Origin of the sequence: Phenylobacterium sp., assembly GCF_036495085.1 — a bacterium.
In the GTDB taxonomy this organism is placed as follows: domain Bacteria; phylum Pseudomonadota; class Alphaproteobacteria; order Caulobacterales; family Caulobacteraceae; genus Phenylobacterium.
In genome coordinates this window covers 1-89,126 of sequence record NZ_DASXNL010000171.1, presented here as the reverse complement: position 1 = coordinate 89,126, position 89,126 = coordinate 1, and the positions used below count along the sequence as shown (strand labels likewise).

The 89,126-nt window shown below is 66.3% G+C and carries 77 protein-coding genes and 2 pseudogenes; 49 read left to right on the top strand and 30 right to left on the bottom strand.

The features are described 5' to 3' along the window. A pseudogene (locus VGI62_RS19020) lies at window positions 1-223 on the bottom strand (hypothetical protein); the annotation flags it as partial. Between the two features lie 209 nt (window positions 224-432). Between VGI62_RS19020 and VGI62_RS19015 the strand changes: the two are divergent. The 7 genes from VGI62_RS19015 (at window position 433) to VGI62_RS18985 (ending at window position 6,885) form a co-directional block, all read left to right on the top strand. Then, on the top strand, window positions 433-1,143 hold the full coding sequence (locus VGI62_RS19015) for a superoxide dismutase (protein ID WP_331506130.1): 711 nt from the start codon (window positions 433-435) through the stop codon (window positions 1,141-1,143). Window positions 1,144-1,404: 261 nt separating this feature from the next. Continuing rightward, window positions 1,405-2,040, top strand: a complete 636-nt coding sequence (locus VGI62_RS19010) for a response regulator transcription factor (protein WP_331506129.1) — start codon at window positions 1,405-1,407, stop codon at window positions 2,038-2,040. A gap of 151 nt (window positions 2,041-2,191) precedes the next feature. Beyond that, window positions 2,192-3,592, top strand: a complete 1,401-nt coding sequence (locus VGI62_RS19005; protein WP_331506128.1) for a DUF1254 domain-containing protein — start codon at window positions 2,192-2,194, stop codon at window positions 3,590-3,592. After that, window positions 3,589-4,368 (top strand): DUF2092 domain-containing protein, encoded by a 780-nt coding sequence (locus tag VGI62_RS19000; RefSeq protein WP_331506127.1) that lies wholly within the window; start codon window positions 3,589-3,591, stop codon window positions 4,366-4,368. The genes VGI62_RS19005 and VGI62_RS19000 overlap by 4 nt, the downstream gene beginning before the upstream one ends. Window positions 4,369-4,379: 11 nt before the next feature. Beyond that, entirely contained in the window at window positions 4,380-5,018 is a 639-nt protein-coding gene (locus tag VGI62_RS18995; protein WP_331506126.1) for a hypothetical protein, read from the top strand. A 423-nt stretch (window positions 5,019-5,441) separates the two neighbouring features. Beyond that, complete coding sequence (locus tag VGI62_RS18990) at window positions 5,442-5,912, top strand: DUF202 domain-containing protein (RefSeq protein WP_331506125.1); 471 nt, start codon at window positions 5,442-5,444, stop codon at window positions 5,910-5,912. Window positions 5,913-5,916: 4 nt separating this feature from the next. Beyond that, a complete protein-coding gene (locus tag VGI62_RS18985; protein WP_331506124.1) occupies window positions 5,917-6,885 on the top strand; it encodes a formylglycine-generating enzyme family protein in 969 nt (322 codons plus the stop codon). On the opposite strand, the gene VGI62_RS18980 is transcribed toward VGI62_RS18985, so the two are convergent. Next, on the bottom strand, window positions 6,876-7,205 hold the full coding sequence (locus VGI62_RS18980) for a DUF1622 domain-containing protein (RefSeq protein WP_331506122.1): 330 nt from the start codon (window positions 7,203-7,205) through the stop codon (window positions 6,876-6,878). The two genes, VGI62_RS18985 and VGI62_RS18980, sit on opposite strands and share 10 nt — an antisense overlap. A 150-nt stretch (window positions 7,206-7,355) precedes the next feature. On the opposite strand from VGI62_RS18980, the gene VGI62_RS18975 reads away from it, so the two are divergent. Continuing rightward, entirely contained in the window at window positions 7,356-7,961 is a 606-nt protein-coding gene (locus VGI62_RS18975) for a DUF4136 domain-containing protein (protein WP_331506121.1), read from the top strand. A gap of 17 nt (window positions 7,962-7,978) precedes the next feature. After that, entirely contained in the window at window positions 7,979-8,683 is a 705-nt protein-coding gene (locus VGI62_RS18970; RefSeq protein ID WP_331506120.1) for a DUF3313 family protein, read from the top strand. Window positions 8,684-8,698: 15 nt separating this feature from the next. Here the strand turns inward: VGI62_RS18970 and VGI62_RS18965 are convergent, their stop codons facing one another. Together VGI62_RS18965 and VGI62_RS18960 are read right to left on the bottom strand one after the other, a co-directional pair. Continuing rightward, the gene (locus VGI62_RS18965) at window positions 8,699-10,045 is read right to left on the bottom strand and encodes a histidine kinase (RefSeq protein ID WP_331506119.1); all 1,347 of its coding nucleotides are present in this window, start codon (window positions 10,043-10,045) and stop codon (window positions 8,699-8,701) included. Between the two features lie 1,218 nt (window positions 10,046-11,263). Continuing rightward, a pseudogene (locus VGI62_RS18960) lies at window positions 11,264-11,377 on the bottom strand (IS110 family transposase); the annotation flags it as partial. Window positions 11,378-11,639: 262 nt separating this feature from the next. On the opposite strand from VGI62_RS18960, the gene VGI62_RS18955 reads away from it, so the two are divergent. Beyond that, the gene (locus tag VGI62_RS18955; RefSeq protein WP_331506118.1) at window positions 11,640-12,353 is read left to right on the top strand and encodes an SDR family NAD(P)-dependent oxidoreductase; all 714 of its coding nucleotides are present in this window, start codon (window positions 11,640-11,642) and stop codon (window positions 12,351-12,353) included. 373 nt (window positions 12,354-12,726) lie between these two features. On the opposite strand, the gene VGI62_RS18950 is transcribed toward VGI62_RS18955, so the two are convergent. The 3 genes from VGI62_RS18950 to VGI62_RS18940 all read right to left on the bottom strand — a co-directional run bounded on the left by VGI62_RS18950 (window position 12,727) and on the right by VGI62_RS18940 (window position 15,527). Then, window positions 12,727-13,680: an alpha/beta hydrolase gene (locus VGI62_RS18950; protein WP_331506117.1), complete on the bottom strand. Its 954-nt coding sequence runs from the start codon at window positions 13,678-13,680 to the stop codon at window positions 12,727-12,729. A 686-nt stretch (window positions 13,681-14,366) separates the two neighbouring features. Further along, window positions 14,367-14,636 carry a hypothetical protein gene (locus VGI62_RS18945; RefSeq protein WP_331506116.1) on the bottom strand — a complete coding sequence of 90 codons (270 nt, stop codon included), beginning with the start codon at window positions 14,634-14,636 and terminating at the stop codon, window positions 14,367-14,369. Between the two features lie 123 nt (window positions 14,637-14,759). After that, complete coding sequence (locus VGI62_RS18940) at window positions 14,760-15,527, bottom strand: competence/damage-inducible protein A (RefSeq protein ID WP_331506115.1); 768 nt, start codon at window positions 15,525-15,527, stop codon at window positions 14,760-14,762. A 54-nt stretch (window positions 15,528-15,581) separates the two neighbouring features. On the opposite strand from VGI62_RS18940, the gene sfsA reads away from it, so the two are divergent. The 5 genes from sfsA to VGI62_RS18915 all read left to right on the top strand — a co-directional run bounded on the left by sfsA (window position 15,582) and on the right by VGI62_RS18915 (window position 20,089). Further along, window positions 15,582-16,295, top strand: coding sequence for a DNA/RNA nuclease SfsA (gene sfsA / locus VGI62_RS18935; protein ID WP_331506114.1), 714 nt, complete (start codon window positions 15,582-15,584; stop codon window positions 16,293-16,295). Window positions 16,296-16,327: 32 nt separating this feature from the next. Beyond that, window positions 16,328-16,546, top strand: coding sequence for a hypothetical protein (locus VGI62_RS18930; RefSeq protein ID WP_331506113.1), 219 nt, complete (start codon window positions 16,328-16,330; stop codon window positions 16,544-16,546). A gap of 267 nt (window positions 16,547-16,813) precedes the next feature. Beyond that, a complete protein-coding gene (map, locus tag VGI62_RS18925; protein ID WP_331506112.1) occupies window positions 16,814-17,653 on the top strand; it encodes a type I methionyl aminopeptidase in 840 nt (279 codons plus the stop codon). Window positions 17,654-17,691: 38 nt separating this feature from the next. Continuing rightward, window positions 17,692-18,300 carry a hypothetical protein gene (locus VGI62_RS18920; RefSeq protein ID WP_331506111.1) on the top strand — a complete coding sequence of 203 codons (609 nt, stop codon included), beginning with the start codon at window positions 17,692-17,694 and terminating at the stop codon, window positions 18,298-18,300. 91 nt (window positions 18,301-18,391) lie between these two features. Continuing rightward, window positions 18,392-20,089, top strand: a complete 1,698-nt coding sequence (locus tag VGI62_RS18915; protein WP_331506110.1) for a hypothetical protein — start codon at window positions 18,392-18,394, stop codon at window positions 20,087-20,089. Here the strand turns inward: VGI62_RS18915 and VGI62_RS18910 are convergent, their stop codons facing one another. Further along, window positions 20,090-20,407, bottom strand: coding sequence for a hypothetical protein (locus VGI62_RS18910; RefSeq protein WP_331506109.1), 318 nt, complete (start codon window positions 20,405-20,407; stop codon window positions 20,090-20,092). A 224-nt stretch (window positions 20,408-20,631) separates the two neighbouring features. Here VGI62_RS18910 and VGI62_RS18905 point away from each other — a divergent pair, with 224 nt between their 5' ends. Next, window positions 20,632-21,150 (top strand): hypothetical protein, encoded by a 519-nt coding sequence (locus VGI62_RS18905; protein WP_331506108.1) that lies wholly within the window; start codon window positions 20,632-20,634, stop codon window positions 21,148-21,150. A gap of 101 nt (window positions 21,151-21,251) precedes the next feature. Further along, on the top strand, window positions 21,252-23,126 hold the full coding sequence (locus VGI62_RS18900) for a DUF885 domain-containing protein (RefSeq protein ID WP_331506107.1): 1,875 nt from the start codon (window positions 21,252-21,254) through the stop codon (window positions 23,124-23,126). Between the two features lie 30 nt (window positions 23,127-23,156). Here VGI62_RS18900 and VGI62_RS18895 read toward each other — a convergent pair whose 3' ends face one another. After that, a complete protein-coding gene (locus VGI62_RS18895; RefSeq protein ID WP_331506106.1) occupies window positions 23,157-24,062 on the bottom strand; it encodes a sugar kinase in 906 nt (301 codons plus the stop codon). A gap of 235 nt (window positions 24,063-24,297) precedes the next feature. Here VGI62_RS18895 and VGI62_RS18890 point away from each other — a divergent pair, with 235 nt between their 5' ends. From VGI62_RS18890 to VGI62_RS18860, 7 genes are all read left to right on the top strand, one after another. After that, on the top strand, window positions 24,298-24,942 hold the full coding sequence (locus VGI62_RS18890) for a DUF47 domain-containing protein (RefSeq protein WP_331506105.1): 645 nt from the start codon (window positions 24,298-24,300) through the stop codon (window positions 24,940-24,942). Window positions 24,943-24,954: 12 nt separating this feature from the next. Next, entirely contained in the window at window positions 24,955-25,971 is a 1,017-nt protein-coding gene (locus VGI62_RS18885; RefSeq protein ID WP_331506104.1) for an inorganic phosphate transporter, read from the top strand. A gap of 2 nt (window positions 25,972-25,973) precedes the next feature. Beyond that, window positions 25,974-26,429, top strand: coding sequence for an NUDIX hydrolase (locus VGI62_RS18880; RefSeq protein WP_331506103.1), 456 nt, complete (start codon window positions 25,974-25,976; stop codon window positions 26,427-26,429). Further along, entirely contained in the window at window positions 26,429-27,493 is a 1,065-nt protein-coding gene (locus VGI62_RS18875; protein ID WP_331506132.1) for a beta-N-acetylglucosaminidase domain-containing protein, read from the top strand. Before VGI62_RS18880 ends, VGI62_RS18875 begins: the two co-directional genes overlap by 1 nt. Before the next feature lie 91 nt (window positions 27,494-27,584). Then, window positions 27,585-28,028 (top strand): response regulator, encoded by a 444-nt coding sequence (locus VGI62_RS18870; RefSeq protein ID WP_331506102.1) that lies wholly within the window; start codon window positions 27,585-27,587, stop codon window positions 28,026-28,028. A 73-nt stretch (window positions 28,029-28,101) separates the two neighbouring features. Next, a complete protein-coding gene (locus VGI62_RS18865) occupies window positions 28,102-28,875 on the top strand; it encodes an alpha/beta fold hydrolase (RefSeq protein ID WP_331506101.1) in 774 nt (257 codons plus the stop codon). Between the two features lie 109 nt (window positions 28,876-28,984). Continuing rightward, window positions 28,985-29,554: a FecR family protein gene (locus tag VGI62_RS18860; protein ID WP_331506100.1), complete on the top strand. Its 570-nt coding sequence runs from the start codon at window positions 28,985-28,987 to the stop codon at window positions 29,552-29,554. A gap of 58 nt (window positions 29,555-29,612) precedes the next feature. On the opposite strand, the gene VGI62_RS18855 is transcribed toward VGI62_RS18860, so the two are convergent. From VGI62_RS18855 to VGI62_RS18840, 4 genes are all read right to left on the bottom strand, one after another. Beyond that, window positions 29,613-31,352, bottom strand: a complete 1,740-nt coding sequence (locus VGI62_RS18855; RefSeq protein WP_331506099.1) for a response regulator — start codon at window positions 31,350-31,352, stop codon at window positions 29,613-29,615. After that, the gene (locus VGI62_RS18850) at window positions 31,349-31,906 is read right to left on the bottom strand and encodes a YfiR family protein (RefSeq protein ID WP_331506098.1); all 558 of its coding nucleotides are present in this window, start codon (window positions 31,904-31,906) and stop codon (window positions 31,349-31,351) included. Before VGI62_RS18850 ends, VGI62_RS18855 begins: the two co-directional genes overlap by 4 nt. Window positions 31,907-32,014: 108 nt before the next feature. Then, the gene (locus VGI62_RS18845) at window positions 32,015-33,649 is read right to left on the bottom strand and encodes a GMC family oxidoreductase (protein ID WP_331506097.1); all 1,635 of its coding nucleotides are present in this window, start codon (window positions 33,647-33,649) and stop codon (window positions 32,015-32,017) included. An 8-nt stretch (window positions 33,650-33,657) separates the two neighbouring features. After that, the gene (locus VGI62_RS18840) at window positions 33,658-34,494 is read right to left on the bottom strand and encodes an SDR family NAD(P)-dependent oxidoreductase (protein ID WP_331506096.1); all 837 of its coding nucleotides are present in this window, start codon (window positions 34,492-34,494) and stop codon (window positions 33,658-33,660) included. A gap of 262 nt (window positions 34,495-34,756) precedes the next feature. Between VGI62_RS18840 and VGI62_RS18835 the strand changes: the two genes are divergently transcribed. After that, window positions 34,757-35,101 carry a helix-turn-helix transcriptional regulator gene (locus VGI62_RS18835; protein ID WP_331506095.1) on the top strand — a complete coding sequence of 115 codons (345 nt, stop codon included), beginning with the start codon at window positions 34,757-34,759 and terminating at the stop codon, window positions 35,099-35,101. Here the strand turns inward: VGI62_RS18835 and VGI62_RS18830 are convergent. The 4 genes from VGI62_RS18830 to VGI62_RS18815 all read right to left on the bottom strand — a co-directional run bounded on the left by VGI62_RS18830 (window position 35,062) and on the right by VGI62_RS18815 (window position 40,284). Further along, window positions 35,062-35,865, bottom strand: a complete 804-nt coding sequence (locus tag VGI62_RS18830; RefSeq protein WP_331506094.1) for a polysaccharide deacetylase — start codon at window positions 35,863-35,865, stop codon at window positions 35,062-35,064. The two genes, VGI62_RS18835 and VGI62_RS18830, sit on opposite strands and share 40 nt — an antisense overlap. A 12-nt stretch (window positions 35,866-35,877) precedes the next feature. Beyond that, window positions 35,878-36,669 (bottom strand): glycosyltransferase family 2 protein, encoded by a 792-nt coding sequence (locus tag VGI62_RS18825; protein ID WP_331506093.1) that lies wholly within the window; start codon window positions 36,667-36,669, stop codon window positions 35,878-35,880. 186 nt (window positions 36,670-36,855) lie between these two features. Then, a complete protein-coding gene (locus VGI62_RS18820) occupies window positions 36,856-37,674 on the bottom strand; it encodes a sulfite exporter TauE/SafE family protein (protein WP_331506092.1) in 819 nt (272 codons plus the stop codon). A 243-nt stretch (window positions 37,675-37,917) separates the two neighbouring features. Beyond that, a complete protein-coding gene (locus tag VGI62_RS18815) occupies window positions 37,918-40,284 on the bottom strand; it encodes a TonB-dependent receptor plug domain-containing protein (protein WP_331506091.1) in 2,367 nt (788 codons plus the stop codon). 509 nt (window positions 40,285-40,793) lie between these two features. On the opposite strand from VGI62_RS18815, the gene VGI62_RS18810 reads away from it, so the two are divergent. Beyond that, window positions 40,794-43,973 (top strand): NAD(P)-binding protein, encoded by a 3,180-nt coding sequence (locus tag VGI62_RS18810; RefSeq protein ID WP_331506090.1) that lies wholly within the window; start codon window positions 40,794-40,796, stop codon window positions 43,971-43,973. Here the strand turns inward: VGI62_RS18810 and VGI62_RS18805 are convergent. Next, window positions 43,970-47,461, bottom strand: a complete 3,492-nt coding sequence (locus VGI62_RS18805) for a TIR domain-containing protein (protein WP_331506089.1) — start codon at window positions 47,459-47,461, stop codon at window positions 43,970-43,972. The two genes, VGI62_RS18810 and VGI62_RS18805, sit on opposite strands and share 4 nt — an antisense overlap. Before the next feature lie 170 nt (window positions 47,462-47,631). Between VGI62_RS18805 and VGI62_RS18800 the strand changes: the two genes are divergently transcribed. Continuing rightward, the gene (locus VGI62_RS18800; protein ID WP_331506088.1) at window positions 47,632-49,047 is read left to right on the top strand and encodes an amidase family protein; all 1,416 of its coding nucleotides are present in this window, start codon (window positions 47,632-47,634) and stop codon (window positions 49,045-49,047) included. A 103-nt stretch (window positions 49,048-49,150) separates the two neighbouring features. Then, complete coding sequence (locus tag VGI62_RS18795; RefSeq protein WP_331506087.1) at window positions 49,151-49,672, top strand: acyloxyacyl hydrolase; 522 nt, start codon at window positions 49,151-49,153, stop codon at window positions 49,670-49,672. A gap of 15 nt (window positions 49,673-49,687) precedes the next feature. Here VGI62_RS18795 and VGI62_RS18790 read toward each other — a convergent pair whose 3' ends face one another. The 4 genes from VGI62_RS18790 to VGI62_RS18775 all read right to left on the bottom strand — a co-directional run bounded on the left by VGI62_RS18790 (window position 49,688) and on the right by VGI62_RS18775 (window position 53,157). Then, window positions 49,688-50,377 (bottom strand): response regulator transcription factor, encoded by a 690-nt coding sequence (locus VGI62_RS18790; protein ID WP_331506086.1) that lies wholly within the window; start codon window positions 50,375-50,377, stop codon window positions 49,688-49,690. Window positions 50,378-50,393: 16 nt separating this feature from the next. Continuing rightward, window positions 50,394-51,875 carry a sensor histidine kinase gene (locus tag VGI62_RS18785; RefSeq protein ID WP_331506084.1) on the bottom strand — a complete coding sequence of 494 codons (1,482 nt, stop codon included), beginning with the start codon at window positions 51,873-51,875 and terminating at the stop codon, window positions 50,394-50,396. Window positions 51,876-51,991: 116 nt separating this feature from the next. Next, window positions 51,992-52,528, bottom strand: a complete 537-nt coding sequence (locus VGI62_RS18780) for a DUF1697 domain-containing protein (RefSeq protein WP_331506083.1) — start codon at window positions 52,526-52,528, stop codon at window positions 51,992-51,994. A gap of 2 nt (window positions 52,529-52,530) precedes the next feature. Next, a complete protein-coding gene (locus VGI62_RS18775; RefSeq protein ID WP_331506082.1) occupies window positions 52,531-53,157 on the bottom strand; it encodes a glutathione S-transferase family protein in 627 nt (208 codons plus the stop codon). Between the two features lie 277 nt (window positions 53,158-53,434). Between VGI62_RS18775 and VGI62_RS18770 the strand changes: the two genes are divergently transcribed. From VGI62_RS18770 to coaD, 3 genes are all read left to right on the top strand, one after another. Beyond that, window positions 53,435-55,270 (top strand): DUF885 domain-containing protein, encoded by a 1,836-nt coding sequence (locus tag VGI62_RS18770; protein ID WP_331506081.1) that lies wholly within the window; start codon window positions 53,435-53,437, stop codon window positions 55,268-55,270. 182 nt (window positions 55,271-55,452) lie between these two features. After that, window positions 55,453-56,961, top strand: a complete 1,509-nt coding sequence (locus VGI62_RS18765) for an MFS transporter (protein ID WP_331506080.1) — start codon at window positions 55,453-55,455, stop codon at window positions 56,959-56,961. Window positions 56,962-56,996: 35 nt separating this feature from the next. Beyond that, complete coding sequence (coaD, locus tag VGI62_RS18760; protein ID WP_331506078.1) at window positions 56,997-57,554, top strand: pantetheine-phosphate adenylyltransferase; 558 nt, start codon at window positions 56,997-56,999, stop codon at window positions 57,552-57,554. A 14-nt stretch (window positions 57,555-57,568) separates the two neighbouring features. On the opposite strand, the gene VGI62_RS18755 is transcribed toward coaD, so the two are convergent. Further along, on the bottom strand, window positions 57,569-59,095 hold the full coding sequence (locus tag VGI62_RS18755; protein ID WP_331506077.1) for a hypothetical protein: 1,527 nt from the start codon (window positions 59,093-59,095) through the stop codon (window positions 57,569-57,571). Window positions 59,096-59,431: 336 nt separating this feature from the next. On the opposite strand from VGI62_RS18755, the gene VGI62_RS18750 reads away from it, so the two are divergent. From VGI62_RS18750 to VGI62_RS18735, 4 genes are all read left to right on the top strand, one after another. Further along, complete coding sequence (locus VGI62_RS18750) at window positions 59,432-60,163, top strand: glutathione S-transferase family protein (protein ID WP_331506076.1); 732 nt, start codon at window positions 59,432-59,434, stop codon at window positions 60,161-60,163. Window positions 60,164-60,520: 357 nt separating this feature from the next. Continuing rightward, the gene (locus VGI62_RS18745; protein ID WP_331506075.1) at window positions 60,521-63,382 is read left to right on the top strand and encodes a TonB-dependent receptor domain-containing protein; all 2,862 of its coding nucleotides are present in this window, start codon (window positions 60,521-60,523) and stop codon (window positions 63,380-63,382) included. A 114-nt stretch (window positions 63,383-63,496) separates the two neighbouring features. Beyond that, complete coding sequence (gene purB, locus VGI62_RS18740) at window positions 63,497-64,840, top strand: adenylosuccinate lyase (RefSeq protein WP_331506074.1); 1,344 nt, start codon at window positions 63,497-63,499, stop codon at window positions 64,838-64,840. Next, window positions 64,810-65,148: an MmcQ/YjbR family DNA-binding protein gene (locus VGI62_RS18735; RefSeq protein WP_331506131.1), complete on the top strand. Its 339-nt coding sequence runs from the start codon at window positions 64,810-64,812 to the stop codon at window positions 65,146-65,148. The genes purB and VGI62_RS18735 overlap by 31 nt, the downstream gene beginning before the upstream one ends. Before the next feature lie 33 nt (window positions 65,149-65,181). Here VGI62_RS18735 and VGI62_RS18730 read toward each other — a convergent pair whose 3' ends face one another. Next, window positions 65,182-65,505, bottom strand: a complete 324-nt coding sequence (locus VGI62_RS18730; RefSeq protein ID WP_331506073.1) for a DUF1476 domain-containing protein — start codon at window positions 65,503-65,505, stop codon at window positions 65,182-65,184. Between the two features lie 239 nt (window positions 65,506-65,744). Between VGI62_RS18730 and purC the strand changes: the two genes are divergently transcribed. The 7 genes from purC (at window position 65,745) to VGI62_RS18695 (ending at window position 70,642) form a co-directional block, all read left to right on the top strand. Beyond that, window positions 65,745-66,500: a phosphoribosylaminoimidazolesuccinocarboxamide synthase gene (gene purC, locus VGI62_RS18725; protein WP_331506072.1), complete on the top strand. Its 756-nt coding sequence runs from the start codon at window positions 65,745-65,747 to the stop codon at window positions 66,498-66,500. Further along, a complete protein-coding gene (gene purS, locus VGI62_RS18720; protein WP_331506071.1) occupies window positions 66,500-66,739 on the top strand; it encodes a phosphoribosylformylglycinamidine synthase subunit PurS in 240 nt (79 codons plus the stop codon). Before purC ends, purS begins: the two co-directional genes overlap by 1 nt. Then, on the top strand, window positions 66,736-67,113 hold the full coding sequence (locus tag VGI62_RS18715) for a hypothetical protein (protein WP_331506069.1): 378 nt from the start codon (window positions 66,736-66,738) through the stop codon (window positions 67,111-67,113). Before purS ends, VGI62_RS18715 begins: the two co-directional genes overlap by 4 nt. Next, window positions 67,110-67,595: a DUF3291 domain-containing protein gene (locus tag VGI62_RS18710; protein WP_331506068.1), complete on the top strand. Its 486-nt coding sequence runs from the start codon at window positions 67,110-67,112 to the stop codon at window positions 67,593-67,595. Before VGI62_RS18715 ends, VGI62_RS18710 begins: the two co-directional genes overlap by 4 nt. Beyond that, window positions 67,592-68,254, top strand: coding sequence for a phosphoribosylformylglycinamidine synthase subunit PurQ (gene purQ / locus VGI62_RS18705; protein WP_331506067.1), 663 nt, complete (start codon window positions 67,592-67,594; stop codon window positions 68,252-68,254). The genes VGI62_RS18710 and purQ overlap by 4 nt, the downstream gene beginning before the upstream one ends. 120 nt (window positions 68,255-68,374) lie before the next feature. Next, window positions 68,375-68,632, top strand: a complete 258-nt coding sequence (locus tag VGI62_RS18700) for a hypothetical protein (protein WP_331506066.1) — start codon at window positions 68,375-68,377, stop codon at window positions 68,630-68,632. Window positions 68,633-68,719: 87 nt separating this feature from the next. After that, complete coding sequence (locus tag VGI62_RS18695; RefSeq protein ID WP_331506065.1) at window positions 68,720-70,642, top strand: CocE/NonD family hydrolase; 1,923 nt, start codon at window positions 68,720-68,722, stop codon at window positions 70,640-70,642. A 1-nt stretch (window position 70,643) separates the two neighbouring features. Here the strand turns inward: VGI62_RS18695 and VGI62_RS18690 are convergent, their stop codons facing one another. Genes VGI62_RS18690 through VGI62_RS18680 form a run of 3 tightly spaced genes read right to left on the bottom strand, consistent with a single transcriptional unit; the run spans window position 70,644 to window position 76,465 of the window. Further along, window positions 70,644-72,092, bottom strand: a complete 1,449-nt coding sequence (locus VGI62_RS18690) for an efflux transporter outer membrane subunit (protein ID WP_331506064.1) — start codon at window positions 72,090-72,092, stop codon at window positions 70,644-70,646. Next, window positions 72,089-75,259, bottom strand: a complete 3,171-nt coding sequence (locus VGI62_RS18685) for an efflux RND transporter permease subunit (protein ID WP_331506063.1) — start codon at window positions 75,257-75,259, stop codon at window positions 72,089-72,091. The genes VGI62_RS18690 and VGI62_RS18685 overlap by 4 nt, the downstream gene beginning before the upstream one ends. Window positions 75,260-75,265: 6 nt before the next feature. Further along, window positions 75,266-76,465, bottom strand: a complete 1,200-nt coding sequence (locus tag VGI62_RS18680; protein ID WP_331506062.1) for an efflux RND transporter periplasmic adaptor subunit — start codon at window positions 76,463-76,465, stop codon at window positions 75,266-75,268. 255 nt (window positions 76,466-76,720) lie between these two features. On the opposite strand from VGI62_RS18680, the gene VGI62_RS18675 reads away from it, so the two are divergent. Next, a complete protein-coding gene (locus VGI62_RS18675) occupies window positions 76,721-77,923 on the top strand; it encodes an acyl-CoA dehydrogenase family protein (protein ID WP_331506061.1) in 1,203 nt (400 codons plus the stop codon). Here VGI62_RS18675 and VGI62_RS18670 read toward each other — a convergent pair. After that, on the bottom strand, window positions 77,920-79,320 hold the full coding sequence (locus VGI62_RS18670; protein ID WP_331506060.1) for a sulfatase: 1,401 nt from the start codon (window positions 79,318-79,320) through the stop codon (window positions 77,920-77,922). The genes VGI62_RS18675 and VGI62_RS18670 overlap by 4 nt on opposite strands. Window positions 79,321-79,797: 477 nt before the next feature. Here VGI62_RS18670 and VGI62_RS18665 point away from each other — a divergent pair, with 477 nt between their 5' ends. The 5 genes from VGI62_RS18665 to VGI62_RS18645 all read left to right on the top strand — a co-directional run bounded on the left by VGI62_RS18665 (window position 79,798) and on the right by VGI62_RS18645 (window position 87,437). Beyond that, a complete protein-coding gene (locus tag VGI62_RS18665) occupies window positions 79,798-81,264 on the top strand; it encodes an amidohydrolase (RefSeq protein WP_331506059.1) in 1,467 nt (488 codons plus the stop codon). 1 nt (window position 81,265) lies between these two features. Beyond that, window positions 81,266-82,615, top strand: coding sequence for an amidohydrolase family protein (locus tag VGI62_RS18660; RefSeq protein WP_331506058.1), 1,350 nt, complete (start codon window positions 81,266-81,268; stop codon window positions 82,613-82,615). 72 nt (window positions 82,616-82,687) lie between these two features. Continuing rightward, a complete protein-coding gene (gene purL / locus VGI62_RS18655; protein WP_331506057.1) occupies window positions 82,688-84,886 on the top strand; it encodes a phosphoribosylformylglycinamidine synthase subunit PurL in 2,199 nt (732 codons plus the stop codon). Continuing rightward, window positions 84,883-86,019 carry a DSD1 family PLP-dependent enzyme gene (locus VGI62_RS18650; RefSeq protein WP_331506056.1) on the top strand — a complete coding sequence of 379 codons (1,137 nt, stop codon included), beginning with the start codon at window positions 84,883-84,885 and terminating at the stop codon, window positions 86,017-86,019. The genes purL and VGI62_RS18650 overlap by 4 nt, the downstream gene beginning before the upstream one ends. 200 nt (window positions 86,020-86,219) lie before the next feature. After that, entirely contained in the window at window positions 86,220-87,437 is a 1,218-nt protein-coding gene (locus VGI62_RS18645) for a pyridoxal phosphate-dependent aminotransferase (RefSeq protein ID WP_331506054.1), read from the top strand. Here the strand turns inward: VGI62_RS18645 and VGI62_RS18640 are convergent, their stop codons facing one another. Together VGI62_RS18640 and VGI62_RS18635 are read right to left on the bottom strand one after the other, a co-directional pair. Further along, the gene (locus VGI62_RS18640) at window positions 87,438-87,923 is read right to left on the bottom strand and encodes a hypothetical protein (protein ID WP_331506053.1); all 486 of its coding nucleotides are present in this window, start codon (window positions 87,921-87,923) and stop codon (window positions 87,438-87,440) included. It lies immediately after the preceding gene. Window positions 87,924-88,074: 151 nt separating this feature from the next. Further along, complete coding sequence (locus VGI62_RS18635) at window positions 88,075-88,557, bottom strand: CinA family protein (protein WP_331506052.1); 483 nt, start codon at window positions 88,555-88,557, stop codon at window positions 88,075-88,077. Between the two features lie 90 nt (window positions 88,558-88,647). On the opposite strand from VGI62_RS18635, the gene VGI62_RS18630 reads away from it, so the two are divergent. After that, a partial coding sequence (locus VGI62_RS18630; RefSeq protein WP_331506051.1) for a serine hydrolase domain-containing protein occupies window positions 88,648-89,126 on the top strand: 479 nt, incomplete at its 3' end.

The following is an 89,126-nucleotide window of genomic DNA, read 5'->3' as shown; positions in this document are numbered from 1 at the left end:
CCAGCACCACCGCCTTGGCGTCGGCCAGCCGGTAGAGCTCGTGGGCCTCCATGTCGGCGTCCACCAGCATGAAGTTGTCGACCCGCCGCGGCGCCTCGGCCACGCTCGCCGTCGCACTGGCCCCTTGCGCAAGCGCGTTGGGCGAAACCCCGTTGCTGGAGCAGCCGGCCACGGCCGCCGTGCTGGCCAGGAGCGCCAAGACGCCGAGTTTCGCACGCATCATCGGATAACTCCCCAAACCCTGAATCACGGCGCAGTCCTTACACCGTATATTCGACCGACCACGTTACACCAACATTGCGTCGCATGCATGCAAGGCGGCCCTTGTCCCTTGGTCGCCCCCGGATCCGGGTTTGGAGGCGCCGGGATTCACGAACTGCGGAACAGCCCGGGACGCCGGTGGGTTCTCACGGGACTTCAAGGAGTCCCCGCATGTTCATTCTCCCAAAGCTCCCCTACGCCTACGCCGCCCTGGAGCCGACGCTGTCGGCCGAGACGCTGCACACCCACCACGACAAGCATCACAGGGCCTACGTGGAGAAAACCAACGAACTCGCACGGCAGGCCGGCCTGGATGGCCGCACGCTTGAGGAGGTCGTCCGGGAAGCGCACAGCAAGGGTGCGGCCAAGCTGTTCCACAACGCCGCTCAGGCCTGGAACCACGCTTTTTTCTGGCCGTGCATGACGCCCCGAGGCGCGGGGCGTCGGCCTGCGCCGCCCTCTGCCGCATTGAAGGCCGCCATCGAACGCTCGTTTGGCGGATTGAGCGCGCTCAATGACGCCTTCGTGACGGAGGGCGCCGAGCACTTCGGCTCGGGCTGGGTCTGGCTGGTCACGGGTTCGCAGGGGCTGAGCGTCATCTCAACCCACGACGCGGACAGCACCCTCATTCGCGACGGCCTGTTCCCACTGCTGGTCTGCGACCTCTGGGAACACGCTTACTACCTGGACTACAAAAACGATCGGAAGACATTCCTGGAACGTTGGCTCGACGAGGCTGTCGACTGGGATTTCGCCGATCGTCAGCTCGCCGCCTCGAACGGTCACGGCGATGGCTTCCGCTATCCGGACTCTGCCGCCAACGAAGACGCCGGCGCGCGCAAGGGCGCCCGCCGCCTCGGCGACCAACCGCCGCCGGCCTGATGACGGGGCCGACTTTTCAGCCTGCGTAACGTGACGCGTCTGGCCGGCTTTCGCTGTTGCTGGCCCCGGTTGTCGGACCGGGGCCAAGCACCTCGCATAAGGCGCTCACACGTCTAAGTGTTGCGTTCGACCCAAGGTCGTAATCTGAATGACCCCTCCGGGGCCTCCGGGCGGCAAGGGCATGGGGGTTTCGCCCGATGCGCTCGCAGTTTGATTGAGGTTATGGCTAGGGGTCCGATCATCCGGGCTGGGGAGTCGTGAATGCTGCGCATCCTGATTGCGGATGACCATGAAATCGTTAGGAAAGGCGTACGGGATGTGATCGAGGCGCACCCGGGCTGGGAGGTCGTTGGAGAGGCCGGCGACGGGCAGCAAGCGCTTGAGATCGCGCTTCGCGAGAAGCCGGACGTCGCGGTGCTGGATCTCTCGCTTCCGTTGCTCAACGGCGTAGCCCTGACGCGGCGACTGAGGCAGGACAGCCCGAAGACGAGCGTATTGCTGTTCACGATGCACGACGACGACGAGACGGTCAGCGGCGCCCTGGCCGCAGGCGCCCGCGGTTATGTGCTGAAGACCGACAGCGAGCGCCACCTCGAAGCGGCGATCTCCGCGCTGGGCGCCAACCGGCCGTATTTTTCGTCCGTGGTTTCCGAATTGCTCCTCGACGCGGCCATGAACGAGCGCAAGCGGTGGCGGTTGGAAAGCTTCACCACTCGAGAGCTGGAGGTCGCCCAGCTGATCGCCGAAGGCAACTCCAACAAGCAGATCGCGCGCCTCCTCGGGATAAGCATCAAGACCGTGGAGAGCCATCGCTCGGCAGCCATGCGCAAGGCGGGCGCGAGAACGGCCGCGGAATTCGTGCGCTTCGCCATCAAGCACAATTTGATCCAGCCTTAGAAGCGGCCATCGGGGGTCGGCGGACCCCAGAGGCCGGCCGGAAAAAAATTGCAGCGGCACTAGGGCTTCGAGCCCCCAGCGCTTGGGGATTTCCCGGATTGGTCACAGCTCCGCGCTGAGGGAGCCTGAAGGCACGTTCCGGAGCGTGCAGGTGCCTCAATCCGCCTTCGCAGGGTCGGTCGATCAAGTCCGCAAAACGGCGGCCGAAGTCTTCGTGGCCGGATTTCCCATGGTGCTCACCGACGCGGTGCGCCAACTGCATCCCCTCGGGTTGAACCGCATCCTGCACTTGCCGGCCAACCCGGCCGACGTCGCTCCTGGCCTCGCCGACGAAGACGTCTTCACCGCCGGGACGACAGCCTGGATCGACCTTTCCACGGGCCCTGTCGTTCTCCAGTTGCCTGACATGCAGGGTCGCTATTTCAACCTCGCCCTCATCGACACCGCCGGCGCCACCATAGCCGGTTTTGGACCCCGAACCGGTCATGCCGGCGGTGGCGACATCGCCTTGGCAGGTCCCTCCTGGCAGGGCGAAGTCCCCGGAAATCTCGAAGTGGTCAGGGCGCCGAGCGAGCAGGTCTGGGCGATCACTCGCATCAGCGCCAGTTCGGGCGCCGACCGAAAGACCGCTGAACTCCTGGCGGAACGGCAGTCGGTTGCGCGGCTGGAAGGCGGACGCGCAGGCCCCCACGGTCCGATGCTGCGCCTCGACCCGCCGACCTCGACCTGCATCCAAGGGGTGGCGGACCTGGAGCCGGACGCCTTCCTGCACAGGTTCAACCTGCTGATCGACCGCGCTCCCGGCCGGGTCCGCGACGCGATCCAATCGGTAAACGCCTCGGTGTCGGAGTTGCTGGGCCTCTTCAACGAGCGGGCGAGTTCGCCAGTCCACGTGCGCGACGCCGTCCGCAAGGGCTTTACCGACGCTTTCAAATCAATCCGAGACGCCGCGCAGCTGGACCCGGCCGAAGGCTCCTGGCGGGCGCGGTGCGGCGCTGAGCCGTCCTGGCTGGGACCGCTGATGCGTGCGGCGCGGGCTTATCGGTGCCTCGGCGCTCCCCTCCCCGCCGATATTCACACCCTGGTCTGTCAGGTGGATGAATCTGCGCGGCCGCTGCACGGCTCGGAACGCTACCGCATCCATTTCGCACCTGAGGCCGCACCGCCCGTGGAAGCCTTCTGGTCGCTGACCACGACACCACGGCCGGTCGGCCAGCAACGAAGCAACCTCGGCGACCGCCAGGAACTCGCCTTCAACCGCGACGGATCCCTGGACCTACTGATCCAGAGCACGCCGCCTGCCGAGGCCTGGCGGCCCAACTGGCTTCCAACGCCAGCCGCCGGCTTTGTCCTCAGCATCCACCTGCACTGGCCAAAGCCGACCGCACTGGGCGGACCCTGGCGGATGCCGCCCGTCGAGCGCCTCGGATCCGGTTTCGCGCGGCGCACTTCCGCATCGGACAGTGAGCGGAACGACCCGCCCGAGGAGCCGTCTCCGGACGACGAGTTGCGGCCCGTCTCCCTTCACTCCACAGGAGCACCTCCGCCATGACCTCGCCTCTCCTGGCGCTCTGCGCCGCTTTGGCCCTTGGAATGGCCGTTCCAGCCGCCTCGGCCCCGGCCGCTCCGGCGCACAAGCCACCTGCGGCCGCCGGCGGCATGGTCCGCGACGTCAGCCCGGAATCCGCACAAGCCTTGAAGCGCATGAGCGCCTACCTTGCGGCCCTTGGTCCGTTCCAGGTCACGTCCAACGCCAACCTCGATCTCGTGCTGGACGACGGCGAGAAGATCCAGACGGGCGGCGTGACCACCTACAAGGTCAAAGGTCCCGATGCGTTCGTGATCAGCACCGCCTGGGACCGCCAGTCCCGGGACTTCATCTATGATGGCAAGCACCTCACGGTGTACGCCCCGAAGCTCGGCTTCTACGCCACCGCGGCCGCCCCCCCGACCATCCGCCAGACCCTCCAGGCGGTCGACGAACGCTTCGGCATCCAACTTCCCCTCGCCGACCTCTTCCGCTGGGCTGAGCCGGGCGGGGAGCAACTTAATAAGTTGACCTCGGGTTTCCTGGTCGGCCAAGCCACCGTCGACGGTGTGGAGACCGACCAGTACGCATTCCGCCAGGAAAGCGCCGACTGGCAAATCTGGATTCAGCGGGGCGATCAGCCACTGCCGCGCAAGGTGGTCATCGTCGACCGGAAAGATCCTGCTCATCCGCAGTTCGTCGCCACGCTGGATTGGGACCTCCACCCGACGTTCACCGCTGACACCTTCGCTTTCAAGCCGCCAGCCGACGCGCATGCGATCAGGCTGGCGGGACAATGAGGAGTCTTCCGATGCGTCACAGCTCCATGGCCAAGGCGGCTATCGGTGGCGTTCTTTTGCTCGCCGCTATGGCGACGGCGGCCGACGCCGCCCGCGGCGGCGGCGGTGCGCGCGGCGGGGGCGGCGGCGCACGTGGCGGGGGCGGCGGCTACAGCGGTGGCGGTGCGCGTGGCGGGGGCGGGGGCGGTGGCGGTGCGCGCGGCGGGGGCGGCGCCTACGGCGGTGGCGCAGGCGGGGCCGGAGGCCACAACGTACGCGCTTCAGCGCCCACCAACGTCCAGGGCGGCGCCCGGGGCGGCGTCAACAACGGCAACCGCACCAACGTCAACGGCGGTAACCGCACGAACGTCAATGGCGGAAACCGCACCAACATCCAAAACACCAACGTCAACATCAACGCCAACGGCGGCTACGGCTACGGCAACAACAATTGGAACGATCACTACCACCCCATCGCGGCAGGCGTCGCCATCGGGGCGACCGCGGCCGTCACCTCGGCGGTCGTCGGCTCGATGATGTATTCCCTGCCGCCGAGTTGCAGCCCTTACCCCTACGCCAGCATGACCTATTACAGCTGCGGTGGGGTCTACTACGAGCCGCGCTATCAGGGGTCGGACGTGACCTATGTCGTGGTAGATCGTCCGGGTTGACCCCGGATTCAACCTGATTTTCGCGGGGCTTAAGGCGTGTTCAGATGTCCTCGGTCCGCTGAACTTCCCCCCATGACGCCGGACCCCCGCAAGCTCCTCTCCGGGGAGCCCACGGATCGGCCCCGCACGTACGCGTGCGGGGCCTTTGCGTTTCCGTTCTGACTTTTGGATGCCTATGGGGCCGCCGCTGGCCCCGAACCTAGGGAGATACCTGATCCCCGCTGGGCCGTTGGGATGCTGTGTTAGGCCCGTGCTCCGAGTTCTGGAGTTGCCCGGGCGATTGGACGGGGCCGAGCGACCTCCGAATCCAGAGGACAGAGGCAACTCTAGATTTTTCGGTGGGTTATGGTCCTTAAATTCCCAACCGCACGCGCCTCATACTGGTGGGAACTCGAGGCCCACCAAATGAGTGGGAGGCAGTCGATGTCTCAGACCGAGAGCGACCCGACGGTCATCCAGCTGATCAAGAGCGACCCGAATGTCGAGCTCTCCGCGAACCGGACAAGCCTTTCCTTCGAGCGCACCCGCATGAGCGCCGACCGGACCTTGATGTCCATCGTGCGCACGTCACTGTCGCTGATCACCTTCGGGTTCACGATCTACCAGACCTTCAACCAGCTCGCGATGAAGGGCCTGCTTCCCGACGCGCACCGCACGGCCCGCAGCCTGGGGATCTCGCTCCTGGTGTTGGGCATCGTTCTGCTGATCATGGGCATCCTCGGCCACCTGCGTTTCGGGCGTGAACTGACGATGCGCCGGGAGCGCCTGTATTCCGCCCACCTGCTTCACCGCGCCATCCAGTACCGCGCGACCCCTACGTTCGTGGTCGCCAGCGTCCTGCTGTTCATTGGCGTGGCCGCGCTGGCCTCGATCGCCTGGCGCATATTCGGCTAGCGCCATGGGAGACGTTGTCGCCTTCCCCACAGACGCCGCAACCGCTCATCGCGCCGGGATGATCTGGCTCGAGGGCGACATCTTCCGTATGGGGTCGGATCGCCACTATCCTGAAGAAGCCCCCGTGCGGTCCGCAAAGGTCGGTGGCTTCTGGATCGACGCCAAGCCGGTGAGCAACCGCGACTTTGCCCGCTTTGTCGACGAGACGGGGTGGACGACGGTGGCCGAGCTGCCGCCGGATCCGGATATGTATCCAGGCGCCCGGCCAGAGACGCTGGTCCCCTCATCGCTGGTATTCACGCCCACCGCCGAAGCCGTGCCCCTGAGCGAGCCCCTGCGCTGGTGGCGCTACACGCCGGGCGCAGACTGGCGACACCCCACCGGGCCGGGGAGCCATCTGAGGAGCCTCATCGACCACCCGGTGGTGCATGTGGCCTGGGACGACGCGAGGGCCTACGCCGATTGGGCCGGCCTCGACCTGCCCACAGAGGCGGAATGGGAGTTCGCCGCACGCGGAGGTCTGGCCGAGGTCGAATACGCCTGGGGTGACACCTTCGAGCCGGGCGGAAAGGCTATGGCCAACACCTGGCGCGGACGCTTCCCGTTCGAGAACCTGAAGCCGAGTACTGAACGACGGACCTCCAAAATCGGGACCTATCCGCCGAACGCCTATGGCCTCTACGACATGATCGGAAACGTCTGGGAATGGACGAGTGACTGGTGGTCAGCTACGCCGGGTCAGGGAGCCGCAAGCCCTTGCTGTTCGGCGGGCGACCCGGCCGAAAGCCTGCGTGAAGCAAGCATCGACACTCGCCTGCCGGGCATACGGATCCCGCGGAAGGTGTTGAAGGGCGGCTCCCACCTCTGCTCCCCCTCGTATTGCCGGCGATACCGGCCCGCCGCGCGCCACGCACAGCCAGTCGACACATCGACCTCGCATGTGGGCTTCCGCTGCGTACGCCGTCAGCGGTGATCGGCCGCCGGCCAGGCTACCGGCTGGGCGCCGGTTCGGCCGCCGCGGCGATCTTCCTCGGCCTCCCTTAGGTCCTTCCCCAGGAAGAAATTGAGGACGGTGCGGATGGCCGCGATCGCCGCCAGCCGGCCGATATCCTGCCGCGTCGGCGCAATCGCCGTCCGCGCGATATCGGCGGCGAGCGCAAACTCGAGCGGGAGAAGGATCGATGCGGCGAACCGCAACCAGATTTCCTTCTTCAACATCTGGTCGGAATAGGCGCGCCAGCGCCACAGTGTCCGAAGCGCCGCCTCGCCCGCCCCGAGGCCGACAAAGACCACCGACAGCAATTCGCTTCGATCACAGGCGCCGATGAGGTGTGCTCTCAGGTCTCCACCCGATTCAGCAGAGGCGCGCGAGGGTCCACATATCGTCGGTTGTTGTGATCTCGCGCCGCTCCTTTGCCGTGCGGGTCACAAGGAGGTGGGAACATGCCCGCTATGGTCTCGCGCTTCGGTGTGCTCCTCCTTGCATTCACCGCCGGTGTCGCGCTGAGCGCTTGCGAGACGGCCGGCGGCAACGTCACGGTCCTGCAGTCCTCGAGCGTCGGCGTCAGCCCCGGGTCGACCTACGCCTGGGCCCCCATAAGCGAGCAGGCCCGCGCCGCCGCCGACCCGCGTGTCTCCAACGACATCATCCAAGAGCGCCTGCGCACTGCGGTCGATACGGCGCTGGCCGGACGGGGATTCCGCCGGGTCGATGATCCCACGCAAGCTCAGATCTTGGTGGCGTTCCACGTCGGCCTGCAGAACCGTACCGAGACACGGGTCAATACGTGGGGCGGCAGCAGCGGGGCTTGCGGCTTCCGCGGCTGCGTCGGTGGCTGGGGCTTCTATGGGCCGCCGCAGGTCGACGTGAGGAACATCAACTACACCCAGGGCACCCTGATCCTCGACCTGATGGACAGGACCTCCGGGAAGCTTGCCTGGCGCGCCACTTCCGACAAGCGCGTCGACAGCAGCGACGCCACCCAGGAAGGGCTGAACGCCATCCTGCTCGATATGACCAAGACCCTGCCCGGCGCCACGGCGGGCTAGCGACCAGGAGATAATCCATGAAAAGAACCCTCTTCGGCGCTATCGCCGCCGCCCTGCTGGTGACCTCCGCGGGCCCGACGCTTTCCGCGTCGCCACCCGCCACCTGGGACAACCTGAGCAGGGTCGACTCCAGAAACCTGCGGGCGGTTTACCTGCTGCCGGGCGAGAACTTCTGCGCCTACAAGAAGGTGAAGCTGGATGCGCCCCATGTCGCCTTCCAACAGAACTGGATGCGCGACTTCAACCGATCAACGGTGGGCCTGAGTTCGCGGATCACCCAGGCCGACGCAGACAGGGTAATGGAGGAAGCCCGGACAGGGTTCGCGGGGATCCTGGCCAGGGAATTCGCAGCTGCGGGCTTTCAGGTCGTAGACGCCCCCGGTCATGATGTCCTGCAGGTAAGCACCGCCATCATAAACCTCACCGTCTCGGCCCCCGATCGCATGACAGCCGGGCGGTCGCGCAGCTACGCGCGGGAAGCCGGTTCCGCGACCCTCGTCGTGGAAGCGCGGGATTCGATGACCGATGCGATCCTCGGGCGCGCAGTGGATAGCCGTCTCGCCGGCGACACCGCCTCAGCGTTGCGCAACCGCGTAACCAACCGGGCGGATTTTTCCAGGCTCTTCACAACTTGGGCGAGGGCTGCGGCCAATGGGCTGAATGAGCTCAGGGCCAGGGCCGGCGGCCCTTGTGGGGCGCAGCAGACCGCCGCCAAGGAGTGACGCGCTCTCAGGCCTCTAGGGCGCCGGGGCGACGGCCTGGACCAGGAGGCCTTTTCCCCGGGAGCCCAGGGTCAGGGAGCCGCCAAGTTGCGTCATGCGCGCCTGCATGCCCGAAATGCCTACCCCCGGCGTAACCGGGGCGCCGGGTGAAGTATTGAGGCCCATGCCGTCGTCCTCAATCTCGAGGATCGCTGAGCCGTTCTTGTAACTCAGCCGCACCTTCGCCGACTGGGCGCCGGCGTGGTTGTAGACGTTCATCAGGGCTTCCTGGGCCACGCGAAACAGCGCCAGCTCCGTGGCTGACGAAAGGTTGCGGGGCTGGCCGCCGGCGACGACCGAGATCTGCAATCCAGTACGCCCGCCGAACCCTGCGGCGAACTCCTTCAGCGTCTTGTGCAGTCCGCCGACTTCGAGCCACGGCGGATGCAGGAAAAAGGAGAGGTTGCGGATTTCCTTCTGGGCCTCGGCGATCGACCTGCGGGCTTCATCGAGCAACGCCATGACATCCGGAGCGGCTTCGACCCGCCGCTCCACCGCACCGAGGTTCAAGCGGGCGGCGACGAGGAGCTGGGAGGTTGCGTCGTGCAATTCACGGCCGATGCGGCGGCGTTCGTTCTGCTCGGCGTTACTGAGGGCCTGGCTCGCCTCTGCCAGAGCCGCAGCATGCTCGCGCTCGGCGGTGACGTCGCTGGCGACGCCAATCACCCTTTGGACGCCCCCTTGCTGATCGCGGGTGAATACCCGGGTCCGGAGATTCAACCAAAGCCAGCGGCCGTCGGCCCGGCGAAGTCGGAAGGTGTCGCCCGAGACCGCAGCATCGGCCGCCACGGACTGGGCGGCGCCGAACGCCTTGAACCTTTCGACATCGTCCGGATGCACCAGGCTCAAAATGTATTTCGATTCAACGACCCCGCACCGGGGCAGGGCCAAAAGGCGGGTCAACGGATGTGGGCCGTAGCGCAGCAGGCCCGCGCCGAGATCCCGAATGAAAACCAGACCGCGACTGAGAGGGCCTATTTCGGCCAGCACTCCCTCCTCGTTGAGGTCAGCAAGCGCCGGCGGCTTGAGTTCCGTAGCGCCGAGAAGCGCAAGCTGGGCTCCCTCCAGTGCGATTGGCGTGACCTGCACTTCGATGCGGATGATCTCGCCCGTCGGGGCGTCGGCGATCCGCAGATGGATCGGCAGTCCTTCGGAAAAGCAGCGTTCGACGGCCTCTGTCAGTTGATGGCTCGCCGCGCCCCGGAACACCTTGTCGATGCAAAGCCCCTCGGCGCCTCTAGGAGGCAGGCCGAATGCGTGGTCGAAGGCGGCGTTCGAGCGGACGACCTGCGGCGCGGGCCGGCCAGGCGCGACAAGAGCCAACGGACATGGCGTCCCTTCAAAGATCGATTGGTACGCACCCGCTATGGGCGCGAAGCTGCGAACCTCGCGCGCTAGAGACATGCCCCGTCCTCCCGTCGCCCGGGGACGCGAACTCGACCTCGACACAAGGCCGTCAACCGCACGCCTCGGGTAAGTAACCCAGAAACGCTACACCCTCAGGTGTACTCGTGTCTCGGGTGAAATATGGATGTCGCCACAAGGTGAACGGCAAGATGCAAGAATCTTCTAGGGATTTCACCCGATCTCGTTGCTCGCTCCGGTTGTTGCCGTGAGGTTGCCCGGCCTGGGTGAGCCCTCCGGCCACGGGCGGGCCACAACCCACGGACGCCGCCGCTAAAGCCTCAAGCACCCGACGAATCGATATCCGGGTTCGAACGGATGTCTGGCTGTCTGCCGCGGCGCCAGAGTGCCATGTCGTCCGTCGCAAGCTGATCCCCCTTGGCGCAGCGGACGAGAGAGAGCCTGGACTCCAGGCTGGCCCTGCGCCGCACGGCGCAGGGCCGCTTTTTTGAACGTCATCTGGGGCGCCGACCTAGGTCGGGCTCGGGCCGCAACCGGATCGCGCCGGAGCCGTGGAAATGATCTGATCGAAACCGATCTCGATGCTGCGTCGGCGCTGGAGCCTGCAGAACATCGTTCCAAAAAAAGCGCCAAAGCGATGCCGCGGTGTTGATCCGCACCCCGGGCCCCTCCTCCCAACAGGCCCGAAGCGCGCCGCGGCGAGGGGCCGGCGATAGCCGCCGCCGGCCCCTCAGTTTTTTGGGCGATGCCCTCCCCGGTCTCCGTGACGTCTGCCTAGTCCCCGGGATCGGTGGCCAAGTATGGACAACTCCGCGCCACGAGTGGCCATTGTAGTCAGCTCCAGAACTCGCCCTGCCTCCGCGCGGCGTTCGTGGTTCCACCGCTCACCAACGGGCAAAATCGACCCCGAAGCCTAAGACCGCGTTCGACGACCCTTCGGGTTCATCGGCACGACGAGCGGGCGCTCGCCATGTCGGTTCGGGGCGGCGAGCGGACCTACCGGGATAGGCCGCATCTCTCTATCCCGCAGGAGAAGGCGCGTCAGGTGATTACATCATCCCGCAGGAGAAGGCGCGTCAGGTGATGGACATCGCCAAAGGGCCCGTTCTGCGGATCTGATCGTAACCGCCTGACCCATCGCTGTCCTCCTGTTAGCAGGAGTTATGCGGATCACCTCGGCCAGCAGGCGAGGATCCGATGGGCACTTGCCGCGCCAAATCCGCAGGCCGTCACGCCGCACAGAAATCGCCCCTCTTTCAACGAAACGTCGAGACCAATATACTCGCCCATGGTTGTTCTCCGTTCGATGCTTGGGCCCGGCTTCCAGTCGTGAGCCCGTACTTCCATCCTATCGGGGAACAACCACCGCCTCTCATTGTGAACCGGAAGAGTGGGCCTATCGCTCCCGATTACCCATGTGGACGCGTTCGGTGGACGCGTTCGGTCCGCAGCGCGCCCGGAGCGGAACTTGGATCCGACGCGGAACAGGACATCTGGCGACGTACCGGCATGCGGTGGATATGCTCAGCTGACCATTGCGAAAGGTCGGAGCGTGAGCAGTTCTACGGCAGCGGATAACGTCCGCTCGGTCCTCATCGTCGGTGCGTCCCGCGGCCTGGGTCATGCGATGGCGGCCGAGTTCGCCGCGCGGGGCTGGGGCGTCCTTGGCACTGTTCGAGCTGTCCGAACGCCACTTCACGAATTGGCGGCCGAACACCCCGACAACGTCGAGATCGAGACGCTCGACATGACCGATCACGACCAGATCTTGGCCCTGCGCGACCGCCTCTGCGCCCGGCAGTTTGATGTGGTCTTCATCAACGCAGGGATCGTCAATCGACGGCCAGCAGATACGATGGCGGACGTTTCCACGGACGAATTCGCGCAAGTGATGATCACAAACGTCTTGGGCGTCATGCGCGCGGTGGAAGCATTTGGCGTCCTTGCCCGACCCGACGGCGTGATCGGTGTGATGTCTTCCGGGCAAGGCAGTATCGCCAACAACGCCAACGGCGTGAACGACGTCTACCGCGCCAGCAAGGCTGCGCTGAACCAGGCTATGGCCAGCTACGCCGGGCGCCACGCTGGCGAGGGGCCGGCCATGGTCCTGATGGCGCCAGGCTGGATCCGCACCGAACTCGGCGGTCCTGACGCGCCGGTGGGCGTCGAAGAGGCCATGCCGCAGATCGTCAACGTGCTCATCGAGCAGCGAGGAGCGCCGGGCCTGCGGTTCCTCGACCGCCAGGCCCGGACGGCGCCCTGGTGACGCCCAGCGCCCTTGTTGAATGGTGACGTCCAAGGCCCGCTCAGCGCCGATGTGTTGAATAACCCCATTTTCGTTCCGCCCCCTCGGAATTCAGGGTCATGGACGGGCTGATCAAAAAAGGCCGCGGGGGACCTCACGCGATCAAGGTGATGGCCTGGGTGAACCCGCTAGCGTCTGCGCTGTGGCATCGCACTCACATCTTCGCCGACATCGGCGTTTCGGGGTATTTTTCGGGTGCCCCGATTTCGACCTTTTTCAACACAATCCGCCACAAGAAGACATTGGGTTCAGTCCAAGGACCAGACCTTCGAGCGCCCCGCGCTACAGAGATCGGATTCAACCCGTCTCGCCCCTAGGAGAGTCTGCCGCAGGACTATTTCCTGAGGTGGCTTTCGAACCAAGCAACCATCTCGTTCATGGCGTCGATGGCATAGGCGTCGGTCTTGGCCGGGTCGCCCCTGACGTAGAAATCGTGGTCGGCGCCTGCGAACAATTTCAGCCTGTTTTCGACCCCAACCCTGTCGAGGGCTACATGCATGGATTCGGCCTGCGCAGGCGGCACGCCTCTGTCGGCGTCGCCCTGTAGGATCAGCGTCGGCGGATCGCGTGCATCGACGCTGAGGATGGGCGAGACCGAGGCAAGGAGCTTGTCGTCGAAAGCGATGGCGCCGACCTTGGGGCGGCCCTGGAGGAGCGCGGCCAGGTCGGTGGGCGGGAAGTAGGCGACGACGGCCGCAATGCGATTGCCTGAATGCTCCAGGGGGTTCGCGGCTGCCGGGTTTCCGTCATCGGCCATCATGCCGGCGACGAGGGCCAGATGGCCTCCGGCGCTCGCGCCCCACACGCCGATCCGCGCGGGGTCGGCGCCATAGTCGGCGGCGTGCAGCTTGATGTGGCGCATCCCGAGCCGGACGTCCGCAACCGCGTCAGGAACTTGAAAGCGCGGCGCCGACGCGTGGTAAAGCGCGACCACGGTAAAGCCCTTGTCGATCAGCGCCTGATAGCGGGCCTGGCGTTCTTCCGGCGGGGCCCATGACGAATTCCAACCGGCGGACACCATATTGACCACGAGCGCGCCGTTGGCGTTCTTCACCGGCTTGAAGACGTCGTAGGTGAGCGCCATGCCGTCGCGGTGGCCGTAGATGACATCGCGGACATAGGTGGCTGTCTTCAGTTCTGCGGGCGTAGGCGCTCGAAGGGCGCTACGAGGATAGCCGCTGAGCGGCGGGCCGGGGTCGCCGGCCGGCCGCGTCGGAGCCTGCGCCACGGCGGGGCCGGCGCCGACAGCCAATAGGAAGGCGAGCGCCGCACTCCAGAGCCTCTTCACCAAAGGTTCCCCTGTTGTTTTTCTTTGGAGCCTAGCCGCACGGAAGGCAGGACGCCAACACCGTCACGCGCATCATCTGCCGATTTCAGGATGGAGTAACTTCGTTGGTTGGTACGGGCGGCCGGGGTCGAACCGGCACGAGCCTCACGGCCCTACGGATTTTCGTACCACTTCGGCTTTCGCCGCCGCCCGAGAGCGTTCGTGGTCTGGACTATCCCTTCGCCATAGCCCGAAGGCCGTAGGCGCCGCCCGTCTAGTCTCTACACCTTCCCCGGAAGATCCCTTCCGGAGCTTGGCTCGGGATTCCCACTGACAGGGTTCCCCGAATTTGAGCGGTTCTACGTCCGAGGTTTCCCCCGGCGCACTCGAAGCCGAAGCCCAAGTCCGTTGCGTCTACCAATTCCGCCACGCCCGCGTGACGGCTCTGGCTTGCCACAGCCGGGCGAGCCGCGTCCACAGAGATTGGCGCATTCGCGCAGAGCGCGCCTTAGGCGTTCGCCAGCGTACTCCTGAAGCCGGCGCTCTTTCTTCGGGTTTTTCGCCCGTTCGCAGGTGGCCTGAAGAGCGTCCAATACTCCCCGGGCGAGAACCAACCGCGATGGCCACCTTGCCTGAAGCGATAGGCGGGCTTCGGCGCGCCGGAACTGCCGAAAGGCCGTGGAATCGGTTGTGGCCAGTCGCCGCCGTTACTGGTGGATCTGGGCGCGCTCGAGCGCCTGGCGGTCCTCGAACCTTTGCATATCGATATCGGCCTTCGTCCGGCAGCGCTTGACCCCCAGGCGCGAGCCCACCACCACCTCGGTCTTGCAGATCAGGGTCGTCGAGTCATCTGTCTTGGGCTTGGCCGCCGCGGCCGCCGGCGCCGGCTTGGCCGGTTGGGGCGCGTCGGTGGCCGGCTGCAAGGCAGCGGTGGTGTCGGCCAGAAGGACTGCCGCCGCAAGGATTACGCCAATCATCTTACATCACGCTCCGGAAGAATCTGTGAGAGGACGCATAGCGGATCGCTATGGCCGTTCCAATTCGTGCATTTTCGAATGTCGATCCGGGAACAACCGGATGAACGACGATCCGCCGCCCGATCATGCCGCCTCGACCTCACGCACGTTGTCGATGCCGGCGCCGCGCAGCGCCTCCATCAGCTCGCCCACGGTGGCGGTGAGCTCGTCGGGATCGCGCCCGCGCAGGACCAGGTTCGAGCCGTAGCCGTCGGCGCCGAAGAACGGATAACTGCCTAGCGACATGCTCGGGTGCGCCTTGGCCACCGCTTCCAGGGGCGCCGCGATGGCGCCCTCGCCTGAGCCTTCGACGCGCACGGTGCGCGAGACCGTCACGGCCCCGCCCCTGAGTCTGGGCCCCACGTCTTCCAGCATGCCACGCATAATCTGCGGCACGCCGGCGAGCACAAAGACATTGCCGATGGTGAAGCCGGGTGGCCCCTGCACGGGGTTCTTCACCAGTTCGCCGCCCACCGGCACCCGGGCCATTCGGCGCCTGGCGGCGTTCAACTCCCCGCCCCAGCGCGCCCTCATCATACCGATGATCTCGGGGTGTTCGTGGAGTTCCACTCCGAACGCGGCGGCCACTGCATCGGCGGTGATGTCGTCGTGCGTCGGTCCGATGCCGCCGGTTGTGACCACATAGTCGTAGCGTTTGCGCAGCGCATCCAGCGCCGCCACGATCTCCTCGTGGAGGTCCGGCACCGTCCTGGCCTCGGCGAGGTCGACGCCGTGTACGCCCAAATAGCGGGCGATGTCGCGCAGGTTGGTGTCCTGTGTGCGTCCCGACAAGATCTCATCACCGATGATCAGCACCGCTGCGGTGACCCGCCCTTCGTCGCCACTCGCCATCCGCCGATCCCTCGCCTACATCCGATGCTTCCGAACTCCGGACTAAAGCCATACATGGACTTCCCGCAACCGCTCACGCGCGGCGTACTTGTGCAGCGCTACAAGCGCTTCTTCGCCGACGTGGCGCTCGACGACGGGACTGAGGTCACCGCGCACTGCCCAAATCCCGGGGCAATGCTTGGTCTCAACACCCCGGGCCTGCGGGCCTGGATCTCCTACTCCGACAACCCCAAACGCAAGCTCGCCCACACCCTCGAACTGGTTGAAGCCGACGGCGGCTTGGTGGGGATCAACACCATGCACCCCAACCGCCTGGTCGCCGAGGCCCTGACGGCCGACGCCATTCCAGAGCTCACCGGCTACGCCACCCACCGCCGCGAGGTACGCTATGGCGAGAACTCCCGCGTCGACTTCCTGCTGGAGGCCCCTGAGCGGGCGCCCTGCTGGCTGGAAGTGAAGAACTGCCACCTGCGCCGCGCAGGCACACTTGCCGAGTTCCCGGATTGTGTCGCCGCCCGTTCGCTCAAGCACCTGAAGGAACTCACCGCCATGGTCGATGCCGGCCAGCGCGCGGTCATGCTGTTCGTCGTCCAGCGCTCCGACTGCGACGCGTTTGCGGCCTGCCACGACCTGGACCCCGCCTACGCCAGGGGCCTGACGCAGGCCGCCGCGCGTGGCGTTGAGGTGCTGGTCCGAACCTGTGCGATCAGCCTGACTGGCGTTCGCATCGCCCAAGCCATCCCCTGGCGCGGCAACGGAAATGGGTAGACCTTCGCCGCGGTCGGACCCCGGAGAAGCCTATGCGCAATACCTTCAACATCGTCATGCGGATCGTCTCTACCCTTGTCGGCCTCTTGATGGTCGCCATGGGCTGCGTCTGGATGCTGCAGGGTCTGAACATCGCCTTCCGCGTCGGCTTCATGGTCGGCGACCCGCACTGGGTGGTCTACGGCGCGATCCTTGCCACCGTCGGCATCGCCCAGGTGGTGTGGAGCAATACCCGCCAGATCAGGGGCTGACCCGCCAGGGCGAAACGGCGTCAGCCGTGCGGTCTTCCCCCCGCGGCCACCAGGAGCGACGCGGCGAACGCAAGCCCGGCGTCATGATCAACCGCTACTGGCCCGAAGAAGGCGCCGGTCAGCATTTCCACCGGGGGCCGCCGGGCGAGCTGCTGGGCGGCATGAGTCGCCCGTTGAACTTCCGTGCTATCGTTGCGACATAAGACGGCCCCTTCCGGGGCTAACCGATTTTTGAATGAGCGCGGCCCGTGCCGCGGGACTGACGCCATGGCTGACCTCGACACCTCCCCGCTTGACTGGGCCGACGCCGATCACCGGACCGGGCAGATCAAGATCCACGGCCCCGCGGATTTCGACGGCATGCGCGCCGCCGGCAAGCTTGCCGCCGAATGCCTCGACATGCTGACCCCGCATGTGGTCCCGGGCGTAATCACCGACCATCTCGACACGCTCGCCCGCGAGTTCATTCTCGACCATGGGGCGCTCCCCGCCTGCCTGGGCTATCGTGGCTACACCAAGACAGTCTGCATCAGCGCCAATCACGTCGTCTGCCACGGCATCCCGGGCGAGCGGCCGTTGCGCGAGGGCGACATCGCCAATATCGACGTCACGGTCATTGTCGACGGCTGGCACGGCGACACGTCGCGCATGTACGGCGTGGGCCCCGTTGCTCACCGCGCCAAGCGACTGATCGACGTCACCTACGAGGCCATTGAGCGGGGCTTGGCCGTCGTGAAGCCCGGCGCGCGGACCGGCGACATCGGCCACGCCATACAGTCTTACGTCGAGAGCATGCGCTGCTCGGTTGTCCGCGACTTCTGCGGCCACGGCGTGGGCAAGGTGTTCCACGACGCGCCCAACATTCTGCATTTCGGCCAACCGGGCACCGGCGAGCTGCTGCGGCCTGGGATGTTCTTCACCATCGAGCCGATGGTGAACCTGGGCAAATTCCAGGTGAAGCTGCTGTCCGACGGCTGGACGGCGGTCACCCGCGACAAGTCGCTATCGGCACAGTGCGAGCATTCCATCGGCGTCACCGAGACCGGTTGCGAGGTGTTCACAGTCTCGCCCACAGGCCTCTTCAAGCCACCGGTGATCAGCGCCTGATATTGCGGAGACGGGCACAACTCGTTTAGCTCGGCTGCATGAGCCTCGACATCGAACCGCCCCACCACCCGCGCGGCGGCGCCCTTCCGCGGTGGCTGGAATGGGTCACAGCGATTTCGGCGCTGGTGGTGTCGGTCTGTTCGATCTTCATCGCGCTGCGAAACGGCGAGATCGAGAACAGGATGGTGAAGGCCAACTCCTTCCCCTACCTGATCGGCGTCAGCAGCGACGCAACGCCGGACGGAGCCGAACGCATATCGGTCGACTTCCTGAACAACGGTATCGGGCCCGCAGACGAGCAGAGCCTGAGGATTCGCGTCGGGGGCCGATACGTCACCTCGGTCCCGGATCTGATCGCCACGGCTATCGGCCCCCAGGACGCCGGGCCCGCGACGGCGTCGCTGCATTGGCTCCGCAACTCGGTGCCGAGTCGCTTCATCGCGGCCAAGGACAATCAATTCGTCTTCCGGATCAGCAAGACGCCCACAAATTCCGCCTATTGGGACAGGCTCGACCAGACGATCCCAACATGGCACATCGAGTACTGCTACTGCTCGGTCTTCGAGGAGTGCTGGGCGGTGACCAACTTCCGCCACACGCCGGTGAAGGCTTGTCGCCGAGACGAGGCGCATGAGTTCAATCCCTGAGCGCCGCGACCACCCTTGCCGAACCGGTAAAAACGCCCGAACCTCCGCCGCCGTCGCCCGGTGAAGGGATCGCCCCGGTGAAGGGATCGCAATGAAAGTCGCAGCCGCAGCGCTCGCCGCCGTCACATTGGCTGTGCCCACAGCCATACGCGCTGACGCAACCGCACTCGGCATCGGCTACATCTGCGGCGCTGAGCATCCCGGGCCGCTGGGCGGCAACACAAAGGCGGTGATGCTCAGCGGCGTCGGTAACGGCGCCTCACCGGCCGACACCGCCAATTCCCAGGCGCAGGCCTGGTACGACGAAGGCCTCAATCTCTACCACGCCTTCAACCACAACGAAGCCATCGCCGCCTTTGCCAAGGCGGCCGAGCTCGATCCGAATTGCGCGCTTTGCGAATGGGGCGTGGCGTTGTCACTGGGCCCGACGCTGAACTACGGCGTGACACCGGCGCAGACGGCGCTCGCGCTCTCCCACGTCGAGGCCGCACACAGGCTGGTCAAACCGGGCGACAACCGCACCGCAGCGCTTATCGAGGCGCTGCAGCTTCGCTACGGCAAGGAGACGCCCGACGCCAAACGCACCGCGGCCTACAGCAAGGCGATGGACGACCTCGTTCGGCGCTTCCCGTCCGACGACCAGATCGCCGAGCTGGCGGTCCATGCTTTGCTGATCCCCGCGCGTCAGGACGACTATTCCGGAGTTCCGCGCTCCCTTGAGATCCTGAAGACGGTGCTTGCCCGCCGTCCTGACGACACCGCCGCGATCCACTACTACATCCACGCCACCGAGTTTGCGGGCCACCCGGCGGACGCGCTTCCCTACGCCGACAAGCTCGCCGGTCTGGCTCCGGGCGCGAGCCATCTGGTGCACATGGCCGCCCACACGCTGATGCACGTGGGGCAGTACGAACGTGTCGCCATCGTCGACGCCGAGGCCCTCAAGGTCGACGCCGATGTCCATGCGAGACTGGCCTACCCCGGCCCGCTCAGCGCCCAGATGTACTACCTGCACAACTTCACCTTCGGCCTCGCCGGGGCCCTGATGGCGGGTGACGGCAAGCTCGCGGTGAAGTACGCCGACCATGCGGACATCGCCTTCCCGGCTGACGACCGGAGCCCGCTCGTCGTGCCGCCCGGAATCGCCCGGGTCGAAACGCCAGGCAATCGTCGCGCCACAGCCGACGCCAAGAGCATGGTCGCCTATGGCCGGTTTGCCCCGGCCAGAGCGCTGGCGCTCGCCGAGCAGCCCGGCGAGCTTCGCGTGGTCAGGATCTACCGCCACTATGCCCGCGGCGAGGCCTTCGCGGCGCGAGGCGAGGCGGACGCGGTACGTGCCGAGGCCGAGGCCATCGAGCATCTCAGCTCCGAGGCCGCCAAGGCCAACGAGACCAGCAACGTCAGTCTCGCGATGATAGCCTCGGGGGTCCTTTCGGGCCGCGCCGCGCTCCTTGACAATCAGCCCGCCAAGGCGGCCGAGCACTTCGCCGAAGCTGCCGCCCGCCAGGAAAAAGCCTTCCCGATCGCAGACAATTTCGACCCGCCGCCCTGGTGGTATCCCGTCCGCCGTAGCGTGGCCGCCGCAGACCTCAAGGCCGGGAGAAACGCCGACGCGGCCAAGGAGGCCAGGGCCAGCCTTGCAGGCTGGCCAGACGATGCGCTGGCGCTGCGCATCCTCAGCCTCGCAGAGGGCCGGATGGGCAAGGACAAGGCTGCCCGCGCCGATCTCGAAAAGGCACGCCAGATCTGGCGCGGCGACCTCGCCAAGGTTCCGCTCGACCTGACCTAGCTAGGGGGCCGCGCGTACGGAACTTGCCGGCTCGTCGCTGATGATCGCCGTCCCCTTGCCGACCGGGAGCAGATGGTCGAAACCACCGAAATACTCGTCGAGGATGATCGGGTCGTCGAAGTAGTTTGCCACTTCACACTCGAAGTCGAAGTTGTTCTTCAGTTCGACAACGCCCGTGAAAATGGCGTTAACCTCTTGCGGAACGTGGCGGCGGTAGTCTGACCTGACCGGCGGGAACACAACTGTGACCTTGTGTCCGAGCGTGCGGGCCAGACCCAGTATCTTGATCAGGTAGATGTCCGCGCCCCGCGCGCACATTGTGCTTCATGTGCTCCTGCGCGCGCTTCTCCGCGCCATAGGCGGGCGGAAAAAAGCGGCGAGCGTTCGATGCCGCAAAGCCACGATCGCCCTTGATGCTGACGCTGCATCGCCAGGCCGACCACCTGGTGGCCGCGACCTAGTTCAACCTCAAGGCTCTGGCATCGGCGTCGTCCAGCCAGGGGGGCCTTCGCGCCGACGAGGCTCACGGCTAGGTTGGCGGCATGTTCGAGGGCTGGGATAGCTTCTACCTGATGATCGGCGGCGCGGCCGGCGCGCTGATCGGGCTTCTCTTCATCGTCGTCACCCTGATCCGCGGTGGCGATGCGGCGACGAAGCTGCGCACCACAGGGGTCTACATGACCCCAACGGTCGCTCACCTGGCGATGGTGTTGGTGCTGAGCGCAGTGGCCACTGCGCCCAGCTTGTCCTTAACAATCGACGGCGTGATCTTCGGCGCCTGCGCGCTCGCCTGCCTGGGGTTTGCCGCACGCGCGCTGTTGATGTTCGGGATCAGGTCCGTCCAGGCGACGCACTGGTCCGACATCCTGGCCTATGGCATCGCGCCCCTGGCTCTCTGTAGTGCGCTGGCGATTTCCGCCGCCGCGGTCTGGCTTTCGCCGGCCTGGGCCGCCAGGGGGATCGCGGCCAGCCTGCTGGCGCTGCTGCTGCTCGCTATCCGCAACGCCTGGGACCTTGTGACCTGGATCACCGCGAAGGCCGATGAGTTAGATAAGAGCTGACCCGATCGGCTTAGCCAACCTTGCGTTCGGCAATCGCCCTGCGCCTCGCCGGTCCCGTCCCTAGCGCCTAGGTCCGCCCACCTCTCAGTTCAGGGTCTTCCATGATCGATCGCCGTAGCCTTCTTGTCACCGCCGCAGCGGCCGGCCTTGTCGCCGCCAAGTCGCCGGGCGAGGGCGCTACGGGCGCGGGATCCAAAGTCACGGCTCCGCCGGGTGATGCGGCTATCAACCGCTACTTTGACAGCGTCGCTGAGCACGTCCTGCAGACCGCGCCCGAACAGGCGACGTCCCTTGGCCTCGATAAGGGCGCACGCGTCGCCCTGAAGTCGCAACTGGGCGACGCCTCCATGGCCCGGGTCTCCGCGGATCGCGCCTGGTGCGATGCAGGTCTCGCCAAACTGGAGACGTTCCCCGACGCCGGTCTCTCGGCCGCCGCCCGGCTCAACAAGGCCGTGGTGACGTATGCTTTCGAACTCGGCCGCGACGCCGCGCCGTTCGACTATGGCGACAACACACTGGGCTCGGCCATGAGCGAAAGCGCCACGCCCTATGTCGTGAGCCAGCAGGGCGGCGCCTATTCGCAGGGGCCGGAGTTCCTCGACAGTCAGCATAAGATAGACACGAAGGCCGACGCCGAGGCCTATCTGGCGCGCGTCCGCGAGCTGGCCCGCGTACTGACCCAGGAGACCCAGCGCATCCGCAAGGACGAAGGACTTGGTGTCGTCCCGCCGGATTTCATCCTTGCTAACGCGATCGGCCAGCAGGAAGGCCTGCTTGCCATCCCCCCCGCCAGCGCGCGCCTGGTGACCGCGCTCGCGCGCAAGGTGCGGGAGGCAGGTCTCTCGGGCGACTACCAGGCGCGCTGCAAGGCGCTCGTCGAAAAAGAGGTCTATCCGGCGCTCAACGCCCAGCTCGCCGTTCTAAAGGGTCTGCAGGACAAGGCCACTCACGACGCCGGCGTGTGTCGCCTGCCCGACGGTGAGGCCTACTATCGCTGGCTGTTGCGCGAGGGCACCACCACCAGCCTCTCGCCCGACGAGGTCCACAATATGGGCCTCGAGCAGGACCGGGCGATCGAGGCGCGGATGGACAGGCTCTTGAGGGCGCAGGGACTGACCCAAGGCTCGGTCGGCGCGCGCATGACGGCGCTCGGCAAGGACCCGAAATATCTCTTCCCCAATACGGACGCCGGCCGCGAACAGCTGATCGCCTATCTGAACGGCCTGATCGCCGGCGTGCGCCCCAAGCTTTCCAAGGCCTTCGACCTGCAACTGAAGGCGCCCGTCATCGTAAAGCGCGTGCCTGTCGACATCCAGGACGGCGCCGGCCAGGGTTACATGAACACCGGCTCGATCGACGGCTCCCGCCCATCGACCTACTACATCAACCTGAAATCGACGGAGAACTGGCCGAAGTTCTCGCTCCCGAGCCTCACATATCATGAGACCATTCCCGGCCACGCCTGGCAGGGCGCCTATCTGACCGAGACGGGCAAATTGCCGCTGGTCCGTATCCTGCTCTCCGGCTTCAACGCCTATGTCGAAGGCTATGCCCTCTACGCTGAGCAACTCGGCGACGAGATCGGCATGTACGACGGGGACTGGGCGGGACGCCTCGGCTATCTGCAGGCCCAGAAGTTCCGCGCTGTGCGCCTGGTGGTCGACACCGGCCTGCACGCCAAGCGTTGGAGCCGCGAGCAAGCGGTGCAGTGGGCCATGGACAACTCCGGGCGCACTCAAGAGGCCATGACCAGCGAGATCGACCGCTACTGCGCCACCCCCGGCCAGGCCTGCGGCTACAAGGTCGGCCACACCGAGATCAATCGCCTTCGTGACCGGGCTAAGGCAGGGCTCGGCGACAGGTACGACCTGCGCACGTTCGACGACCTCCTGGTAAAGGTCGGCGCTGTGCCGATGACCGTCCTGGGCGATGTCGTCGACGGCTACATCAAGGACGGTGGCGTCGTGAACCTCTAGGTATTGGGCGTCTGATCGAGCGCGGTGCGGCTAAGCCAGGTCCGGCATGGCGGTGCGAGGAATGATCGCCCCCGGGTGTTGCACCACCGCCGAAGCAAGACGCCGCCCGGCGCTCACCGCCTCGCCCGGCGCTCGCCCCTTCAGGCGCCTGGCCAGATAGCCGGCGTTGAAGGCGTCGCCGGCTCCCGTCGTGTCGAGGACAGGGATCGGCGGCTCCGCCGGGAAGGCTTCGACCCGATCGCCGCTCATCACCTCGATACGCCGGTCGTCGTAACGCAGAACGACCTCGACCCCACGCGCCGCCCAACCGCGAGCCAGGGCCGCAGGGTCGCCCCAAGCGGCGACGTCGGCCGAACTGACCGAAAGGTAGCGACTGGTCTCGATCACCGCCCCGATCGCCGCGGCGGCCAGTTCGGGCTCCGGCCACAGGCGCGGGCGGTAGTTGGTGTCAAAGGCCACGGCCACGCCGCCCCTCGCGGCCTCGCGCAACAAGGGGATCAGCACCGCCCGGCCCTGGTCACCGAGCACCGCCAGGCTGATCGCTGAGAGGTAGACCAGGTCTGCCGCCATCAGCGCCGCTGCGAGCTTGGTCACGTCCACCAGTCCGAGATAGTCCCGCGCGGGCGCTTCGCCCCGCCAATAGTAGAAGCTTCGCTCGCCGGCGGCGTCGCGCTGGATTGCGTAGAGACCCGGCACGCGCCCCTTGGCCTCGACGACCAGATCGGCCGCCATCCCCTCCTCGGCCATCTTCGCAAGGATTCCCCGGGTGAACGGATCGCCGCCGCCAAGGGCGGTGGCGTAGGCGGTGGGGGCGCCCAGTCTCTGTAGATAGACTGCGGTATTGAAGGTGTCGCCGGCATAGCCGACCAGCGCCGTCCCCTCCCCCGCCAGGCTCAGCTCCACCATGCACTCGCCCAGCGCGATCACCCCTGCCATCATGCCCCCTTGGTTCAAGCGCCGCGAGTTTGCCGACGTGGCGCACGCGGCGCAACGCAACGGTTGCGCGGAAGGACCTGACCGCAATGGGCCCTCAGGCTAAAATGCTCCGGCCGCGGATGATTCCAGCCCCATTGTCCTGGCGGCAGCGGACGCGCAACCGGCCTCGCGGTTGCGCACGCCCCCACGGCGGTCGATAAGCGCCCCCCCTGCGCAGCCCGCATGAAAGGTCGATATGCTGAACTGGTTCCAGGCGCTCCTTCCGAAGGAGGGCAAGTTCTTCGACCTCTTCGAGGCCCATTCGCGCACGCTATGCGCCGGGGCCCGCTCGCTCCGTCTCGTCCTCGATGGCGGCGACGAGGTTCCCGCCCACAGCGCCGACGTGGCCAGATTTGAGAACGACGCGGACCTCGTCACCCGCGATGTGCTGCTGGCGATCCGGCGGACCTTCATCACGCCCTTCGACCGCAGCGACATCCGAGACCTCATCACCTCGATGGATGACGCCATCGACCAGATGCACAAGACCTCGAAGGCGATCATGCTGTTCGAGCAGCGCAACTTCCAGCCCGACATGATCCGGCTGGGCGATGTGATCGTGACCACCGCCGACCTCATAGCAGAGGCTATGCCGCAGCTCCGCTCGCTTCGCGCCAACGCAGCGCGGCTCAACGTCATCACCGAGGAGGTGACGCGGCTCGAGGACCAGTCCGACGCCCTCTACGACGCCGGCATCTCGGCGCTCTTCCGAGGTCCTGCACGCTCCGACCCGATGGCCTACATCGTCGGCGCCGAAATCTACGATCACCTGGAGAAGGTCGTCGACCGCTTTGAGGACGTGGCCAACCAGATCAGCAGCGTGCTGATCGAGCATCTCTGAGGCGGAGACCCGATGAATTTCGCCGGTCCCGGCCTCCTCCTGATCCTGCTGGTCGCTGTGGCGCTGGTGTTCGACTTCCTGAACGGTCTCCACGACGCGGCCAACTCGATCGCCACCATCGTCTCGACCCGCGTCCTGCAGCCGCGCTACGCCGTCATCTGGGCGGCCTTCTTCAACTTCATCGCCTTCGCGGTCTTCGGCCAGCATGTGGCCCAGACCGTCGGCAAAGGGATTATCGAGCCGGGCATCGTCTCCGATGCGGTGATCTTTGGAGCCCTTGGCGGCGCGATCACCTGGAACATCGTGACCTGGCTCTCCGGCATCCCCTCATCGTCCTCGCACGCCCTGATCGGCGGGCTCCTGGGGGCAGGACTCGCCAAGGCGGGGTTCAACCACGTGGTGTGGAGCGGGGTGTGGAAGACGGTCGCGGGCATATTCGTCTCCCCCGCGCTCGGCTTGGCGCTGGCGCTGTTGTTGGTGCTGGTCGTCTCCTGGAGCTTCGTAAAGGCCACCCCGGTGTTCGCTGATGGGGTGTTCCGCAAGCTGCAGTTCGTCTCGGCGGCCGCCTTCTCCCTGGGCCACGGCGGTAACGACGCCCAGAAGACCATGGGGATCATCGCCGTTCTGCTCTACGCTCACGGAAAGCTTTCCGGCGCCTTCCACGTCCCGTTGTGGGTTGTGCTTTCCTGTCAGGCAGCTATGGCGCTGGGCACGCTGATGGGCGGCTGGCGGATCGTGCGCACGATGGGATCGAAGATCACCCACCTAACGCCGCAACAAGGTTTCTGCGCCGAGAGCGCCGGCGCGCTGACATTGTTTTTCGCCACCAACATCGGCGTCCCGGTCTCCACCACGCACACCATCACCGGCGGCATCGTGGGCGTCGGCGCCGCGCGGCGGGTTTCAGCCGTCCGCTGGAACGTCGCCGGCGGCATCGTCTGGGCATGGGTCGTCACTATGCCGGCGGCCGGCCTCATCGGCGCGGGCTTCTATGAACTGGCCCGACTCGCCGACCGGTTGTGGGGCTGAACATGACCGAACGCCCCTTCAGTCTGCCCCTCAGCCGAGAACCTGACCGCGAGCCGAGGACCCAATACGCAGCCTTGCCCTGGCGCCTCGACGCGGCACGCCAGGTCGAGGTGCTGGTCATCACCTCGCGAGAAACCCGTCGCTGGGTCATTCCGAAGGGCTGGCCGATCAAGGGCATGAAGTCATCCCAATCCGCCGCGCGCGAGGCCTTCGAGGAGGCTGGAGTCGCAGGCAAGGTCACCAAACGTCCGGTTGGCGTATATGCCTATGACAAGCGACTGAAGAGCGGTCGCCTCCAGCACGTCCGCGTCGCGGTCTTTGGCTTGGAGGTGGAAAGTGAGGCTGACATCTACCCCGAGCTTGGCCAGCGCGATAAGGCGTGGCTCCCGCTCGGCGAGGCGGCCCGCCTGGTGGATGAACCCGAACTCATGGTCCTTCTGGCGACCTTCAAACCGTGATGCCCACCCTCGGAACAATCGAAGGCTTCTTCGGCCGACCCTACGGCTGGACGGAGCGCACGGAACTGATGCGGTTTCTCGCGCCCCATGGCTACAGCTTCTATCTCTACGCCCCGAAGGCCGACGCCTGGCTCCGCCGGCGTTGGCGCGAGCCGCACCCGGCGGAGGAGATGGAGCAGCTAAGCACGTTCGGGGCGGCCTGCCGTGAGGCCGGCGTTAGGTTCGGGGTCGGCCTCTCGCCCTTCGAGCTGCATTTCGGCTTCACCGCCGATGCGAAGTCGGCGCTGGCGGACAAACTCGCCGCGCTGGACGCGGCCGGTTGCGAATGGTTGGCGATCCTGTTCGACGACATGCGAGGCGACCTGGCCGACCTCGCCGGCCGACAGGCCGAGATCGTCGCCTTCGCTTCTGAACGCACCCGCGCCAGCCGGCTCAGCGTCTGCCCCACCTACTACACCGACGATCCGTTGCTGGACCGCGTGTTCGGCCCCAGACCGGCGAGCTATCTGAAGGACCTCGGCGCGGCGCTCGACCCGGCCATCGACCTGATGTGGACCGGCGAGGAGGTCTGCCCGCGCGAATTCTCCCCTGGCCACCTGGATCGCGTCGCCCTCGAGATGGGCCGCAAGCCCTTCCTTTGGGACAACTACCCGGTCAACGACGGCCCGCGGATGAGCCGCCACCTGCACCTGCGCGCGTTCACCGGTCGACCGGCGGCCATCGCACCGCATATCGCCGGCCACGCGGTGAATCCGGCGTCGCAGGCGACCTTGAGCGCCATCCCCATGCTGACGCTGGCGGTCAGCTACGCCCACGGTGACGCCTACGCCTATGGCCAGGCCTTCCGCGAAGCAGCGTTGGTGGTCTGCGGCCCTTATCTGGCAGCCATGCTGGCCGCCGACCTGGCCCTTTTGCAGGACGCCGGCGTTGGCGACCTTAGCGGCGAGCGGCGCGACAGGCTGCGCGCCCGCTACGCTGCCTACGACCATCCGGCCGCTCGCGAGGTCGTGGGCTGGCTCGACGGGGCCTACGCCATCACCGGCGAACAGATTCAGACCCAATAATATTCACGATTAACCTGCGTTAACCGAAATTGTCAGCCTTACCTTAGTGTTCTGGCGCCAGGGTCTGAGCTGAATCTGGAGCCTGGAAGCGGTGTCGCAGCCCTACCCCACGGTCGGTCGTCCACTCGTCGTCCTGCACGTTGACGATGATCCCATGAACTTGCGCGTGGTCGAGGAAATCCTCACCGCGTTCAACCATCGGGCGGTCAAGGCCAACTCCGGCGCCGAGGCGCTCCAGCTTGTCGCCGAACAGGCCTTCGACGTGATCCTGATGGACATCCACATGCCCAAGATGAGCGGCATCGAGGCGGTCGAGCGGTTGCGGGCCATGCCCGGTGAGGCGGGCAAGACACCGGTGATCGCGCTGACGGCGGACGTCACCACTCGCCGCCCGAAGGAATATGAAGCTCTGGGCTTCAACGGCTACGTGTCCAAGCCCATTCTGGTCTCCAGGCTGCTGGACGCCATCAAGACCGCCGCCGAGCCGCGGCGCGCCCCCAAGGCCTTCCCCTACCGGGTCATTCGCACCGGCTGACCCTCGCAGTGCGCGACCGGCCGGGTTAACCTTTCCTGTCGGCCGCGAAAGAGCCGAGGAACGGGAGGCCGCCATGCCCAAGCTCGATCGCGACGGAGTCAACATCTACTACGAGGTCCACGGCGCCGGACCGGCGCTGATCCTCACCCACGGCTACTCGGCGACCTCGGCGATGTGGGCCGGTCAGGTCGGGCCGCTTTCCAAGCACTTCAAGGTCATCACGTGGGACATGCGCGGCCACGGCCAGTCTGACTACCCGGACGACCTGGGCGCATATTCCGAAGAAGCCACCGTCGCAGACATGGCCGCTCTGCTGGATGCGGTGGGCGCGCGCGAGGCCGTCGTCGGGGGCCTTTCGCTGGGCGGTTACATGAGCCTGGCCTTCCATCTCGCCCATCCCGAGCGCACGCGCGGGCTGCTGATCATCGACACTGGCCCAGGCTACAAGAACGACCAGGCCCGCGACGGCTGGAATGCCAACGCCGTGCGCCGCGCCGAACGCCTCGAGGCCGAGGGGCTGGGCGATCTCGCCGGCGCCAGCGCTGAAGTCCGCGCCGCACGCCACCGAGACGCCACCGGCCTGGCGCGGGCCGCTCGGGGCATGCTTACCCAGCGTGACGCCCGGGTGATCGAGAGCCTGCCTTCGGTCGCTATTCCCGCCGTGGTGATCGTAGGCGCGAACGACACGCCCTTCCTGGCCGCGTCCGACTACATGTCGGCCAAGATTCCGGGTGCGAAAAAGGTGGTGATCCCGGACGCCGGCCACAGCGCCAACATCGACCAGCCGGCCGCCTTCAACGCCGCTCTCTCCGGCTTTCTCAAGGACGCCGGCCTGATGTCCAGCTGAGATCCAGGATCGTGCGATATCGCAAAGCGCGGCCGGAGCATCTGGCTCCCAGGTTGGCGCGGGCCGGCGAATTGCCGCGCTCCAGGACCACGGATCCGGGATTTTCTCCATGGCTGACGAGCTCCCCTCCCGCCGTCCGGCAGCCCGCTCCGCGGCGTCGCGCCGCGGCTGGCTGGCGGCAGGTGGACTGGCGGCGGCCGTGACCATAGCCATCGCCATCATGCCGCCCGGTGTGTTCGGCCCGCCGGCCACCCGGTCCTTCACCACGGCCCCGGATGAACGCCGAAGCCTCTCGCTGGCCGATGGCTCGAAGCTCGACCTCAACGCGGGCGCCAGGCTCACGGTCACGCTGGACACGCGCGAACGGAGGGCCGTCGTGACCGAGGGCGAAGCGGTGTTCGAAGTCGCCGCCGACAAATCCCGGCCGTTCCTGATCGCCGCCGGCGACAGCACTATTCGCGCGGTGGGCGCGCGCTTCGATGTCCGCCGGCGCGCGGGCCGCCTTTCCGTGACCGTTGAACGAGGCCTTGTCGAGGTTCGGCCCGGCGACAAGGTAGGCGGCGGGGCCATCGTTCTGCGTCCCGGACAGCGCCTGGAACTCAGCGAAGGCGCGTCCGGTGTGCAGGTAAGCCCGGTCGAGCCCATCCGGCTTCGAAGTGACGGGGCAGCGACGCCTTGAGCGGGGCCGGCGACAAACGAAGGCGAGGTGAAAGGTCTCGCTGCTCGCCGACAGCTTCCTATCCGTTCAGCAATCCCGCGATCGTTTGGGCCAGCGTTTCCATGTTGAACGGCTTGCGAAGGATCGTGGCCCGGCCGCCCAACGCCTGATCTACGGCCGCGGTGTCCGCATGGCCGCTGGCGAAGACGATCGGAATCTCCGGCCAGCGCTTCCGAACCAGGCCCGCGAGCTCGGCGCCGTTCATCCCTGGCATCGCATAGTCGAGGAGAAGCAGGTCGGGGCGCTCGGATTCTAGAATGGCGAGAGCGGCCGCCCCACTGTCCGCCTCCAGGACCCTGTATCCCAGAAGCTCCAGGGTTTGAACGGCGAGCGCGCGCACGGGCCCCTCGTCATCGACCACCAATACCGTGCCACCGGTTTCGGGAGCCAGGATCGGCGCCTGGTCGCTGCGCGCCGAATGGGACCCGGCGGCCGCGGTCGATCGCCTCAGCAGGAGGCGCACCACAGTGCCCGCGCCCGGCGCGCTTTCGATCTGCGCCACGCCCCCGGCCTGTCGGGCCACACCATAGACCTGGCTGAGGCCCAGGCCCGTTCCTTTGCCGACGTCCTTAGTGGTGAAGAACGGATCGAACGCCCGGTCGATCACTTGCGGCGACATACCCTCGCCAGTGTCCGCGACACTCAGCTCGACATAGTCGCCGGCATCCAGAACCGGGTCGCTGGCTGACAGGGTGCGGATTCGGGTCGAGATCACCAGCCTTCCACCGTTCGGCATGGCGTCACGCGCGTTGATCGCCAAGTTGAGGATCGCCAACTCCAGCTGGGTGGGATCGCTCATCACTGACGCGCTCCTCTCGCCTAGCTCCAGGCTGAGCGCGATGTCGGGCCCAAGCGTGCGGACCAGCAACTCGCGCATCTCGCCGATAAGTTCGGCCACGACGAACGACCTGAGTTCCAGCTTCTGGCTCCGTGAGAAGGCCAGCAGTTGCCGGGTCAGGCTGGCTCCCCGCTCGGCTGCCGCCATGCCGCTTTCCGCCCAGGCGGCGACTTTGTCGGTGTCCGTCGGCCGGCGACGGATCAGCTCGAAGGCGCCATGAACTACCTGCAGCAGGTTATTGAAATCATGAGCGATACCGCCGGTGAGTTGACCGAGGGCCTCCATCTTCTGACTCTGCCTCAGCGCTTCCTCGGCCTTGCTCCGCGCCGCCATCTCCTCGCGCAGGCGCTGGTTCGCCGCGCTCAGCAGGCTCGCTCGGGCCTCAAGCTGAGATGCCCCGGCGGTCACCACGCCGAGCAGCAGGAACGCCAACACCAGAAGAAGCGCCAGGCCGGAATGGCGGCCGAGCACGGTTGTCCACGGCTCCGGCAAGGTCGCCAGGTAGACCGTTCCCAACCGCTGGCCTTGCTCGGCCACGGGCCGGGCCACTGTCACCCGTCCTGCGGCGAAGTTAGAACCCGCCGCGTGCGGATTCGTGGGCGCAGGAGCCGCGCCGCGGCGGACAAACGTGACCACGGCTTGGTCGGAAGCATCATAGATCGCCGCCGCCGCCACCGTGGGGTCTAGCCTCAGCGCGCCCACATATTCACGCATGGCCTCGCGGTCGTCGAAAGCGAGCGCGGCGCTGACGCTGGCGGCCAGGATATCGGCCTGCACTTCCGCCTGCCGCTGCGCCTGATTGCGGTGGACGATCTCCGCTCGACCCGCCAGCAGCGCGCCAATCGCCAGTAGAGCCAGGACGCTCGACCAGGCAATGTCGAGCAGCCGCCGGTCCGCGAGAGGCGCAAAGCGCCAGTTCATCGCCTTACTCGCACCGCAAGGGCGAGCAGCTTCGAGCTGATGGCCACGCCGTTCGCTTCGGCCTGCCCGGCGTCGATGCTGAACCGCACCTTGCCAGCCTCCACGCGCAGGTGGACGATGCCGATGACGCCTGCGCCGCGCGTTTCATCCGTGACCGTCAGCACAGGCTGTCCCTCCACAGCCTGCAACGCCTGGGCCTGCGTCTGTGCCGGCCCACCAGCCAAATAGGCGATCTCGCAGCCCGAGTCGGGGTCAAGCTTCGGCAAGCGGCGCACGATCACCGGGTGGGTCCCAACGGCCTGTCCGTTCATCGCGCGGTCCAATACGGCCCCGAACGGGTCGGCCCCCTGCACGCAGATGACAAGCGGCGCGTTTGGCCCGGAAAACGCTCCTGGCGGCCAGCTTACGAAGGGTGCGAGCTTGTAGAGGTAGGTCGCCTTTACCTGTAGCTCGAGCTGGCTCGCATCGCCGCGCGAAGCTTCGGCGTGCGCCGCCGAGCCCGATAGGCAGGCTAGCGTCGCCGCTATAGCGAGGCTTCGCCTGGCTGAACTCAAAGTGCTCGCCTCCTAAGTGGGCGGCGCTTGATCCGACGCCTGCCGGCCGACCCCATCGCCTCCGGCAAGTGGCCTTTCATGGAACCTCCCGTTCCCATGTATCGCTCCTCAGGCCAGACCCTCGGCCGCCATGTGGCTCCCCGCCCCCGTCACCCCCGCGCTCGTCAACGGCGGCGCAGCGGCGCCCAGCCGTTCGAGAAGGTGGTCTCCAACCCGAAGGGCATTGGCCACCGTCGTCAGCGTCGGATTTACCGAGGCGATCGATGGGAAGAAGCTGGTGTCCACGACATAGAGATTGTCGAGCTCGTGGGCCTTGCACCAGGGGTCCAGCACGGAGCCGGCAGGATCCGTCCCGAAACGCACCGTGCCTGCCTGGTGCGCGGTTCCGTAGAGCGGCAAGAGACTGCCGAATTCGAAATGGTGTTGCGAGATGGGGTGCGCGTGGTCGACGAACCCGTCCAGCGAGGCGTGCAGCGTCTTCACGAGCCGCTCATGGCCCTCCAGGTTGTTGTAGGTGTAGTCGAGGCAGATCCGCCCGTCGCCGGTGAGCCGCACACGGTTCTCCGGCAGCGGGAGATCCTCGGAGATCACCAGCATCGACAGCATGCGCTCAGCCAAGCCCTCGGAGATGATGTTCGGCACCAGGCCCGGCGGCAACCAATCGGAGACCTGCCCTTCGAGCGTCTGGCCGGACATGTATTCCAGGAGTTGGATATGCCCCATGGGCTTGTCGTAGCCGCCGTTCGGATCGCCCCAGTAGAAATCGTTGCAGGCGAGCGTCTTGGGGAACGTCACGTCAACGTGGGCGCAGGTCAGCGAGACCATCGCGGTCAGGGTGTGGAACATATAGTTGCGCCCGACCTGGTCTGACCCGTTGGCCAGGCCTGCCGGATGGGCCGCATTTGCCGAGGCCAGCAGCACCGCGGCGGTATTCGCCGCGCCCGCCGCCAGCACGATGATATCGCCGGTCCAGCGCTCCTCCCCCTGCTCCGTCTGGCAGACCACCTCGGTCACCGTCCGGCCTCCGGAATCGGTTTCCAGGCGCGTCACCTTTCGCCCGGTGAGCAGCGTGATGTTCGCCAACCCCATCAGCGGTTCGATAGCCACGGTTCTTGCGTCGGACTTGGCCTTCAAGAGGCACGGATAGCCGCCGCAGGTCTTACACTTGATGCAGGCTGACGTGACTGGATGAGCCTGATCGAGGTTGATGCCCAGCGGCAGCGAGAATGGTTTCCACCCTTGCGCCTCCCAGTGGGCGCGTAGCTGTGCAATCCCCGGGTCGTCGTGCACCGCGTCGTAGGCATAGGGCGGTTCGTCGCCCTCCTCGGTCGGGTCCGCGCCGCGCGCGCCATGCACTCGCCAAAGGGCTTCGGCCTTTGCGTAGTAGGGGGACATGTCGGTGAGGCTGATGGGCCAGGCTGGCGATACCCCGCCCGCGTGCTGCACCTCCTGGAAGTCCCGCCCGCGCAGCCGCATCAGGGCTGCGCCATAGAAGCTGGTATTGCCGCCGACCCAGTAGTGGGTGTTGGGCGAGAACGGCTTGCCGTTCTTGTCGTACCACTTCTCCTGGGTGCGGTAGCGGTGCTGGATGAAGACCGCACGGGAGCTCCAATTCTCAGCCTCACGCGGCAGATGCTCGCCGCGCTCCAGGATCAGTATGGATTTGCCGCTCGCCGCGAGCTTTTGGGCAAGCGTGCCACCCCCCGCCCCGCTGCCGATAATCACCACGTCGAAATGCGCCATCGCCGCCCCTATTCGTCCAGATGATACTTTGCCGACGCAGGGCTCAGCACCGCGATCAGCAGCCATTCCGGAAGATATCGCAGCATTGTTGCGGCGATTTTGTTGTGCACGCCGGGAACGATGACAACCTGACCCTTGTCGTTGGCCGCAAGGGTTGTGGCCACCACCGCTTCGGCGGTCTGGAAAAACCGCCGCGGCGCATCGTCCATCACCGCCTTCGTCCCGTTCGCCTCGGCGAATTCGGTGAGCGTGAAGCCTGGGCAGGTCACGGTCACCTTGACTCCCGTACCCTTCAGCTCCGCCGCTAGCGCCTGGCTGAATTTCACGCTCAAGCTCTTGGCGCCCGGGTAGAGGCTATGCCCAGCCACGCCTGGCGCGAAGGCGGCCAGGGAGCCCACATTGATGATCGAGCCCCGCCCGCGCTCGACCATCCCGGGGATCACGTCGTAGGCCAGGCCGCAGGCGTTCACGACGAGGGTCATCAGGAACGCGCGCTGTCGCTCCCAGGGCACAGCGCCGAAGCTCTGGGCGATCGAGAACCCGGCGTTGTTCACCAGCACATCGACCACCCTGCCTCGCGCCGCCACCGCCGCCATCACCTTGGCGTGCGCCTCGAAATCCGCCAGGTCCGCCGGAACTGCGAAGGCGGTGATCCCGTGCGCCGCCGCAAGCTCGGCCGCAAGCGCCTCAAGGCGTTCGGTCCGTCGCGCCGAGAGGGCTAGGTCATAACCCCTGGCGGCGTAGGCCCGCGCAAACGCCGCTCCGATTCCGGCCGAGGCGCCGGTGATCAGGGCAAGGGGCCGGCGGCTGGCGGAGGCTGTCATCGCGCCAGTTGCGGCGTTCATTGGCCTCGCGTCAAACGCGACGTCGTCCGGGGACGCGCCTTCCGATCCCGGGCTATGCGAAACGCAAATGACATAGCGGCGTCACGCGGACATGCAAATCTAGCCGGCGTCCTGCCGTTCGCCCCACGTCCCGCCGACCGGGCTGGGCCATGCTGGTCCCGCTCATGAGGTCGTTCGGTCCGTCGATGAAGGAGCGCCCGAAAGGTGCTGGTGGCTGCCCGGCGTCAGACTTCCAATCCTCGAGTTGCTTGCGGAGACTCAGATGGACCTGAACAAAGCTTCCTCGGCCGAAATCCTCGATCGGCCCCATCGCGCGCCGCACTCCGCTACGCCGCGGCGCAAAGCCCGGCGGGCAATGCCGGTCGCACGGACCACGACGCAGGACGTGCAGGCCGGCATCGGCCTGGCCATCCGCGGTCGGCGGCGGTTGATCGACATGACCCTGCGCGCCCTGGCCGACGCCTGCGGCGTCAGCTTCCAGCAGATCCACAAATACGAATCCGGCCAGTGCAGCATCTCCGCCGTCCAACTCTGGCGGATCGCCAGCGCGCTCGGCGTACCGGTGAGCTACTTCTTCGAGCGTGTGACGCCCGCGGACCGGAGCTGATCATCCGCCTCGCAAGCCTCCCCGATCACCTCGGGCAGGCCGAACCAGGTGAGTTCCCGCTGGCCAAGGCTCCAGTGCTGGAAGGCGCCCAGGAAGCGCCAGGCCGCCTCGTCGTGGACGAGGTGATGGGTCAGTAACCCGATCGGCGCGTCCCACAGGCCGGCTTCGCGTCGACGCCGCATCTCGGCGGCGAGTGAGTCAAGCAACCTGGCTCGGCCCCGGAACCGGGCCCCGCCGCGCCAGCGCAGCAGGTCGAGGTGGACGTCGGCGCGCGCGAGGTCTGCGCCGCCGCCTTGGTCCCCCAACCCTCCGTGCGCCGACCAGCCGTCATAGCCGAGGCTCCGCAGCGCCGCCTCCAGCCTGGGATGGACGTCGTTCCAGGGCGGGGTGAACACAGCCAGGATGTTCGGTAGCCGCTGCAGGCGCCCCCACCCCTGGAGCAATGCGCTCTGGAGCTGTGCTTGCGTCCAGTCGCCCGGAAACTCTCCCGCTGCGTCTCCGGTCCGCCGGTTCTGATGATCGACGCCGTGCTGGACGACGCAGACTCCGGAGACGTGCCTCAGTCTGGCGGCCAGGCCGGGCATGTCGCCGGACGGCACAACCGCCAGCGTCAGGGGAATGCGCGTCTGCTGCGCGGCCTTCAACAGCCGGTCTAACGCCGCCGACGGGGCGCTGGCGTCGTCATCACGCCACCACAGCCGCGCCGTTCGGCCGGCGGCGCGCCAACGCCGCGCCTCGCGCCAGAGCGCCGGGGTCGTCCGCACCTTCGCGCGCTCTCAGGCCGCTCTGGCCAGGGTGCTCGCCGGTTCGGCCGTGGCCGATGTGTCCAGCTCGGCCCTCAACGCCGAAATCAGCGGATAAAGGCCAGCCATCAGCGAGATCAGCAGTCCCCAGCCGCCCTCCCGCCAACCCTCGCGCTTGACGTAGCATTTCCAGAACCGACGAAGGCCGCGGAAGGCGTTGCCGGCCAGGCCGACATTGCCGCCGTGCTCGCGAAGGTCCTGGGCGCGCAGCTCGGTGTAGCGGTCGAGCCTGCGGAACACGTCCGAGACGGTCTCGCCGAACTGGTGGCGGATTGCGCCCTGGAGTTTGGGCCCTTCGGGGCCATCGAAGGTTACCTTTGGATGGACGCGCTCACCGCCCCAGCGCTTCGCGCCCTTTCGGTAGAGCCGCGCGGCCAAGGTGGTTCCGAAAGCCCCGCCCCAGCCGTGGCGTATCAGCCGTCCGCCGACGTAGTTGGCCACAGGCGCCTTGCACCAGTCGAATTGCCGGTCGGCCAGGCCGGCGCGGATCTCCGCGGCCAGTTCCACGCCGATCAATTCGTCGGCGTCGACTTCCAGGATCCAGTCGCCGGAGGCCGCGGCCATTCCGGCCGCGCGACGCGGCCCTTCCAGCGGAAAGACTCCGCTTACGATCACCGCGCCGTGCGCCTCGCCGATCGCGCGCGTCCGGTCGGTGCAACGGTCGAGCACCAGCACGATCTCGTCGACGAACTTCAGGGCCTCCAGGCACGGCCCCAGTCGCCGTTCTTCATTGTGAACACAAAGCACCGCTGAAAGCTTGGTCATGACGTCCCCCCACAGACGGCTGACGCTGCCGGGCAGGTGTCACCTCAGCAAAAAACTTGGCTGTGTCGGATTGCCGCGGCTAGGATTATGCTGAAATTATAAGGATTTGCTTGGTTAGGTTTGTGTTACTCGATCGTTTCAACCTGGCGCTGCAGCGGGTCAGGCAAGCGCCCGCCCGCACCCCGGTCAGCGACCCACGGCCTTAACCGCAGCGCTCACCGCGGGAAAGGTGTCCACGGCCTTGATCAGGAGCCCCAGACCGGAGATCCCAAGCAGGATGAACGTCACCCGCCGGAAATTGATGTCCGACAACGAACGGTAGAGCCTGACGCCCAGGAGCGTGCAGGGCAGCACCACCGGAACGGTGATCGCCACCAGCAGCCAGTAGGTTCGCCCGAAGGTCTCGGGCCGCTGCAGCGCCAGCAGGGTGATCGAAAGGATCTGCAGCACAAAGATGTAGGGTTGGACGATGGCCCGCGACTCCCGCTTGGGCAGATGCCGAAGGCCGCTCCAGACCACGACGGCCGCCCCCGGAAACGCCGTGAAGCCTCCGATGACACCACCGGACATCCCGACGAGCGACGAGGTGAGCCAATTGCCGTTGACCAGCGCGTGGCCGGGGTGCGGCCGCAGCAGCGAATAGGCTGCGTAGAGGACCAGGAATGCGCCGAAAACCAGCATCAGGTTGCCGGTGGGCAGGGAGCTTAGGATCGCCAGCCCGATGGGAACCCCTATGAGGCCGCCCAGGAGGTAGGGCGCGGGTCCGTCTGGCCACCAGTGGCGGATCGGCTGCATGTCGCCCTTGAGCTGCCTCAGCGACATCACCTGGTTTGCGGCTGACAGCGTCATCAGGAGCGGCACGCCCAGCTTCGGCGGCAGCACGATGAGGCAAAGCGCGCCGATCGCTGAGAAGCCGAAACCGGAGAGCCCGCTCATCAGCGCCGAGGCGGCAAGGATCACGACAAGCAAAGCAATCGTGATTGGAGAAAACCCGTCAATCAACAAGTCACTATCCTCTGAAAGCTACTATCGACCTGGGACTCGGGCTCCGGACTCAGCCGGACGCTCGCGTTTGAATCTTGTAGTTGGATCAGGACGCCGGTCGTCGGCTGTCGACGCGGCTGACCTTGATGAGGGGCGTTTGCGGCCTCCACCGCCCAGTTTCTCATCAGCCGATGGAGGCGGCGCCTTTGTCGTGACATTTGGCGCAGGGCGCCGAACATCCCGGGAGGCGCCGCCCGCCCCCCGTCAGAACTTCACCACCAGCCTGCCGTAGTAGAAGCCGCCGTTGATGCCGTAGGGCGAAATGCCGATCGGAGCGTCGTAGACGTTGCTGCCATCCGCCAAGCCACCGGCCGGAGGGAATTGGAGAACGTTCGGAGGCTTCTGATCGAACAGGTTGTTCGCGCCCACCGAAAGCCGAACCTGGTCGGTCACCTGGTAAGCGATGTCCAGGTCAGTGATCCCCGTCACGCCGACCTTGTTCGTGAAGTTCGGTGGGGCCCCGGTGCCATCCGGACTGACGATTTCGGAGGACTCTCCGTAGATCGTCTCACGCAGGTTCACCGCCCATTTGTCCATGGACCACAAGGCGCCGAGCGAGACCTTTTCACGAGGCGAGGCGGTGGTCAGGTCGCTGATCGCTGTCGGGGAGAGCAGCGCGCCCTGCGCAGCCAGCGGCGCCGGCGGCGGCGTCTGCTTTGTGATGGTGGTCTTGTTGTAGTTGGCGGCCAGGCTCCAGTCGATGTGGCCCCAGCCCTCCAGCTCGGTGACGTAGCTGATCGTCAGGTCAACGCCCTGGGTCCTGGTGTCGACGCCATTGGCGAACAGGCTCACGCCCACGAACGTGACCGTCGGATCGAGGACGTTGCCGTGAGCCCTGATGGCGTCGATCACCGCCTGCGACACGACCGTCGTACCATTCAGGCCGAGGTAGAGGCCTGAGCCGATGATCCGGTTCGTGATGTCGATCGAATAGGCGTCGAGGGTTGCGATCAGGTTGGCGGCCGGGTGAGCGACAAAGCCCACGCTGTAGTTCGTCGATTTCTCCGGCTTCAGCGGAGCAAAGCCGAGCAGCGCCGCGGCGGGCGAATTCGGCGGCAACTGGACGACGGCGGAGGTCGGCGAAACGTTGGTGGCCGAATAGAACTCCTCGGCCAGCGTCGGCGCCCTAAAGCCGTTGGCGATCGTGCCGCGAAGCGCGAATTCGGGGTTGAAGTCATAGCGCCCGGTCAGCTTTCCGACCGTGGTGTCCCCGAAGTCGTTGAAGTGTTCGTAGCGCACCGCCGCATCGATCTTCAGGGCTTCGACCGGCTGGGCGGCGATATCGATGTAACCGGCGTAGTTGTTGCGGGTGTGCTTGCCCGCATCGCTCTGTAGGAAGCCCGGGTAGGACTGCCCCCCTTCCTTGTAGGTCGACCCGGCGTCCCCTGCGGTGATTTCGTAGCTTTCACTGCGTTGCTCGAGGCCGAAGGCGACGTTCAGCGGCTGGGCCATGCCGACGTCGAAGGCGCGGCTGATGTCGAGGTTGTTGGTCCACTGGGTCGAAGTGAAAGCGCCGTCGGCAAACTGAGTTGGCGTGAAGTGGGTGTCGATGAACAGCGCCCGGTTGGCTGAATTCAGGGTCGAGATGTCGTCCTTGTCGCGGCCATAGGTACTCGAAAGGTCCCAGTGCCATGCATCGATATCACCGCGCAGGCCGACGGTGAGGCCGTAGTCGCTCTCCACGAGTCCCTCGCGCGGACTGAAGCCGAGCGGGGCGAAGACCACGGCATCGGCCGCGCCGCAGGCGCCGGCGACCCCCAGCACCGGCGAGCCGATGACCTTGCAGGGTACGCGGTAGTTTTCGAAGGCGGAGGCCTTGCGGTAGCTGTAGGTGCCGAAGCTGTAAGCCTCCACTGAGCCGAAGTTGTAGCCGGTATTGTAGGCGATGTTGTCAATGTTCGACTGGGCGTCGCCGACGATGTTGTTGAGGTTAGGGTAGCCCGGGATGTTCGTTGTGACGCCGCTGCCAGGGATCAACGCGCCGGACACCGTCGAGAACCGTGCGTCGGCCCCGCCGCGCCGGCTGAAGCCGTGGAAGCGTGTCTCACCCGTCACGTTCAGGAATCCGGCGGAGCCCAGCGACGTCCCGAAGTTCAGGGACAGCGCGCCGGTGTCCCCATCACCCTGATAGTATTGCCCCGCCGTCGCCGCCACCTGTCCGCCGCTGGAGGCGTTCTTCAGGATGATGTTGACGACGCCTGCAATGGCGTCGGTGCCGTACTGGGCCGCAGCGCCATCCTGCAACACTTCGATGTGGTCGATCGCGTCGACCGGGATAAGGCTGAGATCGGCCGTCGCCGCGCCTTGGTAAGGCCCACCCAGGACATGCAAGTTGCCTGTCGGGTGACGCCGCTTGCCGTTGACCAGCACTAACGTGTCGTTTGGGCTCAAGCCCCGCAGGCGCGCCGACAGCGTCAGGTTGGCGGTGTCGCCGCCCAGCCCTTCGGCCGTGAAAGAGGGAACGGTCTGCGCCAGGCCCTGGATCAGATCCGGCTGGCCGATACGCTTGAAAGAATCCGAGCCGACGACCTGCACCGGGGCCGGGCTGTCGCCGGCCTTCAGGCCGCTCACTCGTGTACCGGTGACGATGACTTCTTCTACATTTCCTGCGGAATCCGCATCCGCGGCTAACGAATTTGAAGCAATACATGTCGCAAGCGCGATTAGGCTCGCGCCAAAATAAGCATACCTCAAGATGAGCCCCCTCTTGTTTATGGACGCCCTCTTGGATGCCTCCCCCTATGTTTTGTTTTGTTGGGTACACGATGGTTGAATTCTGCGACCTGTCCATCTCGGCTTGCTAGAAAGGTCCGAATACGACCAAATTCCGTCGGGTCCGGCGCGAAATTGAACAGAGCGGCGCCTTGGATTTCGGCGCCGGGGGCCAAAGTCCCGCTTTGGGAGGGGCAAGCCATTCAGGGCTTGGTTCACCCGCGCTCGGCCGGGACTCCGGTTTTTTCGCGACGGCAGCGACTCGCAGCAGCGACGATTACCGTGCAGTCGCAACAGGTTCGTCGAACTCGGAGATGTGATAACCGGGATGTCCGGGCGAATGTCGCCGCGATGGGTCGGGGGCGCAGATGGCGGACAAGGTGAAGGTTGCGATCCTGGGCGGCGGGGTGGGAGCGCTAAGCGCAGCCTACGCCCTGAGCGAAGTCGACCCGAACGGCGAGACGTATGAGATCACCCTTTATCAACTGGGCTGGCGGCTCGGCGGCAAGACGGCGAGCGGACGCAATCAGCTCTATGGCCAGCGGATCGAAGAGCATGGTCTGCACATCTGGGCCGGCTTCTACGAGAACGCCTTCACCGTGCTGCGAAGCGCGCTCCTCGCGCTTAACCGTCCTGCCGGCTCCCCGCAGGCGACCATCGAGACGACGTTCGAACGGCAGGATCAGATCTTCCTGGTCGAGCAGTACGACAACCAATGGCTACCCTGGCCGGTGTGGTTCCAGCCTGACCCGGACCCGACCGTCTATCCAGGGCGCGATAATCTCTTGTCGCCACCGGACTCGGTCCTGCCGTCACTGCCGACCCTGATCAGCCGCGGGATCGCCGCGCTCGCCTATAACTTCGAATATTACGCGCACGACTGGGGCGGCGATCCGCCGGCCGAGACGGCATCCAAAATCGCCGCGATGCCGCCACGTGTGAAGGCCGCGATCTCGACCTCCACACCGGCGACGACAGGCCACCCGCTGCTGGCCATCGCCCAAGGGCTCGCTGCTGACATCGCCGCCAGCCAGGGCGGCTTCAGCGAAGACACCCACGACGCTTTGATCGCCGTGGTGAGCGCTTTCAAAGATCTCGTCGAGGATCGCCTGGGCTCGTCAGGCCCCTTCACCGAGTTCCGGCGCTATCTGATCATGCTGAGCTTCGGAACGCGGATCGGCCTCGGCGTGCTGATCAACCACTGCTTCCAGCAGGGCCTGCACGTGCTCGACAAGTACGAGTTCCGACAGTTCCTGGAATTGACGGGCCCCCTCGACCCTGCCGTGGACAACGCGCTGGTCTCTTCGCTCTACGACTACACCTTCGCCTACCTCGAGGGCGAACAGCCCGTACTGTCAGCCTGCTCGGCGGTCCAGGGAATCCTGCGGCTCTTCCTGACCTACAAGGGCGGCTTTTTCTTCAAGGCTACGGCGGGGATGGGCGACACCATCTTCACCCCGCTTTATCAGGTGCTCCAACGACGCGGCGTGATTTTCAAGTTCTTCCATCAGGTCACCGGCCTGCAGCCGACAACCGACGGCTTCAACGTCGGGACGATCACCATGAACGAGCAGGTCGCGGTGGCGCTCGGGATGCCGGCCTACGAGCCGCTGGTGGAGGTGAACGGCCTGCCGACCTGGCCTGCACAACCGAAATGGGAAATGTTGCTGGGGGGCGAGAAGCTGGGCGCTGAGGGCGTCGACTTCGAAGACGTCCTGGACCCATTGCCACCGCCTGCCGCGAAGCTGACCCTGACCCGCGGCGTCGACTTTGACGAGGTCATCCTTGGCATTTCGGTAGGTTCGCTCGCAGAGCTCTGCGCCCCGCTCGCAGCGGTAAGCCCTGCGTGGGCGGACATGCTTGCCAGCCTGGCGACCACCCGGACGCAAGCCTTCCAGATGTGGCTCGACTGCGACCTGCCAGCGCTTGGCGGACCCTACGTCGTGCCGCCGACGCCGCCGGGCGTCTTCTGGCCGATCATCCCGCCGCCGATCATCCCGCCGACAACCTCGACGCCCCCTGCGCCCCCCTCCGCCCCGATGATGGGCCCGATCGCGACCGGCTACCTGAAGCCGTTCGACACCTATTCGGACATGTCGCAGCTGCTTGCCGCCGAAGCCTGGCCGACGCCGGCGATCGGGCCGAAGTCCATCGCCTACTTCTGCTCGACCATGCCCGACAACGCCGCGCCCAATCAGCAGGCGGCCGCCGATGCGGTGGTCAAGCAGAACGCCCTGAGTTGGATGGCTTCGTCGCTCTCGACCCTTTGGCCCAACATCGAGATCAGCGGCGACTTCCAGTGGCAACTGCTGCACGCGTCGAGCGACCTTTCCGGCCCGGCGCGCTTCGATGAGCAGTTCTGGCAAGCCAACATCAACCCGAGCGAGCGCTACGTGCTCAGCCTGCCGGGGACCCTCGGCCATCGAATGGAGCCCGGCCTGTCGGGCTTCGACAACCTCTACCTGGCGGGGGACTGGACGAAGGTCCCGGACGTCAACGCCGGCTGCGTCGAGGTGGCCTGCATGTCGGGTCTTGCGGCGGCCGCAGCGCTTTCGGGTGTCGACATCCCGATCGTCTCCAGCAACACATTGTTCGTCCAACCGCAGTTCGTGAACTTCGGCGGCTGGACCGCGCTTCCGCCGCCGCCTTCGGTGTGCCAGGGGGCGCAGGTCTACAGCTGGGGCTTCAAGGCCGACCACGCCGCCCTGCAGCGCTTCCTCGACCGCTCGTTCAACAAGGTCGCCGGACGCCGCCGCTTCCGGCCGCTTATCGACATGGCTTTCTTCGCGGTTGTGGACTGCGCCCAGCTCAGCCCCGGCACGCCGCCCTATTCGCTCGAGGGTTCGATGTCGGAGACCGACATGGGCTTCTGGATCCTCGTCGGCGCCTACGACATGGGGGACCTCATCCCCAGCTCGATCGCCTGGGTTCCCGCCTGCCTGCTCGTGAATAACGACTATACCTCGGCCTCGGGCCGCGAGATCTGGGGCTTCCCGAAGTATTCAGCCCAGACCAGCGTCCCGGGCGAACCACCCTCGAACGGCCCGTTCCAGGCCTCGGCCGTCGTCATCGAGAAGTTCGCCCCAGCCGCCAAGGCCGCCCTTACGCAGATCTTCAGCATGCAGGGCACGGACATCCGTTTCACCGGCCTCAACGGGGTCGCGTTCGAGATCTTCAAGGCGGTCGCCAAGGTCGCCCACCCCGGCATGCTCGCGGCGCTGGAGCAGATGCATGGCGACCATCCGTTTGTGCCGGGCTCGGGCGGCCTGCCGGCGCCGGTGTTCTTCCTCAAGCAGTTCCGCGCGGCCGATAGCTCCAGCGATGCCTGTTACCAGAAGACACTGACGGGCGCGCTTATCGTCGACCAGGTGCACCGCGGGGGGCTTCTGACTGGCCAATGGCAGCTCGACCTCACCCATACCGACAGCCTGCCGTTCGTCCGGGAACTCGGCCTGGGCTCGCCTACCGACGGCAAACTCGTGCTCTCCACCGATATCGGCCTCTGGGCGAACGTCGACTTCACCGTCGGCCTCGCGAGCGAGTTCTAGCCTCCGGCAGCCGCCGGCGCCGCCCTGGCGGCGCGTTGCCCCTCGGCTAGCTCCACGAACCTTTGGGCGCCTTGCGCTTGGGCGAGCGTGATAGCGGCATTGAGGGACCTATCGACCTCTTCCGGATCGCTGTCCGCAAGGCGCTCCAGAATCTCGGCCCGCCGCCGGTGGATCGGCGACAGCCAAAAGAGCTCGCCCGAGCGCTCGATGGTCTCGATGGCCTGATCGATCGACCGCATTGCGGCGGCCAAATCGCCCAGATCCGCGTGAAGCGACGCCACGGCTCCTTGCTTGTATCCCAGAGTGTGGAGCTGCCCTTGCCGGTTAAGCTCGGCGACGTCGCGCAGCACCATTTCAAGCGCCTCAGCAGGATTTCCCAGGCAGCCGATAGCGAGGTCGCGCATGAACGAGGCATGCGGGGCCACCGCAATGTAGCCCTGCCTGTCACAGAGTCCGACCGCCTCCTCAGCGAAAGTGAGCGCCGTGGCGAACTCGCCGATGGAAATCGCATGGTAGGCGTACCAGAAGAGCCCATAGGCATGGCTGAATGTGCGGTCGAGCAGGCGCGCATGAGCAAGGAGCCGGCGTGAGGCACGATCCGCCGCGGCGTCCTCGCCCATCGCATAGTAGAGCTCCTGTAACGGTCCCAGGCACTGGATCAGCGGGTCCTGCGGCGTAACCGGAGGCAGCTGCGAGCCGTCATTGTCGACGTAGAGCTGCACTGAGGCTTCGAGATGCTTGCGCGCCTCGGCCAATCGCCCCTTGGCCCAGAGCACATAGCCCAGCGCGCACTCGCCTTCGATGCGGTGGACCGGCTCCAGGGTCTCCAGGCCGATCTCGTGGCAACGGCGCGCAAGCTGCTCGGCGGTTTCCAGGTCTCCGGCGACGATGGAGAAGGCGCAGATGCCGCGGAGCACGGCGAACAGTCCCGCGACATTGCCGAGCGCGTCGCAGATCGTGCGCGCCTGGCCCAGCACCATGCCGACCTCGGGAGCCGAGTATCCGCGCGCGGCCGCAAGGCTTACAGCCAGGCCGATCAGAAGCTGCAGCTCGATCGCCACGTCGGCGGGATCGCGAGGTGAGCTGCGCAAATGAGTGAGGGCTCGCTGCAGATAGTCGACCGCCTCGAAGTGCGCAGCTTTGGCCGCTGCCTGGGCGCCCGCCTGAGCCCACAGCGGTATGGCCTCGGCGATTGCGCCTGCGCGAGCGAGGTGGTGCGCCAGGAGCCCGGGATCGAGCATCTCGATATCCGCGACTTCGCTGCGCAGGGCCGCGGCGATGCGGCCATGCAGCGCCTCGCGCTGACGCTTGGGCAAGGAGTCGTAGGCCGCGTCGCAGATCAGCGCCTGCCTGAAGACATACTGGCTTTGGGGCGGGACACCGCTGCTGTCCACCAGGCCCGACTTGACGAGATCGCGCAGCGCCTGTCGCAAATCGGCTTGCGACTGCTCGGCGACGGCGGCGATCAGCTCGTAGGAAAAGCGTCGTCCGATCGCTGCGCCCACCCGGGCCACCTGCTTGGCCGCTCCCAGGCGATCGAGGCGGGCGATCAGCGAGTCCTGCAGCGTGCTGGGGATCGGCAGTTGCTCGGCGCCCTGCGCGCCGCCGGCGTCGGCCAGCGCCTCGAGCACCGACTTAGTGATCTCCTCGATGAATAGTGGGACCCCATCGCCGCGAGCCAGGATCTGCCGGACGATCTCGGCCGGCAGCTGTTCCTCTGTATCGATGGCGCCACAGATCCGCTGCGCATCGGCACGATCGAGCAGGCCCAGGCGGATGTGGGTGACGTCAGAATGTTCGGACCAGCCGCACTTGAACTCCGGACGTGCCGTGGCGACGATCAGCCAGCGCTGGTCAGCTGCGCGCCGCACGGCCCGATCGAGCAGATCGAGCGTCGTCGGGTCGGCCCAGTGCAGATCCTCGACGACGAACAGCGCTGGTCCTTCGGCTCCCCGCCGCGCCATGATCGAGAGCAGCAGGTCGATGGTCATCGCCCGGCGACGGTCGGCGTCAGGTCGGCCACCGGCCTGCGCGTCGACGTCCGAGATGCCAAGAAGATCGCTGAGCACCTCCGGCGCGTGCGGGTCATCGACGTTCGATACGACCAGCCAGCGCGCCAGCTTCTCGCGCCGGACCTCAAGGCCGTCGCGCCTTTCGAATCCGGCCTCGCGCTCAAGCGCCTCGGCCACTGGGCGAAGCGGCAACGCGCTATTGGCCGACCCGCAATTCCAGGTCATCGCGGTCTCGGCGCCGGGCGCGGTTTGCTGGAAGGCTGCGACCAGGACCGACTTGCCGATCCCGGCCTCGCCCTCGACCAGCACAACCTGGCCCGCGCCAACCTGAGCGCTCGCCCAACTGTCCCTCAGCGATGCGAGGTCGCCCGCCCGCCCGAACAGCGCCGCCGCATCGTCCCGGGCGCGGGCCTGCGAGCGGCTGGCGACGTGGATTGCGTCGACGACCTCGAACGCCCCGACCGGCCGTGCGCCGTCCTGTGGTGTCACCGCGCCCATGTCCCGGAAGTCGAACATGCCGTCGGTGATCCGTTGCGTCGCTTCGGCGACCAGGACGCCGTTGACCGGCGCAAGCGAGGCGAGCTGGGTCGCAAGGTGCGGCGACTCGCCCACGATGTTCGGCTCACGCGTCCCGCCAGCCGTTTCTCCGACCACAACGAGCCCGGTCGCGATCCCAACCTGAACCCCGACGCGCAGGTCTGCCGGAAGATCGATATCGACGGCTTCGCGGCAAAGGGCCAGGCCGGCGCGCACCGCATTGGCTCCCTCCTCCTCGTGCGCCCGCGGCCAGCCGAAGTGGGCGAGCACGCCGTGGTCCAGGCGCTTCGCCACCGTTCCGCCAAATCGCGGGATGACCTCCTCGCAAAGCCGGCCATAAGCCTCGACGACCAGCATCAGGTCTTCCGGGTCAAGCCGGCTGGAGAGCGACGTCGAGTCTGCGGTCCGACAGAAAAGCGTAGTGATCTGCCTGCGTTCGGACACCGTTCTTTGGCCGGGCGCGTCGGAAGGCTTGGCCGCCCCAGGCCACGGCCGGTGTCCGGTGACCGCCGCGTAGCTGGCCCTCACCGAGCGCCACTCCGCCGCCTCGGCATCGCCTGACCACGACGAAAGGTCGATGCAGTGGATCTGGTCGTAGGGCAAAGGAAGCGAGCAACCATCGAGCCGGACCTGGACGAGCTTGCCCATTTCGCGGGCCCGTGAGGCTTCGGCGCGCACCCAGTCGGACTTCACCGCTTCTGCCGACCACAGGACCAGGACCGCGCCGGCGGCCTCGAGCGCTTCTTCTATGGCGTCGGTGAACGAGCGGTGCGCCAAAAGGCGGTCATCGATCCAGACGTCGCACCCGTCGCCTTCCAATGCGCGCGCGACCATCCTGGCCCGGTCGGCTGTGGGCCTTGCGTAGGAGACGAAAATCTTCGTGCCTGTCACGCCGCCCCCAAACCAGATGCGCGCACCACCCAGGTGGCGCCAGGACACTACCGGCCGCCTTGTTCGCCCGACCCGGATCGATCCCAGCGACGACCCACCACGCTCAAGGCTTCCTGCCGACGAGTCGAGCCGCTGTCGCGCCTTGCCGCCATGGCCGCCCATCGGCAAGTTGGCCCCAGCCCCTCTTGCGGGCAAGAGCAATCGTCGGGAGCATATCGGTGGCTGCAGCAGCGATATGGCAGTGGTCCGCCGTTCAGACGGCCGATGCGCTCAAAGCAGGCGAAATTTCCTCAGAAGAGGTCGTAGGGGCGCATGTCGAGCGTATGCGTGCGGCCAATCCGGCCATCAACGCCGTTGTCATCGACCTTAGCGGACCCGCCCTCGAGGCGGCGCGGGCGGCCGACCGCGCCCGCGCGCAAGGCGCCGAGCTCGGCGCGCTGCACGGGGTCCCAGTCACGATCAAGATCAACATCGACGTCGAGGGGCAGGCCAACTCCAACGGCGTTGTGGCCTTGCGCGACAACATCGCGCCTGCCGACTCTCCGGTCACCGCCAATTTCAAGCAGGCCGGCGCTATCATCCTTGGGCTGACCAACACGCCCGAATTCTCCCTGCGCGGCTTCACCGACAACCCGCTGCATGGCCTGACACTTAATCCCTGGGACAACACCGTGACCTGCGGCGGCTCGTCCGGTGGCGCGGCCGCTTCCATCGCCTCGGGGATCGGGACTATCGCCCACGGCAACGACATCGGCGGCTCGCTACGCTGCCCGGCCGCCTTCAACGGCGTCGCCACCATAAAGCCGACGCAAGGGCGGATCCCGGCCTTCAATCCGAGCGCGGCCGTCGAGCGCCCGATGATGGCGCAGTTAATGTCGACACAGGGCCCAATCGCCCGCGAGGTGGCCGATGTGCGCCTGGCGCTCGAGGTCATGAGCCGCCGCGATCCGCGCGACACCTGGTGGGTCCCCGCCCCCCTGGTCGGCCCGCCGCCAGCAAGGCCGATCAAGGTCGCGGTGGCCAAGCTCCCCTCGGACATGCAGACCGACCCCGAGGTCATGGCCCTTCTCGGCAAGGGGGCAGATCATCTCGCCGACGCAGGATATGAGGTGAGCGAAGTCGCTCCGCCCGATGTCTCGGCGACGTGGCAGCTTTGGTGCGACCTGATTTCGACCGAGATCTCCACCCTCCAGGCCGGCCAGATGCGCGAGCTCGGCAGCCCGGACTTCAATCACTCGCTCGACGGCCTCCTGGCTCTGGCCACGATCCTCGATGGCGAGGGCTACATGAAGGCCATCGCCCACCGCTCCCGATTGCTGCGCGAATGGCTACTGTTCCTCGAGAGCTACCCGCTGGTGCTGGCCCCGGTCTCAGTCAGGCGAACGCCGGGGGTGAATGCCGACCTCGGCGGCGACGAGGCGGTCCGGGCCTTCTTCTGGAACGACACCCGGTTCGTATCGGCAATCAGCCTCCTGGGGCTTCCCGTCGCCGTCGCGCCGGTGGGGCTCGCAGGCGGCCACCCCGTCGGCGTCCAAGTGATCGGCTCTCGCTACCGCGAAGACCTCTGCCTCGACGCCGCCGCAGCGATCGAGGCCCGCGTGGGCGTCCTGGCCCACACCCTGTGGGCGCGCTAGGCGGGGGCTTCAGACGCTCAGGTCGTTCATCGGAAAAAGCGACTGTCTCTTGTGGCGGCGGAGCTTGTGACCAACCGGGTGCGTTGGGGTGGGGGAGGAATTCATGCGTCCAGGTCTCTTGGGATTGTCGTCAGCCCTTGCGCTGTCCGCGACTGCGGCCGTGGCAGGGGAGGCCTTCGTCGGAGCTTACGCGCATGACGTGCACGTCTTCGCGCTCGGAGGCTACGAGGACGGCGCGCAAATCGCTGCCGGCTACCGGAGCGATCCGCTAAGCTCGCTCCGGGTCGTAGGGAGCCCCAGCGCCTATGGGTTCGCCGCGGCCAACACCGCGGGCGGGGTGAACTACGCGGCGGCCGGACTTTCCTGGCGCTTCGGCGATCGCCTGTTCCTGCGCCCCGGGGTGGGCCTGGCGATCCAGGATGGGGAAGTGCACAAGTTTCAGGAAGGCGACACCCTCAACCTGGGCTCCCGCGTCCTGGCCGAGCTTGAACTGGGACTGGGCTGGCAGATAAACCCGCGCACGTCGGTGGAAGGCTCCTACGTGCATTTGAGCCATGGCCAGCTGGCCGGCCGTCAGAACCCCGGACTGGATGACGTGGGCCTGCGGCTTTCCATCAGGTTCTGACCTGCGCTGCGCCCCTCATTCCTCGAAGCTCAGCCGGTAACCAATCCCCGGTTCCGTGAGCAATAGCTCCGGACTTGCGGGGTTGGCCTCCAGCTTCTGGCGCAACTGAGCCATCAGCACACGGACGAACTGGGCGTCGGCGTTGGTGTCCATGCCCCAGACGGCGGTAATGATCTGACGATGGGTGACCACCTGCCCGGCATGACCGGCCAGGATGCGAAGGAGTTGGTATTCGCGCGGCGTCAGCCTGACCTCCTCGCCCTCGACCAGCACGCGCCGGGCCGGGAAGTTGATCTCGAGCCCCCCGAATTGGAACTTGGGCTGCGCCGAGAAGCGCCTTTCGCGCCCGCGCAACACCGCCCGGATCCGCGCGAGCAGCTCGCCCACCCCAACCGGCTTGTTGACGAAGTCGTCCGCGCCAAGGTCCAGCGCGGCGATCTTCTCGCTCTCGAGATCGCGCGCTGAGAGCACGATGATCGGGGCGTCGGACCACTCGCGGATTCGCTGAATCACCTCCTTGCCGTCGATGTCCGGCAGGCCAAGATCGAGGATCACCACCTCGCTTGGTTCCCCGGCCAGCTGCGCCAGCGCAGCTTCACCGTTTTCCGCCGCGGTCACCGAGAATCCCGCCGCGGCCAGCGCCGGCGTCAACGCACGCACGATCTGCGGCTCGTCGTCGACGATCAGCAGCCTGTCCGACCCCATCATAACGCGTCCCTCGTCACCCTTTCGCCGCTGGGAGCACCAACGACATAACCAGCCCGCTCGGGGCATCAGAGCGCAGCGCCACGCTCGCCTGACCGCCCATGCCCTGCATCACCCCACGCACGATGGAAAGTCCCAGGCCGGTGCCGGGCGTCCGCTTGGCGGCCGAACCGCGGTAGAACTTGTCGAACAGCTTGCCGAGCTCGGCCTGGGCCACGCCCGGCCCCTCGTCGGCCACCTGCACCACGACCTTGTCCTCCTGCGGGAAGCTGACCAACGAGATCGTTCCCCCGTCAGGGCTATAGCGCACGGCGTTTTCCAGTACATTGCCCAAGGCGACCTCGAAGAGCACCGGGTCTCCCATCGCCACACCCGCCCCGTCGCCCAGCGCGCAGACGATCCGCCGCTTGCCGCGCAGGCGCTCAAAGCGCCGGCGCGTGCGGTCGACCACTTCGGCCAGGTCGAAAGCCTCACTGTCGACGTCGAGCGCACCGCTCTCCAGTCGCGTCATATTCAGCAAGTTGGTCACGAAGGCGTTCAGCCGTTCGGTCTCCTCCTGGATGGTTGCGATCAGGTCACTGCGGGTCTTGGCGTCGAACTGATCACCGAACTCCTGCAGCGAGCTGGCCGAGGCCAGCACGGCGGCCAGGGGGGTGCGCAAGTCATGGGATATGGATGACAGCAGGGCGTTGCGAAGGTCGTCTGTACGCGAACGGGCGTCAGCGTCGGCCTTGGCCACCGCCAATTGGGCACGCGCCGTCGCCGCGGCCCCGGCATCGGTCAGGATTTGAAGCAGGCTCTCCTCGTCCGCCCCCAGCGGCGGGTCCGCCCGCCATCCCGCCACGGCTCCGCCGATCATGGCCCGCAGCCGCCAACCTGCCGCCTCGACGGTGCCCGGCTCCTCCGCGCCTTCCGCCGCCAGCGCGCGCGCCGCCGAGAGCACCATGGGCGGGGGCGCTTCGCCGCCGCCGGCCAGGTTCATCACCTCGCCATCCAGCACGAAGGCCCGTCCGCCGGCGGCCGCCGCCAGATGGTCGGCGAGTCTGGCGCGGATCAGGGTCGGATCATCGGACACCGAAAATTCGCGGGTGCCCTCGAACAGAACCGCGGTCGCCAGCGCGCGCGCCTTGGCTCGTTTGGCCTGGTCGCGCACCCGCCCGGTCAGATTGCCCATGAGCACGGCGACCACTGGGAAGGTGAGCAGAACCAGCGCGTCCTCGGCCGTGTAGTGGGCGAGGTTGAACGTCGCCGAGATGTACCAGTTGTAGATGACGAAGGAGATGATCGCGGCGAGGTAGCCTGGCCCCGAACCGACCAGGTAGGAGGTCACCAGCACGCCGACCAAGAAGACGCCGGCGATCCGCGGCGAACCCGTCAGCTTGTGCAGCACTTCGGCTAGCGCCCAGGCGACAGCCACGACGCCGAGAGCGACGGCGTAACGGCCGATTGCGCCCTGCCGGTCGATCCAGCTCGATGACGATGGCAGGCGGCGGGACAAGGCTGAGGCTCGCGAAAAACTTAGATGGGGCTTTGGGCGCGCCCATTCGGCGGCATTCGACGCCGCTGGCAAGGCTAGACTGCAGCGCGGCCGCGGCTGGGCCAACTATGCGAAGGTTATGAAGAGATCAGCTCCGCCATCCGCCGGACCGTGTTCCAGTTCCGCGCCGTCCCACGCAAGCTCAGGGCTCGCTCGATCATCGCCGCCGTGAGCCTGCTCTCGCCGATGCCGTCCGGATAGGTCGCGTACAGACATCCGGGACCTGGGGCGACTTCCTCCCGGCCCTTGATCCGGCCGCGCAACGCCTGGACCTCCGGCGCGCCCGGATCGCCCCTCAGGAACACGACCAGCATGTGGCTGGGATTGTCCCTCGTCATCGCCGCGAAAGGGTTGGCCGCCATAACGGCGGCAAGCTCGGCCCCGTCGCGCGCGTATACCTCGGTGGTTTGGCCCAGCGTGGATTCGAGCCCTGCCGCTATGGCGGCCTCCAGTTCTGTGTCGGCCGAATGGGCTGAGATCACTGCATTGCCGGTGGCGAGCAGCGTCAGGGCGTCCGGATATCCCGCCGCGGCCAGCGCCCGCTTGAAGTCGGCCGAGGTCAACCGACAGCCGGCCAGATTGACCGCCCGCAGGAACAACCCGACCCGCTGCATTCTCAGAGGTCCGCCTGCCAGGCCAGGAACTCCGGCCGCTCCAGCAGCCGCTCGGCGTAGACGCCTGCCGGCCCGGTGTCGCCGAAGTCCGAAAGCTTCACGCCATAGGTGCGAAATCGCGTCGCCACCGGCGTGAAGAAGGCATCAGCGATACCCCACTCCGTCCCGCCCAGCCACGGGCCGCCGAATCGCGAGAGCATCGCGTTCCAAAGGGCCACGATCCGGCGGATGTCCTTGTGCGTCGCCTCCGAGAGCGTGGTCACGTGAGGCTCGCGCATCAGGTCCATAGGGCACTCGCCGCGCAGCGACGCAAACCCTGAATGCATTTCCGCCGCCGCCGAACGCGCATAGGCTCGCGCCTCCCTGTCCGCCGGCCACAGGCCCGCCTTGGGAAATCTCTCCGCCAGGTATTCGCAGATCGCGAGCGAGTCGGAGATCACGACATCGCCGTCCTTCAACGCCGGCACCAGTCCGCTCGGCGAGTGCGGCAGGATCTTGGCCTCGGTCAGACCGTCCGCCTGGCGCAACTGGATCAGCGTCTCGTCGAACTGGGCGCCGGTCTTCTTCAACGCCAGCCACGGCCGCATCGACCACGTTGACCAGGCTTTGGTGCCGATCACCAGTTCCATCGGGTAAGCTCCTCGCCGGTTGCAGCACTCGGGAAACGCAGCCGAGACCTCCGACGAAAGGGCCTAGGCCGGACCGGCTTTCAAGTCCACATCTCGCGCGCCACCACCCAAGGTCGAGCATCAACACCACCTCAAGTCGTAACTGCGGCCCCGGGAGGATCCAAGCTCCGGGGCCCTGACAGTCGTGTAGGAGGACTTCGATCCGCCCGAAGCGCCTTCAGGCTTCGCGTCACGCACGAGCCGGACTAGGTTGAGGCCAGTTGGATCGGGGGATTTCATGCGTACGATATTGAGGGCTGCGGCGCTCGCGGCGACGTCCTTTCTTGCCTTTCAGGCTTTTGGCCCCGTGGCCATTGCTGCGCCGGCTCTGCCGCAATCCACGGCCGCCAATGAAGATGCTCGCTTCACCGCCTTCCTGGACGCCGAGTTCGCCCAGGAGCTCAAGCTCCGGCCTCAACTTGCCACCCGACTCGGCCTCAAGGACGGCGAAGACCAACTCGACGACATCAGCTCTGCCGGCCTCCTGAAGCGCCTTGAATGGCGCCGCGCCAGCGTGGCGCGGATGAAGGCGCAGTTCGACCGCGCCAAGCTCTCGCCCGCAGCGCAGGCCAGCTACGACATCTGGGCGCTTGAGCTCGACCGTGCGGAGCTGACTTACCGCTTCCGCCGCGACCAGCCGCCCTTCTACTCGTTCCTCTATTCGGTCCATTCCGAGCTGCCGAACTTCCTGATCAACACTCACGTGGTGCAGGACGCTTCCGACATGCGGGCCTACGGCGCGCGCCTTCGCGCGCTCCCCGCCGTCCTCGATACGGCCATCGCAGAGAGCCGGCTGTCGAGCGCCGAAGGAATCCGCGCGCCGCGCTTCGAGATGGAGCGGGTGATCTCCGGAAGCCGCACGATCGTCACCGGCGCGCCGTTCGACGGCGGGCCGGACTCACCGCTGTGGGCCGACGCCAAGGCCAAGGTCGCCAAGCTGGAGGCCGCCGGCAGGGTCACGCCGGCGGAGGCGCAGGCCCTGATGAACGACACCCGGGACTCGCTCATTGCGATCAAGCCCGCCTACCAGCGCGTCATCGAATGGGCGCAAGGCGAACTTCCCAAGGCGCCCAGCGGCCGCGTGGGCGCGATCTCGCTGCCGAACGGCAAGGCCTGGTATGCCGCTGCGCTCAGGCTCAACACGACGACCGACCTGACCCCGGAACAGGTCCACCACACGGGGCTTTCCGAGGTGGCGCGGATCGAGGCCGAGCAGGACGCACTCGCCCACAAGGCCGGGTTCAAGGACCGCGAGGCCTATTACGCCGAACGCGCGCGCCTGTTCCCGCCGCAACCCTGGACTGACGAGTTGCGCGCGGACTATCTGCGCCGCGCCAACGAGACCATCGCCCACACCCGCAGCCTGCTGCCCGCCTGGTTCGGCGAACTTCCGGCCTACCGGGTCGAGGTTGTGCGCGAGCCCTCGTTCAGCGAGGTCGCAGGCGGTGCTGCGCATGCGGCCGGCCCCAGTCCCGACGGCGCGCGGCCGGGCCGGGTCTACGTTCACCTCCTCGGCGTGACCGACGACCCGGCCGACGTCTACAACCTGATGTGCCACGAGGGCATCCCGGGCCACGTGCTTCAGGGCGACATCCAGGTCCGGCAGCAGGGAACTCCGAAGTTCCGCAAGGCCTACGGCTATGTCGCCTATGCCGAGGGCTGGGCGCTCTATACCGAGGCTCTCTGCAAGGAAATGGGCGTCTACCCCGACACCGCCGCCGACTTCATGCGGCTCGACGCCGAGCTGTTCCGGGCCGCTCGCCTAGTCGTCGACACCGGCATTCACGCCGAAGGTTGGACCGAGGACCAGGCCGTCGAATACCTGATGACGACGGGACGGCGCCCTGCCGCCCAGGCGCGCTCCGAGGTCCGCCGCTACATCACCTTGCCGGGGCAGGCCACCGGCTACAAGATCGGCATGCTCAAGATCCTTGAACTGCGCCACAAGGCCGAGCGCGAACTCGGGCCCAAGTTCGACATCAAGGGCTTCCATGACCTGCTCGTGGGCTCCGGCTCGCTCCCCCTGACGGTGCTCGAGCATCGGGTCGACGATTGGATTGCGGCCCGACGATGATCTGCCGCCCCTGTCCCCGTGAGGACGTACGAAGCGTCACCCTGTCGCGGCCCCGGCGTGACCTTAAGGCCAGTTATCGGCAGCTTCCCCCTGTTCACCCCCCTGCCCCGTCGCTACCCTTGACCCAAACACCGCCGCCCATTGTCGGGTAGGCGGGGCCGACTTCGGGGAAACGCCAGCAGATGACCGACACCACCGTGGGGACCTTGCGCGCCCCGCTCGCCGCCAAGCCCGCCTACTCAGAGAGCTACAAGCGCCTGGTGCTCTTCCTGCTGGTCGTCGCCTACACCTTCAACTTCATCGACCGGACGATCATCGCGACACTCGGCCAGCCGATCAAAGACACGCTGAAAATCACCGACACCCAGCTTGGCTTGCTGGGCGGGCTCTATTTCGCGCTGCTCTACACGTTGCTGGGAATTCCCATTGCCCGCCTTGCCGAGCGTTACAGCCGCGTCAGCATCATCTCGACGGCGATCGTCATCTGGTCGGGCTTCACCGCGCTCTGCGGGATGGCGACCAGCTTTGCGATGCTGGGCGCGTTCCGCTTCGGGGTGGGCATCGGCGAAGCGGGGCTCTCGCCGCCGGCCCACTCGTTGATCAGCGACTATTTCGAGCCCAAGAAGCGGGCCTCTGCGCTCTCGGTCTACAGCTTCGGGATACCGCTCGGCACCATGATCGGGGCGGTGGCCGGGGGGCTGATGGCCAAGTACCTCGGCTGGCGAGCGGCCTTCATGGTCGTGGGCCTGCCAGGCGTCCTCATCGCGCTCTCCCTGAAGCTCCTGGTCAAGGAACCGCCACGCGGATATTCCGAGCCCGACGCCATTCCCGCACCGGTCGCCTATTCGCTTCGCCGCGAGTTCGCCGAGATGTGGGCGGTGATCAAGCTGCTCTTCGGCAAGTGGCCGATCCTCAACATGGTGCTTGGCATCACCCTCGTCTCGTTCGCAGGCTACGGCGGCGGCCAGTTCGCGCCGCCTTATTTCCTGCGCGCCTTCCACCTCGATTATGCGCAGGTGGGCCTGATCATCGGTCTGGTGGCCGGCGCCAGCCAGGGGCTCGGCACCCTGATCGGTGGGCCGCTCACCGACCGGATGTCCCGGCTTTCGCCACGCTGGTACGCCCTTGTCCCGGCGATCGGCGTAACGCTCGCCTTTCCGGCGCTCGTCGGTGTGTACACCGCCGGCTCCTGGCGCCTAGCCGCGATCTTCCTGCTGCTGCCGGGGGTGCTCTCTTACGTCTATCTCGCGCCCACGTTCGGGGTGATCCAGAACATGGCGCCCAGCCATCAGCGTGCGACAGCTGCGGCGATCCTGCTGTTCTTCCTGAACCTGATCGCGCTCGGCGGCGGCCCTCTCTTCACAGGCTGGGTGATCGACCACTTTTCGGCGTTCCACTACGCTCAGGCCGGCGCGACCGGCCACGCGGGAAGCCTCTGGGACGCGATCAGCGGATTCCGGTCTACGCATCCGGCGGAGTTCCAGGCTGCGTGTCCAGGCGGTAAGGCGGCGGTCGGCGCGAGCGAGGCCGCCAAGGCCGCCTGCGGGGGCGCCCTGGTCCTGGGTACGCGCCACGGCATCCTGGTCGCCTACGCCATCAGCCTCTGGGGCGCCTTCCATTACCTGCTGGGCTCGTTCGGCCTGGCGCAGGCGATGTCCAAGGCGCGCAGCGACCGCGGCGAGCGCGACTAAGGAGATCGACGAGCGTCACAAGAGGAAAGCAGGGCATGCGCAAGGCGGAGCGAACCAAGGCCCTCTACGCAGGCTCGTTCGACCCGGTGACCCGCGGCCACCTGGACATCATCGGCAAGGCGCTGGTGACCTTCGACGCCGTGCACGTGGCCGTCGGGACCAATGTCCGCAAGCAACGGGCGTTTGGCGTCGAGGAGAGCCTGAGGCTTCTCAGGCGCTCGGTCGTCGAACTTTGGCCAGAGGCCGATGGCCGGGCCGACGCGGGACCGGCTGACGGCTCGCTGTTTGCGGGCGCACTGGAGATCGGGGAGTTCACCAATCAGAGCTTGATCAGATACGCCCGGACTATTGGTGCGACCCACATCGTCAGGGGTTTGCGCGAGGCCAGCGACTTCAACGAAGAGTTCAATCTTCACGGCGTCGCCGGGCGCATCGATCCCTCGATACCGATGGTGCATTTCATTTGCGATGCGCGGTTCCTGCACGTCTCTTCGAGCACCGCAAAGGAGTTGGACGCGATGGGCGAGGATGTCGCCTGGCTCGTCATGCCCTCAGTGCAGGCTGCGTTTCGCGCAAGGCGCAGCGTCGGGTAGCGGCGCCGGACGGCTCAGAAGGCCAGCGAAAAGTCGGTTACGAAGGTGAAGCCGTTGCCGCCCACCGGCAGTGGGTAGGCAGTGTAGCCGACCGGCGAGTGGTCGACCCAAAGGCCCATCACATTGACGCGGAGGTCTCTGCGCTCGAACGGGAAATAGTTTAAGCCGAGCGCGACATCCCAAGGATCGCCGTACTTGCCATATATTTGCGATCCTGAGAGGTAGAGTTGCAACGTCTTTGGCAGAAGCATGGCGGAGGCCTGCAACTGGAAGCCGGTGTCATACAAATGAGTGACCGGAACGAGACCTTCTACCTGAAAATTATTTAGCCACCGCGTATAATATTCAAACTCCAGTGCAAATCCTTTGTATTTTGCGGCCGCATCCAGCGCCATCATCTGATACTGGGCTTCGGTGATCCGTCCAGGGGTGTTGAAGGCGTTGACGGCAAACAGCAGGGTGCCGTCGGAAAGCCGGAGTTGGGTGTTTTCGATCGATTCCGTGTTGGGTTGGGACTGAGGGTTTTCCGTGCTGCGGGTGTAGTGAGCGCTGAACAGGGTCGCGAGCTTTTCGTGTCTCTCGAAGTCGCCAAAGCCGGCGCCTGGGCCGAACTCTCCCGTTGTCGGCATCCAGGTGAGCGCGCCGGACCAGGTGTTGAGCTTGGTGTCGAGCTGGCCGGCGTTGACGCCGAGCGCGCTTAGGTTGTTGGCCACCATCACGCGGTATTCCAGGCCCGTAGCAATCTTTCCCTCCGCCCAGATTCCCTGAGTGTACGATCCGCGGAAGAACTCATCGGCGATCGGCCGATTGTCGTTGCGAAGCCAATACGGAAATGTCCGGTTCGTAGATCTGGTCGACGGCAAGGAATGAATTCCGAAGTAAACTTTCAGGGCGTCGCTGAAGGTCCAATTGATGTTTCCCGCCACAACAACCTGAGCACCTAGACCTTGGCTCGCTTGAGATGTCCATACGTAGACATTGTATCCAAATTTCGGATCGAACAACCACCCTCTAAAGGTAAGTTGAACTTTCGCCAACTGGAAGTCTTGCCTCGGTTTAACGTTTAAAACGCGACCGAATGAGTCTGTATAGGTTTTGTCTAGATCTTGTTGATTCAAATATCGCAAATAGCTGACTATGCCCAGATCGACCTCTCCAACATCAGACCGCATGAGGATAAGTCCCTTCCCGGGCTCGAATCCTCCCCACTGGGTCGCCTTCACCTCTGCCTGCTGCGCCGGGATCGTCTGGATTTCGGGCGTAACGGCAGGCGCTGGGGCCGCCGAGGGGACCGCCGATGGCGTCGCACTCCCGTGGAGTTCGACCTCCAGCGCGCGAATGCGCGCGTCGAAGTCGCCCCGCATCATGAGCAACTCCTGCAGTTGCTGCTCCATGCGTTGCCGCTGCGCGTCGGTGACGGGGGTGGCCGCAGCCTGGTCGTCTGCCGCAGGGGTCGTCTCAGCGCCGGCGGACCGGGCGCTGAGCGCCAGCAGACCCAGGCCAAAGCAGACGCCCGCTGCTCCGGTACGTGGCCACGCCATCAGAGGCTTAGCTCTCCCCGCCCTGACCCTCATTCGACTTGTCCCCGACGCCCCGATTGGCTGCGATGTAAGAGCGTTCCCGGCAGGCCTGGGGCCTTGGGAAGCCGTGCGACCTACGTCATTGCCGTCAGAGGGGCGTGCTCGCACTCCGATGCTACCCGTGGGTATCCCCGGGTGATCACCTGATTCGGATCGCCATAATTTCGGGGACGGCGGCAGGTCCGGCCCCGCCCTAGGCGACCAGAGACGGCCCCGGATTTGAGCGCGTGAGTTGCGCCGCAACGCCAATTCGCCCACCGTCGACTCCCCGTCAGCGCAGAGGAGCGCCCGACCACGATGAAACTCTATTCCGGTGATCTCAGCCCCTATTCCGCGCGCGTGCGCATGCAGATCTACGCCAAGGGCATCTCAGACATTGCGATCGAACGCCCCGCGCACTTCGGGACCCCGAAATTCCGCGAGGACAATCCCATTGGCCGCATCCCAGTGTTGGATATCGACGGCGACCTGATGCCGGAATCCGAGGTGATCGCGGAATATCTGGAAGAGATCTATCCCGCCCCCTCGATGTTGGGCGCCAATCCGCGAGAGACGGCCCATATCCGCACGGTCGCCCGCATCGGCGACATCTACATCATGAACAACATGTTCATGCTGTCGCCCCAGAGCCGCGCGGCCACCCGCAATCAAGGAATCGTCGACCTGCTGGCGGGTCAGGTGGTGCGCAACATCAAGGCGCTGGACAGGCTGGTCGGCAAGGACGGCTTCGCCTGCTGCGGCCGCATCACGATGGCCGATTGCGCGCTCGTGCCCGGCCTCTTCCTGGTCGAGAACGTCCTGCCGTCCGTCGGCGTCGATAGCCCGATCCCGACAAACGCGAACGTCGCCGCTTACTGGGCGGCGATCCAGAAGAACGAACATGCCGCCAAGACCCTGGCCGAACTCCACCGTGGCCTCGAAGATCGCCGCGAGATGATCCGCAACGGAACGTTCGCGCGGATGATGGAGGCCGCAGCGGCGGCGCAGGCCGCCGCGGACGCGCAGGCCACGTCGAGCGCGGTCTCGTAAGCTAGGGTCGGAGCGCGAGGGCGTGGGATTCGACGTCCCGTTGAAGGGCGCTTATCCAAGGCAGAAATGACACATAACGACACAAAAGGCGCGCTCGCCGCGGCGTTGGTGGTTGCCGCACTTTTACGGACGCCCTCCATTCATCCGCGCGTTTCTCTCGTAGATTCTTGTTAAATAACCCATTTTGGAGGGACCAGGGGGAGACCCTGAAGGCTCTTCCGTAGGGTCAACTTTGGATTGCCAGAATGTTACAGGTTCGCTTGACAGGTGAACCAGGCGCACCGGTATCCTCCGCCATTGCACGGCGCCCCGCGGGCGAATGGCCGGCGGCGGGCGACCGTTCTGGGGGAGGACAGCATGCAACGCCTTACGAAGGGCGCAGCCCTTCTTGCCGCTAGCGCCCTTGCCGCAGGCGGCTCTTTCGGGGTCGCCCACGCAGAAGTCGCCGGCGCGAGCGCCGCCGGCAGCGCCGTCAGCGAAGTCGTGGTCACCGGGTCGCGCATCCGCACCAGTCCGCTCGATCAGACCCAGCCCGTCATCCAGATCGACCAGGCGGCGGTCGCCAAAACCGGCCTCGTCTCCACCGTCGACGTGCTGCAGCGGATCCCCTCCGCCGGCGGCGGCTTGAACTCGAAGTTCAACAACTCCGGCAATTTCGGAAATCCACCCGATGGGGGCGGGGTCGGCGCCGGGTCGGCGGAGATCGACCTCAGGTACCTTTCCTCGCGGCGCGTCCTGGTGCTGGTCGACGGCCTGCGCTGGGTGTCCGGCGCCGCAGCCTCCGGCGTGCCGGGCGCTGTGGACCTGAACACCATCCCAACCTCGATGATCGCCCGCACGGAGATCCTGCAGGAGGGCGCTTCGCCGATCTACGGCTCCGACGCTATCGCCGGGGTGGTCAATATCATCACCAAGCAGCGGCAGGACGGGTTCGAGGCCAACGCCCAGGTCGGCGGCTTCGGCGAGGGCGACGGCTTCAGCCAGGACTACAACTTCTCCTGGGGCGTCAACCAGGAGCACACCAGCGTCGTGATCGGCGGCGGCTACTTCAAGCAGGAACCGGTGCTGGCGGGCGACCGCGACATCTCCCGCTTCCCAGAGCCCTACGCCACGTCTTGCGTGGCCGGCGGTTGCTCCTCAGGCACGCCCAACGCGCGCGTCATCGTGCATGATCCCAACACCAGCCAGGACCTCGACATGACGCTGACGCAGGCGCTCCAGCCTGGGCAGCGTCCGGTCTATATCGCGAGCAATCCCTTCGGCCCGGGGAGCAGCTACAAGCCGTTCACCACCGGCGACCGCTTCAATTTCCAGCCCTACAACTACATCGAGACCCCGCTCGAGCGGCTGAGCTTCTTCGCCTCGATCGCCTCGGACCTGACCGACAAGATCCACATGCGGGCCAAGGCCAGCTACGTGGAACGGAAATCGGCCAACCAGGCCGCGCCCCTGCCCCTGTTCGTCGGCCCCGACGCCGGCAACGGCAACCTCCTGGACACGGTGGCGATCGACAAGACCAACCCCTACAATCCCTTCGGCTTTACGCTGACCAACGGCACCTATTCCTTCGTTGGCCGCCGCCTCGTCGAGGCGGGCCCCCGCCACTACGAACAGACCGTCGACACCTTTAACGTCGACGGCACTCTGGAAGGCGACTTCGACGTCGGCGCGAACACCTGGCACTGGGACGCGAACGCGGTCTGGGCCCGCAACAAGGCCAACCAAACCTTCACCGGCAACGTCAACGCCGCGCGCGTGCAGCAGGCGCTGGGTCCGCTCTCCGGGTGCACCGGCGCCTGCGTGCCGATGAATATCTTCGGCGGGGCGGGCACTATCACGCCCGACCAGCTGGCCTTCATCGGGTTCACGCAGGTGGACTCCTCCCAGCAGGAGTTGAGCGACTACTCCGGCAACCTTACCGGCGACATCTTCGCCCTGCCGGCTGGCCCGTTGGCCTTCGCCGCCGGCCTGGAATACCGCCAGACGCAAGGCTACTTCCGCCCTGACCCGATCGTCACTGAAGGGTTGTCGGCGGACATCCCGGCCCAGCCGGCCAGCGGCAAGATCACGGTCAAGGAAGCCTACGGCGAGCTGCGCATTCCGGTGATCAAGGATACGCCGTTCATCTATCGGCTCGACGCCTCCGTCGCCGCGCGCTGGTTCGACTACTCGACCTCAGGGTCGGACTCGACCTGGAAGGCAGGCATGAACTGGAAGCCCGTCGACGAGGTGCTGGTGCGCGGATCCTGGGGTCAGGGCTTCAGGGCCCCCTCGATCGGCGAGCTTTTCGGCTCGGCTTCGCGCTTCGACCAGGAAATCACAGACCCCTGCTCGAGCTTCCTGACCAACGGCGCCAGCGCCGCCGTACGCGCCAACTGTATCGCACACGGGGTGCCGGCCAACGGCAGTTACACCCAGCTCAACCCACAGCTGCCGGTGATCACCAGCGGTAACGAGCAGCTCAAGCCGGAAACCAGCGAGTCGTGGAACTGGAGCGTGGTGTGGCAGCCTAAGGCCCTGCGCGACGCCTCATGGGCCAGCGGCGGTTCGATCGAGTTGGCCTACACCGACCTGACGCTCGACAACGCCATCCAGGCGCTGGACGGCCAGACGGTGCTCAGCCGCTGCGCCAACACGGGCGACCCGCTTTCCTGCGGCACCATCACGCGCACCGCCTCCGGCACGATCTCGGCGATCTCCAACCCGCTGATCAACATCGGCGGCATCAAGACCCGGGCGATCGACCTCAACATCGTCTGGACCTCGCCGGCCAGCTCCTACGGCCACTTCACCGTCAGTTCCTACACGACGTTCCTTCTGGAGTTCAGCGAGAAGCAGCCGACCTCGACCGGCTTCACCAACATCAAGCGCGAGGGCACCGAACGCGGCAGTCCCGACCTGGCCTACCCGAAGACCAAGTCGAACCTCAGCCTCGATTGGGACAGGGCCGAGTGGGGGGCTACCGGGACCTTGCGTTACATCTCCGCGGTCGACGAGACCGGGGCTGTGAACCGCCTCGATGCGCGGACCTACCTCGACGCCCAGGTCCGCTGGACGCCGGGCTTCCTGGGCGACCAGTTCCGCATCGCCGCAGGGGTGAACAACCTCTTCGACAAGGACCCGCCGGGTTGCATCAGCTGCGGCCTCAACAACTACGATCCGAACGCCTACGACGCGCCGGGGCGGTTCTTCTACCTGCGGTTCAGCTACCGCCAATAGCGCCTGGAGCAAGAGGCGGGTCAGGCGCAATCGCCTGACCGCTGAAGCCCCGACGCGGGATTTGGACGCCGTCCGCCGCTTGACTCCGGCGGCCGGCGGCGCTCCAAGCCCCGCATGATCCCTCGCTATGCCCGCAAGGAAGCCGCCGCGATCTGGAGTCCCCAGACCCGCTTCAAGATTATGTTCGAGATCGAGGCGCATGCCGCCGACGCCATGGCGGAGCTCGGCGTGATCCCGAAGGAAGCCGCCCGGGTGATCTGGGAAAAGGGCCGCGACGCGATCTGGGACGCCGAGCGCATCGACGAGATCGAGCGCGAAGTGAAGCACGACGTCATCGCCTTCCTGACCCATGTCACCGAAGTGGTGGGCCCCGAGGCCAGGTTCCTGCACCAGGGCATGACCTCCTCCGACGTCAACGACACCGCCCTCGCCGTCCAGCTCTGCCGGGCGAGCGACCTGCTCATGGAGGATGTCGACCTCGTGCTGGCGGCGTTGAAACGCCGCGCCTACGAACACCGCCTGACGCCGACTGTCGGCCGCAGCCACGGTATCCACGCCGAGCCCACCACATTCGGCCTGAAGCTCGCCGGCCACTACGCCGAGTTCATGCGCGCCAAGGAGCGGCTGGCCATGGCCCGTTTCGAGATCGCCACCTGTGCGATCTCCGGCGCGGTCGGCACCTTCGCCAACGTCGATCCCAAGGTGGAGGAGTACGTCGCCGGAAAGCTCGGTCTGGCCGTCGAGCCGGTTTCGACCCAGGTGATTCCCCGCGACCGCCACGCGGCCTATTTCTCAGCCTTGGCCGTGGTCGCGTCCTCCATCGAGCGTCTCGCCACTGAAATCCGCCATCTGCAGCGCACCGAGGTGCTGGAGGCTGAGGAGCCCTTCGATCCGGGCCAGAAGGGATCGAGCGCCATGCCGCACAAGCGCAACCCGATCCTGACCGAGAACCTGACCGGCCTTGCCCGTCTGGTCCGTTCCGCCGTGGTGCCGGCGCTGGAAAACGTTGCGCTCTGGCACGAGCGCGACATCAGCCATTCCTCCGTCGAGCGCGGCATCGCGCCGGACGCCACAGTGCACCTGGACTTTGCGCTTCGCCGCCTGGCCTCGGTTGTCGAGCGGCTGGTGATCTACCCGGAGAACATGCTTAAGAACCTCGACCGCCTGGGCGGCCTGGTGCATTCGCAGCGCGTGCTGCTGGCCCTGACCCAGAAAGGCGTCGCACGCGAGACGGCGTATGCCGCCGTCCAGCGCAACGCCATGCGGGTTTGGCGCGGCGAGGGAAATTTCCTCGACTTCCTGAAAGCCGACCCGGACGTGACGCTGAGCAGCCCCGAACTCGCCGAGCTCTTCGACCTCGGCTACCATTTCAAGAATGTGGATCGGGTGTTCGCCCGCGTGTTCGGCGAGCAGGAGGAGCAGAAAGCATCCCGACCCTCGACGATCTCCGCCGCCTGAGCCTGGCGCTGCCGGGCGCCCACGAGGTCAACTTCAAAGGTGACCCCTGGTTCAACGTGGGCAAGAAGACCTTCGCGCTCCATTTGCGCGGCCGCACGATCATGAAGCTCGACAAGGAGCACCAGCACTTCCTGTTCGAAGTGCGGCCCGAGACGTTCCAGAAATGCCCCGTTGGCGCCGGCGTCTGGAGCTACGTCGCACTCGAGCGCCTGGACGACGGTGAACTCGCCGACCTCCTGCTGGAGGCCTGGTCCACCATCGTGCCGAAGAAGGTCAGCCGCCCCGTGCTCGAAGCGGCAAAAGCTTGAATTTGCGTCGCGCGCCGGGATGACAGCCCGCGATCACTTGCCTTCGCGAACGCCCTCGCGCGCCTGAGCCAGCAGTTCGGCCATCTTCATGCGCACTTCGCCCTCGGAGACCGATACCCCGGCTCCCTTCAGGTCCTCGAAGACCTTCCGCAACACGTCGTCTTCGCCCGGTTGTTCGAAGTCGGACTTGACCACGGCCTGGGCGTATTCGGCGATATGCTTGTCGGCCAGGCCCATCAGTCCGGCCGCCCATTCGCCGAGCGCGCGATTGCGCCGAGCCATGGCTTTGAACTCTTGTTCTTGATCGAGCGCGAAACGCTTCTCGAAGCCACGTTCACGATCGTCAAAGGTAGTCATGTGGTCCCCAGGATGGCGTCGCGTAAACCGTGCGATCGGGCGATCCCATATCCCGCCCCGTGCCCCGTCGCAATCGAAAGGCGGAGCCGCGGCGAGGTTTGCGCCTATGGCGCGCATCCGCTAATTTTGCCGCGCCTCAATTGGAGCGAGACGCCGAGTCGGATCCGCGCGTGGCGGATGATCCGCGCGTGTTCGTTTCGCCGACCGGCAGAGCCCTCGCCCGCGGAGAAGGCACGACTATGACCCGCCGTAAGAAGATCTACGAGGGCAAGGCGAAGATCCTCTACGAGGGACCGGAGCCCGGCACGCTCATCCAGTACTTCAAGGACGATACGACCGCTTTCGACGCCACCAAGAAGGCGGTGCTGGAGGGCAAGGGCGTCATCAACAACCGCATCAGCGAGCACATCATGACGCGGCTGGGCTCGATCGGCGTCCAGAACCACTTTATCCGGCGGCTGAACCTGCGCGAGCAATTGATCCGCGAGGTGGAGATCATCCCGCTGGAGGTTGTCTGCCGCAACGTGGCGGCCGGTTCGCTGGCCACGCGCCTGGGCTTGCCCGAAGGCCAGGCGCTGCCCCGCTCGATCATCGAGTTCTACCTGAAGGACGACAAGCTGCACGACCCGATGGTCTCCGAGGAGCACATCACGGCGTTCAACTGGGCCTCGACCCAGGAAATCGACGACATGATGGCGCTCACCCTGCGGGTGAACGACTTCCTGACCGGCATGTTCGGCGCGGTCGGGATCACCCTTGTGGATTTCAAGATCGAGTTCGGTCGCATCTGGGAGAACGAGTTCGCCCGCATCATCCTTGCCGATGAGATCAGCCCGGACAGCTGCCGGCTCTGGGACACTGCGACCAACGAAAAACTCGACAAGGATCGCTTCCGCCGCGACCTCGGCAACGTCATTGAAAGTTATACCGAGGTGGCGCGCCGCCTCGGCATCATGAAAGAGATGCCGACTGTGATTCAGGGAGGCCTTCACTAGTGCGCGCGACCGTCCACGTTTTCCTGAAGCCCGGCGTCCTCGACGTGCAGGGCAAGGCCGTCGAACAGGCCCTGCACGGCCTGGGCTGGAGCGGCGTCGAGCACGTCCGCGTCGGCCGCACTATTGAATTCGATCTCGCCGCCAAGGACGTCGCCGCCGCAGAAGCCGAGGTAAACTCGATGTGCGACAAGCTCTTGGCGAACACGGTGATCGAGAGCTATCGCGTGGAGGTGGCGTGAGGCGGTTCTCCGCCCTGCTCTTCATCGTTCCCTTCGCTACAGCCTGCGCGCCCAAGGCTGAAACGCCCGCCGCCGCGGCGATTGCGCTCGACTGCGCGCAACCCTTTGAGAGCCAGAGCGCGCGGATTGCAGCCCAGCCGCATCTTGCTCCGGCGCCGAAGGAACCGGGCGAGCCTTATCGCTTCTATTCCACCGCGGACGGTTCGGTATCTTACGTGATCACCGAACTCGGCGCGCCCGGCCATCCGGCGATCATCCGGCAGGACGCCTCAGGCGGGCAGATGAAGACCAGCGGGTGCGCCTACGGAAACAAGTTGGGCTACCAGCAGCTGCAGGCCTATGTCGAAAGCCTGAGGTCGGGAGCAAGGCGATGAGCGGATTTCATCTCGCCCAGATCAACATCGGCCGCCTGCTGGCCCCGGTAGACCACCCGAAGCTTGCAGATTTCGTCGCCAACCTCGACCGGATCAATGCGCTTGCCGACGGCCAGCCGGGTTTTGTCTGGCGGCTCACCGGCGAAGGCGGCGACGCCACCGACATCAGGCCGGTGGAGGACGACCCGATGGTCGCCATCAACATGTCGGTCTGGACCGACCTCGACGCGCTAGCCGCCTTCGTCTACCGAACCGCCCATCGCGAGGTGATGCGCCGCCGCCGTGAATGGTTCGAGGGCATGGAGACCTACATGACGCTCTGGTGGGTTCCGCTCGGCCACAGGCCGACACCGGCCGAGGGCATGGCGCGGCTGGCCATCCTCGAACGCCTCGGGCCAGGTCCCGAGGCCTTCACCTTCCGCAACCCCTTCCCGGCCCCCGATGCATCATCGGTGGCTCCCATCCTGGACGAATGCGCATGAAAGCCGCCGTTATCGTATTCCCTGGCTCGAACTGCGACCGTGACTGCAAGGTGGCCATCGAGCGCTCCACCGGCGCCCACGTCGACATGGTCTGGCACGGCGACACCGCCTTGCCCGACGGCCTCGACCTGATCGTGCTGCCGGGCGGCTTTTCCTATGGCGATTACCTGCGCTGCGGGGCCATGGCGTCGCTGTCGCCCGTCATGACCGAGGTCAAGGCGGCGGCCGAACGCGGCGTCGCCACCGTCGGCATCTGCAACGGCTTCCAGGTGCTCTGCGAGGCGCTGATGCTGCCGGGCGCGCTGCTGCGCAACGAACGCCTGAAATACGTCTGCAAACCCGTCGAGCTGGAAGTCACCAACGCCCAAACCCGCTTCACGGCCGCCTACGCCGGGCGCCGCCAGGTGGCGATGACCGTCGGCAACGGCGAGGGCAACTTCTTCGCCGACGAGTCCACACTCGATCGGCTGGAGGGCGAAGGCCAAGTGGTCTTCCGCTACCTCGACAACCCCAACGGCTCGGCCCGTAACATCGCCGGCATCGTGAACGGCCGGGGCAACGTGCTGGGCCTCATGCCGCACCCGGACCGCGCCTTCGAGGCGGAGTTGGGCTCTGCTGACGGTGCTCTTCTCTTCCAGAGCGCGCTCGCGAGCGCCTAGGCGCCTGTCCCGCGCCTGGTCCAGGCGCAGCCCCGCCGCTACCCCAGCGGGCGGCGATCATCGCTTTGCCGCCGCAGACCCTGGCGACACTGGCTTGGCCGCTATGAGTACCAGGCCGGCGTGGTCGTGAGCGTCACGGTCGCCGATGGGCGCCTCTGGTTGGCGGCTCAGGGCGGCGAGGTCGCGGGGTCGGAAGCAGATAGCCGGATGCAGCTACCCAGCGGGCGCGGGCAAGATTTGCTGCCCTCATCGCCGACGAAGTTCTTCTTCCGTCAGTTCGACGCCTCGGTGGAATTCGAACTTGGCGCTGATGGCGAGGTCATCGGCTTCGTGCAGCGCCAGACCGGCCTGAAAACCCGCGCCAGACGGCTCTCCTAGCGAGCTGGGTGCGGAGGCCCAAGCGGCTTCTGCGCTTCGCGCATCGGCGGCCTTCAAAAGTACACAACATCGGCTACGGTCGCGCTGATGAAGCTCGCCCAAGTTCTGCCGATGGCGCTCGGCGCCGTCCTGGCCCTCGCCGGCCCCGCTCTCGCCCAGACCCCGCCGATGACGCCGGACATCCCTGCGACGTTCGACTTCCCGACGGCTCACAACGACTATGTCAAACGTACTGTGATGATCCCCATGCGGGACGGGGTGAAGCTCTACACGGTCATCGTCATGGCCAAGGGGACGCACGACGCCCCGATCCTGCTGACGCGGACGCCCTACAACGCCAAAGGGCGCGCCGAGCGCTTCTCCTCGCCGCATATCGTCGCCGAGCTCGCCCAGATGGATGAGCCCTTCGTCACCGATGGCTACATCCGTGTCTACCAGGACATTCGTGGCAAGTATGGGTCGGAGGGAGACTACGTCGCCACCCGTCCCCTGGTCGGCCCCCTGAACGCCACCAAAGTCGACCACTCCACCGACGCCTGGGACACCATTGACTGGCTTGTGAAAAATACGCCCGAGACCAACGGCCGGGTCGGGATGATCGGCTCGTCCTACGACGGCTTCACGACCGTCATGGGGCTGATCAATCCGCATCCGGCGTTGAAGGCGGCCGCGCCGCAGAGCGCGATGGTCGACGGCTGGATGGGCGACGACTGGTTCCACTACGGCGCTTTCCGCCAGACCAACCTCGACTACTTCACGCGCCAGATGAGCGCCCGCGGCGAAGGTAAGCCCGTCCCGCGCGAGAGCTTCGACGACTACACGAATTTCCTGCGGGCCGGCTCGGCCGGCGACTACGCCCGCGCCGCGGGACTCGACCAGATCCCCTACTATCGCAAAGTCACCGAACATCCGTCCTACGACGCGTTCTGGAGCCGGCAAGCGCTCGACAGGATCCTTGCGGCTCAGCCGCTCAAGGTGCCGACAATGTGGATCGGGGCGCTGTGGGACCAGGAGGATATGTGGGGCACGATCCACGCCTACATGGCCACCGAGCCCAAGGACGTAAATAACGACATGAACTACCTGGTGCTCGGGCCATGGCGCCACTCGGGCGTCAACTACGAGCAACGCCAGTTGAACGCGGTGAAGCTGCCCGGCGACACCGCCACCGAATTCCGGATGAAGGTGCTGAAGCCCTTCTTAGACGCCCACCTGAAGACCAATGCGCCCAAGGCCGACATCCCACCGGTGTTCATCTTCGAGACGGGCTCCATGGAGTGGCGGCGCCTGGCCAAGTGGCCGCTGGCCTGCGAGGCCGGTTGCCCGGCCAGGATGAAGACCCTCTACCTTGAGCCCGGACTTGGCTTGGGTTTCGCCGCACCGGCCGCTTCCGGCCAAGTCTTCGACGAATATGTCTCCGACCCCGCCAAACCCGTCCCCTATGTCCACCGCCCCGTCCGCTCGGACGACGGCGACCAGTGGCGCTATTGGCTGACCACCGACCAGCGCCACGTAGATGGCCGGCCCGACGTGCTGACCTACATGACCGAGCCTCTGAGCGCGCCTCTGCAGATCTCCGGCGCGCCCATCGTCAACCTGTTTGCCTCGACGACAGGCACGGACTCCGACTGGGTGGTGAAGTTGATCGACGTCTATCCGGACACCGTCCCCAGCCAAGTCGAGCTTGGCGGCTATGAGTTGCCCATCGCCATGGACATCTTCCGCGGCCGCTACCGGGAGAGTTTTGAGACACCGAAGGCGATCGTTCCCGGCCAAGTCGAGAAGTACCGCTTCGTCCTGCCGACCGCGAACCACGTCTTCCTGCCCGGACACCGGGTGATGGTGCAGATTCAATCGAGCTGGTTTCCGCTCTACGACCGCAACCCGCAGACCTTCACGCCGAACATCTTCTTCGCCAGGCCGGCCGACTACGCGAAAGCCACGCAGCGCGTCTTCCACGCCGGCGCCCAGGCGACGAACATCGAATTGCCGGTGGTGGAGGCGCGCTGAGCTAGCGGGCCGCGACCCGGGGGCCGGGCGCGGTGTCGACGAGTTCGTCGCCTCCCAAAGTGCGGTAGAGGGTCACCAGGTTGTCCGCCTTGAGCAATCGCGTCGAGGCGAGCGTTCGGCGCGCTGCATAGAGCGTGCGCTGCGCCTCGAGGCTGTTCAGGAACGGGTCGATTCCTTCCTTGTAACGCGCGTCGGCCAGCGCATATCCGTCGCTGGCGGCGGCCACCAGGGCATTCTGGGCGGCCATCTCGTCATTGATGGTTCCGCGGCGCGCGAGCGCATCGGCGACCTCTCGGAAGGATGTCTGGATCGCCTGCTGGTATTGGGCGACGGCGAGCTCGCGCTGACCGTGCGCCAGGTCCAGGTTCGCCACATTGGCTCCCCCCGCGAAGATCGTCTGCGATGCCACGCCCCCCACCGACCAGTTGAAGTTGTGCCCATTCAGCAGCGCGCTCAGCGCCGGGCTCGCCGCGCCTGCCAGGGCCGTCAAGTCGATGATCGGGAAGAAGTTGGCCCGCGCCGCGCCGATCTGGGCGTTTGCGGCGCGCAGCCGATACTCCGCCTGCACTACGTCGGGCCGGCGCAGCAGCACGCGCGAGTCCAAGCCGGCCGGAAGTTCAGCAAGGTAGCCGTCGACACTCTCGATCGAAGCAGGCAGGTCGGAATCCGGCACGCTGGCCCCGACCAGCAGTTCAAGCGCGTTGCGATCCTGCGCCGCGATCGTCGTCAGGTCGGCGACGTCGGAGTTGGCTTGTTCGAGGACGGTCTCGGCTTGCCGCAGGTCCGTGCGCGGCGCGACGCCTCCCTTGAGGCGAGCCCGCGTCAGGTCGACGCTGCGCTGGGCGCTGATAGCGGTTTCCTTGGCGACTACAAGCAGGCTCCGGTCGGTCGCCAGGGTCAGGTATGCGGAGGCCACCTCGGCGACGAGGGTCAGGCGAGCGGCGTGCACGCCCGCCTCGCTGGCGAGATATTGAGCCTGCGCCGCGTGGCTCAAGGACCTTAGTCGGCCGAAGAGATCGATCTCGAAGGAGCTGAGGCCCAGATTGATCGCGTAGCTGCGGCTCGTCACAAAGGGATTGCTGACGATGCCGGTGGGCGAGATCGCTGTGCCGCGGCCACGGGCCTCGGTCCCCCCGAAGTCGGCGTCGACCTTCGGCAGGAGTTGGGCGCGCTCCACGCGATACTGCGAGCGTGCGATGGTGACATTGGCCAGGGCGATGCGCAGGTCCTGATTGTTGGCGATCGAACGGTCGATGATCGCCTGCAGGTGGGGATCCCTGAAGACCTCGCGGTAGCTGACCGAGGGAAGCGGCGACGCAACGGGGGGAGCATAGGCCGCTCCGACGGGCCAGCTTTGCGGTACGGCGGGCGAGGGGCGCACGTAGGCCGGCTCCAGCGTGCAGCCAGCGAGCGCCGTCGCGGCCAGGACCAAGCCTGCTGCTCGCCTCACAGCGTCGCCTCCGATCCATCCGCTAGAGCGGCGTGGACCTTTGCATGACGGCTCTTGAAGATCCCGCGGACCATCACGAAGAACATTGGAACGAAAAAGATGGCCAAGACTGTCGCCGTCAGCATGCCGCCGACGACCGCTGTGCCGATGGCGATCCGGCTCTGGGCGCCGGCGCCGGTCGCGACGGCCAGTGGCAGCACGCCGAACACGAAGGCCATGCTGGTCATAAGGATTGGCCGCAGCCGCAGGCGGGCCGCCTCGATTGCGGCCTCGTAGGGTTTCAAGCCACGCTTCTCAGCCCCTTCGGCGAACTCGACGATCAGGATGGCGTTTTTGGCCGACAGCCCCATGGTGGTCAGCAGCCCGACCTGGAAATAGACATCGTTGGACAGCCCGCGGGATGCGACCGCGATCGCCGCGCCCAGCAGACCCAGTGGAATGACCATCAGCACTGAGAACGGCACCGACCAGCTCTCATAGAGCGCAGCCAGGCAGAGGAAGACGACCAGCAGCGACACCGCATACAGCAGAGGCGCTTGTCCGCCTGAGAGCCTTTCCTGATACGAGAGGCCGCTCCAGTCGACCGAGACCCCGCCCAGCTTGGCGGCGATCTTGGTCATGTGGTCCATCGCTTCGCCGGAACTGCGGCCTTCGGCAGCGTCGCCCTGGATTTCGAAGGCGCTGACGCCATTGAAGCGCAGCAACGTCGAGGGCGCCCGGCCCCAGCTCGATTGGGCGAAAGCGGAAAATGGCGCCATGGTCCCGTTCGACGAACGCACGAACCAGTTGGCCAGGTCCTCGGGGCGGCTACGGAAGGGCGCATCGCCCTGTACGAAGACCCGTTTGACACGGCCGCGATCGACGAAGTCGTTCACGTAAGTCCCGCCCCAAGCGGCAGTCAGGGTGGCGTCCACCTGGGCCTGGGACAGGCCGAGTGCGCCCACCTTATCCTGATCGATGTCGACCGCGAGGGTCGGGTTGTCGTCGAGCGAATTCTGCCGCACCGAGGTGAGCACAGGGTCATTGCGCGCCGCGTCCAGGAGCTGGTTCACACGGCCCTTGAAGTCCGTACGGCTCAGGCCGCCGGTGTTCAGCAGTTCCATGGTGAAGCCGCTGGACTGACCAAGGCCGCGCACCGGCGGCGGATTGAGGGCGAAGAACTGCACGTCACGCAGGGACGACAACGCCCGGTTGGCGCGCTGTGTGATTGCTTGGGCAGTGTTCTCGCTTCCCTTGCGCTCGCTCCAGTCCTTGAGGTGCATGAAGCCGCGCCCTGTATTCTGGCCGGTGCCGGACTGCGCCTGTCCCAGCACCATGAAGATGTCGCGAACGTTCGCCTCCTCCTTGGTGAGGAAATAGGTCTCGATCGCCTTGACCGCCGCCAGCGTCCGCGCCTGCGTCGCGCCTGGCGGCAGGGTGTATTGCATCTGCGTTCCGCCCTGGTCCTCCGAGGGCAGAAAGCTCGTGGGCAGGCGCAGGAAGGTCACCACCAGGGCGGCCACCAGCACGGCGTAGATGATCAACGCCACTCGCGTCCGGGCGATCACCGCCTTGACGCCGCGCTCGTAGCGCTCCGCGGTCTTGGCGAACCAGACGTTGAAGCGGCCGCCGAAACGGGTCAGCACCCGGTCCATGACGTTGGCTTGATGGTGCTCTTCCCCCGGCCGCTTGAGGAGGGTCGCGGCCAACGCGGGCGATAGGGTGAGCGCCACGATCACCGACAACATCATCGATGAAACAATGGTGATCGAGAATTGCCGGTAGATCACGCCCACCGACCCACCGAAAAAGGCCATCGGCAGGAACACCGCCGACAGCACCAGTGCGATGGCGATCAGCGCCATCTGCACCTGGTCCATCGACTTGATGGTCGCCTCGCGTGGACTGATCCCCGGCTCCTCATGCATTATCCGCTCGACGTTTTCGACGACGACAATGGCGTCGTCGACGAGGAGTCCGATGGACAGCACCAGGCCGAACAGCGTCAGGACGTTGATACTGAAGTGGAAGGCCGCAAGGATGCCAAACGTCCCCAGCAGCACCACCGGCACCGCGATCGCCGGAATGAGCGTCGCGCGCCAGCTCTGTAGGAAGACGAACATCACGATGATCACCAGCACGATGGCTTCGATCAGGGTGATCACGACCTCCTTCACCGACAGCTTGATGAAAGCTGTCGAGTCGTTGGGGAAGGAGTAGCGGAAGCCCGGCGGGAATGCGGGAGCACGCCGCGCGACCTCGGCCTTCACCAGTTCGGCCGTCTTCAGTGCGTCGGCGCCGGGCGCCAGCTGGATTGCGATACCGGCCCCGGGATGGGTGCTCAGGCGGCTTAGCGAGGCATAGCTTTCGCTACCCAGCTCAACCTTGGCGACGTCCCGCAGCAAAACCTTCGACCCGTTCGTCTGAGTCTTGACGATGATGTTCCTGAATTGGTCTGGATTGGTGAGGCGCGAACGCGCAGTGACCGTGGCGTTGAGCATCTGGACGCCAGGCGACGGTTGGCCGCCGATCTCGCCGGCCGCAACCTGGGTGTTTTGCGCCTGAATCGCCGAGATCACGTCGCTGGGCATCAGGTTGAAGCTCGCCAGCTTGAACGGGTCGAGCCAGATGCGCATGGCGTATTGCGAGCCGAATACGTTGAGGTCGCCGACACCAGGGATGCGCCCAATCGCCTCCTGCATGTTGGTCACGAGGTAGTCGGCGACGTCGGCGCTCGTGTGCCTGTCACTCTCGTCGTAGACGGCGACGACCATCAGGAAGTCGGCGTTGGACTTGGTGACGACCAGGCCTTGCTGCTGGACCTCTTGCGGCATCCTGGGCAGCGCCTGCTGCACCTTGTTCTGCACCTGCACCTGGGCGATGTCGGGGTTTGTCCCCTTGTTGAAGGTGGCGGTGATCCCAACCTGGCCGGCCGAGTTGGAGGACGACTGGAAGTAGATCATCCCGTCGATGCCGGTGAGCTGCTGCTCGATGATCTGGGTGACGCTGGCCTCCAGCACCTCGGCCGAGGCGCCTGGATAGGTGGCGCGGATGTTCACCGAGGGCGGTGCGATGTCGGGGTATTGCTCCACCGACAGCGAGCGGATCGCGCCCACCCCGGTGAGCATGATCACGATCGCGATCACCCAGGCGAAGACTGGCCTGTCGATGAAAATCCGGGAGATCATGGCGCCCTACCGCCCACGCTGGGCCTGGCCGCCGCCAGGGCTTACGCCCTCACCGCCAGGAGCTCCCGGCGGACGACGCGGCGGCGAGCCTGCGGGCACCGGATGGATCGGTTGACCGGGCTTCAACCGGTTGATCCCTTCGGTGATCACCTTGTCGCCGGGAGCAAGGCCGGCCGTCACCAGCCACTTGTCGCCAACGGTCTGGTTGGCCGTGACCGTCCGGAGCACCGCCTTGTTGTCCGAACTGACCAGGTAGACCGTGGCGTTGCCGACCGGATCGCGCGAGACCGCCTGCTGGGGCGCAAGGATCGCGTTCTGCGCCGTCGCCTGGGAGAGCCGCGCACGCACGTACATCCCCGGCAGCAACAGGCCGTTCGGATTGGGGAATGTGGCGCGCAGGGTCACCGAGCCTGTGCTCGGGTCGACCACAGGTTCGGCGAACTCAATGCGCCCGGGAATCGGATATTGGCTTCCGTCTTCGAGCGTCAGCCTCACCGTCGCCGACGACGGCGTCACCCCCCCCGAAGACAGTTCCCTTCGCAGGGAGACCAGAGCTGCGCTGGACTGCTGGATGTCGACAAAAATCGGGTCGAGGCGCTGGATGGAGGTCAAGGCGTCTGCCTGACCGGTGGTTACGAGTGCGCCCACGGTCGCCACAGAGCGGCCGATCTTCCCGCTGATCGGCGCAGGCACCTTCGTGAAGCGCAGGTTGATCCTGGCGGTGTCGAGCGCGGCCTTGGCCTGGGCCACTTGCGCGGCCGCCTGGTTCGCCGCAGAGCGGGCGTCGGTATAATCCTGCTTGCTGACGGCTTCGATGTCGGCGAGCGGCTTGTAGCGCGCGGCCTTGGCCTCGGCCGCCTCGCGGGTCGCCTGAGCGTTGGCCAGGTTGGCTTCGGCCTGCGCGACGGCCGCGCGATAGAGGCTCGGATCGATTTCGTACAGCGTCTGGTCCTTCTTGACCACGCTGCCCTCGACGAAGTGGCGCTGCTTGATCACGCCGGACACCTGCGGCCGCACCTCGGAGGTTTCATAGGCCGCCGTACGCCCCGCCAGGTCGAGCTGCAGCGGCACGGTCTGGGCGGCCATCACCACGTAGCCCGCCTCGGGGATTTGCGGCCCCTTCGGGGGATCCTTCTCGCCGCACGCCGACTGGCCGACAAGAAGGGCCAGAAGAGCTAGGGGGGTGAGCTTGTTGAAGGCGCGCAACCGTCAGACCTGATCTGAGAGGATAACCCACGGGGGGTCATGAGGAGGAATCGCCAGCCCTATCGTCCAGCTAGGGCGGCGTGTCGAGCTAGTTGCGCCAAAAACGCGGCTGCAGAATGTCGGATTGTTGCCCAACGGCCGCATCATAAGGCGTCGTGGAAATAAACTAGGCCGCGGGCTTCACCTTGGGGCACGCTTGTTCCTGGAGCGCCGAGCGCTAGGGTGGCGGGCGAAAACGAGCAGGGAGAGCGCGTCATGCCGGACTTCGGAAGCGACCAGCTTGAGGACTTCCGCCAGGAGGCCCGCGCCTGGCTTGCGGCCAACTTCCCGCCGACCCTCAAGGGCAGCGGCGGCCAAGCCCTGGAGGGCGGCGGCGAGGTGGGCGGCGATCTCGCCGCGTGGCGACGGGCCATCGGGCAAAAAGGCTGGGCGACACCGACCTGGCCACCGGAATATGGCGGCGGCGGGCTGAGCGGTCCGCAGGCGCGGGTGCTCGCGCAGGAAATGGCCAAGGCCGGCGCCTTCAATCCGCTGATGTTCGGCATGGGCATCACCATGATCGGCCCAACGATCCTTGATTACGGCACCGAGGCGCAGAAACAAAAGCACTTGCCGCCGATCGTCCGCGGCGAGGTGCAGTGGTGCGTCGGCTATTCCGAGCCCAATGCCGGCTCCGATCTCGCCTCGCTGCAGACCCGGGCGGTGGACGCCGGCGACCATTGGGTGATCAACGGCCAGAAGACCTGGACGAGCGGCGCCCAGTACTCCGACTGGTGCGGCTGCCTGGTGCGGACCGATCCCTCGGCGAAGAAGCACGACGGGATCAGTTTCCTGCTGATCGACATGCATCAGCCAGGCATCGAGACGCGGCCGATCGCGCTGATCGCCGGCGCCTCGCCGTTCTGCGAGACCTTCTTTACCGACGCTGTCGCGCCGAAGGAGGCGTTGCTCGGTCAGATCAACGTCGGCTGGACCGTGGGAAAGCGGCTGCTCCAGCACGAACGGGCCAGCCAGACTGGCGCGCCCGGCGGCGGGCGAACCGTCCCTCTTCCCGAGATCGCCAAACGCTATTGCGGGGTGGATGCCAAGGGCCGCCTCGAGGACCAGGACCTGCGGACCCGCCTGGTCCGCCACCAGATGGACGCCCGGGCACACGGCCTGACCCTGGCGCGCGCGATGGCCGAAGCCAAGGAGGCCAACGGCGCGACCAACGCCGCCTCGGTGCTGAAGAACTCCGCAACCCACGTCGCCCAGACCCGCGCTGAACTGACGTTGGAGATCTTCGGCCACCAAGGGCTCGGCTGGTCGGGCGAGGCCTTCTCCGGCGAGGAGATCGAATCCGTCCGCGGTTGGCTCTTCGGCAAGGCGATGTCGATCTACGGCGGCTCGGCCGAAATTCAGAACAACATCATCTCCAAGCGGATCCTCGGCCTGCCCGACACCACCCAGTCGAGCTAGTCCTGCAGCCCTCGCATCTGGGCCTGCAGCGTCTTGAAGTAGGGCGGGATGTCCTTGTGCTTGAAGGGAGCGAAGGCCGCCTTGGCGGCGTCGAGGCGCCCCTTCATGGCCTTGGCGACGTCGGGGTACACCTCGGCGACGCTATAGTTTTCGGCCGGGTCGGCCTTGAGGTCGTAGAGCTCCTGATAGCCCAGCAGGGACATCGGCAGCTTGAGGCCGCGATAATAGGCGGCGTCCACATACTTCCAGTCCTGGGTGCGGATGGCGATCGGAGTCTCGTTGTCGAACAGCACCAACTCCTGGTGCGGCGAGGCCGCCCCTTCGGAGAGCACCTTGCTGACGTCGCGTCCGTCCAGGGTCACGCCTTCCAGCGGGGTCAGACCGGCCATGGCTCGGAACGTCGGCAAGAGGTCGATGCCCATGACCATTGACGACACGCGCTTGCCCGCGGGAAGGCGCCCCGGCGCCCAGGCGATAAACGGCACCCGGTAGCCGCCGTCGAAGCCGCCGCCGCCTTTGCGCTCGCGCAGCCAGCCCGGCGAGCCCTCGAACCAGGGACCGTTGTCGGAGGTGAAGATCACCACGGTATCTCGATCCAGCTTAAGGGCCTTCAGCTTGGCCATCAGGCGCCCGACGATCGAATCGATCTCCTCCACGACCGCGCCATAGGGGCCGGCGAACGTCTTCGTGTCGAAGCCGGCGTGAGGATGCTCGGGCAGATGGGGGGCGCTCAGCGCCAGTTCGACAAAGAACGGGCGGTCCTTGTTGGCTTCGATGAAGCGCTCCGCATGCTCGTAGAACTGCTGCTGAAGCTGCGGGTAGTCGACCTCGGTCTTGGCCACCTCCTCGCTTCCGGCCCGCGACTCGTAGAGCGCCAGCGGCTTCATGTCGTGGCTGTAGGGAATGCCGAAGAAGGCGTCGAAACCGTGCTTGGTCGGCGGCCAGGCGGGCCCCAGGTGGCCCAGGTGCCATTTGCCGAACAGAGCCGTCGCGTAGGCGGGCTTCAGGGCCTTGGCGATGGTGACTTCCGACAGCGGCAGGCCGCGGTCGTCCTGCTGCATGATGACTTCGTAGCCCAGTCCGGTCCGCACGGGGTAGCGGCCCGTGAGCAAGCCCGCCCGCGAGGGACTGCAAAGGTTGGCGGGTGCATAGTAGTCGGTGAGCACCACCCCTTCGCGCGCCATCCTTTCGACGGCGGGCGTCTTGATCCCGCCGGGGTCGTAGACGCTCACGTCGCCGTAACCGAGGTCATCGCACAGCACGATCACAAAGTTCGGCGGCCTGCCGACCGCGGCCGCGGCCGGCGCAGCCAAGGTGGCCAGCGCCGCGCTCGCGCCCTTGAGCAAGGTCCTGCGCTGCATGATGTTCCCGCTGCTGAAGCCTTCGTTGCGAACCATGCTCTGGTTCAGCTTCGTCAGCCACCCGCCGGATGCGAAAAAGGCAGTCCTTGCGAACTGCCTTTGCCGCTTCCGGATTTCCGCGCAGGACCTAGATCCTGGGAAGCACCGCGGGGCCCCACGCCCTGGCGATCGTAAGATCGATCGCCGTTGCACAAGCTGATCGCGCCGTGAACGCCAAGATGCAAGCGGCACATATCTCAGATGAACAGATCGGCGCCGGCTGTGGCGGCGGCACAACGCCCCGAAATGGCCTCATTCGCGGCCTGAGCCCGACACATCCGCACGGCTATCTACAGACAGTCGGCTGATCGGCATCCGGTCCGGATCCTGAACAGCCCCCCCAGCCCCCCAGATTGGGCGCAGGTCGGCCGACGCCTTTCCCAACATCTCAAGAGCCAACGCCGTCGGTGGTGCGGTTTACGTCGCCGGCAGGCTCGGCCTATCGTCCGCCTTCATTTGGGGACGAGACATTCCATGCGGGTTTGGACGTGGACGGTCGCGCTGGTTGCGGCAGCGGCGCTAAGTGGGTGCGCCACGACGTCGGGGAGCGGCTCGCACCCGGCAAAGGGCAAGGCCGCGAGTGCGACGCCTGCAGCGAAGCCGAAGCCGTTGGCCCCTGGTCTGGATCCGCTGATCCACGCCGACGCCTTCCCCTCAACCTATCGGCCGATGCCAAGCCGTCCGACCGCCGTGGTCGGCGCGCAGGTTTTCACCGGTACCGGGCAACTGATCGAAAACGGCGTCGTGCTGGTCAAGGACGGCAGAATCGCAGCGGTGGGCGTCGGGCTCGCGATTCCGGCCGGCTACGATGTGGTCGACGGCAAGGGCAAATGGGTGACACCCGGGCTTATCGATGCGCACTCGCACCTGGGCGTCTACGCCTCGCCTAGCGTCCCGGCCAACTCCGACGGCAATGAGCTGACCAATCCGGTGACACCGGAAGTCTGGGCCGAACATTCCGTCTGGCCTCAGGATCCCGGCTTCAACACCGCCCGTATCGGCGGGGTGACGACGCTTCTGGTGCTGCCCGGCTCCGGCAACCTGATCGGCGGCCGCGGCGTCGTACTGCGCAACGTGCCGGCCCGCACTGTCCAGGAGATGAAGTTCCCCGACGCGCCCTACGCGCTGAAGATGGCATGCGGCGAGAACCCCAAACGCGTCTACGGAAACAAGGGCCGGGCGCCCTCGACCCGCATGGGCAACGTGGCCGGCTATCGGGCCGCCTGGATCAACGCCGCAGACTACGCCCGCAAATGGGAGGACTACCGCGGAAAGATCGCCAAGGGCGAGAATGCCGACCCGCCGAAGCGCGACCTCGGCCTCGATACCCTCGCCGCAGTGCTGCGCGGGGAGATCCAGGTCGAGAACCATTGCTACAGAGCCGACGAAATGGCGCAGATGATCGATATTTCAAAGGAGTTCGGTTACCACATCGCCGCCTTCCACCACGCGGTCGAGGCCTACAAGATCGCCGACCTGCTGGCCGCCAATGACATCTGTGTCGCCACCTGGGCCAACTGGTGGGGCGGCAAGATGGAGATGCTGGACGGCATCGAGGCCAATGCGGCCCTCGTCCATGCGGCCAAGGGCGGCTGCGCGATCATCAAGTCCGATGACCCCGACCTGATCCAGCGGCTGAACCAGGAGGCTGCCGAAGCGCTCGCGGCCGGCCGCGCCGCGGGGCTGACGATCTCCGAGGCCGAGGCGATCAAGTGGATCACCGCCAATCCGGCCAAGGCGCTGGGCATCGCCAAACAGACCGGCAGCCTCGAGCCCGGCAAACGCGCCGACCTCGTTATCTGGGACCACGACCCGTTCTCGATCTATGCCCGCACCGAGCGGGTCTATCTGGACGGGGCCATCGCTTACGACCGTCACGACCGGCGATTCCAGCCGCTCTCCGACTTCGACCTGGGCCAAGCCGGCGAAGGGAGCCGCTGATATGCGCAAGCTGCTTGCGGGAGCCAGCGCCCTCGCCCTCCTCACCGCCGCCGCCACTGGCCACGCCGAGACGGTCGCCATCACCCACGCCAAGATCCTCACCGCCGGGCCGGCCGGCGAGATCACCCAGGGGACCGTCGTCATCCGCGACGGCAAGATCGCCGCGGTGGGCGCCAGCGCGGCGATCCCGCCGGGCGCGCGCGTGATCGATGCAGCCGGCAGTGTGGTCGCACCCGGCTTCTTCGCCACCGGCTCAGAACTCGGTCTCGTCGAGGTCGGCTCGCTCGGCAACGACGCCACGGTCAACGCAGCCGACCTCGGCGCGGGTTTCGATGTGCAGTACGGCCTCAATCCGGAGTCCATGCAGTTGCCGGTCGCCCGTCTGGGAGGCTTGACCAGCGCGGTGGTCCTACCCCGGTCCGCCTATGACCGCAGCGAGAGCGACGAGGACGAGGCGGACCAGTACACCGCCGGCCCAAGCGGCGACGGCTCGCGTTCACACGCCCTCTTCGCGGGCCAGGCGGCAGTCATCAATCTCGCCAAGGGCGACAACATCTTGACGCGGGCCAAGGTCGGCATGGTCGCGCCCTTCGGCCGCGCCGGCGCCGGCGTCGCCGGCGGCGCACGAGGCGCCGAGATCGTGGCCTTCAAATCCGCCCTGCAGGATGTCCGCGATTACATGAAGAACAAGGCCGCCTACGATCGCGCCGGCTACCGCGGCCTGGCGCTCTCCAAGGGTGACCTCGAGGCGCTGATCCCCGTGGTCGAGGGAAGGATGCCGGTGATCGCCGGCGTCCATCGCGCCGCGGACATCCGAGAGGTGCTGAAGCTCGTCCGGGCCGAGCACCTGAAAGTCATCCTGCACGGCGCCGAGGAGGGCTGGATGGTGGCCGCCGATATCGCCAGGGCCGGCGTGCCGGTGATCATCAATCCGTTGGACGATCGCCCGGAGAGCTACGAAATGCTGGGGGCCACCATGGACAACGCCGCGCGCCTGCAGGCCGCCGGGGTCACCGTGGCGTTGGAGGCCACCGGCGGCTCCAGCCGGGTGCGCGAAACCCGCTACGGCGCGGGCAATGCGGTGTCCCATGGCATGCCTTACGACGCCGCGTTGGCGGCAGTCACCCTCAACCCGGCGAAGATGTTCGGCGTCGCCGATCGCACGGGCTCCCTGGAAGCCGGCAAGGACGCCGACCTGGTTATCTGGACGGGCGACCCGTTCGAGCCGCTCAGCCAGCCCACGGCGATCTTCATCCACGGCGCCCAGCAGCCGATGACCTCGCGCCAGACGGAACTGCGCGATCGCTACAAGGACCTCAGCCGTCCCCTGCCGCCGGGCTACACGCACTGATGAAGCGCGAGGCGGACAGCAAATCACGCCTCGCCTCTCCCCTCGCCGCCCGAGTCCGGCTAGAAGCCGGCCATGAGCGTCGCGTCCTCCAAGACCATGGCCGAGACGGCCACCGAATACGGACTGAGCCCGGCCGAATACGCCGTCATCCTGCAGCGCCTGAACCGGGAGCCCAATCCGGTCGAGCTGGGCGTCTTCTCGGTGATGTGGTCGGAGCACTGCTCGTACAAATCCAGCAAGAAGCACCTGGGGAAATTTCCCACCAGCGGCCCGAAGGTGATCTGCGGGCCTGGCGAGAACGCGGGCGTCATCGACATCGGCGACGGCCAGGCCTGCATCTTCAAGATGGAGAGCCACAACCATCCTTCTTACATCGAGCCCTACCAGGGCGCCGCTACAGGCGTCGGCGGCATCATGCGCGACGTGTTCACCATGGGGGCACGGCCGATCGCGCTTTTGAACGCCCTGCGCTTCGGCGATCCGAGCCACCCGAAGACCCGGCGGCTCGTCTCGGGCGTGGTCTCCGGCATCGGCGGCTACGGCAATTGTGTGGGCGTCCCCACCGTGGCCGGCGAGACCAACTTCCACCGCGGCTACGACGGCAACATCCTGGTCAACGCCATGTGCGTGGGCTTGGCCGACGCCGACAAGATCTTCTACTCGGCGGCCCCGGCCGCTGGCCTGCCGGTGGTCTACTTCGGCTCCAAGACCGGCCGAGACGGTATCCACGGCGCGACCATGGCCTCGGCCGAGTTCGACGACTCCTCCGATGAAAAGCGCCCCACGGTCCAGGTCGGCGACCCCTTCGCCGAAAAGCTGCTGATCGAGGCCACCCTGGAGTTGATGGCCTCCGGCGCCGTAGCCGCCATTCAGGACATGGGGGCGGCCGGCCTCACCTCTTCCTCGGTCGAGATGGCCGGCAAGGGCGGCGTCGGTATCGAGCTCGATCTCGACGCCGTGCCGCAGCGCGAAGAGGGCATGAGCGCCTACGAGATGATGCTCTCGGAAAGCCAGGAGCGCATGCTGGCGATCCTGAAGCCCGGCCGAGAGGCGGACGGCCAGCGGATCTTCGCCAAGTGGGGTCTCGACGCGGCAACCATCGGCAGGACCACGGACACCGGCCACATGGTTCTCAGGCACAAGGGCGAGGTGGTCTGCGACGTGCCGCTCGCACCGCTGTTTGACGACGCCCCGCTCTACGATCGGCCGTGGGTCGCGCCAAAGCTGCAGCCCAGGCTTGACCCGGCGAGCGTGCCGGAGCCCGTCGACTACGCCGAGGCCATCGTAAAGCTGATGAGCAGCCCCGACATGGCCTCAAAGCGTTGGCTTTGGGAGCAGTACGACCGCCACGTCATGGCCGACACGCTGGAGGACTCGGCCACCGGCGCAGACGCGGGAATCGTGCGCGTGCACGGCGGGCGCAAGGCGCTGGCCATGACCTCCGATGTCACCCCGCGCTATGTCCAGAATGACCCCTACGAGGGCGGCAAGCAGGCGGTCGCCGAGGCTTGGCGAAACCTCACGGCCGTGGGCGCAGATCCGATCGCCATCACCGACAACCTGAATTTCGGAAATCCCGAGCGCCCCGAGATCATGGGCCAGATCGTGCGCGCCATTGAAGGGATGGCGGAGGCCTGCCGCGCGCTCGACTTCCCGGTCGTGAGCGGGAACGTTTCGCTCTACAACGAGACCAACGGCGCGGCCATTCCACCAACCCCCGCCTGCGGCGGCGTGGGCCTGATCGCCGACTACGCCCACCGCGCTGATTTCGCCGGTCTGAAGCCCGGTGACAGCTTGATCCTGGTCGGCGAAACCAAGGGCGAACTCGGTGCTTCGATGTATCTGCGCGAGCTTCTGGGCCGCGAGGACGGCGCACCGCCGCCGGTGGACCTCGCCATCGAACGGCGCAACGGTGACTTCGTTCGAAACCTCATCGAATCCGGGCAAGTGTCGGTTGTACATGATCTTTCTGACGGCGGCCTGATCGCGGCGCTGGCTGAGATGGCGCTGGCCTCGGGCGTTGGCGGCCAGCTTCTGCCGCACGCGGGCATCCCGGCTCACGCCTGGTTGTTCGGCGAAGACCAGGCCCGCTACCTGGTCGCGACACGCGCCGGCGACGCCCTGCTCGCCGCGGCCGAAGCGAGCGAGGTTCCCGCCCGTGTGGTGGGCGAGGGCTGTAATGACGTTATCGCCTGCCCCGGCCTCTTCAGTATCGACCTCGAGCGCCTGCGCACCGCCCATGAGGGCTGGTTGCCGAGTTTCATGGGGTGAGCGAGCGGCCACATCTCACCGCAGCGGTTGCGTTGATCGGCGAGCCCGGTTCGCGCGAACGCATCCCGACGCCCGCCGCCGTCCTCGACCTTGACGCCTTTGAGCGCAACATCCTGAAGATGCGCGACCGGGCGAAGGCGGCGGGCCTGGCGCTTCGCCCCCACGCCAAGTCACATAAGTGCGCGGCCATCGCCCATCGCCAGATCGAGGCCGGTGCGGTTGGTATCTGCTGCGCCAAGCTGGCCGAGGCCGAAGCGATGGCCGCAGCCGGCGTCGGATCGATCCTGGTCACTTCGCCCATAGCAGGCGCTCTGTCGGCGCAACGCGCCGCGCGGCTCGCCATGGACATCGCGGACTTCCGGATCGTCGTCGATCACGTCGATGGCGTCGGGGAACTCGCCGCGGCGGCTCAGGGGCCGGTCCAGGTTCTGATCGACGTCGACCCGGGCATGGGCCGCACCGGCGTCGGATCGGTCGAACAGGCCCTTGAAGTCGCCGGCGCCATCGCAACGCATGCCAACCTCAAGCTGCTCGGCGTCCAGTGCTACGGCGGCCACTGGCAACATATGGAAGGCGCCAACGCCCGGGGCGCAGCCGTCGCTGACGGCATGGCCTATCTCTCGACGGTGATCGCAGCCCTGCGCCAGGCCGGCGGGGATATCCAGGTGGTCACCGGCGGCGGCACGGGCAGCTTCGCGGCCGATGCGGCCCAAGGTGTGCTGACCGAGGTCCAGCCTGGCTCTTTCGCCTTCATGGACCGCGAATACCGCGACGCCTTGGGGGAGGATCCCGACGGCGCCTTCGAACAGGCGTTGAGCATCGCCGCCACCGTGATCAGCGCCAATCATTCGACGTGGGTGACGCTCGACGCCGGACTGAAGGCCTTCGCCACCGACGGGCCCCTGCCCGTTGCGCTCACCCCAAAATTCGCCGACTGCGCCTACCGTTTCTTCGGCGACGAGCACGGCCGGCTCATGCGCCCGGTGAGCCAGGAGGTCGTTCGTGGCGAACGCGTCGACTTCGTCCCGCCACATGTCGACCCGACCCTGGACCGCTACGATGTGATCCACTTCGTCCGGCGCGACGTGCTGGTGGAGATTGCGCCGCTCGAAGCACGAGGCGCTTCCCAGTAGCGGGCGCGCGATCGCGCTCGTCAGTGGCGAATATTCGATCTTCCTGCGGCAAAGCTGAACGCGGCTTATGCAACCCAGCCTCTCCGAGGCGCCAAACCGCAGTTTCTGTTGCGGTCGCCGCGGGCGCCGCCTCCCCTCGCAATGTCAGCGCCCAAGGCCGACCCGGCGGCCGGCGGCGACGTAAAGAGGGAATCCCGACGATGAGCGAAACCGCAAACGACCTCCCCCTGGTGGGACGTCGCGCGTTCTTATGGGGCACAGCGCTCGTGGCCGCAGCGCCGATCCTCAGCGAGGCCGAGCTGGCCCACGCCAAGCTCGCCTCCCAGAGCATGGGTGTCTTGCCGCCGGACGCAGTGATCATCAACGCCAATGAAAATCCGCTCGGCCCCTGCAAGGCCGCCTGTGAGGCAATCACCAAGATCCTGCCGCTGGGCGGGCGTTACGACCGCATGGGCGAGCTTGACGCGTTGACCAAGGAATATGCCGCGCTGCATGGGCTGAAGCCCGAGAACATCGCGTTCTACGCAGGCTCCTCGGAGCCCCTTCACTACACCACGCTCGCCTTCACCTCGCCATCGAAGAGCCTGGTCATGGCCGACCCCTCGTATGAGTCGGCCGCCTTCGCCGCCGCCATCTCCAAGGCGCCTGTGCGCAAGGTCGCGCTGACATCCGCCTACGCCCACGACGTCAAGAAGATGGTTGCGGCCGATCCGAACGCCGGCCTCATCTACATCGTCAACCCAAACAACCCGACCGGCACGATCACGCCGCGGGAAGACATTCTCTGGGCGCTGGAGAACAAGCCCGCGGGCTCCGTCCTGCTGGTCGACGAAGCCTACATTCATCTCTCCGACGAACAGACCGTCCTGGACCAGGTGGCGGCGGGCAAGGACCTTATCGTCCTTCGGACCTTCTCCAAGATCTACGGCATGGCCGGCATCCGTTGCGGCGTGGCCATCGCAAGGCCCGACCTCCTGGACAAGCTCATGCCCTATTACCAGAACGCCATGCCGGTCACGGCCCTTGCGGCTGCGCGGGCCTCCATCGCCGACAAGGACCTGATCCCCACGCGAAAGAAGTGGATCGCCGACAGCCGCCTGGAGACGATCTCCTGGCTGAAAGCCAACGGTTACAAGCCGATCGGCGCCTCGCAATCCAACTGCTTCATGATCGACACCGGCCGCCCCGCCCAAAACGTGATCGCCGGCATGCAGAAGGAAAAGGTCTACATCGGCCGCATCTGGCCGGTGTGGCCCAACGCCGTGCGCATCTCGGTCGGCTCGCCTGACGACATGGCCAAGTTCCGCACCGCCTTCAAAAAGGTGATGGACGCGCCTGCGACCGTGGCCTCGGCCGCCGGCCGCCTGGACTCATCGCGAAGGATCGCCGGGACCGGCGGCAGGGCGTTCCTGTCCTAGTCAGAGACCGCCCGAGGCGCCCGCCGACGAGCTGGTCAGCTCAATATGCAGGTGGGCGCCTTGGGAGCCGTGCGCGCCTTCCGCCACGACGCGAGAGAAGCCGCCGCCCACTCGTCTGAGCTTGGCGGCGGCGCTTTCCAGCGACAGGTTGTCGACGACCGCATCGTAGGCGCCAGGCGAGCCTGGGCCGCCCACCGAGTGGAGCGAGGTGCGCCCCGGGGCGACGGTCCCTGCGCCTTGCCGGCGCAGATCATCTTCCTGGGCCTGCGTGCGATAGCCGCTGGTCTGGCGCCACTGCCCCGCGCCGAAGACGCGGTCCATGGTCGCGTGGAAATCGCCGCCGGCCGCCTTGGCCGCGCGCCTGGGATGCGCCGCTGCGAATTCGTCGCCTGCAGAGACGACCTGGATCGTGCCGGCTTTCGCCGCCGTGGCCAGGCCGCAGGCCGTCAGCGCGGCCGCAAGTGTCAATTTTGTTGCGAATTTCATCCCACAGAATCCGGCGCGCCGCGGCGGCTCTCTCCAAGGTCAGGTGGGCGGCTGCCCCACAGATCGGGCGACAATAGGCGCAACAGGCTTTCCAAGAGGTTCAGGGCGGCGCGCCACGGCCATGATGGGCTTTACCTGAACTCTTCGGGGTTCAGTCCGCCAGGGCCTTGTTCAACAGGCCAAGCGCTGCGGCGGTGAAGGCGGTCATGTTGGCGGCGCGGTCGCTCTCGCCGGTCTCGATGGTGAGCGCCATCTCCACAGGGCCCGCGATAGCGATGCAGGTGTGGCCGGCGGCGTCGCCATAGCCATTGCCAGTGGGCCCCGCAGCCCCGGTTTCCGAAATTCCCCAGGTCGCGCCGAACCGCTCGCGCGCGGTACGGGCCAACAGCAGCGCATAGGGTTCGCTTGCCGAGCGCATCCCGGCCACGGCCTCGCGGGGCAGATCCATCAGCACCATGCGCGCCTTGCCGGTATAGACCACCGCCCCGCCCAGATAGTACTTCGAGGCCCCCGGAACCCCGAGCAGGGCCGCGGAGATCAGCCCGCCTGATGAACTCTCCGCCACCGCCACGGTCTCGCCGCGGGCTTTCAGCCGCTCGCCCAGGTCGGCCGCCAGCCCATCGAGGTCAGTCACGGTGAAACTCCTTTTTCTTGGCGGGGCGCCACTTCGGCGCCCATGATGGCGACCAATTAGAACAAGCGCCAATTTTCCGGAGGAGATTTCATGGACGCCCAATCCCAGTGGACGGGCCTCGACGCCCAACGCCTGGAGCGTATCGGGGACCATCTCGAGCGCAGCTACCTTGCAAACGGCAAGATCACCGGCTGCCAGGTCGCCGTCGCGCGCCACGGGCACCTCGCCTACTTCAAGTCCTTCGGCCAGATGGATCGGGAACGCGGCAAGCCCACCGCCGACGACACCATCTATCGCATCTACTCGATGACCAAGCCGATCACCTCGGTCGCGCTGATGACCCTTTATGAGCTGGGCTATTTCCAGCTGAACGATCCGGTGAGCCGCTACGTCCCCTCCTGGAAAGACCACCGGGTATGGGTCTCCGGCGAAGGCGCAGATATGAAGACCGAGGCTCCGACGCGCCCCGTCTCCTTCCGCGACGTGCTCTCACACAGCGCGGGCTTCACCTATGGCGGCGGCCTGCCGGGCGTCGGCATCCAGCACCCGATCGATAAGATCTACCGCGA

Excerpts from the sequence above, each read along its gene's own strand:
- VGI62_RS19015 (WP_331506130.1), top strand. The coding sequence starts at position 433 with ATGTTCATTCTCCCAAAGCTCCCCTACGCCTACGCCGCCCTGGAGCCG.
- VGI62_RS19010 (WP_331506129.1), top strand. The coding sequence starts at position 1,405 with ATGCTGCGCATCCTGATTGCGGATGACCATGAAATCGTTAGGAAAGGC.
- VGI62_RS19000 (WP_331506127.1), top strand. The coding sequence starts at position 3,589 with ATGACCTCGCCTCTCCTGGCGCTCTGCGCCGCTTTGGCCCTTGGAATG.
- VGI62_RS18995 (WP_331506126.1), top strand. The coding sequence starts at position 4,380 with ATGCGTCACAGCTCCATGGCCAAGGCGGCTATCGGTGGCGTTCTTTTG.
- VGI62_RS18990 (WP_331506125.1), top strand. The coding sequence starts at position 5,442 with ATGTCTCAGACCGAGAGCGACCCGACGGTCATCCAGCTGATCAAGAGC.
- VGI62_RS18985 (WP_331506124.1), top strand. The coding sequence starts at position 5,917 with ATGGGAGACGTTGTCGCCTTCCCCACAGACGCCGCAACCGCTCATCGC.
- VGI62_RS18975 (WP_331506121.1), top strand. The coding sequence starts at position 7,356 with ATGCCCGCTATGGTCTCGCGCTTCGGTGTGCTCCTCCTTGCATTCACC.
- VGI62_RS18970 (WP_331506120.1), top strand. The coding sequence starts at position 7,979 with ATGAAAAGAACCCTCTTCGGCGCTATCGCCGCCGCCCTGCTGGTGACC.
- VGI62_RS18945 (WP_331506116.1), bottom strand. The coding sequence starts at position 14,636 with ATGATTGGCGTAATCCTTGCGGCGGCAGTCCTTCTGGCCGACACCACC.
- VGI62_RS18940 (WP_331506115.1), bottom strand. The coding sequence starts at position 15,527 with ATGGCGAGTGGCGACGAAGGGCGGGTCACCGCAGCGGTGCTGATCATC.
- sfsA (WP_331506114.1), top strand. The coding sequence starts at position 15,582 with ATGGACTTCCCGCAACCGCTCACGCGCGGCGTACTTGTGCAGCGCTAC.
- VGI62_RS18930 (WP_331506113.1), top strand. The coding sequence starts at position 16,328 with ATGCGCAATACCTTCAACATCGTCATGCGGATCGTCTCTACCCTTGTC.
- map (WP_331506112.1), top strand. The coding sequence starts at position 16,814 with ATGGCTGACCTCGACACCTCCCCGCTTGACTGGGCCGACGCCGATCAC.
- VGI62_RS18920 (WP_331506111.1), top strand. The coding sequence starts at position 17,692 with ATGAGCCTCGACATCGAACCGCCCCACCACCCGCGCGGCGGCGCCCTT.
- VGI62_RS18915 (WP_331506110.1), top strand. The coding sequence starts at position 18,392 with ATGAAAGTCGCAGCCGCAGCGCTCGCCGCCGTCACATTGGCTGTGCCC.
- VGI62_RS18910 (WP_331506109.1), bottom strand. The coding sequence starts at position 20,407 with ATGTGCGCGCGGGGCGCGGACATCTACCTGATCAAGATACTGGGTCTG.
- VGI62_RS18905 (WP_331506108.1), top strand. The coding sequence starts at position 20,632 with ATGTTCGAGGGCTGGGATAGCTTCTACCTGATGATCGGCGGCGCGGCC.
- VGI62_RS18900 (WP_331506107.1), top strand. The coding sequence starts at position 21,252 with ATGATCGATCGCCGTAGCCTTCTTGTCACCGCCGCAGCGGCCGGCCTT.
- VGI62_RS18895 (WP_331506106.1), bottom strand. The coding sequence starts at position 24,062 with ATGGCAGGGGTGATCGCGCTGGGCGAGTGCATGGTGGAGCTGAGCCTG.
- VGI62_RS18890 (WP_331506105.1), top strand. The coding sequence starts at position 24,298 with ATGCTGAACTGGTTCCAGGCGCTCCTTCCGAAGGAGGGCAAGTTCTTC.
- VGI62_RS18885 (WP_331506104.1), top strand. The coding sequence starts at position 24,955 with ATGAATTTCGCCGGTCCCGGCCTCCTCCTGATCCTGCTGGTCGCTGTG.
- VGI62_RS18880 (WP_331506103.1), top strand. The coding sequence starts at position 25,974 with ATGACCGAACGCCCCTTCAGTCTGCCCCTCAGCCGAGAACCTGACCGC.
- VGI62_RS18875 (WP_331506132.1), top strand. The coding sequence starts at position 26,429 with ATGCCCACCCTCGGAACAATCGAAGGCTTCTTCGGCCGACCCTACGGC.
- VGI62_RS18865 (WP_331506101.1), top strand. The coding sequence starts at position 28,102 with ATGCCCAAGCTCGATCGCGACGGAGTCAACATCTACTACGAGGTCCAC.
- VGI62_RS18860 (WP_331506100.1), top strand. The coding sequence starts at position 28,985 with ATGGCTGACGAGCTCCCCTCCCGCCGTCCGGCAGCCCGCTCCGCGGCG.
- VGI62_RS18855 (WP_331506099.1), bottom strand. The coding sequence starts at position 31,352 with ATGAACTGGCGCTTTGCGCCTCTCGCGGACCGGCGGCTGCTCGACATT.
- VGI62_RS18845 (WP_331506097.1), bottom strand. The coding sequence starts at position 33,649 with ATGGCGCATTTCGACGTGGTGATTATCGGCAGCGGGGCGGGGGGTGGC.
- VGI62_RS18840 (WP_331506096.1), bottom strand. The coding sequence starts at position 34,494 with ATGAACGCCGCAACTGGCGCGATGACAGCCTCCGCCAGCCGCCGGCCC.
- VGI62_RS18835 (WP_331506095.1), top strand. The coding sequence starts at position 34,757 with ATGGACCTGAACAAAGCTTCCTCGGCCGAAATCCTCGATCGGCCCCAT.
- VGI62_RS18825 (WP_331506093.1), bottom strand. The coding sequence starts at position 36,669 with ATGACCAAGCTTTCAGCGGTGCTTTGTGTTCACAATGAAGAACGGCGA.
- VGI62_RS18810 (WP_331506090.1), top strand. The coding sequence starts at position 40,794 with ATGGCGGACAAGGTGAAGGTTGCGATCCTGGGCGGCGGGGTGGGAGCG.
- VGI62_RS18795 (WP_331506087.1), top strand. The coding sequence starts at position 49,151 with ATGCGTCCAGGTCTCTTGGGATTGTCGTCAGCCCTTGCGCTGTCCGCG.
- VGI62_RS18790 (WP_331506086.1), bottom strand. The coding sequence starts at position 50,377 with ATGGGGTCGGACAGGCTGCTGATCGTCGACGACGAGCCGCAGATCGTG.
- VGI62_RS18780 (WP_331506083.1), bottom strand. The coding sequence starts at position 52,528 with ATGCAGCGGGTCGGGTTGTTCCTGCGGGCGGTCAATCTGGCCGGCTGT.
- VGI62_RS18775 (WP_331506082.1), bottom strand. The coding sequence starts at position 53,157 with ATGGAACTGGTGATCGGCACCAAAGCCTGGTCAACGTGGTCGATGCGG.
- VGI62_RS18770 (WP_331506081.1), top strand. The coding sequence starts at position 53,435 with ATGCGTACGATATTGAGGGCTGCGGCGCTCGCGGCGACGTCCTTTCTT.
- VGI62_RS18765 (WP_331506080.1), top strand. The coding sequence starts at position 55,453 with ATGACCGACACCACCGTGGGGACCTTGCGCGCCCCGCTCGCCGCCAAG.
- coaD (WP_331506078.1), top strand. The coding sequence starts at position 56,997 with ATGCGCAAGGCGGAGCGAACCAAGGCCCTCTACGCAGGCTCGTTCGAC.
- VGI62_RS18755 (WP_331506077.1), bottom strand. The coding sequence starts at position 59,095 with ATGGCGTGGCCACGTACCGGAGCAGCGGGCGTCTGCTTTGGCCTGGGT.
- VGI62_RS18750 (WP_331506076.1), top strand. The coding sequence starts at position 59,432 with ATGAAACTCTATTCCGGTGATCTCAGCCCCTATTCCGCGCGCGTGCGC.
- VGI62_RS18745 (WP_331506075.1), top strand. The coding sequence starts at position 60,521 with ATGCAACGCCTTACGAAGGGCGCAGCCCTTCTTGCCGCTAGCGCCCTT.
- purB (WP_331506074.1), top strand. The coding sequence starts at position 63,497 with ATGATCCCTCGCTATGCCCGCAAGGAAGCCGCCGCGATCTGGAGTCCC.
- VGI62_RS18730 (WP_331506073.1), bottom strand. The coding sequence starts at position 65,505 with ATGACTACCTTTGACGATCGTGAACGTGGCTTCGAGAAGCGTTTCGCG.
- purC (WP_331506072.1), top strand. The coding sequence starts at position 65,745 with ATGACCCGCCGTAAGAAGATCTACGAGGGCAAGGCGAAGATCCTCTAC.
- VGI62_RS18710 (WP_331506068.1), top strand. The coding sequence starts at position 67,110 with ATGAGCGGATTTCATCTCGCCCAGATCAACATCGGCCGCCTGCTGGCC.
- purQ (WP_331506067.1), top strand. The coding sequence starts at position 67,592 with ATGAAAGCCGCCGTTATCGTATTCCCTGGCTCGAACTGCGACCGTGAC.
- VGI62_RS18695 (WP_331506065.1), top strand. The coding sequence starts at position 68,720 with ATGAAGCTCGCCCAAGTTCTGCCGATGGCGCTCGGCGCCGTCCTGGCC.
- VGI62_RS18685 (WP_331506063.1), bottom strand. The coding sequence starts at position 75,259 with ATGATCTCCCGGATTTTCATCGACAGGCCAGTCTTCGCCTGGGTGATC.
- VGI62_RS18675 (WP_331506061.1), top strand. The coding sequence starts at position 76,721 with ATGCCGGACTTCGGAAGCGACCAGCTTGAGGACTTCCGCCAGGAGGCC.
- VGI62_RS18670 (WP_331506060.1), bottom strand. The coding sequence starts at position 79,320 with ATGGTTCGCAACGAAGGCTTCAGCAGCGGGAACATCATGCAGCGCAGG.
- VGI62_RS18665 (WP_331506059.1), top strand. The coding sequence starts at position 79,798 with ATGCGGGTTTGGACGTGGACGGTCGCGCTGGTTGCGGCAGCGGCGCTA.
- VGI62_RS18660 (WP_331506058.1), top strand. The coding sequence starts at position 81,266 with ATGCGCAAGCTGCTTGCGGGAGCCAGCGCCCTCGCCCTCCTCACCGCC.
- purL (WP_331506057.1), top strand. The coding sequence starts at position 82,688 with ATGAGCGTCGCGTCCTCCAAGACCATGGCCGAGACGGCCACCGAATAC.
- VGI62_RS18645 (WP_331506054.1), top strand. The coding sequence starts at position 86,220 with ATGAGCGAAACCGCAAACGACCTCCCCCTGGTGGGACGTCGCGCGTTC.
- VGI62_RS18640 (WP_331506053.1), bottom strand. The coding sequence starts at position 87,923 with ATGAAATTCGCAACAAAATTGACACTTGCGGCCGCGCTGACGGCCTGC.